At 56.6% G+C, this 113,496-nt stretch carries 114 protein-coding genes, 1 tRNA gene and 2 pseudogenes (2 of these 117 cut by a window edge); 68 read left to right on the top strand and 49 right to left on the bottom strand.

All coding sequences use genetic code 11. From position 1 onward, the window contains the following. On the top strand, positions 1-449 hold the 3' end of the coding sequence (locus VO84_RS03675) for a sensor histidine kinase (protein WP_058185912.1). Its footprint begins 1,036 nt before the window's first position; 449 of the gene's 1,485 nt are visible here — the last part of the coding sequence; its start codon lies off the left edge, out of view; its stop codon occupies positions 447-449. 245 nt (positions 450-694) lie between these two features. Continuing rightward, positions 695-970, top strand: coding sequence for a hypothetical protein (locus VO84_RS03670; protein ID WP_058185911.1), 276 nt, complete (start codon positions 695-697; stop codon positions 968-970). 144 nt (positions 971-1,114) lie between these two features. Here the strand turns inward: VO84_RS03670 and VO84_RS03665 are convergent, their stop codons facing one another. Together VO84_RS03665 and VO84_RS03660 are read right to left on the bottom strand one after the other, a co-directional pair. Then, positions 1,115-1,447: a c-type cytochrome gene (locus VO84_RS03665; RefSeq protein ID WP_058185910.1), complete on the bottom strand. Its 333-nt coding sequence runs from the start codon at positions 1,445-1,447 to the stop codon at positions 1,115-1,117. Between the two features lie 20 nt (positions 1,448-1,467). After that, positions 1,468-1,737, bottom strand: a complete 270-nt coding sequence (locus tag VO84_RS03660) for a c-type cytochrome (RefSeq protein ID WP_157439704.1) — start codon at positions 1,735-1,737, stop codon at positions 1,468-1,470. A gap of 174 nt (positions 1,738-1,911) precedes the next feature. Between VO84_RS03660 and VO84_RS03655 the strand changes: the two genes are divergently transcribed. Further along, positions 1,912-2,904, top strand: coding sequence for a PGN_0703 family putative restriction endonuclease (locus VO84_RS03655; protein WP_058185908.1), 993 nt, complete (start codon positions 1,912-1,914; stop codon positions 2,902-2,904). Positions 2,905-2,906: 2 nt separating this feature from the next. On the opposite strand, the gene VO84_RS03650 is transcribed toward VO84_RS03655, so the two are convergent. Further along, positions 2,907-5,249 carry a multiheme c-type cytochrome gene (locus VO84_RS03650; protein WP_231737763.1) on the bottom strand — a complete coding sequence of 781 codons (2,343 nt, stop codon included), beginning with the start codon at positions 5,247-5,249 and terminating at the stop codon, positions 2,907-2,909. 530 nt (positions 5,250-5,779) lie between these two features. Between VO84_RS03650 and VO84_RS03645 the strand changes: the two genes are divergently transcribed. From VO84_RS03645 to VO84_RS03590, 12 genes are read left to right on the top strand one after another with little or no spacing between them, the layout of a single operon-like run. Then, the gene (locus VO84_RS03645) at positions 5,780-6,160 is read left to right on the top strand and encodes an NADH-quinone oxidoreductase subunit A (protein WP_231737762.1); all 381 of its coding nucleotides are present in this window, start codon (positions 5,780-5,782) and stop codon (positions 6,158-6,160) included. Then, positions 6,151-6,765 (top strand): NADH-quinone oxidoreductase subunit B, encoded by a 615-nt coding sequence (locus tag VO84_RS03640; RefSeq protein ID WP_058185906.1) that lies wholly within the window; start codon positions 6,151-6,153, stop codon positions 6,763-6,765. The genes VO84_RS03645 and VO84_RS03640 overlap by 10 nt, the downstream gene beginning before the upstream one ends. Then, complete coding sequence (locus VO84_RS03635) at positions 6,765-7,433, top strand: NADH-quinone oxidoreductase subunit C (protein WP_058185905.1); 669 nt, start codon at positions 6,765-6,767, stop codon at positions 7,431-7,433. Before VO84_RS03640 ends, VO84_RS03635 begins: the two co-directional genes overlap by 1 nt. Then, a complete protein-coding gene (locus VO84_RS03630) occupies positions 7,430-8,587 on the top strand; it encodes an NADH-quinone oxidoreductase subunit D (protein ID WP_082661667.1) in 1,158 nt (385 codons plus the stop codon). The genes VO84_RS03635 and VO84_RS03630 overlap by 4 nt, the downstream gene beginning before the upstream one ends. 9 nt (positions 8,588-8,596) lie before the next feature. Next, positions 8,597-9,214, top strand: a complete 618-nt coding sequence (locus tag VO84_RS03625) for a 4Fe-4S dicluster domain-containing protein (RefSeq protein ID WP_058185904.1) — start codon at positions 8,597-8,599, stop codon at positions 9,212-9,214. Next, positions 9,211-10,386, top strand: a complete 1,176-nt coding sequence (nuoH, locus tag VO84_RS03620; RefSeq protein ID WP_197413877.1) for an NADH-quinone oxidoreductase subunit NuoH — start codon at positions 9,211-9,213, stop codon at positions 10,384-10,386. Before VO84_RS03625 ends, nuoH begins: the two co-directional genes overlap by 4 nt. 21 nt (positions 10,387-10,407) lie before the next feature. Further along, entirely contained in the window at positions 10,408-10,905 is a 498-nt protein-coding gene (locus VO84_RS03615; RefSeq protein WP_058185903.1) for an NADH-quinone oxidoreductase subunit J family protein, read from the top strand. Continuing rightward, on the top strand, positions 10,902-11,213 hold the full coding sequence (gene nuoK, locus VO84_RS03610; RefSeq protein ID WP_058185902.1) for an NADH-quinone oxidoreductase subunit NuoK: 312 nt from the start codon (positions 10,902-10,904) through the stop codon (positions 11,211-11,213). The genes VO84_RS03615 and nuoK overlap by 4 nt, the downstream gene beginning before the upstream one ends. 4 nt (positions 11,214-11,217) lie before the next feature. Continuing rightward, positions 11,218-13,293: an NADH-quinone oxidoreductase subunit L gene (gene nuoL / locus VO84_RS03605; protein WP_231737761.1), complete on the top strand. Its 2,076-nt coding sequence runs from the start codon at positions 11,218-11,220 to the stop codon at positions 13,291-13,293. Next, on the top strand, positions 13,290-14,822 hold the full coding sequence (locus tag VO84_RS03600) for a complex I subunit 4 family protein (protein ID WP_058185901.1): 1,533 nt from the start codon (positions 13,290-13,292) through the stop codon (positions 14,820-14,822). The genes nuoL and VO84_RS03600 overlap by 4 nt, the downstream gene beginning before the upstream one ends. A gap of 6 nt (positions 14,823-14,828) precedes the next feature. Next, complete coding sequence (locus VO84_RS03595; RefSeq protein WP_058185900.1) at positions 14,829-16,325, top strand: complex I subunit 4 family protein; 1,497 nt, start codon at positions 14,829-14,831, stop codon at positions 16,323-16,325. After that, positions 16,322-17,863, top strand: a complete 1,542-nt coding sequence (locus VO84_RS03590) for an NADH-quinone oxidoreductase subunit N (RefSeq protein ID WP_058185899.1) — start codon at positions 16,322-16,324, stop codon at positions 17,861-17,863. Before VO84_RS03595 ends, VO84_RS03590 begins: the two co-directional genes overlap by 4 nt. Positions 17,864-17,923: 60 nt before the next feature. On the opposite strand, the gene VO84_RS03585 is transcribed toward VO84_RS03590, so the two are convergent. From VO84_RS03585 to VO84_RS03550, 7 genes are all read right to left on the bottom strand, one after another. After that, the gene (locus tag VO84_RS03585; protein ID WP_231737760.1) at positions 17,924-19,414 is read right to left on the bottom strand and encodes an outer membrane beta-barrel protein; all 1,491 of its coding nucleotides are present in this window, start codon (positions 19,412-19,414) and stop codon (positions 17,924-17,926) included. Between the two features lie 793 nt (positions 19,415-20,207). Then, positions 20,208-20,957 (bottom strand): succinate dehydrogenase iron-sulfur subunit, encoded by a 750-nt coding sequence (gene sdhB / locus VO84_RS03575; RefSeq protein ID WP_058185897.1) that lies wholly within the window; start codon positions 20,955-20,957, stop codon positions 20,208-20,210. A gap of 213 nt (positions 20,958-21,170) precedes the next feature. Beyond that, positions 21,171-22,949: a succinate dehydrogenase flavoprotein subunit gene (gene sdhA / locus VO84_RS03570; RefSeq protein WP_058185896.1), complete on the bottom strand. Its 1,779-nt coding sequence runs from the start codon at positions 22,947-22,949 to the stop codon at positions 21,171-21,173. Positions 22,950-23,002: 53 nt separating this feature from the next. Continuing rightward, complete coding sequence (locus VO84_RS03565) at positions 23,003-23,497, bottom strand: carboxymuconolactone decarboxylase family protein (protein ID WP_058185895.1); 495 nt, start codon at positions 23,495-23,497, stop codon at positions 23,003-23,005. A gap of 11 nt (positions 23,498-23,508) precedes the next feature. Continuing rightward, positions 23,509-24,258 (bottom strand): succinate dehydrogenase, encoded by a 750-nt coding sequence (locus tag VO84_RS03560; RefSeq protein ID WP_058185894.1) that lies wholly within the window; start codon positions 24,256-24,258, stop codon positions 23,509-23,511. Positions 24,259-24,484: 226 nt separating this feature from the next. Beyond that, entirely contained in the window at positions 24,485-25,114 is a 630-nt protein-coding gene (rdgB, locus tag VO84_RS03555) for an RdgB/HAM1 family non-canonical purine NTP pyrophosphatase (RefSeq protein WP_058185893.1), read from the bottom strand. A gap of 76 nt (positions 25,115-25,190) precedes the next feature. After that, positions 25,191-27,857, bottom strand: a complete 2,667-nt coding sequence (locus VO84_RS03550) for a beta-glucosidase (protein WP_231737759.1) — start codon at positions 27,855-27,857, stop codon at positions 25,191-25,193. 201 nt (positions 27,858-28,058) lie between these two features. Here VO84_RS03550 and VO84_RS03545 point away from each other — a divergent pair, with 201 nt between their 5' ends. The 3 genes from VO84_RS03545 to VO84_RS03535 all read left to right on the top strand — a co-directional run bounded on the left by VO84_RS03545 (position 28,059) and on the right by VO84_RS03535 (position 30,653). Continuing rightward, positions 28,059-29,090, top strand: coding sequence for an alpha/beta fold hydrolase (locus tag VO84_RS03545; protein WP_082661665.1), 1,032 nt, complete (start codon positions 28,059-28,061; stop codon positions 29,088-29,090). Between the two features lie 68 nt (positions 29,091-29,158). Continuing rightward, the gene (locus VO84_RS03540; RefSeq protein ID WP_058185890.1) at positions 29,159-29,638 is read left to right on the top strand and encodes a YybH family protein; all 480 of its coding nucleotides are present in this window, start codon (positions 29,159-29,161) and stop codon (positions 29,636-29,638) included. A 277-nt stretch (positions 29,639-29,915) separates the two neighbouring features. After that, the gene (locus tag VO84_RS03535; protein ID WP_197413876.1) at positions 29,916-30,653 is read left to right on the top strand and encodes an acyloxyacyl hydrolase; all 738 of its coding nucleotides are present in this window, start codon (positions 29,916-29,918) and stop codon (positions 30,651-30,653) included. Here the strand turns inward: VO84_RS03535 and VO84_RS03530 are convergent. Further along, complete coding sequence (locus tag VO84_RS03530; RefSeq protein ID WP_058185888.1) at positions 30,650-31,279, bottom strand: HAD family hydrolase; 630 nt, start codon at positions 31,277-31,279, stop codon at positions 30,650-30,652. The genes VO84_RS03535 and VO84_RS03530 overlap by 4 nt on opposite strands. 40 nt (positions 31,280-31,319) lie before the next feature. Between VO84_RS03530 and VO84_RS03525 the strand changes: the two genes are divergently transcribed. Together VO84_RS03525 and VO84_RS03520 are read left to right on the top strand one after the other, a co-directional pair. Then, positions 31,320-32,573 (top strand): pyridoxal phosphate-dependent aminotransferase, encoded by a 1,254-nt coding sequence (locus tag VO84_RS03525; RefSeq protein ID WP_231737758.1) that lies wholly within the window; start codon positions 31,320-31,322, stop codon positions 32,571-32,573. 201 nt (positions 32,574-32,774) lie between these two features. Next, entirely contained in the window at positions 32,775-33,323 is a 549-nt protein-coding gene (locus tag VO84_RS03520; RefSeq protein ID WP_058185887.1) for a hypothetical protein, read from the top strand. An 84-nt stretch (positions 33,324-33,407) separates the two neighbouring features. Here the strand turns inward: VO84_RS03520 and VO84_RS03515 are convergent, their stop codons facing one another. The 4 genes from VO84_RS03515 to VO84_RS03500 all read right to left on the bottom strand — a co-directional run bounded on the left by VO84_RS03515 (position 33,408) and on the right by VO84_RS03500 (position 36,068). Beyond that, the gene (locus VO84_RS03515; protein WP_058185886.1) at positions 33,408-34,046 is read right to left on the bottom strand and encodes an MBL fold metallo-hydrolase; all 639 of its coding nucleotides are present in this window, start codon (positions 34,044-34,046) and stop codon (positions 33,408-33,410) included. Between the two features lie 142 nt (positions 34,047-34,188). Beyond that, positions 34,189-34,485, bottom strand: a complete 297-nt coding sequence (secG, locus tag VO84_RS03510) for a preprotein translocase subunit SecG (protein WP_058185885.1) — start codon at positions 34,483-34,485, stop codon at positions 34,189-34,191. A 212-nt stretch (positions 34,486-34,697) separates the two neighbouring features. After that, entirely contained in the window at positions 34,698-35,750 is a 1,053-nt protein-coding gene (locus VO84_RS03505; protein ID WP_058185884.1) for a tyrosine-type recombinase/integrase, read from the bottom strand. A gap of 36 nt (positions 35,751-35,786) precedes the next feature. Continuing rightward, complete coding sequence (locus VO84_RS03500; RefSeq protein WP_058185883.1) at positions 35,787-36,068, bottom strand: helix-turn-helix domain-containing protein; 282 nt, start codon at positions 36,066-36,068, stop codon at positions 35,787-35,789. A 315-nt stretch (positions 36,069-36,383) separates the two neighbouring features. Here VO84_RS03500 and VO84_RS03495 point away from each other — a divergent pair, with 315 nt between their 5' ends. The 23 genes and pseudogenes from VO84_RS03495 to VO84_RS03385 all read left to right on the top strand — a co-directional run bounded on the left by VO84_RS03495 (position 36,384) and on the right by VO84_RS03385 (position 58,301). Further along, complete coding sequence (locus tag VO84_RS03495) at positions 36,384-37,355, top strand: LysR family transcriptional regulator (protein WP_058185882.1); 972 nt, start codon at positions 36,384-36,386, stop codon at positions 37,353-37,355. Between the two features lie 135 nt (positions 37,356-37,490). Next, positions 37,491-37,814, top strand: coding sequence for a TrbC/VirB2 family protein (locus VO84_RS03490; RefSeq protein WP_058185881.1), 324 nt, complete (start codon positions 37,491-37,493; stop codon positions 37,812-37,814). 69 nt (positions 37,815-37,883) lie between these two features. Then, a complete protein-coding gene (locus VO84_RS03485; protein WP_058185880.1) occupies positions 37,884-38,180 on the top strand; it encodes a VirB3 family type IV secretion system protein in 297 nt (98 codons plus the stop codon). Next, positions 38,180-40,642 carry a VirB4 family type IV secretion system protein gene (locus tag VO84_RS03480; protein ID WP_058185879.1) on the top strand — a complete coding sequence of 821 codons (2,463 nt, stop codon included), beginning with the start codon at positions 38,180-38,182 and terminating at the stop codon, positions 40,640-40,642. The genes VO84_RS03485 and VO84_RS03480 overlap by 1 nt, the downstream gene beginning before the upstream one ends. A 9-nt stretch (positions 40,643-40,651) precedes the next feature. Next, complete coding sequence (locus tag VO84_RS03475; protein WP_058185878.1) at positions 40,652-41,416, top strand: TrbG/VirB9 family P-type conjugative transfer protein; 765 nt, start codon at positions 40,652-40,654, stop codon at positions 41,414-41,416. A gap of 4 nt (positions 41,417-41,420) precedes the next feature. After that, a complete protein-coding gene (locus VO84_RS03470) occupies positions 41,421-42,761 on the top strand; it encodes a TrbI/VirB10 family protein (protein ID WP_058185877.1) in 1,341 nt (446 codons plus the stop codon). Between the two features lie 9 nt (positions 42,762-42,770). Next, entirely contained in the window at positions 42,771-43,091 is a 321-nt protein-coding gene (locus tag VO84_RS03465) for a hypothetical protein (RefSeq protein WP_058185876.1), read from the top strand. Between the two features lie 76 nt (positions 43,092-43,167). Continuing rightward, complete coding sequence (locus tag VO84_RS03460) at positions 43,168-43,974, top strand: hypothetical protein (protein WP_157439703.1); 807 nt, start codon at positions 43,168-43,170, stop codon at positions 43,972-43,974. A 31-nt stretch (positions 43,975-44,005) separates the two neighbouring features. After that, on the top strand, positions 44,006-44,866 hold the full coding sequence (locus VO84_RS03455; RefSeq protein WP_058185874.1) for a type IV secretion system protein: 861 nt from the start codon (positions 44,006-44,008) through the stop codon (positions 44,864-44,866). A gap of 13 nt (positions 44,867-44,879) precedes the next feature. Beyond that, positions 44,880-45,563, top strand: a complete 684-nt coding sequence (locus VO84_RS03450; RefSeq protein ID WP_058185873.1) for a VirB8/TrbF family protein — start codon at positions 44,880-44,882, stop codon at positions 45,561-45,563. Between the two features lie 8 nt (positions 45,564-45,571). Next, on the top strand, positions 45,572-46,603 hold the full coding sequence (locus VO84_RS03445; RefSeq protein ID WP_058185872.1) for a CpaF family protein: 1,032 nt from the start codon (positions 45,572-45,574) through the stop codon (positions 46,601-46,603). Beyond that, positions 46,590-46,913, top strand: a complete 324-nt coding sequence (locus VO84_RS03440) for a hypothetical protein (RefSeq protein WP_058185871.1) — start codon at positions 46,590-46,592, stop codon at positions 46,911-46,913. The genes VO84_RS03445 and VO84_RS03440 overlap by 14 nt, the downstream gene beginning before the upstream one ends. Before the next feature lie 207 nt (positions 46,914-47,120). Next, the gene (locus VO84_RS03435) at positions 47,121-47,498 is read left to right on the top strand and encodes a ribbon-helix-helix domain-containing protein (RefSeq protein WP_058185870.1); all 378 of its coding nucleotides are present in this window, start codon (positions 47,121-47,123) and stop codon (positions 47,496-47,498) included. Continuing rightward, positions 47,498-49,567 (top strand): type IV secretion system DNA-binding domain-containing protein, encoded by a 2,070-nt coding sequence (locus tag VO84_RS03430; protein WP_082661662.1) that lies wholly within the window; start codon positions 47,498-47,500, stop codon positions 49,565-49,567. The genes VO84_RS03435 and VO84_RS03430 overlap by 1 nt, the downstream gene beginning before the upstream one ends. A 6-nt stretch (positions 49,568-49,573) precedes the next feature. Further along, positions 49,574-50,519 (top strand): annotated as a pseudogene (gene mobF / locus VO84_RS03425) (MobF family relaxase); the annotation flags it as partial. Positions 50,520-50,918: 399 nt separating this feature from the next. Beyond that, the gene (locus VO84_RS03420) at positions 50,919-51,605 is read left to right on the top strand and encodes a type 1 glutamine amidotransferase domain-containing protein (protein WP_058185869.1); all 687 of its coding nucleotides are present in this window, start codon (positions 50,919-50,921) and stop codon (positions 51,603-51,605) included. Between the two features lie 66 nt (positions 51,606-51,671). Continuing rightward, positions 51,672-52,394 carry an SDR family NAD(P)-dependent oxidoreductase gene (locus tag VO84_RS03415; RefSeq protein ID WP_058185868.1) on the top strand — a complete coding sequence of 241 codons (723 nt, stop codon included), beginning with the start codon at positions 51,672-51,674 and terminating at the stop codon, positions 52,392-52,394. An 11-nt stretch (positions 52,395-52,405) separates the two neighbouring features. Next, positions 52,406-52,885 carry a RidA family protein gene (locus tag VO84_RS03410; protein ID WP_231737757.1) on the top strand — a complete coding sequence of 160 codons (480 nt, stop codon included), beginning with the start codon at positions 52,406-52,408 and terminating at the stop codon, positions 52,883-52,885. After that, positions 52,882-53,403, top strand: a complete 522-nt coding sequence (locus tag VO84_RS03405) for a cytochrome P460 family protein (protein ID WP_058185866.1) — start codon at positions 52,882-52,884, stop codon at positions 53,401-53,403. The genes VO84_RS03410 and VO84_RS03405 overlap by 4 nt, the downstream gene beginning before the upstream one ends. Positions 53,404-53,475: 72 nt before the next feature. Further along, positions 53,476-54,510 carry an alcohol dehydrogenase gene (locus VO84_RS03400; RefSeq protein ID WP_058185865.1) on the top strand — a complete coding sequence of 345 codons (1,035 nt, stop codon included), beginning with the start codon at positions 53,476-53,478 and terminating at the stop codon, positions 54,508-54,510. Between the two features lie 159 nt (positions 54,511-54,669). Continuing rightward, entirely contained in the window at positions 54,670-55,533 is an 864-nt protein-coding gene (locus VO84_RS03395) for an alpha/beta fold hydrolase (RefSeq protein ID WP_058185864.1), read from the top strand. Between the two features lie 68 nt (positions 55,534-55,601). Continuing rightward, on the top strand, positions 55,602-57,068 hold the full coding sequence (locus VO84_RS03390) for an MmgE/PrpD family protein (protein ID WP_082661660.1): 1,467 nt from the start codon (positions 55,602-55,604) through the stop codon (positions 57,066-57,068). A gap of 117 nt (positions 57,069-57,185) precedes the next feature. Continuing rightward, positions 57,186-58,301, top strand: a complete 1,116-nt coding sequence (locus tag VO84_RS03385; RefSeq protein WP_058185863.1) for an NAD(P)H-dependent flavin oxidoreductase — start codon at positions 57,186-57,188, stop codon at positions 58,299-58,301. 112 nt (positions 58,302-58,413) lie between these two features. Here VO84_RS03385 and VO84_RS22990 read toward each other — a convergent pair whose 3' ends face one another. After that, on the bottom strand, positions 58,414-58,596 hold the full coding sequence (locus tag VO84_RS22990; RefSeq protein ID WP_231737769.1) for a hypothetical protein: 183 nt from the start codon (positions 58,594-58,596) through the stop codon (positions 58,414-58,416). Here VO84_RS22990 and VO84_RS03380 point away from each other — a divergent pair. The 6 genes from VO84_RS03380 (at position 58,519) to VO84_RS03355 (ending at position 64,105) form a co-directional block, all read left to right on the top strand. Continuing rightward, a complete protein-coding gene (locus tag VO84_RS03380; RefSeq protein WP_231737767.1) occupies positions 58,519-59,067 on the top strand; it encodes an RNA polymerase sigma factor in 549 nt (182 codons plus the stop codon). The two genes, VO84_RS22990 and VO84_RS03380, sit on opposite strands and share 78 nt — an antisense overlap. Before the next feature lie 245 nt (positions 59,068-59,312). After that, positions 59,313-60,431, top strand: a complete 1,119-nt coding sequence (locus tag VO84_RS03375) for a carbohydrate porin (protein ID WP_231737756.1) — start codon at positions 59,313-59,315, stop codon at positions 60,429-60,431. A gap of 37 nt (positions 60,432-60,468) precedes the next feature. Continuing rightward, a complete protein-coding gene (locus tag VO84_RS03370) occupies positions 60,469-61,779 on the top strand; it encodes a sugar MFS transporter (protein WP_082661658.1) in 1,311 nt (436 codons plus the stop codon). A gap of 433 nt (positions 61,780-62,212) precedes the next feature. Then, the gene (locus tag VO84_RS03365) at positions 62,213-62,521 is read left to right on the top strand and encodes a single stranded DNA-binding domain-containing protein (protein ID WP_058185861.1); all 309 of its coding nucleotides are present in this window, start codon (positions 62,213-62,215) and stop codon (positions 62,519-62,521) included. Positions 62,522-62,600: 79 nt separating this feature from the next. After that, positions 62,601-63,188 (top strand): type IV toxin-antitoxin system AbiEi family antitoxin domain-containing protein, encoded by a 588-nt coding sequence (locus tag VO84_RS03360; protein WP_058185940.1) that lies wholly within the window; start codon positions 62,601-62,603, stop codon positions 63,186-63,188. Then, a complete protein-coding gene (locus VO84_RS03355) occupies positions 63,185-64,105 on the top strand; it encodes a nucleotidyl transferase AbiEii/AbiGii toxin family protein (RefSeq protein WP_058185860.1) in 921 nt (306 codons plus the stop codon). Before VO84_RS03360 ends, VO84_RS03355 begins: the two co-directional genes overlap by 4 nt. A gap of 65 nt (positions 64,106-64,170) precedes the next feature. Here the strand turns inward: VO84_RS03355 and VO84_RS03350 are convergent, their stop codons facing one another. The 4 genes from VO84_RS03350 to VO84_RS03335 all read right to left on the bottom strand — a co-directional run bounded on the left by VO84_RS03350 (position 64,171) and on the right by VO84_RS03335 (position 68,015). Next, a complete protein-coding gene (locus tag VO84_RS03350) occupies positions 64,171-64,692 on the bottom strand; it encodes a cytochrome P460 family protein (RefSeq protein WP_058185859.1) in 522 nt (173 codons plus the stop codon). A 175-nt stretch (positions 64,693-64,867) separates the two neighbouring features. Further along, entirely contained in the window at positions 64,868-65,551 is a 684-nt protein-coding gene (locus VO84_RS03345; protein WP_058185858.1) for a VOC family protein, read from the bottom strand. A 328-nt stretch (positions 65,552-65,879) separates the two neighbouring features. After that, complete coding sequence (locus tag VO84_RS03340; protein ID WP_058185857.1) at positions 65,880-66,914, bottom strand: D-cysteine desulfhydrase family protein; 1,035 nt, start codon at positions 66,912-66,914, stop codon at positions 65,880-65,882. Between the two features lie 60 nt (positions 66,915-66,974). Continuing rightward, complete coding sequence (locus tag VO84_RS03335) at positions 66,975-68,015, bottom strand: redoxin domain-containing protein (protein WP_197413875.1); 1,041 nt, start codon at positions 68,013-68,015, stop codon at positions 66,975-66,977. Between the two features lie 333 nt (positions 68,016-68,348). Here VO84_RS03335 and VO84_RS03330 point away from each other — a divergent pair, with 333 nt between their 5' ends. The 3 genes from VO84_RS03330 to VO84_RS03320 are packed head-to-tail and all read left to right on the top strand — an operon-like array spanning position 68,349 to position 72,455. Beyond that, positions 68,349-71,378, top strand: coding sequence for a GAF domain-containing sensor histidine kinase (locus VO84_RS03330; RefSeq protein ID WP_082661656.1), 3,030 nt, complete (start codon positions 68,349-68,351; stop codon positions 71,376-71,378). After that, a complete protein-coding gene (locus VO84_RS03325) occupies positions 71,378-71,749 on the top strand; it encodes a response regulator (protein WP_058185854.1) in 372 nt (123 codons plus the stop codon). Before VO84_RS03330 ends, VO84_RS03325 begins: the two co-directional genes overlap by 1 nt. Positions 71,750-71,780: 31 nt before the next feature. Beyond that, positions 71,781-72,455 (top strand): response regulator transcription factor, encoded by a 675-nt coding sequence (locus VO84_RS03320; RefSeq protein WP_331458385.1) that lies wholly within the window; start codon positions 71,781-71,783, stop codon positions 72,453-72,455. Positions 72,456-72,640: 185 nt separating this feature from the next. Here VO84_RS03320 and VO84_RS03315 read toward each other — a convergent pair whose 3' ends face one another. The 3 genes from VO84_RS03315 to VO84_RS03305 form a co-directional block, all read right to left on the bottom strand. Then, on the bottom strand, positions 72,641-73,288 hold the full coding sequence (locus VO84_RS03315) for a response regulator (RefSeq protein ID WP_058185852.1): 648 nt from the start codon (positions 73,286-73,288) through the stop codon (positions 72,641-72,643). A gap of 8 nt (positions 73,289-73,296) precedes the next feature. Continuing rightward, entirely contained in the window at positions 73,297-74,154 is an 858-nt protein-coding gene (locus tag VO84_RS03310) for an SDR family NAD(P)-dependent oxidoreductase (RefSeq protein WP_058185851.1), read from the bottom strand. Positions 74,155-74,241: 87 nt separating this feature from the next. Beyond that, positions 74,242-75,576, bottom strand: coding sequence for an alpha/beta fold hydrolase (locus VO84_RS03305; RefSeq protein ID WP_058185850.1), 1,335 nt, complete (start codon positions 75,574-75,576; stop codon positions 74,242-74,244). Positions 75,577-76,384: 808 nt separating this feature from the next. On the opposite strand from VO84_RS03305, the gene VO84_RS03300 reads away from it, so the two are divergent. The 4 genes and pseudogenes from VO84_RS03300 (at position 76,385) to VO84_RS03290 (ending at position 79,814) form a co-directional block, all read left to right on the top strand. Further along, complete coding sequence (locus tag VO84_RS03300) at positions 76,385-77,680, top strand: epoxide hydrolase family protein (RefSeq protein WP_082661655.1); 1,296 nt, start codon at positions 76,385-76,387, stop codon at positions 77,678-77,680. 5 nt (positions 77,681-77,685) lie between these two features. After that, positions 77,686-77,811, top strand: a pseudogene (locus VO84_RS23260) (hypothetical protein); the annotation flags it as partial. A gap of 84 nt (positions 77,812-77,895) precedes the next feature. Beyond that, positions 77,896-78,153: a hypothetical protein gene (locus tag VO84_RS22985; RefSeq protein ID WP_231737755.1), complete on the top strand. Its 258-nt coding sequence runs from the start codon at positions 77,896-77,898 to the stop codon at positions 78,151-78,153. Positions 78,154-79,004: 851 nt separating this feature from the next. Further along, on the top strand, positions 79,005-79,814 hold the full coding sequence (locus tag VO84_RS03290; protein WP_058185848.1) for a cupin-like domain-containing protein: 810 nt from the start codon (positions 79,005-79,007) through the stop codon (positions 79,812-79,814). A 131-nt stretch (positions 79,815-79,945) separates the two neighbouring features. On the opposite strand, the gene VO84_RS03285 is transcribed toward VO84_RS03290, so the two are convergent. Both VO84_RS03285 and VO84_RS03280 read right to left on the bottom strand, forming a co-directional pair. Continuing rightward, positions 79,946-80,368 carry a hypothetical protein gene (locus VO84_RS03285; protein WP_058185847.1) on the bottom strand — a complete coding sequence of 141 codons (423 nt, stop codon included), beginning with the start codon at positions 80,366-80,368 and terminating at the stop codon, positions 79,946-79,948. Positions 80,369-80,372: 4 nt separating this feature from the next. Beyond that, positions 80,373-81,176, bottom strand: coding sequence for an SDR family oxidoreductase (locus VO84_RS03280; protein ID WP_231737754.1), 804 nt, complete (start codon positions 81,174-81,176; stop codon positions 80,373-80,375). Between the two features lie 78 nt (positions 81,177-81,254). Between VO84_RS03280 and VO84_RS03275 the strand changes: the two genes are divergently transcribed. Next, positions 81,255-81,887: a TetR/AcrR family transcriptional regulator gene (locus tag VO84_RS03275; RefSeq protein WP_058185846.1), complete on the top strand. Its 633-nt coding sequence runs from the start codon at positions 81,255-81,257 to the stop codon at positions 81,885-81,887. Between the two features lie 64 nt (positions 81,888-81,951). Here the strand turns inward: VO84_RS03275 and VO84_RS03270 are convergent, their stop codons facing one another. From VO84_RS03270 to VO84_RS03255, 4 genes are all read right to left on the bottom strand, one after another. Next, positions 81,952-83,184: an MFS transporter gene (locus tag VO84_RS03270; protein ID WP_058185845.1), complete on the bottom strand. Its 1,233-nt coding sequence runs from the start codon at positions 83,182-83,184 to the stop codon at positions 81,952-81,954. Positions 83,185-83,195: 11 nt separating this feature from the next. Next, positions 83,196-83,981, bottom strand: coding sequence for a hypothetical protein (locus VO84_RS03265; RefSeq protein WP_157439701.1), 786 nt, complete (start codon positions 83,979-83,981; stop codon positions 83,196-83,198). Between the two features lie 32 nt (positions 83,982-84,013). Next, a complete protein-coding gene (locus tag VO84_RS03260) occupies positions 84,014-85,201 on the bottom strand; it encodes a hypothetical protein (protein ID WP_058185843.1) in 1,188 nt (395 codons plus the stop codon). A gap of 118 nt (positions 85,202-85,319) precedes the next feature. Continuing rightward, a complete protein-coding gene (locus VO84_RS03255) occupies positions 85,320-85,985 on the bottom strand; it encodes a peroxiredoxin-like family protein (protein ID WP_058185842.1) in 666 nt (221 codons plus the stop codon). Positions 85,986-86,102: 117 nt separating this feature from the next. Here VO84_RS03255 and VO84_RS03250 point away from each other — a divergent pair, with 117 nt between their 5' ends. After that, positions 86,103-86,690, top strand: a complete 588-nt coding sequence (locus tag VO84_RS03250) for a TetR/AcrR family transcriptional regulator (RefSeq protein ID WP_058185841.1) — start codon at positions 86,103-86,105, stop codon at positions 86,688-86,690. 125 nt (positions 86,691-86,815) lie between these two features. On the opposite strand, the gene VO84_RS03245 is transcribed toward VO84_RS03250, so the two are convergent. The 9 genes from VO84_RS03245 to VO84_RS03205 all read right to left on the bottom strand — a co-directional run bounded on the left by VO84_RS03245 (position 86,816) and on the right by VO84_RS03205 (position 92,692). Then, positions 86,816-87,229, bottom strand: coding sequence for a hypothetical protein (locus VO84_RS03245; RefSeq protein WP_058185840.1), 414 nt, complete (start codon positions 87,227-87,229; stop codon positions 86,816-86,818). 190 nt (positions 87,230-87,419) lie between these two features. Further along, positions 87,420-87,504 (bottom strand) — tRNA-Leu (locus tag VO84_RS03240). A gap of 71 nt (positions 87,505-87,575) precedes the next feature. Next, positions 87,576-88,004, bottom strand: coding sequence for a hypothetical protein (locus tag VO84_RS03235; protein WP_058185839.1), 429 nt, complete (start codon positions 88,002-88,004; stop codon positions 87,576-87,578). A gap of 38 nt (positions 88,005-88,042) precedes the next feature. Further along, a complete protein-coding gene (locus tag VO84_RS03230) occupies positions 88,043-89,719 on the bottom strand; it encodes an alpha-isopropylmalate synthase regulatory domain-containing protein (protein WP_058185838.1) in 1,677 nt (558 codons plus the stop codon). Then, positions 89,716-90,354 (bottom strand): FMN-binding negative transcriptional regulator, encoded by a 639-nt coding sequence (locus tag VO84_RS03225; RefSeq protein WP_058185837.1) that lies wholly within the window; start codon positions 90,352-90,354, stop codon positions 89,716-89,718. The genes VO84_RS03230 and VO84_RS03225 overlap by 4 nt, the downstream gene beginning before the upstream one ends. Positions 90,355-90,944: 590 nt before the next feature. Further along, positions 90,945-91,235, bottom strand: a complete 291-nt coding sequence (locus VO84_RS03220) for a BrnA antitoxin family protein (RefSeq protein WP_157439700.1) — start codon at positions 91,233-91,235, stop codon at positions 90,945-90,947. Then, the gene (locus VO84_RS03215) at positions 91,216-91,533 is read right to left on the bottom strand and encodes a BrnT family toxin (RefSeq protein ID WP_058185835.1); all 318 of its coding nucleotides are present in this window, start codon (positions 91,531-91,533) and stop codon (positions 91,216-91,218) included. Before VO84_RS03215 ends, VO84_RS03220 begins: the two co-directional genes overlap by 20 nt. Positions 91,534-91,629: 96 nt before the next feature. Next, entirely contained in the window at positions 91,630-91,935 is a 306-nt protein-coding gene (locus VO84_RS03210) for a hypothetical protein (RefSeq protein ID WP_197413873.1), read from the bottom strand. A gap of 52 nt (positions 91,936-91,987) precedes the next feature. After that, the gene (locus VO84_RS03205; RefSeq protein WP_058185833.1) at positions 91,988-92,692 is read right to left on the bottom strand and encodes an HAD family hydrolase; all 705 of its coding nucleotides are present in this window, start codon (positions 92,690-92,692) and stop codon (positions 91,988-91,990) included. A 385-nt stretch (positions 92,693-93,077) separates the two neighbouring features. On the opposite strand from VO84_RS03205, the gene VO84_RS03200 reads away from it, so the two are divergent. Next, positions 93,078-93,815: a hypothetical protein gene (locus tag VO84_RS03200; RefSeq protein WP_058185832.1), complete on the top strand. Its 738-nt coding sequence runs from the start codon at positions 93,078-93,080 to the stop codon at positions 93,813-93,815. Between the two features lie 58 nt (positions 93,816-93,873). Here the strand turns inward: VO84_RS03200 and VO84_RS03195 are convergent, their stop codons facing one another. Both VO84_RS03195 and VO84_RS03190 read right to left on the bottom strand, forming a co-directional pair. Then, entirely contained in the window at positions 93,874-94,281 is a 408-nt protein-coding gene (locus VO84_RS03195) for a DUF3224 domain-containing protein (protein ID WP_058185831.1), read from the bottom strand. Between the two features lie 134 nt (positions 94,282-94,415). Next, a complete protein-coding gene (locus tag VO84_RS03190; protein ID WP_058185830.1) occupies positions 94,416-97,025 on the bottom strand; it encodes a M1 family metallopeptidase in 2,610 nt (869 codons plus the stop codon). 206 nt (positions 97,026-97,231) lie between these two features. Between VO84_RS03190 and VO84_RS03185 the strand changes: the two genes are divergently transcribed. Next, a complete protein-coding gene (locus VO84_RS03185; protein ID WP_197413872.1) occupies positions 97,232-97,660 on the top strand; it encodes a hypothetical protein in 429 nt (142 codons plus the stop codon). Here VO84_RS03185 and lspA read toward each other — a convergent pair. Both lspA and ileS read right to left on the bottom strand, forming a co-directional pair. Next, complete coding sequence (gene lspA / locus VO84_RS03180) at positions 97,648-98,160, bottom strand: signal peptidase II (protein WP_058185828.1); 513 nt, start codon at positions 98,158-98,160, stop codon at positions 97,648-97,650. The genes VO84_RS03185 and lspA overlap by 13 nt on opposite strands. 132 nt (positions 98,161-98,292) lie before the next feature. Next, on the bottom strand, positions 98,293-101,307 hold the full coding sequence (ileS, locus tag VO84_RS03175) for an isoleucine--tRNA ligase (RefSeq protein WP_058185827.1): 3,015 nt from the start codon (positions 101,305-101,307) through the stop codon (positions 98,293-98,295). Between the two features lie 114 nt (positions 101,308-101,421). Here ileS and VO84_RS03170 point away from each other — a divergent pair, with 114 nt between their 5' ends. Further along, positions 101,422-102,678, top strand: coding sequence for an energy transducer TonB (locus VO84_RS03170; RefSeq protein ID WP_231737753.1), 1,257 nt, complete (start codon positions 101,422-101,424; stop codon positions 102,676-102,678). 63 nt (positions 102,679-102,741) lie between these two features. On the opposite strand, the gene VO84_RS03165 is transcribed toward VO84_RS03170, so the two are convergent. The 7 genes from VO84_RS03165 to pdxS all read right to left on the bottom strand — a co-directional run bounded on the left by VO84_RS03165 (position 102,742) and on the right by pdxS (position 107,576). Further along, positions 102,742-103,341, bottom strand: coding sequence for a TetR/AcrR family transcriptional regulator (locus VO84_RS03165; protein WP_058185825.1), 600 nt, complete (start codon positions 103,339-103,341; stop codon positions 102,742-102,744). Positions 103,342-103,355: 14 nt separating this feature from the next. Continuing rightward, the gene (locus VO84_RS03160; RefSeq protein ID WP_082661653.1) at positions 103,356-104,105 is read right to left on the bottom strand and encodes an ABC transporter permease; all 750 of its coding nucleotides are present in this window, start codon (positions 104,103-104,105) and stop codon (positions 103,356-103,358) included. Then, positions 104,105-104,899: an ABC transporter ATP-binding protein gene (locus tag VO84_RS03155; RefSeq protein ID WP_058185823.1), complete on the bottom strand. Its 795-nt coding sequence runs from the start codon at positions 104,897-104,899 to the stop codon at positions 104,105-104,107. Before VO84_RS03155 ends, VO84_RS03160 begins: the two co-directional genes overlap by 1 nt. A 243-nt stretch (positions 104,900-105,142) precedes the next feature. Beyond that, complete coding sequence (gene pdxT / locus VO84_RS03150) at positions 105,143-105,736, bottom strand: pyridoxal 5'-phosphate synthase glutaminase subunit PdxT (RefSeq protein WP_058185822.1); 594 nt, start codon at positions 105,734-105,736, stop codon at positions 105,143-105,145. 9 nt (positions 105,737-105,745) lie between these two features. Further along, positions 105,746-106,156, bottom strand: a complete 411-nt coding sequence (locus VO84_RS03145; protein ID WP_058185821.1) for a type II toxin-antitoxin system VapC family toxin — start codon at positions 106,154-106,156, stop codon at positions 105,746-105,748. A 3-nt stretch (positions 106,157-106,159) separates the two neighbouring features. Then, a complete protein-coding gene (locus VO84_RS03140) occupies positions 106,160-106,447 on the bottom strand; it encodes a type II toxin-antitoxin system prevent-host-death family antitoxin (protein WP_058185820.1) in 288 nt (95 codons plus the stop codon). Between the two features lie 175 nt (positions 106,448-106,622). Continuing rightward, entirely contained in the window at positions 106,623-107,576 is a 954-nt protein-coding gene (gene pdxS, locus VO84_RS03135) for a pyridoxal 5'-phosphate synthase lyase subunit PdxS (RefSeq protein ID WP_058185819.1), read from the bottom strand. A 173-nt stretch (positions 107,577-107,749) separates the two neighbouring features. On the opposite strand from pdxS, the gene VO84_RS03130 reads away from it, so the two are divergent. From VO84_RS03130 to VO84_RS03100, 7 genes are all read left to right on the top strand, one after another. Next, a complete protein-coding gene (locus tag VO84_RS03130; RefSeq protein WP_197413871.1) occupies positions 107,750-108,235 on the top strand; it encodes a FliM/FliN family flagellar motor C-terminal domain-containing protein in 486 nt (161 codons plus the stop codon). A 95-nt stretch (positions 108,236-108,330) separates the two neighbouring features. Then, positions 108,331-108,666, top strand: coding sequence for a flagellar biosynthetic protein FliO (locus VO84_RS03125; RefSeq protein WP_058185817.1), 336 nt, complete (start codon positions 108,331-108,333; stop codon positions 108,664-108,666). Further along, positions 108,660-109,415 carry a flagellar type III secretion system pore protein FliP gene (gene fliP / locus VO84_RS03120; protein ID WP_082661651.1) on the top strand — a complete coding sequence of 252 codons (756 nt, stop codon included), beginning with the start codon at positions 108,660-108,662 and terminating at the stop codon, positions 109,413-109,415. The genes VO84_RS03125 and fliP overlap by 7 nt, the downstream gene beginning before the upstream one ends. 54 nt (positions 109,416-109,469) lie before the next feature. Further along, the gene (locus tag VO84_RS03115) at positions 109,470-109,739 is read left to right on the top strand and encodes a flagellar biosynthetic protein FliQ (protein WP_058185816.1); all 270 of its coding nucleotides are present in this window, start codon (positions 109,470-109,472) and stop codon (positions 109,737-109,739) included. 30 nt (positions 109,740-109,769) lie between these two features. Then, positions 109,770-110,537, top strand: a complete 768-nt coding sequence (locus VO84_RS03110) for a flagellar biosynthetic protein FliR (RefSeq protein WP_231737752.1) — start codon at positions 109,770-109,772, stop codon at positions 110,535-110,537. 3 nt (positions 110,538-110,540) lie between these two features. Beyond that, positions 110,541-111,716, top strand: coding sequence for an EscU/YscU/HrcU family type III secretion system export apparatus switch protein (locus VO84_RS03105; protein WP_058185814.1), 1,176 nt, complete (start codon positions 110,541-110,543; stop codon positions 111,714-111,716). Further along, on the top strand, positions 111,713-113,496 hold the 5' portion of the coding sequence (locus VO84_RS03100; RefSeq protein WP_231737751.1) for a flagellar biosynthesis protein FlhA. It continues 349 nt past the right edge of the window; 1,784 of the gene's 2,133 nt are visible here — the first part of the coding sequence; its start codon is at positions 111,713-111,715; its stop codon lies beyond the right edge, outside the window. The genes VO84_RS03105 and VO84_RS03100 overlap by 4 nt, the downstream gene beginning before the upstream one ends.

Below are 113,496 nucleotides of genomic sequence, written 5' to 3'. Positions count from 1 at the left end.
AAGCTGCTGCTGATCTGGCCAGCGTTGCCCAGGAACGCAACATCAACATCAGTTTCCGTGACGAAAAAGAAGTCGTTGCGGTCATCGGCGCAGAGCCGCTCCGATTGCTCGCGACCAATCGGCTGCACAATGCCATCCAGCACAGCCCCGGCGGTGCTGAAGTCGTCATTTCTGTCACGCAAAGCAATCAAATGGCTGTCTTTCAAATAGAAGATCACGGCGAAGGCATTGCTCCGGAAGATCTGCCGCATGTTTTTAATCGCTTTTATCGGAGCGACTCTTCACGTAGCCGAAAGACAGGCGGCACGGGCCTCGGCCTCGCAATCGCAAAAGCCATCGTAGAGCAGTACCACGGAACGATTGCACTTGGAAGCCAACTTGGTCAGGGAACAACTGCTATCGTAGCCCTGCCAATATTTGAGCAACCCACCGGGAGCTGGGGATCCTAGATTTTTGCCCCGTAATGCTATTGAGACGTTCGTTTCTGGTCGCCTGTGGAAATCTTGTCAAGCCCTTCCACAAAAAATATCTTGTAAACCCTTTGCCATCAGCACAAAATTCTTCGCGGAGTTTGCGTAGAATTATCAGCCTTTATGCCACACTAGAAATAAGCGGAAATAACAAAGGCCCGAATCCCACCGGATTCGGGCCTTTGCTTTTCTGATCTCTGAACTCTGAAAAAGGAGCTTCAACCGTGCGAAACCTCACAGTTCGTGTTCCCGATGACGTCTACAAAGCCGCTCGCGTCTATGCGGATCGATACCACACCTCTATCTCCTCTGTCGTGGCCGATTTTCTATTCACCCTCCGCCACTTGGCCGCCTCCGAAGACCTGATGCGCCCCGGCGCAGCCATCGACTTTCACCGCGAACTCCTGCAAGTCAACAAGGTAGGCCGCGCCAACCTCGAACCCCTCAACGACAAGGAATTTATTGGCATCGCCCGGCACATTCTCAGCACAAGGAGCTAGGCTGTGCAGTTGCACAGTCTCGGAATGAAGATTGCATAAAGATTTCTATAAGGAGTGTGCAAATGGCCGCAACCCAAACAAACAAAGCATCTTCAGAATTGAGTCCGCACAGGATAACTCACGCCATTGTCCGAATTCGAACAGCTACTGCTGCGGCGCAGGACGGCTGTCAGCTCGCAGATAAGCAATCAGCTGTTGAATCTGGTCACTCGAAAGCGAATCACGAAAAGCCGGCATCTTGCTTCCAGCACCGTTGACAATCCGGTTGGTGATCTTTTCGTCAGTCCAATGCTTCTTATTGCGGATTTCAACCAGGGCAGGCCCCTTCTTTGTACCTTCGAGATTGGCTCCATGACATTTGGCGCAGTTGTCATGAAAAAGAACAGAGCCTGGCGTAGCTTGATCCGGCTGAGGAGCCTGGGCCGAGCCGACAACGGCAAGAGCGAACAGAACGGCAGGAAGAATCTGGTATCTCACGAAGCTATTCTCACACGTCCTTATTGCTGCGGCGCAGCCGGCGGAGGCGGTACCGGGCGGTTTTTGGAGCGGAGGAAGGCAATCAGCTGTTGTATCTCCTCATCCGAAAGTGACTCGCGGAAGGGAGGCATTTTGGTACCACCATCGAGAATCTGATTGCTAATCTTCTCGTTGGTCATGGCCTTCTGCTTGCGAATCTCTGCAAGCGCCGGCGCCTTCTTGGTACCTTCAAGGCTCGCGCCATGGCAGAATCCGCAACCTTTATCGCGGTAAAGAACGGCTCCAGCCATTTCAGCCGATTTTGTGTCAGAGCCATAGACCAGAGTTGTTGAACCAAGTACTAAAAGACTAATGAATGCAAAGGAAATTTTGTGGAATCTCACGGCAGTATTTTCGCACAGCAGGGCGGATTAGCCCTCCATCAGATGGGGGATAATGCTGGTTGATTTCAGGCGAGGTGTGAATTGAACTCCGGCTTCTATGCAGGCCTGCTTAGGCAGGAGATTGCGGAGCGCAACAGGCACTACGCAGCGGGCCGTTGCCACGTGGAAAGCGTGGGCGGCGAGTCCGTGGTCGTGTATACACCGCAGATGCATCCGGATGGGCGCGTGACGCACGGCAATTTCTTCCATGTGGCGTACGAAGCAATTACCGCGAGGCCTGATTGGGCGAAGCGATTGAACAAAGTCCATACGGGCGGTCGCGGTTTGCCAAAGCTGCTGGACGAGCCGGGGCGCAAGTGGAAGGAACTCGACTCGTGCATGAGCTCAGATGCGCTGCTGATGAATGTGTTCTGTATGCCTGAAGTGATGGAGCGAGCTGAAGTTACGAAAATGCTTGGCATTGATACAAAGGAGCCTCCGATTTTTGGTTGGAAGGCGCGCGTGCCATTGAAGAATGGCCTGATGGATCGCACAGAGGTAGACATGCGATGGGGCAGCCTTTTAGTGGAAGCAAAGCTCACGGAAGGGGATTTTCAGGTGCGCGCCGCGCCAATTGTAGAGGCATACATAGATTTTGAAACCGTCTTTGACCGTGAGCTGCTGCCGCGTGTGGAAATACGAGAAAGTAGGCGCAGAGCAGCTACTGAGATGCCGGAGGACTTTACCCAGGAGTGGGAGCCTGAGACTGAGGATAGCGAGATCGCGCGGGAATATCAGGCAGAGATTGCAGGGCGGGCATGGCGGGCCGCGCCGGCTCAGGCAGGTTACGCGGGATATCAGTTGATTCGCAATGTGCTGGCGGCGCATGCGACTGGATGCAGCTTCTGCGTGATTCATGATGAGCGGAGGCCGGATCTGCGCGAGGCGTGGTTCGAGATACTAACAGCGGTGAGGAACGCAGAGATGAGGACGCGGCTGAAAGTGCTGACCTGGCAGGAACTGGCCGCAGTATTGCCGGACGATCTTCAGGAGTTTCTTAAAGTGAAATATGGAATTGTCGCGACAGGACGCTGAAGTCAGCGTCCTGCACCAGGAATATAGGTGTACTCAATCTTCGCAGGCTTCTTGATCGGGTCGCCGGTGAGATCGTGCGTATGCCATACAACGCTTTCTGCAGCGACCTCAGGGTGCTTGCTGAGGAACTGCAGCGCGTAGGCAGAGGCTGTAGGATCGTCCTTCTGGTCGGCGAACTTAGCTGACTCGATAGCGGCATGTTCTTTATCGCCGAGGCGGCGATAAAGAATGGCGAGCTGGTAATGAGCGGCGAGATCATCGGGGTCAACGGCCTGAAGACGCTCATAGGTTTCGCGTGACTTCACATAATCATGCTGCTGGTAGTAGCTGAAGCCGAGTTCCCGGAGAGCGTCGCGAGCGCGAGGATACTTGACCAGGACAGCTTCAAGATCGACGATGGCATCGTTGATCTGGCCAGCATTCCGCTCGACGAGGGCGCGATAGTAGAGAGCTCGGGGATCGCCGGGGAGAAGCGTAAGCGCCTTGGCAAGATTGCCCTTGGCATCGTTGTAGCGTTCCCATGAGATCTGCACGAGGCCCATGTTAGTGAAAGCGTCAGCATAATCCGGCCGCAGAGTAGCTACGCGTTCAAAGGCGTGAACCGAAGCAGCGTATTGCTGGGCATCGAGAAGCGTGATGCCGTAGTTGTTCCAGCGCATCCACTCGGGGTTTTCACCCTGTATGGGTTTCGATGGCTCGTTGTCGCCGACGGTGAGCGTGCGGGTTTGCGAGGCCATTTCAATGATGGGTTGCGAATAATGCTGCTGGCCCATGGCGTAATCGATGTAGTGCTGGTTGAAGCGGCGGTACTTGACAGTAGCGGTGATTGTGAACTGGCCGGTAATGTCCTTGGGCAGGCGGAAGCGGTAACGGACGAGCTGCGAGCGGCCGGACTGGATGGTGTTGTTGTAAGCGAGAACGCGGTTGTGCCAGATCTGGTGGAGGTCGTTGAGCTCGCCTTTAGCGTTAATGAGACGATTGGTGAAGGAGTGGGCGGAAGGATCGAGGTTGCCGTCGGGCTGCAGGAAGCCGCTCTCTGCGATGGTTTTGCCGGAGCCATCCTTGACGACAAAGTTGACCCATGACTCGTAAAAATCGCGCTGCTCAGGAACATGGGAGTGGGCGATGCCTTTGTTCTGGATGACGACGTCGGCGGTAAGAGCTTCACCTGCAGCGATGGCGTAATGGGTGAGGCCCAGCGGAGCGACGAGGACGTTATTCGTGTCGGTTGCAGCGGCGCTTTCTTTTTCGAGCGCGAAGATGTCAACGTTGAAGACACCCTTGCCGTCATAGCTGTTCTTGAGGAAGTCAGCGGTCTTCTGTGCCTGCTCGTCGTACTTGTAGTACTGCGACATGAGCGTGTTGGCGCCGAGCCAGCGATGGGAGGCGAATTTGCCTTCCTTCGCGCCGGGGTCGTCAGAGCCCGCGGGCAATGTTTCGCGATTCATGTGGCAAGTCTGACAGTTGGAGACGGAGTCTTTGCGGTAGAAGGGAAGCGGCGACTGCTTGGTGAAGCTGGCCGCCTGCCATTCGTCGTACAAGGAGATGGCGCGGAGCCATTTATAACTGTCTAGTGTGGCGGGGATGGCGGCCTTGTGGCAGGCAGCGCAGAATTCGGTGGTTTTATAGAGCGGCTTCATGACCGCCTTGGAGTGACGGTCGAGGTGGGCGAGGATCTCAGCGTCGGTAACGGAGCGGGTGATGGGCGCGCCGTTTTCGTCGACCATGACAGCGGGAATACCCATAACGTAGCTGCCGGTTCCCGTGGCATCCGTTGACTGAATGGAGTGGCAGGTGGAGCAGGTAACGCCTTCGTCTTCAAAAGGACGCTTCTTAGGCATTCCCTGCGTGAGGTCGCCGGAGAGCAGAGCAACGGGATTGTGGCAGCCTTCGCAGTGGCGGGAGTACTGCACGCCTCTTTCGTCGATGAGCATGTTGACGCTCTTCAAATACCAGGGAGCGCGGAAGCTGTTGGCGTGAACCGACTGGCGCCACTGATGGAAGGCCTCTTTGTGGCAGTGGCCGCAGTATTCGGCAGTGTAGAACGCTTTGGGGCTGAGGAATTGACCGTTCACGCTCGTCGCGTTCGATGGTAGGAACGGAGACTCCTTGCCGAAGGCGTAGTTATAGCGGGCGGCGACGGAGTTGTGGAAAGACGTTGTGGGCCCGGTGACCTTGATGGCGGCGGTGTAGGCTGCCCCGGCAGTGGCGGGAGTGTCTGAGGATGCATTTGAAGCTGAGGCCGGTTTGGGATCAGTGGCGGCACGGACGACCCATGTTGCAGTAGGACAAGCGGCAACAATCAATGAAGCCAGCAACATAAGGCGCAATGTAGTTTTAGACATTGTGCGACGATCTCCCCGAAAACTTGCGTACCGGCGGAGCGGATGACAGAGCATTGTCCACTGGAACTGGATGAAACCGTAACAGAGTGCACACGTGTAGTGTCCTCCATCCAAAGGTGGAGGGGTGAAGGCCATGACGGGTTAGTTTGATGAGCGGCGGATGACGAGCGCGGGCGTGAGAGGAGGCTCAAGCGCGCCAATCAGGATGCACTATACGACGGGCTTGGTCGCGAGGGTCAGCGCCGCGCACTCCAGTGGAAAGGTGTAGCTGAATAGCACGGAGAGGCGGACTGCAGCGGTACGAGAGGACCGGGCGCATAAACAGATTCCCTCTGCATGTTTGGACGAGGCTTTACTGCGACAGTTGACAGACTCTCAAAAGCGAAGGCTTGCTTGTGTGGCAGGCAAACAGTAAACGGTTCACAGAGTGGGATGAACGGGCGAAAAATCAGCCTGAATGGTGTGATTCACGGCACATCTGCTTAGCCAAAGAAGGGGCCAAACTGGTAGCTTGATACAGAAGGATTCACATGCCTCCGATGACCTCAAGTCCTTATTTTTCTCTGGCGATTTTGTTTTTTGGTGCACTCGGATTTGGGCTCGCACCCCTGGGATTGGCATGGCTGTGGGCGCATACCTTCGCTCCGCCCAAGCCGAATGCGATCAAGAACGCGATTTATGAGTGCGGGCTCGAGTCAAAAGGTGATGCATGGGTGCAGTTCCGCTCAGGTTACTACCTTTACGCAATCATCTTTCTCATCTTTGACGTGGAAACGGTCTTTTTGCTGCCTTTTGCAGTAGCGTTTACGGGGCTGACAGCGGGAGCGTGCCTGGCAATGCTGGTCTTTGTGCTGTTGCTGGTAGAAGGACTGGCGTGGGCCTGGGCGAAAGGAGTTTTGACGTGGCAGTAGATCCGGAACTCAAAATCGAGCTGGGCAAGCAGGGCATCTTCGTTACAACCATTCAGGAGTTGTACAACTGGGGCCGCAAGAGTTCGGTATGGCCCATGCAGTTCGGGCTGGCGTGCTGTGCAATCGAGATGATTGCCACGACAATGGCGCGCTATGACCTGGCACGGTTTGGAGCGGAAGTGTTTCGACCGTCGCCGCGTCAGGCCGACCTGATGATTGTCTCCGGTACTGTAACAAAGAAGATGGCTCCGCAGGTGGTGAGGCTTTATAACCAGATGGCCGAGCCGAGGTATGTGATCGCGATGGGGGCGTGTGCGATCTCCGGCGGACCGTTCAAACAGGGATACAACGTGCTCAAGGGGATTGATCGTTATATTCCCGTGGATGTGCATATCCCGGGTTGTCCGCCGCGGCCGGAGGCGCTGCTGCAGGCATTTATGACGTTGCAGAAGAAGATTGACGAACAGAGTCTGACGGGCGAGAACAGGCCGCGTTACCTGAATGTCGATGCGCCCGGTGAGTTTCCAGTTCCGGAACAGGGCGAGCATGATCTAGTGCCTGCTTCGAATCCGAATGTATGGACTGTGCCAGTGGTGATTCGCTGATGAAGACGGTTGAGGAGATCAAGACGGCGATTGAGACGGCAGTGTCGGGCGCGCAGCTGGAGATTGTGCCCAATGGTAGCCCCAGTGCGGAACACTCTCTGTTGGTGGATGCTGCACACGCATTTGCTGCGGCGAAGTTTCTGCGGGATGACGCGGAACTCAAGCTGGATTTTCTCTCCAATGTGACTGGTGTGGACTGGCTGGATAAAGAGACCACGGAAAAAGTGAAGGTTACGCGTCCGGTTGAGAAGGAAGTGAACGGCGTGAAGACGATGGTTGATGAGACCGTGGAGGAGACGAAGAAGACGGTTACCCCGGGTTATCTTGAAGCGGTCTATCACTTGTATTCGATGGCGAAGAAACATGGTCCGGTGATTTTGCGAATGCGGACAGGGAACCGGAGCGACAAAGTGGAGCTGCCCTCGCTTACTCCGATCTGGCGTGCGGCGGAGTTTCAGGAGCGCGAAGTATTCGATCTATTCGGAATCATCTTTACCGGGCATCCGGACCTGCGGCGGATTCTGATGTGGGATGGATTCAAGGATTATCCGATGCGCCGCGATTACGTGGATCCGGACGACTACGAGTACGAGCCCACGGCGCATGATGATGTGCTCAAGCGCGCGCAAGCGCATCTGGCAGCAACGACGACGGAGGCGGCACAGTGAGCGAGAGCTTATTGGAAGCGTGGAATCGGCCTCCAACGATTGAGGTTGACGGTGAAGGCGAGTTGCTGGAAGTTGCAATGGGGCCGCACCATCCTTCGACGCACGGTGTTTTCCGCATGGATGTAGTGCTGGATGGCGAGCGTGTGATCAAGCTGAAGCCTGTCTTTGGCTATCTACACCGCAATCATGAGCAGATCGGGCAGACAGTCGGCTATCTGCAGATGATGCCGTATACAGATCGGCTGGACTATTTCTGCTCGCTGACAAATAACTGGGCGTACGCGCTGGCGGTAGAGAAGCTGGTGGGGCAGGCGGTGCCGGAGCGTGCGGAGTACATTCGCGTGATTCTGGCGGAGCTGACGCGCATTCAGAATCATGCTTCAACGATTGGTTTTTTGACGCAGGAGATGGGTGCGAGCGGCACGCCGTTGATGTATGCCTTCCGTGAGCGTGAGAAGATTCTGGATTTGTTTGAGAGCCTGACCGGATCGCGCATGATGTGCAACTACATGCGTTTTGGCGGTTGCCGCGTGGACATGACAGAAGCACATCTGAATGCAGCGCGGAAAATTGTGACCGGGCTGCCGCGGTTTATTGATGAGTTTGAGAACCTGCTTACGTCGAACGAGATTTTGATGGCGCGTTCCCAGGGCATGGGCGTGCTTAAGCCGGACCTGGCGGTGAATGCAGGAATCACGGGGCCGATGCTGCGTGCCTCTGGCGTGAACTACGATATCCGCAAAGTAGACCACTATGGCATTTACGATCGGTTCAGTTTTCGCGTGCCGCTGGGTGAGCATGGAGACATCTACGACCGGTACATGGTGCGCGTGTTGGAGATGCGCGAGTCGCTGAAGATTCTGGAGCAGGCGCTCAAAGATATTCCTGCGGGGCCATTTATAGATCCCAAGGCGAAGATTCGCGGCTTTAAACCGAAGCCTGGTGAGGCTTATGGACGGATTGAGGCGCCTAAGGGAGAGCTTGGCTTCTATCTGATCAGCGATGGTGGTACATCTCCCTACCGCTTCCGGATCAGGCCGCCGAGCTTCATTAATCTGACGGTTCTGGAAGACATGTGCATCGGGCAGAATGTGGCTGATGTAGTCGTAGTTTTTGGCAGTGTCGACATCGTATTGGGCGAGGTCGATCGATGAGAGGCAATCATGCTGGGTGAAGGCTTACTGAAGGGGCTTGGAGAGACGGCGAGAAATTTTGCCGGCAGCTTTGTCTCGAAAGAACGGCTGACTACGGTTCAGTATCCGGAAGAGCGGGAGCCGCTGCCGGAAGCCTCGCGCGCGTTTCCGTTTTTGGTCTATGACGGCGCGGACTGGGAGGCCGGCTTGCGTTGCGTGGCCTGCCAGATATGCGAGAAGGAATGTCCTCCGAAGTGTATTTACATTGAAAAAAGCAAGGACAAAAAGCCGGATTATGTGGGCAAGCCGCAGATTTATCCGGCGAAATTCGACATCGATATTTCTGTTTGCATGAGCTGCCAGATCTGCGTAGAGGTGTGTCCGTTTGAGGCGATCAAGATGGACAACCAATTTGAACTGGCAACGGATGACCGCTTCGGCGGTCTGCTCTATGACCGTAAGGAGCTTGCACGATCGAACGAGTATTACCACAAGATTCATCCCACCGAGGCTGCCGAGGTAGACGCGCGACTGGCGGAGGAGAAGGCCAAGGCGGAAGAGAAAGCCAAGGCTGTGGCAGCAGCTGCTGCTGCCAAGGCTGCCCCTGCGATGGCGGCCAAGCCGGCTGAGGGAGCTCAGCCGCAATGACGAATATGCTCGATCAGGTATTTGTTCTGCTGAAGCATAGGATTGTTGGCCTGGTGCCGATGCCGGTGCAGCCCATATTGGGTGCGGTTTTAAGTGTTGTTGCGATTCTGGCAGTCTTTCCGGGACTGTTTGCGATCTCCGTGCTGCTGGAGCGCAAGGGACTGGGCCGCATGCAGAACCGTATCGGGCCAAATCGCGTGGGACCGCTTGGTGTGCTGCAGCCGGTTGCGGATGGCATCAAGGCGCTGATAAAGGAAGACCTGGTTCCATACAGCGCGGACCATGTTGTTCATTTTCTCGCACCAGTTGTGCTGGTGGTTGTGGTCTTTATGGGCTATGCGGTGCTGCCCATGGGACGCAATATGACCTTTGTCCCGATGGATGCGGGACTTCTGTTTTATTTTGCTATGGGCGCATCTGCGGAGCTGTCGATTTTCATGGCTGGGTGGTCGAGCCGCAACAAGTATTCGCTGCTGGGAGCCATGCGTGCAGTAGCGCAGATGATCAGCTATGAGGTCCCGCTGCTGCTGTCGAGCGTGGTGATCGTGATGATGACCGGGTCACTCTCACTGGACAAGATTGTGGAAGTGCAAAACCAGTACACGTGGGGATTGCCGCACTGGTTTGTGTTTACGCCGATGGGCTTTGCTGCGTTTGTGATGTTTGCCATTGCGGCAACCGCGGAGACGAACCGCTCGCCATTCGATCTTCCTGAAGGCGAGTCCGAGCTTGTAGCTGGATACTTCACGGAATACTCGGGGTTCAAGTTTGCAGAGTTCTTCCTAGGCGAGTATGTGGCGATGCTTTCGATCTCCGGGCTGGGTGCGACGCTGTTTCTGGGTGGATGGAGCGCGCCGTTGGAAATTCTGAATGTGGTTCCGTCATGGTTCTGGTTCTTTGCCAAGATCATGGTGTGGATCTGCTTCTATATCTGGATGCGTGGAACGTTTCCGCGCCTGCGGCAAGACCAGTTGATGAACTTTGCGTGGAAGTTTGTGCTGCCGATGACACTGCTGAACCTGCTTGTTGCAGGGCTGTGGCGATTTATGGGCGAAGGCTGGCTGCGCTGGGTTGTGTGCTCGGCGATTCTGCTGGCCGCGTACGTCCTTGGAGGCCGCATCGGGATGCGAAGCAAGAAATTCGGCCCACGGAGTTATCGCTATGCCGAGTAGAGCCGAAAGGATGGACCGCAGATGGTGATCTTTGCGATTCTGGCCCCGCTCACGGTTGCCGGAGGATTGGCAGCGGTAATGTTGCGCAATACCGTACACTGCGCGCTCGCGGTTGCGGTAGCCTTTGCGGGTCTGGCGCTGCTGTTTCTGCAGTTGAACGCGCAGTTCGCGGGCTTTGCGCAGATTCTTGTTTACGTTGGTGCGGTGGCAATTCTGGTGGTGTTTGCAATTCTGCTGACGCGCAGCTCGGAGACGCCTGCGACCGGGGTTTTTAGCAAGACATGGCTGACAGGGCTGGTGATTGCCGCGGCGGTTTTTGCTGTGCTGGCGTGGGCAGTTCTTGGAAGCCGCACTGCATTGCCGCATGAACAGATTGAGCCACAGATTGCTGTCGCGCAAATTGGCTATGCGCTGATGGGCCGCTATGTGTTGCCGCTTGAGATTGTGGCTGTGCTGCTGACCGCTTCGATGATCGGCGCGGTGATTGTGGCGATGTATGAGAAAGGCGGCGCGAAATGAGCCCACTTTCTTGTTATTTATTGGTTGCTGCATTGCTGTTTGCAGTTGGGCTTGCAGGCGCGCTTACACGCCGCAACGCGATTCTCGTGCTGATTGGCATTGAGCTGATGCTGAATGCGGCGAACCTGAATCTGATTGCATTCTGGAGATATGGACCGCATCCGGAGGCGCTGACCGGTCTGATGTTTGCAGTGTTTTCCATCGCTGTTGCAGCCGCGGAGGCTGCTGTAGGACTGGGACTTGTGATCTCCATTTACAGGCATTTGCGTACAGTCGATCTCGATGAGATCAGCCGGATGAAAGGGTGAGCCGATGATGCAAGGGACGAACGGCTTTGCTTTTCAGACGGCTGCATCTGGAATTACTCAGATCTTGTGGCTGATTCCAGCTATACCCATGGTTGCAGCGGGCGTGATTGCTCTACTGAAACAGCCCAGGCGGAAACTTGCTGCAACGCTGGCCATTGGCTCGCTTGCGTTTTCGTTGCTTATTGCGCTTGCTGCATTTGGCCATGTGCTTTCGGGTTGGACGAGTGGTCACGCAGTTCGCGAGACGGCGAACTTTACATGGTTGCAATTCGGCACATCGACGGTTGATCTTGGTTGGGTCCTCGATCCGCTCTCCGCCTTGATGTTGGTGATGGTGACCTTCGTCGGCCTGCTCATCTTTATCTATTCGACCGGCTACATGGCACATGATGAGAATTTCACGCGCTTCTTCTGCTTTCTCTCGCTGTTTGCAGGTGCGATGCTAGGGGTGGTCATCGCGAACAGCCTGTTGCTCTTGTTCATGTGCTGGGAACTGGTCGGCCTCACTTCGTACCTGCTGATCGGGTTCTGGTATCAGAGACCCTCCGCCGCTGCGGCTGCCAAGAAGGCGTTTCTGACAACGCGTGTGGGAGACATTTTCTTTCTGCTAGGCATTGTGTGGCTTTTTGCGCAGACGGGGACCTTGCTTTTCTACAACGGCGGAGCAGGAGGCATAGAACAAACGGCACTGAACGGCTTGCTGGCAGCACCAGCTGCGCTGGGACTCAGTGCGGCTACAGTGATTGGGCTGCTGATCTTTGCTGGCGCAGCAGGCAAGAGCGGCCAGCTACCGCTCCATGTGTGGCTTCCGGATGCGATGGAAGGTCCGACGCCGGTTTCCGCTCTGATTCATGCGGCCACTATGGTAGCGGCAGGCGTGTACCTGGTTGCGCGCGTGTATCCGTTGATGCAGGCTGGAATGCCGGCCGGTGGAACAACAACAGCGCTGACTGTCGTGACATGGGTGGGAGCGGCTACCGCTGTCTTTGCCGCTCTTATCGCCGTGGCGCAGAACGACATCAAACGCATTCTCGCTTACTCGACGGTCTCGCAGCTTGGATACATGATGGCCGGGCTTGGATTGGGCGGCGTGGCAGTGGGTATGTTCCATCTGATTACGCATGCGTTCTTCAAGGCGCTCTTGTTTATGGGCGCGGGATCGGTGATCCATGGCGTGCATGAGGAGCAGGATGTGCGCAAGATGGGCGGACTGCGGAAGGCGATGCCGCTCACGTTTGCGACATACGCGATCGGTATGCTCGCGCTGAGCGGATTCCCAATTATCTTCTCTGGTTTTTGGAGCAAGGATGGAATTCTGGAAGCCGCCAAGGATGCGCACTTCAGCAAAGGTCCATTCTGGCTGCTTGTCTTTGGCGCGGTGCTGACTGCGCTCTACATGACGCGCCAGGTTAGCTATGTCTTCTTCGGCAAGTGGCGCGGACATGGCCACGCGCATGAAAGCCCGAAGGTGATGACAACACCGCTCGCGATCCTGGCTTTCTTTGCAATTGCGCTGGGTGTGATTGGAACGCCGGCGTGGCCGTGGTTTCGGAGTTTTCTGGAAGGGCATGCAGCTGCAGTTGAGTTTGGGAAGTTTGGCGAATCGGAATTCCTGGTTTTGCTGCTGACTTCAACGGTGATTGTGCTTTTCGGGATTGGGTTCGGCTGGCTGCTGTATGGCTCAAAGTCGCCTGTGCCGGAAGAGCGCGATGTGTTGGAGAAGGCTGCGCCACCGGTTTGGGCAGCGCTGCGGGACCGCTTGTACGTGGATGAATTTTATGGGGTAACGTTCATCGCCTTCTACAAGTGGTGGGCGAAGGTTGCAGATTGGCTCGACCGGCGTGTGTGGGGTGGGATTGTTGTGCTGGTGATATGGGCATTTAGCCGACTGGCCCACTTCGATCGCTTTTTTGACAACGAATGGGTGAATGGTGGCTTTGACAAGGGCTGCGAGGAGCTTTCCTCCGGCGGTGGTCTGCTGGCGCGCGTACAGTCCGGGCGCACTCAAACTTATCTGCGGCTGCTTGCTGTTGCCGTTGTCGTGCTGGCAGTCATTCTGATCTGGAGCAGTCGCCCATGATCGGAACACAGACGAACGGGATTCCCATGTTGACCTTGTTGGCTGCGCTGCCGATTGTGGGAGCCGTGATTGCGCTCTTTGCAGGAAAGTCCGCGCGACTGATTGCGATGTTGGCTGCGGTAGCGAGCCTGGCGGTTGCGCTGGTCGTATGGGCGCATCTGCCATCCGATGGAAGCATGGGCTTTGTGGAACGCGTTGCATGGGCACCATCACTTGGAGTTGAGTACCACCTCGGTGCGGACGGACTGAGCGCGCTGATGCTGGTGCTCTCCGCAATAGTTGCGCTCATGTCGATTGATGCGGCGCATCGTGTGCATCGGCAGCCGAATTTATATTTCGCGCTGGTGCTGCTGCTTGAGGCAGGACTCTTTGGCGCGTTCACCGCGCAGAACTTTTTTCATTGGTTTCTCTTCTGGGAACTGAGCCTGATTCCCGCTTTTTTCCTGATCAAGCTGTGGGGTGGCTCGAAGCGTGGTCCGGCTGCTACGCAGTTCTTTGTGTATACGATGGCCGGCTCGGTGGCCTTGTTGCTGGCATTTCTCGGCGTGTTTCTGGCTACAGGCAGCATGGACTTTGAGCATCTAACGCTGCTGGCTTCTACCGGCGAGCTGGAACAGATTGTCACCGCACATCTGGGGCCTGTGATGCCGTGGTTGGCTGTAGGGGTGCTGGCAGGATTTGCGGTAAAGGTACCGCTGATGCCGTTTCACACCTGGCTGCCTGCGGCGTACAGTGAGGCGCCTTCGCCCGTAACGATGCTGCTGACGGGCACGATGTCGAAGATGGGCGTTTATGGCATGCTGCGAATTGCGCTGCCTCTTTTTGGAGTGCAGATTACCGCGATGCGAACGCCGTTGCTGGTGCTTGCGGTGGCGACAGTGGTGATGGGCGCGTGGGCTGCGGCAGCGCAGAAGGATCTAAAACGCGTCTTTGCGTATTCGTCTGTGAATCATCTGGGTTATTGCATGCTGGGCATCTTTGCGCTTGCGGTTCCAGCGACGAGCGCGGCAATGCAGGCGAGTCAGGCGGCGGCGCTGAATGGCGTGATTCTGCAGATGTTTAATCACGGCATTACGGCGGCGCTGCTGTTTTGGTTTATTGCGCTTCTGCAGGAGCGAAGCGGAGGAATTCGAGGGATCGACGACTTTGGTGGACTGCGAAAGCCGGCTCCGGTTTTTGCTGGATTGATGGGGATTGCACTGTTCTCTTCGCTGGGGTTACCGGGACTGAATGGATTTGTGGGTGAGTTTCTCATTTTCCGTGGAGTGTTTCCGCTGGCGTGGGTAGCGGCGACGGTAAGTGTGCTGGGATTGCTGGTGACAGCTGCGGTGATTCTCACGGTGATTCAGAAAGTTTTTACTGGCCCTGTGCCTGAGCGTTGGGCTGAGTTCCCCGATCTGCACACCGGAGAACGGCTGGCGCTGGCTCCGGTGATTGCGCTGATGCTGCTAATTGGCCTGTTGCCGCAGTTGATTGTGGATGGCATCAATCCCACGGTGGTGAACCTGCTGGCGCACTGGAGATTTTAAGAACCGATGCTTGCCTGGACTATTTATCTCTCATTTGCCGGCGCGTTAGTTGAGGCATTGCTGCCTAAGGGTAAGTCTGCGCTTGCGCGAGCTGTGGCTCTCATGGTGGCGCTGACTGGCCTTGTGATTGCGGTTACTGGATTTGCTGGTGGTGCGGCGCAGGGGCGCGTGGTGCTGGTGGACGCGCCGTGGGTTCCTGCAATGGGAATTCATTACACGCTCGCGGCAGATGGAATCAGCCGCGTGCTGGTGTTGCTGACAGGACTGGCTGCTGTGGCTGGGGTGCTTTTCAGTTGGAATATCGAACTGAGGACGAATGAGTTTTTTGCGTTTTTCCTGGCACTCATTGGGGGCGTGTATGGCGTCTTTCTGAGCTTCGATCTGTTCCTGTTGTTTGTGTTCTACGAGATCGCAATTGTGCCGAAGTACTTCCTGATTGCAATCTGGGGTTCGACGCGGCGGGAGTATGCCGCGATGAAACTGGCGCTCTATTCATTTGCCGGCTCTGCGATGGTGTTGGTGGGACTGCTGGCCGCGTATGCCACGGCGGGGAGCCATTCGATGGGGCTGGTGGAGCTCGGCCACGCAGCGTTGCCGGTGAGCTTTCAGATGTGGGCGTTCCCGCTGGTGTTTGTAGGCTTTGCGATTTTGGCTGGCATGTGGCCGTTCCACACCTGGGCACCGACCGGCCATGTGGCTGCGCCGACAGCTGCCTCCATGCTGCTGGCCGGCGTGGTGATGAAGCTGGGCGCATATGGGTGTCTGCGTGTGGCGATGGGGTTGTTTCCGCATGGGATGGACCCGTGGGGTTTCGGCTTTCTGGGCATTGGATCGTGGCGAGATGTTTTTGCGGTGCTGGCGGTGATTGGGATCATCTACGGCGCGCTGGTGGCGCTGGTGCAGACGGATTTCAAGTTTGTCATTGGCTACTCGAGCGTGAGCCACATGGGGTTTGTGCTGCTGGGGCTTATGACGCTGAATCAGATTGGCGTTTCCGGCGCGGTATTGCAGATGTTTTCGCATGGTGTGCTGGCGGGGTTGCTGTTCGGCATTGTGGGGCGGATTGTGTATGACCGAACACATACGCGGCAACTCGCGGAACTGGAGACTATGCACCTGTCAAAGCGGCTGCCGTTTGCGGCGTGGGGATTCGCGGTTGCGGGCATAGCCTCCATGGGGCTGCCGGGGTTCTCAGGGTTTGTGGCGGAGCTGCAGGTGTTGGTTGGGTCATGGAAAGCGTCTCCCTGGTGGACGGCGGCGGCTGGTGTGGGCATTGTGATTGGTGTGGCGTATACGTGGCGGGCGCTGCAGAAGGCGTTCTTTAGTGACACGCCTGCAGTGGCGCATGAGCATGGGCACGAGCTGGCTGCGATTACGTGGCCCGAGGTAACTGGGTTTGGACTTCTTTTCGGTGCGAGCTTGCTGGTGGGCTTGTGGCCGCGGGTGCTGCTGGATTCGATTGAGCCGGCGGTGAAGGCGTTGCTTGCGGGAGGTGCGCAGTGAATTACGGCGAACTCTTCCGCGTCACACTGCCAGAGACGGCTCTGGATCTTGCTGCACTACTTGTACTGCTGGTGGATCTGGCGTTTCTACGCAAAGCTGCATTACAAGTGCGTGTGGCTATGGCAGCGGTGCTCGGAGTGGTCGGATGCCTGGCCGCGATGTGGGCCGTTGGCATGCAGACGAGTGCTGGATTCAGTGTTGATGGCTTGCTTGTGCTGGCCAATGGTGGCGTCTCCGCAGTGGCTCAGATGGGTGTACTGATTCTGACTGCGGTGACGCTACTGCTGCTGATCGATTCAAGTTTTACGAAGCATCCGGGTGAGTTTGTTGCGGTAACACTAATGGCGGCGTCTGGCGGGCTGGTAATTTCCGCCGCACGGGATCTGCTTGTTATCTTCATTGGGCTGGAGCTGCTGAGCATTGGACTGTACATTTTGACGGCCTTTGGCAAGACTTCTGCAAAGAGCGCGGAGGCGGCGCTGAAGTACTATCTGTTTGGCGGAATGTCGGCGGCGTTTTTGTTGTTCGGGTTTAGTTATCTGTATGGGCTTTCGGGGTCGACCAATTTAAGCCGCGTTGTATTGGGCACATATATGGCGTCTGCGCATGGCGCGACTCCGCTACTGATGCTGGCGCTTGTGCTGGTTGTCGCGGGGCTCGGCTTCAAAGTGGCGGCGGCGCCATTCCATCTCTGGGCGCCGGATACTTATGAAGGCGCACCTGCTCCGGCGGCGGCGTTTATTGCTTCAGTCTCCAAGGTTGCCAGCTTCGCGCTGCTTATCACTATCAGCCACACGGCTCTGCACTTCATGGAAAGCTTCCACTTCAAGGGTGGTTATGTAACGGTCAGGGTGCTTTCTGCAGGGGATCCGGAGTTGCACATGACTCCAGGATTTATCACTGCATGGCCGCTTATTTTGATCTTGATTTCCGTGGCGTCGATGATTGTGGGTAACCTAGCGGCGCTGGCCCAGACGAGCGTTCGGCGTTTACTTGCCTACTCGGCGATTGCACATGCAGGCTACATACTACTTGGGCTGGCATTCTTTTCATGGGAGCCGCGCAGTGCGCAGGCCATTCTTTACTACATTCTGACTTATGGGCTTACAACGATCGGCGCATTTGGCGTGATCGGCGTTGTCGAGCGCGCCACTGGAAGCGATAAACTGGATGCGTTTCTCGGGCTGCATAAACGGAGTCCACTGCTGGCTGCGGTGTTGCTGATTCTGTTCCTTTCTTTGGCGGGGATTCCGCCGTTGGTTGGGTTCTGGGCCAAGTTCAATTTGTTTGCTGCGGTACTGAGCGTTGGCGGTGGTTTCTGGCCGTTTGCGCTGGTGGCGCTGGCGGTGGCGATGAGTGCGGTTTCGCTCTACTACTATCTGCAGGTGCTGAAGCGCGCTTATGTGATGCCGGCGGTGGATGAGACGCCGATTCGGGTGCATCCGGTGACAATGCTGGTGCTGGTGGCGATTGCTGCTGCGGTGGTGCTGGCGGGCTGCTTCCCGGCGGTTCTGCAGAACTGGATTGCGAGCTTTTAAAGCCTCCAAAACAAAGTCCCCGATCCGCATGCGGACCGGGGACTTTGTTTTTTGTGGATTTTAGAACTTCACGAGAATCGCGCCCGTGATGCGGTTTTCCGTCTTGCGCAGATCAGGCGTCCATCCGGGAACAATAGAGCCAGGCGCGCCCTGGTTTCCGCCCGGCGGGGTAATGCCTCCAGGGCCGGTGAAGTAGGGCACATCGGCGGCACGGTGGTTGTATTCCATCCTCCACGTGATGTATTGGCTCGGCATGTAGTCCACAGTGGCCGACGTATCCCAGGCCTTGTACTTGTCGCCCGGATTCTCTGTGAAGTATGGCGTGCCGGAGGTTGCTGTGGCTCCATTGATGGGCGGCAGCAGTACGAGGTAGCGCCCTGGGTTGTTAATGCCTCCCCCTCCGATCGTAAGCGCGAACAGGTCGCGGTCAAACCAGAGACGGTTATAGGCCATGTAGCCGAGGAAGCTCTGCTTCGGACCTTTGGCGGAGTTGCCGGCGCAGCTTACGCTGGTTCCTGCCTGCACGTTGCCACCGTGCTCGCAGCCTAAGTCAAAGGTGAGCGAGAAGGCTCCTTTATCGAGGCTGCGCGACTTGGTATCGAAGTACTTGTACTCGACGCTGTCGTCGGTGTGGTAACGGACACGTCCGGGAACGCCGAGCACATCCTCGCCGAGCGCATATTGATTGCCGAGGATAGAAAGCTTTCCGTTGGGGCGCCAGAGTATCTGGCCGCCTACGCCGGGACGGTTATTATAGCGGCCATACGACTGCCAGCCGTTGACGAACCACGGCTCGATCTTCAGCTTGTCCGTGAGAAAAATCTGAGTACGCACGCCCGTAAAGAACCATGGCGTGTTGGACGAGACATACGAGGGCTGATAGGCCCAGTTGTCAAAGTTGTAGTAACTGAAGAGGCCAACGTAGGACATGAAGATGCCTGCATCGACATTGATGCCATGCAGCGCGTTCCAGTGGTAACCGCCGTAAGCTTCCGAGAGATAACGGTAAGCGTCAGCTAAATCCCATTGGCCGCGGGAGTAGCTGGCATCATTGCGCGGAGTGGTGGTGGAGTACATGCCGAACTGCGTCATGAAACGTGCGCGGACGTTGTCATAGTGGAAGTCGCCGCCTACGCCGAGCTGCGTGAGCTGGATTTCATTGGCGCGAAAAATTTCGCTGGAGCCACCGATGGTGTCGTCCTGAGGATGGCGGAAGTCGTATGTGTAGTTGACGTCGGCGCGGACTTCCGGCGTGAAGAACTTGGAGTCGAAGGCCGCATCCTTGGTGCGTGGATTGCCGTTGAGCCATGTGAAATCGGCGAAGGCAAATGGAGCGCTCTTCTCCGCATGTGCTGGATGTGCAGGCTCCGTGGAAGCTGCGACAGTGGTTAATGATGCAGGCGCTGCCGCAGAAACTGGAACCGCAACAGAATCGTGTGCGGCCGCGGCGAGTCGCTCGGCGGGTTGCGGAGTTGTCTGTGGCGCAGGTGCGGCACTGCCTGCACGCTGCGCTTTCAGCTGCGTTTCGAGCTCTTCAATGCGCTTCTTCATGGCTTCGAGCTCGTGGAGAAGCGCCGCGTTAGTGTCAGAATTGCTGTTTGCGGATGCTTGGGAGGACTCTGACGATCCGTTCTGAGAATCGGATGCAGCTTGTGAATTTCCTGGCTGGATTTGGGAAATGAAGATAAAACTAAGAAGCGAGAGAGGTAAAAGCTGCTTATGCAGCCTGGCAAAACGGCAGAACATTGGAATTCCTTTCAGCTGCCAGCAACGGGCAGGGCGGCCGCGGCACTGTGCCGAAAAACCTCCGGGCCGCAAGTGATGCTATGCCTAAGATCACAAGACTGCTGAAAAAGACTCGTGAGGAATTCGTAAACGTAAAAGGAGGACAGAAAGCGATGAACATGATTCGTTCTTTTTTAAGGTTCAGGCGTCTTTCAGACTTACAGATTTACAGAATCTGTGGCCAACAATGGCAGCCCAAGGCTCTATCCGGTTCTTTTTCAAAGGCTTAACCTTTGTGATGCTTACAGATTTACAGAATTACAGATTCTGTACGGGACGAAAATCATGCATTCTCAGTTTGTCATTTTAAATAAGTTGTTTATATTCATATATTTAAAACCTTATTTTCGCTTGAAGAAGTGTGCGAAAATGAGGCCAAAATGCGGTGAAAACCGTAATTTTCGAACTCCAAACTTATGCTGAAATATCTCGAAGAAGATATTTGCGGCAGAAAATATGAAGGCCCGGTCGCTGAGGACCGGGCCTTATTTTGACTTCAGAATAAGTGTGGCACAGATGGGCGTAATTTTGTGCAAACTATCTGAAAGATTTTTTCAGGTCAGGAGCGGAAGAGATCCTTTGCTTTCTGGAGGAGGACGTCGCGGCTGACATCGGAGATGGCGTCGGTGAGCGGGATGCCCTTAGGGCAGACTTCGACACAGTTCTGGGCGAAGCCGCACTCCTGAACGCCGCCGTCTCCGGCGAGAGCGCGGAGGCGATCTTCCGCGAGGACCTTGCCGGTAGGGTGGCTGTTGAAGAGTTTGACCTGCGCAATGGTGGCTGCGCCGACGAAGCCGGTTTCGTCATTGAACTGTGGGCAGACTTCCATGCAGCAGGCGCAGGAGATGCAGTTGGAGAGCGGGTAGCGGACTTCCTGTTCCTGCGGGAACATACGCGGGCCTGCGCCTAGATCGTAGGTGCCGTCAATGGGAACCCAGGCTTTGACGGCCTTTAGGTTTTCAAAAAGAACCGAACGATCGACCTGCAGGTCGCGGACGAGGGGGAACTTGGAAAGCGGCTCGACCTTGATGGGCTGCTCGAAGTTATCGACGAGAGCGGAGCAGGCCATGCGGGCTTTGCCATTAATGCGCATGGCGCATGAGCCGCAGATCTCTTCGAGGCAGTTCGAGTCGTAAGCGATGGGCGTGGTCTCGCGGCCGTCCGTGGTGAAGGGATTGGCGGCGATCTCCATCATGGCGGAGATGACGTTCATGCCGGGACGCCATTCGAGTTCGAATTTTTCCCAGACAGCGGGCGAATCGGGGCTGGCCTGACGCTTGATTTCGAGTGTTACGGTTTTGGTTGCCATGTTCCCTCGGGGGCTAAAGCCCCAAAAACAATTTCTCGATCTGATGTACAGGCTGAAGCCCGTACCCTTCAAAAAACAAAACCCCGGGGCTAAAGCCCCGATTCTTAATGTCCGGTATTTCCGGGGCCTGAAGGCCCCGGCTCCCTCCGGGCTTAAAACAACCGCAGATCCTTCGACTTCGCTCAGGATGACAGCGGCAAAAAGACGCCGCTGTCACTTCGCTGCGTCGTAGCGGCGCGGGCGTGGGGTGATGAACTGTGTGTCCACGTCTTCGAACTCGAATTTTGGGCCTTCTACTGTGCCGGTGTAGCTGGCCTTGGTGGTTTTCAAGAATTTTTCGTCGTTGCGGTCGGGGAAGTCAGGCTTGTAGTGTGCGCCGCGGGATTCATCGCGCAGGAGGGCTCCCTGAACGATGACGCGGCCAAGCTCCAGCATGTTGCCGAGTTGTCGCGTGAAGGCGAAGCTGGTGTTGGCCCACTGGCTCTTGTCGCTGAGGTTCACCTTGGTAAAGCGATCCATGAGCTCGACGATCTTTTCGTCGGCCTGCTGAAGTCCCTTGTTGTAACGGATAACTGTTGCGTGCTCCGTCATGGTGCTGCCGAGCTCACGCCACAGCTTGAAGGGATTTTCATTGCCCTGATTGGTGATGAGGGCCTTGTTGATTTCGGTCTGACGCTGGACTTCGGCTGCTGCGCCTCCGTCACCTTCGATGGCGGGAAGACTCTTTGCGTATTTGAGCGCGATGGGGCCGGTGATGAAGCCGCCATGGATGCAGCTCATGAGCGAATTGGCTCCGAGGCGGTTGGCTCCGTGGTACTGGTATTCGCATTCGCCGACGGCAAAGAGGCCGGGGATGTTGGTCATCTGGTTGAAGTCGACCCAGAGGCCACCCATGGTGTAGTGCATGCCGGGGAAGATCTTCATGGGGACTTCACGCGGATCATCACCGACGAACTTCTCGTAGATTTCGAGGATGCCTTCGAGCTTGCGATTGAGGGTCTCGCGATCAATGTGAGTGAGGTCGAGATAGACCATGGGCTGGCCGTCGATGCCGAGACCGAATTCATAAACCGCCCTGAAGATGGCGCGGGTGGCTACGTCGCGTGGGACGAGATTGCCGTACTTGGGATACCACTCTTCGAGAAAGTACCAGCGATCAGATTCGGGAATCTGCTTGAAGGGGCGAGGGTCGCCGGATTTGCGCGGGACCCAGACGCGGCCGCCTTCGCCGCGGGCTGACTCGGACATGAGGCGGAGTTTGTCGTCTCCGGGGATGGCGGTGGGATGGACCTGGATAAATTCGCCGTTGGCGTAGTACGCGCCCTGCTGGAAGACTGCGGATTGTGCGGAGCCGGTGCAGACGACGGAGTTGGTGGATTTGCCGAAGATGGCTCCGTTGCCGCCGGTGGCGAGAATGACTGCCTCGGCGGGGAAGGCGCGGACTTCCATGGAGCGGAGGTCCATGGCGGTGATGCCGCGAATTACGCCCTGGCCGTCGAGAACGGCGGAGAGGAACTCCCAGCCCTCGTACTTTTTGACTTTGCCTTCGGACTCGAAGCGGCGGACCTGCTCGTCGAGCGCGTAGAGGAGCTGCTGGCCGGTGGTGGCTCCGGCGAAAGCGGTGCGGTGATAGAGCGTGCCGCCGAAGCGACGGAAGTCGAGGAGACCTTCCGGAGTGCGGTTGAAGGGCACGCCCATGCGGTCGAGGAGGTCAATGATGCCGGGCGCGGCCTCACACATAGCTTTGACGGGCGTCTGGTTGGCGAGGAAGTCGCCGCCGTAGATGGTGTCGTCAAAATGCGCCGCGGTGGTGTCGCCTTCGCCCTTGAGGTTCTTTGCGGCGTTGATGCCGCCCTGAGCGCAGACGGAGTGAGAGCGCTTGACGGGCACGATGGAGAAGAGATCGACGCTGCCGCCGGCTTCGGCAATTTTGATGACGGCGGAGAGTCCCGCGAGTCCTCCGCCGACGACGATGATTCTGGGTGATGCCATCTTGTTCTTGAATCCTTTCCCATGTGCCGGAGCCAGGCGCCGGCAAGCCTGATTCAGGGTTGCGCGACGGTCTGTGCGGGTTGAATGGGGTGACGCGGAATGGGAGGCGCGTATTGAAAAGGTGCGGCGATCCTGTTCCAGGTATTGATGAGCGCGATGGCGGTGGAGAGCCAGGCCAGTTCTGCAGGAGCAAATTGGGCAGAGACGGCGGCGTAATCCGCGTCCGTGATGTGATTCTCAGAGAGGCGCGTCAGCAACTCGGTCCATGCGAGTGCGGCCTTTTCGCGCTCCGAGAAGATGCCTGCTTCCCGCCAGGCTACGAGAAGATCCAGCTTGGGGGATGAGACGCCAAGATGACGCGCTTCATTGAGATGAAGCTGCGTGCAGAAGGCACAGCCATTGATCTGCGAGGCGCGTATCTTGACGAGCTGCTGGAGTTCGGGATCGAGCCCGGAGGCGGCGACAGCCTGCGCCGCCGCTGTAAATGCGGCGTTGGCTGCTGCGGCGTGGTGTTGGAATTCCTGGCTGGTGATGCGCGATTCAGACATTGGAATGCCTCTTAGCTGAGTGTCGACGAAGCCGGCACCGTGGTGAACGTGGCTGCGGGAACGTTGTCAGGAGCTGGTGGTGCGGTGACGAAGGCTGCGATGCTCCAGAGGCCCATGACAGCGAGGATGACGCCGAGGGCTGCGCAGACATAACCGAAGCGCTGGCGTGACTTGACGCCGGGGGTGATGCCCCACTTGGCGGCGAAGAGCCAGATGCCATAGGAGAAGTGCCAGCAGATGGCGATCATGGCGACAATGTAGAAGGCGAGGATGAGCGGGTTGGCGAGCTCATGCTGGACTTTTGCGAATGACGCGCCTGGATTTTCCGGGAGGCTGGTGCCCATGAAGCGCTGCGTGGCCACGTGGTAGCCGATGTAAACGAAGGCGATGAGACCGGTCCAGCGCTGGGAGACGTACATCCAGTTGCCGGCCCAGGGGTAGTAGACGACGTTGGACTTGCCGCGGAGCCAGATGAAGATGCCGTAGATAGCGTGGTAAGCGATAGGCAGGAAAATGAACGTCCACTCGAGGACGCGGACGAGCGGCAGCCCGTTGAGGAATTTGACCTGTGCTGCGTAGGCTGCGGGGCCTTTGAGGGCTTCGAAGTTGGAGAGAATGTGTTCCACGAGGAAGGCGCCGATGGGAATTACGCCGAGGAGGGAGTGCAGCTTGCGCCAGAGGAAGGAGTTTCCCTGAGCGGCGCGGAGTGGCTGAACGCCTTGGGTCAGTTTGGGCGCGGCGGGATGATTGGTGGTCGCCATTGAGATACGGCTCCTGAACTTGAACTACCTGGGGCTCGAACTTCGACTTGAACTTCCCGGAATTGCTGAAGGCAGGACGCGGATGAGACTCGTGTGCTGCGTACCGGATTGAAAGACAGGATTGCGCCTGAGAGTACCGTAAAGATTATTGGAAACGCGACTTATGATCGTCAAGCGCTACAGGTGACGCGGATCACGGCGCGTATCAGCTTGTGAATTAGTGGGGTTACGGATCGGATGAGAGCAGTTCGAGAAGAGCCTGAAGGGCGCGTCCGCGATGGCTCAGGGAAAGCTTGGTTTCGAGGTCGATTTCGGCCATGGTGCGGTCGAGTTGGGGTAAGTAGAAGAGCGGATCGTAGCCGAAGCCGCCGGTTCCGCGCGGGGCTTCGAGGATGACGCCTTCAACTGAGCCTTCGGCTGTGTGGAGAATCTGGCCGTTGCGAGCGGCTGCGAGTACGCAGTGGTAGCGTGCGGTGCGCTGTGGCGCGGGAATTGCGGCCAGGCGCTGGAGGAGCAGCATGTTGTTCCAGACGTCGGTGTTGTCGAGGGGTGCGTCGGGTGAGTCGGCGAGGCCCGAGTCTGAAGCGAAGCGGGCGGAACGGACGCCGGGAGCACCGTTCAGGGCTTCCACTTCGAGGCCGGAGTCGTCGGCGATGACGATTTCTGATGGGGCAAAGCGGGAGTAGTAGATGGCTTTGAGGATGGCGTTATCGACAAAGGTGGCGCCGGTTTCCTCGGGAGCGGGGATGGTGGCCAGGATGGTGAGGGGTTCGATTTCTACGCCGAATTCTTGTGCGGCGGTGGAGAAGTCGCGGAGTTTGCCCTGATTGGTGGTGGCTGCGTAGAGAACGGGCATGAAGAGATTTTAGCGGAGATGAAGCCTGCAGTATCCCAGGTCTCAAAATCGAGACCTGGGATACTGCAGCTTTTGATTAGTTGATGGTGGTGTGGAGGCGGAGATCGCGGGACGATGCGCCGATGCTGAGTTCGCGTGCGCCTGCGGGCTTTTTCCAGGCTGTGTCTGCGGTGGACCAGTATTGGAGCTGGCGCTCTGCGACGTTAAGGGTGATGGTTTTGGATTCGCCTGCCGCCAGGTGGATACGATCGAATGCAACCAGAGAGCGGACAGGGAACTGCGCGCCGCTGGGAGCTTTAGCGGGTGCGCCTAGATAGATCTGCGGGACTTCATCGGAGGCGACGGAACCGGTGTTTTTGATGGTGACTGCTACATCAAGGCCATCCGAGGATTTCGATACTTTCAGGCCGGAGTAGGCGAAGGTGGTGTAGCTGAGTCCGTGGCCGAAGGCGAAGAGCGGGTCGATCTTTTCTTTATCGAACCAGCGATAGCCGATGTTCACGCCTTCCGAGTAAGTGGTTTTGCCGTCGATGCCTTTCTTTGAGCGCTCGGGATAGCGAGGATCGGTGGCGGGATAGTCCGTAAGCTGCTTGCCCCAGGTAACGGGAAGGCGACCTGCGGGTGAGACCTTGCCGAGTAGAAGATTGGCGGTAGACCAGCCGCCTTCATCGCCGGGCCACCACATTTCGAGAACGGCTTTGGCTTTGTCGATCCAGGGAAGAGCGACGGGTTGGCTGGTGTTGAGCACGACGATGGTATTGGGATTGACGGCTGCGATTTCCTCAACGAGCTTGTTCTGATCGCCGGGCAGGCCGAAGACAGGCTGGAGGCGTGTCCAGAGAAAGACGACCGCGGTCTTGGCGTGTTTTGCTGCTTCAATGGCGGCTTCGTGGTCGGCCTTGCGTTGCTCCGGGGTGTACCAGTTGAGCCGAAGCTGCACGGGTGCGTGCGAGGTGTCGGGGGAGGTTTTGATTTCGATGGCGTGCGGGCCGGCGGTGAGGTGAACGGCCCGGCGCACGTTGTCGAGGCCATCGGGGGTGGGAACCACGTTGTCCTGATTGGCCTGGAGGATGTCGCCATGGACGGTGCCCTGGATGACGCCGGTGGCGGCTACCTTTTTGCCATCGATGGAAAGCACGGCGTTGGTGCCGAGGGCCTGGAGATAGATCCAGTACTCACCTTCATGAGACGGAGTGAGTGTGCCTTTCCAGCTGAGCGTACCGTCGGGTGGAAGGGGATTGCCGTTCTTCTTTGTGAAGTCGATCTGCGTGTCGGTGCGGAGGTTGCGTGTGGTGGCTGGTCCACCGTTCACGTAGGTGGTGCGGGCGAGGCCGGGCTGGCCATCGTGGGTGAGCAGGGCTGCTGGGATGGTTGAGCCGGTGAAGTCGTCGTTGACGGCAAATTGAATGTTGCTGTTGCCGGAGATTTTCTTCATCGCGGCGAGTGGGCCGATTTGGCGTTCCGGCAGACCGACAGAGCGCTCGCCGTTAATGCCGATGGAGTCGACCTGAGCGGCGGTGGGGCCGATGAGAACTACCGAATCCAGGTCGGCAGCTTTGAGTGGAAGGGCATGGTTGTCATTCTTGAGAAGGACGGCTGCTTCTTCGCCGGTTTTCTCGATGATTTTGGCGTTCTCTTCAATAGCTTGTGTAGTGAAGTCGTGCTTCTGCATGCCATCGAGATAACCGAACTTTGCAATCTGCAGCAGGACGCGGCCTGCGGTGCGCGTGATGGTGGCTTCATCGACTGTGCCGTCCTTGAGGGCTTCGGCCATCTTCTTCGGGCTTTCCTTAAAGCCGAAGTCGCCGATGTTCATACCGCCGGGGTCCGGCTCCTCGGGAATATGACCGCCGAACATATCAGCAATCATGTCCTGCACGCTGTTTGCCGGCGGCTGCGGCGGGACGGGCTTGAAGTCAAAGAAAGATGGGATAGAGAAGGCTGCTCCAGCGCCGTCGGCGGGTTCGCCGGGCATTTCCATATCAAGGCCGGCAGTGATGAAGCCGACGGCATGGACTGCGCCCCAGTCTGAGGTGACGAAGCCCTTGAAGCCGATCTGGTCGCGAAGAATCGTTGTGAGAGTGTTCTTGTTACCGCATGCAAAGGTGCCGTTGACACGGTTGTAAGAGCACATGATGGATGAGACGCCAATCTTAGAAGCTGCGTCGAAAGGTGCGACGTAAATCTCATGGAGAGCCTGGTCATCCACGAAGATGTTGCCAGAGTCGGAGTCATAAGCAACGTAATGCTTGATCTGCGCCATGACGTGCTGGGATTGAATACCCTTCACTTCCGCTACGCCCATGATGGAGGTAAGAAACGGATCTTCGCCGAAGGTGTTATAGCCGCGGCCAAACTCCAGATCGCGGTCGATGTTGACGAAGGGCTGAAGAGCAACGTCGATGCCGAGAGCGCGGGCTTCACGACCGATAACGAGGCCGTTATCTTCGGCGGTCTTTGCGCTGAAGGTTGCGGCAACGCCCATGGTCGCGGTTTCAGCCTGCGAGGGATGGCGCGTGAGCACGCCGGGAGGGCCGTCTGCAAAACGCAGGCCGGGAATGCCGAGGCGCGGAACGCCGGCGAGATAACCTGCCTGGCCCTGATAGGCCTTTGGGTCTTCCTGCGTGCCGTGAATCAAGGTCAGCTTCTCCTTGAGGGTCATCTGCGAGAGAAGCTTGTCTACCTTGGGGTCTCCGGTGACAGTGGGAACCGATTGGCTGGAGGCGAGAGCGGAGCTGAGCAACAGCGTGCAGATTGCAAAGAGAGATCGAGAGCAAGAGACGATTTGGATGGTCCTGTGAGCAGAGTCCATTGTTTCTCCAAGAATGATGCGATGGCGATTGAAAGCGACGGGATGGAGTGTATCACTCGCTATGCGAAGCTGGCGTAGTGGGAGGCTGGCTGGGCATGCGATGGCGGGATCATTCTGTACGATGACATCTGAATGGGACCCTACAAGCTTTTAATCCGAGTCTGTATAGCCATTGTTCTTCTTTGTCTGCTGGCGGGCAGTGGTGGAGCTGCGTATAACGCGCTGAGTATTCGCCACTATCGTCAGATCGCCGGAGTTCCCGGCAAGCTTTACCGCATAGACGGCTACTCGATGCACCTGTACTGCACTGGACAAGCTACGCCAACGATTGTGCTGAGCTCCGGCCTGGGCGACGACTTTACAGGCTGGGCGAAGGTGCAGCCTGTGCTCTCGCAGCAGACGCGAGTTTGCTCGTACGATCGTGCTGGATTCGGCTGGAGCGAATCGCGGCCTGATGTTCAGGATGCCAATGCGGTCTCCTCGCAACTGCACCAGCTGATGGAGGCTGCTGCTGTTCAGCGGCCTTTTGTGCTTGTGGGACACTCCCTCTCAGGAATCTATCTACGATCTTACATCGCGCATTATCCTGGCGACGTAGCCGGGCTTGTCTTAGTTGATGGCTCCACTCCGCTTCAGGATGATCGCATTCCGAAGGAGCTGGTGAAGATTCAGGAAGACCAGCGCCGCCAGATGCCGTGGCAGAAGCTGCTCATGACGTTCGGGTGGTATCGGTTGCAAGGAATCTGTACGTCTGTCCCTCCGGGCTTTGAAGCCTATAGCGCATGGATCAAAGCCGATTCGTGCATTCCGTCACAGATGGACGCGGTGGAGAACGAGCTGGATGCGGTGCGGGCCTCAGGAGAAGAAACGATCCACGCTGGGCCTTTTGGCACCCTTCCGGTCCTGATCCTTTCACACGATCCGAACGTTCTGCCACCTAACTGGCCGGCAGCCATTTCAAAGGCCAATTCCATCGTGTGGAGTCAGATGCAGGAAGAGGCTAAGAGCCTGTCTGGCCAGAGCAAACGCATTATTGCCAAAGGTAGCGATCATTACATTCAGAACGACAGAGCAGATCTGGTGAATCGAGAGATTGCCTCGTTCGTAGTGATGATACGAAGTCATCAATCCTTCCCGGACAATGGATCCACGACGGAGGAGTAACCGCTGGGATATTGGAGTGAATGCATTTCGAGACGCATAACGAGAGCGTGGAATAGACTGGGAGCGTTATGTTCAGCCGTGTTTTGCTCGCCGCTACTCTCTGCATTGTGCCTGTGTGTGCCGCCCAGACCGATACCGGCCCTGGGGATGATGTTGCGGCATTGCATCATCTCATTGAGCAGTATGCCAAAGCCGTGGATACTGTCGACCTCAACCAGATGTCGCAAATATGGTCTCACTCGCCGGAGGTGTCATTCATCTATCCGCTGGGCGAGGAGCAAGGCCTGGATGCAATTGAGCAGAACGTTTTTCAGAAGGTCATGGGCGGCATGTTTTCAGCGCGTGAGCTTGCGATACACGATGCGATGATCCACGTGAACGGGGATGCGGCGTGGTCGGAGTTTCGCTGGACTTTTCATGCGACGATGCGTAAGGACGGATCGGCCGTGACGACGCATGGCGTTGAAACCCAGGTGTACCGCAAGGAATCCGGGAAGTGGCGGTTGATTCACGTCCACTACTCCGAAGACCACCAGGCCGCCCCCTAGCACTTGCCTGTGAGAGAGATCAGCACTGCATTCAATGGGAGAACTGTGCCCGGATCATAGCCCAGCGGGTTCCAGATATAATTAGCTGTCATTTTGAAATAGACCGATACCGGTAAAAGTTAGTCATTCTTTATATCCAGCTCTCTCAATGACGGAAATTTCATTCCATTCATTGCAGAACGATTTTTCTGGACTGGTTTTAGATACCACATACCCGTTACAGTGCAATCGGCCACAGCAGGAGGGCGTAATGTCTGGCTTCGCATATAGTATTTTTTTGCCTGCAAAAAGGCACCTGGGCCTGCTTGCATTTGTGGCGCTCGCGCTGTGCTGCCGAATCTCATTCGGTCAGAATAATGCTGCGAAGATGGGAACCCTGTCGGCCGTCGCTGCGGACGACAATTCTGGTACGGATCATACGGGCATAATGGACAGCCAGCCTGCTCCCGTGCAAAACGAGCGACCTGAGAGCGAACTGGCCTTTATGGGGCAGGGATCCTTTGGCCACTTTCATATTTTTGCGAACTCATGGTGGAGCAATCTTCATTTTGCCAGCGTGGAGTATGAGCGGCACTCGTGGGGACGGGCATTGGGAGCGCGATTGGATTATGCGGCCGAGGTGCAGCCGGTGATGCTGCTGAACCAATTGAAACACACAACTGTGTATGGTAATTCGGCAGGGACGGGTCGAGAGACACTCTATGGAGTCGGTATCATGCCGATTGGCACGAGGCTGCTGTGGCGTGATGGCAAGAGCTTCAAGCCGTATTTTGTGGCGAAGGGCGGGGTGCTCGCATTTGATAAAAAAGCGCTGTCACAATACTCGTCTTACATGGAGTGGAGCCTGCAGATTGGCGTGGGAACACAGTTCCGGCTGACTCCGCGGTGGGATGCGCGCGTGGGCTTTTCGTATTTTCATTTTTCAAACGGCTTTATCGTGCCGAGCAATCCGGGCCTGGACTCCGCGATGTACAGTGGCGGTCTGGTCTATCACCTGGGACACGGTTCTCACTAGGGCAACGGCAGTTCGTCATCAAGGCCTGCGGCGATGAGTTCCTGGCGGAGCGTGTCTGCGTTCGAGAATTGAATTGCCTGTATGCCAAGATCGCGTGCGGCGATGATGTTTTCCAGCCTGTCGTCGAGGAAGAGGGTTTCTTCCGGCTGCGTTCCGAGTTTGGCGAGAATGTGATGATAGATGGCCGGGTCAGGCTTGGCGATGAGCAGCTGATAGCTCCAGACCTGGACATCGAAGTTGGCAATCCAGGAGTGGGTGGCCAACAAGACTTCGAGCACGGAGTCACCCATGTTGGAGAGGATGCCGGTGAGCAGGCCGTGTTTCTTGAGCTGCGCTTGCCAGGCAACCATGCGCTCGTTCACCGTGGACCACATTTGCCCGTCCAGGAAGCTGAGGCGCTGAATCTCGGCCTCGGAGCGGATGAGTCCGCCATCGAGGATAAGCTTCTGCCAGAACTGCATGCCGGTGAGCTTGCCTTCATCGTAGGCATGGCGGTCGGCCCAGTAGAGCTCCTCAAAGCGATTGAGAGGAAGCCCGGTAAGGCGAACCAGTTCGGCGTGAGCCGCTGGGTCTTGTGGACTTGTGAGAACCATTCCATAGTCAAAGACAACCGCGCGCAGAGCCAATCGAGTCTCCTGTATCGGCACCCGTGTATGGTGAAAAAGGATGCCTGTTCTTATTGTGCCTGATGGGCGTGAGCAGGACGTTACTGGACGGCTGATGCGGTTTTCAAAGAGAACAGAGTGGAACACGGAGGAGAGCGCGCTGGCGCGGGCGCATCGCGAACGTGTGGGCGCCGGGCTGCCTGTGGCGGATCTGACGGCTTCGAATCCGACGCGGTGCGGGTTTGATTACGGCGCAAAGCTGCTGGAGTCGCTTAAGGATGACCGGGCGCTGGATTATGATCCGCAGCCGCTGGGACTGAAATCGGCGCGTGAAGCAGTGTGCAAGTACTATCTGGGTCACGATGTGCACGTGGGGCCGGAGCAGGTGGTGCTTACGACGAGCACCAGTGAGGCTTACAGCTATCTTTTCCGGCTGCTGTGCGATCCCGGGGCGGAGATTCTTGTGCCGCAGCCTGGGTATCCATTGTTTGATTTTCTGGCGGTGCTGGATGACGTGCGGCTGAAGAATGTTCCGCTGGTGTATGACCATGGATGGCAGATTGATCCGGAGGGATTTCGCAGAGCGATTACGGCTGAGACGCGGGCGATTATGCTGGTGCATCCGAATAATCCGACCGGGCACTTTACGAAGCCCTGGGAGGCTGAGGTTCTGGCGGGGCTGTGCCGGGAGCTCGGATTGAGCCTGATTGTGGATGAGGTGTTTCTGGATTATCCGATGCAGGGTGGATTGGAATTGAAAGCTGCCAGCTTTACGGCTGGTTTAGAAGGCGTGCCGGTTTATGTGGTGAGCGGGTTGAGCAAAATTGCGGGGCTTCCGCAGATGAAGGCGGCATGGGTTGTTGCGACGGGGCCGCAGCGCGCGGCGGCAATGGAACGGCTGGAGGTGATTGCCGATACCTTTCTCTCCATGAATGCGCCGGTGCAGTGGGCCATGGGACGGTGGCTGGAAGAGCGACAGGGAATTCAGGAGCAGATTCGGAAAAGGGTACAGGCGAATCTGGCGGAGCTGGACCGGCAGCTTGCAACTGAGCCGGTGGTACGGCGGCTGGGAGTGGAAGGCGGCTGGTATGCCATTCTGCGAATTGCGGCGCTCAAGCCCGATGAGCAGACGGTGCGTGAGCTGTTGGATGAGGGAGTTTGGGTGCATCCTGGGTATTTCTTTGGAATGCCGGAAGCCGGATGGCTGGTGGTGAGCCTGCTTGGTCCAGAGGCTGAATTTAGTAATGGGGTAACCAGGTTACTTAACTATTTAGGAACGAATCAGATCGGATATAAAAGTGGAGATCTGGTTTAAGTGTTAGATGAAGTTATCAGAGTAAGTTGTTGATTTAGATAGAGCGGTAATGTCAATCCAATTGCTTCACTCCAAATCAAAATTTCAAAAGTGAATTACAGCTGCAACGAAGACTGTGTGACCGGCACATAGTGTATGACATGACCAGAGCTCGTTGCGTTGCTGGGTTGTGGACACAACCTCGCCACAAGGAGAATCGTTATGGGCACATGGTCAGTTGGAGGGAATGCTTTAGGGAATGCTTCCCAGGGAAATCTTGGAACCACGGATAGCAACGCACTTGTCCTTGAAACCGCGGGCCTGGAACGGGCGCGCATAGACCCCTCTGGGAACGTTTATATCGGGATCGCGAACCCTGCAGCGGAGATTGCAATGTTGGCTCAGACAACCTTCCGGGTCGACTCTCCTGAGATATATCTGAGCCTGACGCCAAATGGCGGCGGACAGATTCGTATCGCCAACAATCAGAACGACAATAAGATTTACATCGAAGGCATGAGCTCCGATGGGAGCACGAGCGCAGCGGAGATGCTGCTGACCGGGGCTTTGGGCAGCACTCTTCCGCAGCTCTCGCTGATGGCGAATGCCACTGTCCTTAGTGGTAACTTGTACGTCTCGGGTAAGATTTACACCGCGGGCGGAGTTAGTTACGAGGAGCAGTTCAAAGCGTCTGAGAAGCGGTTACAGTCGCTGGAGGACGAATTGGCATTGATGCAGGCAGCGTTGGCTGAGGCACGGGCACATTCGTAGGCGTTGCGGCGCATTGATGTTCAAAAGGATGGGAGATTTGCGGCCTTGCTGCGGATCTCCCGTTTTTGTGGGTGTTTTGGCGGTTCAGCGGCTGCGGAATTGCAAAAATGGATTCATTTCGCGCTCTTCACCGATGGTGGTGTTGAGGCCGTGACCGGGGATGACGAGGGTATCTTCCGGCAGGACGAGCAGATGGGTGCGGATGGAATCGAGAAGCTGACGTCCGTTGCCTCCGGGCAGGTCTGTTCGCCCGATGGATCTGGCAAAGAGCGTATCCCCGGCAAAGAGCATCTTGAGTGGAGCGAAGTGAAGGCAGACTGAGCCTTGGGTGTGGCCCGGAGTATAGATAACCTGAGCGGGATAGCGGTCGAGGCCGACATTGAGGCCGTTTTTGAGGCTCTCATCGGGCGCGGCGACTTCCGGAGTTTCCAAGCCGAACATGCCGGCCTGCTGATCCATGATCTGGAGCAAAGGCAGGTCGTTTTCATTCATCAGGATGGGTGCGCCGGTGAGGCGCTTGAGCTTGAGCGCGCCGCCGACATGGTCAATGTGCGCGTGCGTGACGAGGATCTGCTTGAGCTTGAGACCGAGCTCGGTGAGGCGGTTGTGGATGCGGGAGATTTCTTCGCCAGGATCAATGACGATGGCTTCGTGAGTTTCCTCGTCGCCAAGGATGGTGCAGTTGCATTGGAAAGGGCCGACCGGGAAGGTTTCTAAAATCACTTTGTGATTTTAGAGGGAATAGAGAATAGGGACAACCCACCCCTGCGTGCAAAGATCGCACGCAAGGGACCCCGGTAGGGAATAGGAGAACGAGAAATGGCAGGCCGATGGGCCTGCCATTTGTTTATGTGAAGCTTTGTACCTACTTCTTGACCGGAGCGGACTGCGTTGTGCCGTCGAGGACGGAGCGCGAGTGCGTGGAGCGTACATAGAGCACGGTCAGGCTCAGCGATGTGAGCATGAAGATGACGGCTGCCCAGGCGGTGAGGCGCGTAAAGATGTTTGCGGCGGCACGGGGTCCAAAGGCTGTCTGCGAGCCCTGACCGCCAAATGCGCCGGCGAGATCAGCGGAGCGGCCCTGCTGGAGCAGCACGACGCCGATCAAAAAGAGACAGGCAACCACATGGATTGCGATGACGAAGTAAAGAAGAATCTGCATGGAAGGGTGCTTTCTCTGAAAAAACTACGCCGGATGGGCGCCTAAATTCTTGGTGCGGAGGAGGGGACTTGAACCCCTATGGAGTTACCCGCTAGCACCTCAAGCTAAGAATGAGTGTATCACGGTCTATCGCGTGGTGTTATGTTGTTGATTCTATTAGATACACTGTATCGCTCAGTATCGTGGTGTTTCGTACAACCACTACAAAACCACTACACTTTGCGGAGCTTCATACCGCGCTCCATAAACTCCTTCGCGACAGCCAAATCATCGCCATCTACGATATTGTACCGGCGCTCCATTGAGTCTGTCTTGTGGCCACTGATCTTCATCCGTATCACTTGTGGTACGCCATCACGCCGCATATTACGAACGGCGGTTCTACGAAGATCGTGGAAGTTTAGATCAGGAACTCCAGCCCCCTTACAGGCGTTCACCCAACCACCCCGGAAGTCCTTAATTTGCTGTCCCCCACGGTTGAATACCCAGGGCGAATCGGGCCATGATTCGTCGCGTTCCTTCTTTGAGGCAAGAAGTAAATCCCGCATGTCACCATCAAGGATCGGAACCGATCGGCCTTCCCGGCCCTTCGTCTCGTCAGGTTCAAGTCCAATCTCACTATTCTCGAAGTTGAGCTGTGGCCACTGAATCGCTAGGAGCTCTCCCTTTCGGATACCCGTTACATAGCCGCTGACAAACAGAGGCTTGAGTTCATGTTCTAGGGCATCACGGAGCTTGGCGTAAATCTCGTCTGACAGGAAGCCCTTTCGGACGGTCGTTTCCTTCACCATTGGAAAGTAGGGAACCGTATGCACCTTCGGAGGAGTTCTTTTCCGCGCGTTATGAAATGCAGTTCGCAGGATAGATAGCTCACGGTTTACGGTAGCGTTTGTGACCCCTTCGCCCGTCCGCTTCTCACGATAGCTCTCCAGCAGATCGGTAGAAAGCCTTGTCCCTCGCGTTCGCCCGAAGAACGGTCTTAGGCTCTTCTCGACAACCAGCTTCCAGATGTACCGCGTAGATTCTTCGATGTCGCTCTTGAGAACGTCATCCAGCAGTTCAGCGATGAGAACACTCTCTGCGGGACCGCCCGTGATCTCCCTGCGATGTTTCTTGCCCAGGAGCTTGTCGCGGAGCTTGATTGCTTCCGACTTCTTTGTTGATCTGCTCGATTGCGAGAGCTGCTTGTTATCGACCCAGACCTGAACCCACCAGATTGTTCCACGTAAGAAGATCGAGCCGCTGCCATACGCATTCTTGCCCATTACCTATTGTAGTTAGAAAAGCTAGTGCGTGCCGCGTCAGTAGGTATTCTTCTCAATCCATGCGTCCAGGTCACGGCGATGGAGATGAACCCTGCGTCCCATCCTCACCACCGGAATGTCACGCTGAAAGATGAGGTGTTGAACGGCTTGCTCTGTGCGCCCAAGATACACGGCAGCCTGTTTGACGTCCAGCAAGACGGGCTGAACGCCAGAAGGCGCGACGCGGGCAAACTCCAGCCGGAGCAATGATGCCACTTCGCCGGCTACTGCTCTCACGAGCACAGACATTGCCGGGCTCTTCATGTCTTCCGTCGCCATTCTCTCTGCTGAAGTCATTTGAGTGGGCCTCGCCTTCAAGGTTTCGCTTGCCGGAGTTGCGTGGTGTTTCCCCGCATACTCATACCCTCGAACCTGCGGGACATCCTGTCCAATACTTCGTACCTATGGCAAAACCTGACTTGGCATAGGTTTTGCGTATGCCGAAACTGTTAGACAAGCGAGAAGTCAGCGCCCAGGGCCGTTGACTTGTTGGATACCCGCGCCCATACTTCAGGGGAACGGGTCTTGACCTTTCACTCGTGTTGAATTACTTGCTGAGCTTCATCAACCAGTCCAGAGAGCGGGCCCCTATTAGTGTCAGACCTGGTCGAGTTTCGTAATCTCAAATATCTTATCGCCGTCGCCGAAGAAGGAAATATCACTCGCGCAGCGAAACGCCTCTACTTGGCGCAACCTTCCCTCAGCACGCAGATGAGAGGTTTGGAAGAAGCGTTGCAGGTTCCGCTCTTCATACGGGATCGCAATGGCGTTCATGCGACACCAGCCGCAGAGATATTAATCACTGGAGGACGTGAGCTTCTAAAGCTACGTGACGGCCTCATTGCGACCGCCCGCGCCTTGCATCGTGTAACGTTCACCCCGATGCGCCTGGGCTTCTCTTCATTCGTAGACCATGCTCTCTATGAAATGGTTTGCTCAGTGCATACATCGCTTTTCCCAGAGTGCGAAATCGCTTCGAGAAGTGGTGACAATGTTGAACTCCTCCTGCTCCTCCAAAAGGGGGAAATTGATGCTGCTTTGCTAGCACTTCCGATTAGCGGATCGGGATTCAAGACGTATCCCTTCACCAAGAGTCGCCTTGTCGTGTGCATGAAGTCGGACGACCCACTGGCGCGCTTGAAAGAGATTGCCCCTGCGGAACTTCAAGCAAAGTTGACGATCTTTCAGGAGCCAAAACAACATCCTGAAGCGCATCTCCGGCTCATGGAGATGCTTGATGAGGTAGGGATACGGGGTGATGTGGCGAGCAAGACAACGACTCCTCACAACATTCAATGGATGGTGGAATCGGGTCAGGGATATGCGCTGGTCCGCGAGGGGTCGGAGATGCACGTTGGTCTCGTCACTCGGCCTGTTACCGGCGTCACATGGACTGTGGATAGTGCGTTGATCCTGGGGAAGTCCACTTCACAGAAGACCGTTCCGGGGCTGATAAGAGAGTTGCGTAAGAGACTGCGGTTGCAAGTGTCTCCGTCGTCTGTGTCGAAGCCGCCGCGCTCTGTGCGCCCCGATATTGAAGACGAGAATCTTCGCCTCTTCGCATAGCGGTTCAGCCATAGGTAACCGCTATAAAATTCGACATTCCGCTTCAAATCGGCATAGGAGATAAGTATTGGACGTGCGCGGAAGCGCCGCCTAGTGTCATGGCTATCACGACCATCCCGGTCGTTGGAGGTGCCAATGACACGTATCCGAATCATCATTCCAGCAGCAACGATTGAGCGGACAAAGCTCTATCTGATACGCGGAGCAGCCCTGCTCCTATGCGTATTAATCTTCCCTCTCGCAGCTCATGCCTCGCCGTTCGATTCGGGTATCAGCTCCATCCAAACACTATTCACCGGGACCGTCGCCAAGGCTGCCAGTCTGATCGCAATTGTGATCGGCGGCTACACGTTCGCGCATGGGGAACCCGGTGCGAAGAAAACGCTTGCAGGTGTCGCCGCCGGAACCGGTATAGCGATCATGGCGACGAACATCCTCACATGGCTTTGGGGCTCTTAGCTCTGCCGCCGTCATCGTCCAGCGATCTAACTCACTTCACCTCCAACGACGTTCCACAGCGAGGGGTTTATGCCGGAAATAACTCAGAAGCGTCGCAACCGAGTCTTCAAGAGTCTGCATAAACCCCTCACCTATATGGGCATCGAACGCACACTTTTCTTCATGATTGCGGTATCAGCAGTGGGGATGTTCAACCTCTTCAGTTCGATCATCGGGGCCGTCCTAGTATTCATCGGCGGTTCCATCTTCGGACATTGGGTGACGAACTCCGATCCGGCTTTCCTCAAGATTCTCGGGCGCTCCGAGAAGTTCAAGCTGCGCTATGACGCGGCCAAGCAGACAGTCCCAAACGTAGAGGTGCGCTAATGCTCAATCTCTCTCGCGTCATCAAGCCGTGGAAGGAAGCGGACGCTCTCAGCGCCCACATCAACCTCTACGGTTTCTGGACAGAGACGGCTTTCCTCACCAAGAGCGGCGATCTTGGCATGGTTCTGAGCGTCACCGGCGTTGACTATGAAAGCCTTGACAACGATGAACAGCAGTATGCGGTGAAGCGGCTCGAATCCGCACTCAAATCGTTCGGCGAAGGCTTCCACGTCTACCAATATCTCTTCAAGACAAACCGGCCCGAGATTCCGTTTGCCGCTTACGATGACGAGCTGATCGACGCAGCCATTGACCAGCGGCGGCAATACTTCGAGTCCAAGCGCGACCGCCTCTATGAGGTGGAACTCTTCTACGTGATCGTGCTGGAGGGTGCGCGGTCGAAGACCGGCATCCTCTCCGCTCTCGCACGGATGCCGCGCGATCCCCAGGGCGGTATCCGTGAACTCAAAGCGCAGTTCACCAACGACAACATGAAGGTCTTGCTTCGCAAGCAGATCGACGCCGACATGGTGCGGCTTGAGCAGTGCGTCCAGAACTTTACTCGGCATCTCGCCGACCTTATGCCTATCGAGGTACAGGGGCAACAGGCGCAGTTCAGCTTCTTTCGTCGGCTCCTCAACTTCGATGACTGGCGGATCAAAGGCAAACCGCAATCGACCCAGTATCTCGACTTCCAGGTGGTGAACTCCAACATCGAAGCGGAGCGTGACCACCTCCGAGTAGGTGACCATTTCGTCCGCGTCCTGACAATGAAAGAGGCCATTGCGGAGACGCGGCCCTTGGTCCTTGACCGTCTTTTCAAGATTGAAGGCAACTTCTACGTGGTCACGGAGTGGACGCCGCTTTCGATGGCGAAGGCCCGCAAGGAAGTGGATAAGCGCCGCCGTCACTTCAACATGAGCAAATCTGGTTTCGTGTCGCAGATCGGCAGCGACCCGGCGAAGACGAACCAGCGTGACGTACTCATTGATGAGTCGAAGCAGGCGGACATCGAGAATCTTGGCGAGTGCCTGCGAGCGCTCGGCGACGGCCAGACGTTAGGCGATTTTTCGCTTACGGTCGTGCTGTACAGCACGGACCTCCAGACGATCAACCGGGAGATGGGCGAGTTTACTGGGGTGTTCACGAACGCCGATGGTGCGCTCTTCACCGAGACCTACAACCAGCTCAATGCCTTGTTTGCCACCGTTCCGGGCAACTACGCCCAGAACCTTCGCAAGATGTACCTGCTCAATTCCAACTACGCTGACCTCTCGTTTCTTTTCACCATTCACCCCGGCGAGAAAACGAACCCCCACCTTCGTTCGGAGTATCTGGCGGTCTTGGAGACGGACAACGCCACGCCCTACTACCTCAACCTCCATAACGGCGAGGTGGCGCACACGCTCATCCTCGGCATGACAGGTTCAGGCAAAAGTTTTCTATGTAATTTCTTGCTCACGAATGCCCAGAAATATCGGCCGCAGACGTACATCTTCGACATCGGCGGCTCATTCCAGTCGCTTACGGAGATCTTCGGCGGGACGTATTTGAACGTCGGCCAGGAGAACCGGGACTTCACCATCAACCCGTTCAGCCTCCCGGAGACAAAGGAGAACATGCAGTTTCTCTTCTCCTTCTTTCGTGTGCTCATCGAGGGTAACGACAAGCGTTACCGGCTCGATTTCAAGGAAGAGCGCAAGCTGTGGGAAGCGATAGAGCGGATGTACGTCGTTTCCCCGGAGCAGCGGACACTCTCCACCTTCAGCCAGATCATCGGGGAGCTGAAGGAACGTCTCCACCGTTGGACCAAGGAGGGGCAGTACGGCTTTCTCTTCGACAACGTGGAAGACACGCTTAGCTTCGCCAGCTTCCAGACGTTCAATTTCGCCGGCTGGGGTGATGCGCCCGAGGTATTGGAGCCGTTGCTCTTCTACGTCCTTCACCGGGCCAGCAACGAGATTGCAAACCCCGCGAAGCTGGCGACCTTCAAGACGTTCCTGCTTGATGAGGCTTGGCTATTCATCAAGAACGAAACCATCCGCACCTATATTGTGGCCGCACAGAAGACCTGGCGGAAGCATAACGCGGCGATGATTCTGGCCACGCAGTCCATCAAGGAGCTTGAGGAATCGGGGATGCTGGCTGTCGTGGCCGAGAGCTGCCCGACCAAGATCTTCCTCGCAAACCCCGAGATGAATCGCCAGGTCTACCGCGAGGCGTTCCACCTCAATGACACCGAAATCGATATCATCGCCGATCTCATTCCACCCGGCGAGATGCTGATTCGCAAGGCGCAGTCCAGCAAGAAGGTTCGGCTCAATGTCGATTCCGTCTCGTACTGGATTGCGACCAACAACGCCCGCGACAACCTGCTCAAGCGGGAGGCTTTCGCGCAATACGGAATCGCAGAGGGCGTTCGCCAACTCGCTTCCACTCACCCATTTCAACCGCGCCACTAAGGAGTTCCCATGAAGAGCCTGAAGACAACAACCATCGCACTTGTGTTCGCCATCGTGGGAAGCGTGGCAGTCTGCGCCCAGACTGCCTCCCGCAATGTTTCTTACCACTCGCAGGACATCGTGCCGATCAGGGCGAAGGTGAAGTACACGACGCTCATTGTTGTCCCGGCGACCGAGAAGATCATGGAGGCTGCGACCGGAGATAAGGACTTCTGGATTGTGGATGTGGTTGGCAACTTCTGCTTCGTTCATCCAGCCAAGGCGGGCATCAGCTCGAACCTCAACCTGATTACGGACAAGGGCAATATCTACAGCTTCACTTTGACCGACATCACCGCGTCGGGCGGCGACCCCGATCTCAAGGTCATCATCCAGCCAGCGGATGCTTCCAATATCGTTGCGGCGAATGGACCAGCCCAATATGTTCCAGCCGCCCAGCTTGAACAGGCCCATCAACAGATATCGACGCTTCAGTCTCACGTAGGAGCAACCGTCGATGAGTACAAGAGTGCCTACCCGCTTGCGTTGAAGTTTGACTACACGTTCAAGTTGAACGAAGCTCCCTTCGATATCCAGTCGATCTACCACGACGACAAGTTCACCTACATCAAGACCAATGCACCGGAGAAATTTAGCGTGTACGAGATGCGGGACGGCAAGCCAAACCTCATCAACTACGACCTCCGCGACGGGACGTACATCATCCCGAAGGTCATGGACAACGGGTACGTCGAACTCGGCAAGAAAAAGATGGACTTCACGAGGAAGGGGTAACGTCATGGCCGATACCGTCACCACAGCAGCAGACGCGAAGCTCACCGACCACACGACCCAGCCCAAAGGCGTTCTCCAAAAGAACCTCAAGATGTTTCTCTATCTAGGAGCGGTCGTGCTCCTCATCCTGGCTACCGTCATCAGTTCCCGGAAGAAGGCTCCGACCGATGCTGAGAAGGCCAAGGCCAACGGGCCGCAGCCCTATGTTCAGGACAACACGGCGACCAATGTAGACGCTCTGCAGCGTCAGCTTGGAGCTGACAAGCTGAAAGCACAGCAGGACGCGCAATTGGCAGCCTCAACCAGCAACCCAGCGGCGGGAGGCACAGGAGCGCAGCAGGCGGCAGCGTCGGGTTTCGGCCCCGACGGGCGTCCACTCGCCCAGTCAGGAACCTATCTCGCCAATGGGCAGCAGAATGGCACACAGGCCAACGGCCAGCCCCAGCTCACGCCCTCCCAGCAAGCCGGACAGCAGCTTGCGGCGACCGAAAAGGAACGGGCAGACACAGCACGATTCTCGTCCAACATCGCCTATGCGCGGCCAGCGGAGCAGGCCACGCCCCAGCAGCAGAATGTATCCCAGCCCTCCGGTGCGCCCCAGAACCCCTTTGCTGCCGCCGTGCAGGCAGGTCAGCCAACCGCATTGACCACGGCTAGAGCAGCAGGAGAACAAAGGACTTCCGGCGATCAGATACCCGCGACAGAGTACAAACGCCCGTCCGAGGTCAATATCGACAATGCCGTGGGCCAGCCTTATGTCATCTACGAAGGATTGACGCTGGATACCGTGTTGATGAACCGCTTGGATGGTGACGCGGTGGGACCGGTGAAGGTTCTTGTGTCGAATCCCGTGTATTCCCATGACCATCAGCACATACTCATACCAGAAGGAACGATCGTGCTGGGCGAAGCCCGCAAGATCGGTAGTGCCGGGTTCGGACAACAGCGCCGGATTTCCGTTGCCTTTCATCGTCTGCTCATGCCGGACGGATACAGCGTGGACTTAGACCAATTCCACGGCCTCGACCAGATCGGAGAGGAGGGACTAAAAGACCAGGTCAACAATCACTATCTCCAGATCTTCGGAACGTCGATTGCACTCGGCGTCATCTCCGGTGCCTCTCAAATCAGCCAGGGCGGATCAAACCTAAACAGCTCAGGCTCGCAGTCCTTTACCAACGGTGCAGCTTCGAGCGTGTCGCAATCAGCTACGACGATTCTCGACAAGTTCATCCAGATTCCACCCACAATCACAATCCGAGAAGGGCACCGCGTGAAGGTCTACTTTACGCAAGATATGCTCTTGCCGGCTTATGAGAATCACCGCATCGCGCAGTCATTCTAAGGAGCTTCCATGCGTCAAGCCCTCGTCATCGCCTTTGCATTCGCCGCCCTCTTATTGTCGGGCTGCAAAAGTAAGGAACAGAAAAGCCAAGATCTCACGGCTGCATATCAGGCCGCGAATGCCGCATATCAAAAAGACTGCTCTGCATCGACCTCGGATCAAGACGGAAAGGCGATTGTTGGCTCAGCATTCGGGAATAAGCCTTCGCCGCAACAGCAGGCCGTGATTGACCAACATCAGCGCGATGCGGAAGCCCGAAAGAGCAGCCCGCATTGCAAGGAGTTAGAGGCTCAGCGCGACGACATAACGAAGAAGATGCTCGTTCAGTAATGCGCCTAGCCAAGAGTTTCCATAGTCGTCCCCTAACGCAATCTAACCTCCACCGACCCCTACAAGGAGAACCACCATGAAGGGATTAATCCTAACCGTCCTATTGGCCGTCACCACTTCAGCCAATCCAGCGCACGCACAGTTTGGCGTGGGCGTAGTGTTAGACCCCACCCAATCCGCCCATGCCGTGCAACAACTCGTACAAGCCAGCCAGCTCTACACAACGACGATCAAGACAACCCAGAACGTCATGCAAGCGTACAACCTTGCCCAGCGGATGGCGACAGCGCCATCCAGCTACTACACGGCGTACACCAACATGGCGCAGCAAACTTGGGCACCGGTTGCTCACCCTGCCAATACCTACGGCAATTCGCTTCCGTGGACCACTTCGGCGACGAACGGCAGCGGAGCGGCGGCAGCTAACCAAGGAGCAAGTATCCAGCGAACAGGTCAAATATCTGGCTATGGCTCGCTGAGCGCGCAAGGCCAACAGGCTATTGCCGCGCAGGGTGCAACCGCTGATTTGGGAGATGCAGTAAATACAACCAGCTTACAAACGATTGGCACGGTGCGGGCAAACGCTCCGCAACGCGAGGCCGACATCAAAACGCTGGAAACCGCCAGTCACTCCACAGATCCCACCCAACAGACAGACCTTGCGACATTGCAGCGCATCAACCAGGCGATGCTCTTGCAGCTCCGTACACAGCAGGAAGCAAGCCAGATGACGCAGGCTCAGAGCTTGCAACAGATGGTGCAACAGAAACAGCAGCAGGACGGATTGAAGATGTCCATGCAGGCTGCTGATGGCTACGAAAGCAATTATGCGACTCATACCAGCACAGACAAAAGTGGAGTGAGCAAGGCATTCAGCTACTAGACGTTCGGCTACAAGCCATGGGGGGGCGATTATGGGATTCCAATTACTCAACTTCATCGCGCAGCAATGCCAGTCATTGACCGCAAGTACGGCACCGACCATCGACGCGATTGGACTCCGCATCGTTCTCTCACTCGCGACCATCATGCTCGTTTGGTACGGCATTCAGGAAGCGCTTGCATCCGCCCAAGGTGGGCAGGGATTCAACATGGCCCGCTTCCTCAACTTCTTTATGCTCATCAGCTTCGCATATATGTTCGTGCTCTATTACGACAGCACTATTCCAGGCATCGGCTATTCGCTCAAGAGTTTCATCAGCGATGGAACGACCGATCTTGCTAACACCATCGGATACGATGCGACCAATTCGATGCTGCAATCCATCGACACAAGTTTGCAGAAGTCTGGGCCTGGCATTGCGATGTTCACCGCGCCGTACATGATAGTCGCCTACATCATGAATCAGCTTTCACTTGCAATCCTCGCGGCGCTTGTCTCGGTCATCATCGCCTATGGTGAGATAGCCGCAGCAATCATCGGTCTTCTCGGTCCTATTTTCATTCCCTTTCTCATCATCGAGAAGCTGGAGTTTCTCTTCTGGGGTTGGCTCAGGGCGTTCCTCAGTTTCTCCTTTTACAAGGTGGTCGCAGCCGCAACGATGAGCATCCTCGGACATCTCTATATGTCCTCCGCGACGAACCTTATGGACTTCACCAATCCGATCAAGATGTTGCAAAACTTTCCCTTCATCATCCTGCTCACGGTCGTCAATATCTTCATCCTCATCAAGATTCCGGCAATCACCGCCTCCATCTTTTCCGGTAGCAGCAGCGGTCACGACGCAGGCATGGGTGCCATCACCGGTGCCATCACCGCAGGAATCATGAAGTAAACGGAGATCCCACATGCCAGCTCAAGAGACGAAATCACCCGAGATTACACGCGCAGCGGAACGCTATCTGGAGCAGTATGGCGACCCGCTCGTGATGAACACCTATCTGAAGATCACGATCCTTGTCCTGGGCGTCGTCTGCCTGATGCTAGGCGCACTCACCTTCAAGAGCCAAAAGGCTCTCGCTGGGATGAAACCGCTTGTCATCCGCATCAACGATGTGGGACACGCGGACGCAATCGACTATCGGAATTATGACTACAAACCGCAGGAGGCAGAGAACAAGTATTACCTCTCGCGGTGGGCCACGCTCTACTTCCAGCGCAATCGCTATACCATCGAGCGCGACCAAACCCAGGCGCTTTACTTCCTTAATTCGGATGTGCAGCAGGCAGTCATTCGGCAGGAGCAGTTGAGCAAGACGATTACCACTTTCCAGCAGGACAGCACGCTCCCTTATGTCGATATCAATATCAAGAGCGTCGTCCTCGACGACCTCCGGCAGTCGCCCTATTCGGCGCGGATTGAGTTTGAGAAGGTCTACACCAACGCCAACGACCATTCGGAGATCAAGACGGAGCGTTGGACCGCCAGTGTGACCTATGTCTTCGCCGATCACGTCGAGAACAACGCGCTCGCCTTCAATCCGCTTGGACTCACTATCGTTCGTTACCGCGCAGACCAGGCATTCAACTAGGAGTTGATATGAACCACGATCTTGACCTCCTCATATCGTTTCTCCAGCCCATCAAAGAGCTACTGCTTGACGACACGGTGAGCGAGATTATGGGCAATCCCAACGGTCAGTGGTGGTTTGAGCGCGGGGGCAAGTTGGAGCACGCGGAGATCGTCTTCGATGCGAAAGCACTCCGTACCGGCCTTGAGGTGATTGCAAACAAGCTGAGCCGCAAGCTGGACGAGGCGCACCCGCTATTGAATGCCCAACTGCCGGACGGTAGCCGCCTCGCGGCGGTTCTCCCGCCCGTTGTGCGGCCCAACCCCGCAGTCACGATTCGCAAGTTTTCCAAGACCCGGTTCAGCATCGCCGACCTCATTCAAACTGGCGCGATGACGCCGGAGATAGGTGCGACACTGAGCGGCTATATCGAGGCCGGGAAGACGATGCTGATTAGCGGCGGAACTGGCGCGGGCAAGACCAGCTTGCTGAACGCACTCGCTGATTACATCCCCGAGGAAGAGCGCATTGTGGTGATCGAAGACACGTCCGAGCTGCGTATTGGCAAGCCAAATCTATTGGCGTCGGAGTGCCAGACAGAATCACACACCGGCACGGTGAGCTTCAATGACCTGTTGAAGGCCGCGCTGCGGTGGAGGCCCGACCGCATCATCCTCGGCGAGGTGCGTGGCGAGGAAGCCCGCACACTGCTCGATTCGTTCAATACCGGGCACGCGGGTTCGATGGCGACGATTCATGCCAGTTCTGCGGTGAAGGCCCTCCGCAGATTCGGTGAATTGGCAATGCGTTCGCACCAGCAATCGAATCGGGACGACATCTCGGCGGAGATCGCCGAGACGGTTCAGATCGTCGCCCAAGTTGGCAGGTTCGCCGATGGTCGCAAAGTGAGCGAGATTATCGCTGTGCGTGGATATGACCGCACGACCAAACAATTCATGTACGACACCATCTTTGATCTCGCAGGTGAGCGCGATGTCCCAGCAATCCACCCAATCATTTCAACCAGCAACAAGAGGGAGAACGTCCATGCCATTGCTTGAGATCACAACCAGCCGTAAAGTCACTGCCACCGTCTCGCTTGAAGAGCCCACTGCAAACCTCGTCAATCAATATGCCGCATTTACCCGAGTAGCCGCTGACGATGTGGTGAATAAAGCACTCGAATACGTCTTCACCAAAGACAAGGACTTCCAGAAATATATCGGGGCACCGAACGATTCAAAGCCGATCCATCCATTGCGTATCAAGCGTAATGGCGAGGATAGGCCAAAGGGAACGCCGGGGCGTAAGCCGGCAACATCAGTGCCAGCTCAGACAGCGATTCCCACGGCTCATGCAGCGGTGAAGTAATGAGTATTGCCCCCTCAATGATTTGTGCCGGGATGGAAGCGGTGCTACGCACCGGATGAATTATGACACTCCACCCCTCCGAGGGTCGTGCTGGGAATCCTGACGGATTCTTGAAGGCGACAGAATATCCTCAACAACTTACGGAGCATAGGGATTCTTGAGAATACCCGAGTATTCCCAAGAATCCCTGACGGATCGAAGGTACATATGTCCCTCTTCAACGATGATGCGATGGTCGAAAAGGCACAGCAGCGGGCATCATTTCGTCTCACGAATGTCTCATCGAAGCTGAGCCGAAGCGAAGCAGAAAGACTCGATTTGCTCGCCAAAAAGCGCGGCCAGCAACGTGGAGAGTTCATCCGCCGGCTCATCCTTGACGAACTGATACGAGATAGCGGAGCCCCCACCGCCAGCCCTGAGTTGAGCGAGATCGTGGGGATTCGGCTCATGCTTACCAACCTCCTGAAGCCGCTCACAACCGGCCTCAAAATTACGCCCGAGGTGTTCGACGGAATCATGGTCGAGGTCAAGAAGCGGAAGACTGCGCTTGCAGTCGAGACGAAGCAAGACCTGGAGCGTGCATAATGGCAGGTCAACAGTGGGGTCGCAAAGAAACTGTCATTTTCCCGCCGCATTCCGCCATCTACACCTATGGCGCGGTATTCCTTGCCTTCGTGATGACCGGGTGCTTTCTGTATGTTCGTTTTGCCTACGGCCAGACACCCTTACAGCAGTTCTACACGCCGATGTACGCACGATCGGCGGCGGGCGCGGCACTCAATAAGAAGGATAAATATCAACTGCTCTACATCGGTGACGGCACCAAGATGGGACAACTCGCCGTCGAAGCCGACGTACAACAAGGCACCACTTCGGCCCCCGGAGGCAAGCATATCCCGCTTGCGCTTTCGAGCGCTGCGGAAGCGCGTGGGCTCCGAGCACTCTATCGCGGGCCGCAGCAGCCATACCTCGACAAGTCCATGCACGAGTACCTCAAGACCAGCGTCTTCCAGGGCGACCAGCTCAGGGACATCTACAAACTTCCGATCCTGTTTGGCTTCCTCTCACTGCTCGCCCAGCTCCCACTTTCTATACGCAAGGACATAAAGCGCAGGAAGCAAATAAAGTATGGGCGGCTCTTGAAAGGGCCAGTGCTTCTGACCCCAAAAGAGTTCAACGAGACGGTGCAGGGTGACGGGATTGGCTTCAAAACTACCGAAGCCAAAGAGATGATGAGGATACCGCTGAGGGCCGAGGCGCAGCACATTGAACTCATGGGCGACACCGGGGCGGGGAAGACCAGCCTCATCATGCAGATCCTCCGGCAAATTCAGGACAGACAGGAGATGGCTATCGTCTACGACCCGGCTTGCGAGTTCATTCAAAGGTTCTACGATGCCGATCGTGGAGACATTGTGCTCAACCCTTTAGATGCCCGCTGCCCCTACTGGGGGCCGTCTGAGGAGCTTCGCCGGAAGGCGGAAGCCAAGGCGATTGCAGCCTCGCTCTACCAGCCGACCAGCGACAAGAAGGGTGAGTTTTTCACCGAGACGCCACAGAAAATCTTTGCCCATCTCCTCACCTTCGGGCCGACCCCGACGCAGTTGGTCGCTTGGCTCTCCAACCCGGGTGAGATCGACAAACGTGTGCTCGGAACAGAGATGCAGGCCATGATTGCTAAAGGCGCACAGCAGCAGCGCAACGGCGTCCTGGCTTCGCTCGGACTGGTAGCGGACAGCCTACGGATGCTGCCCACCAAGGAGCAGTCGAAGACGACGTGGAGTGCCACGGAATGGTCCGAGACGCGTAAAGGTTGGATCTTCATCACCTCTAGCGCGACTGAGCGCGAAGCCCTCCGTCCCCTTCACAGTCTTTGGATAGACCTCTTGGTTCTTAGGCTGCTAACCGCCCCGCAAGGTGCTCAGAAGCCTGTGTGGTTTGTATTGGACGAGCTGGCGAGTTTACAGCGTCTCCCTCAGCTCCATACGGCCATCACCGAGAATCGGAAGAGCCAGAACCCGCTGGTTCTCGGCTTCCAAGGAAAGGCCCAGCTTGAAGTGATCTACGGCCACCTGGCCGAGGTGATGCTCTCCCAGCCGGCGACCAAAATCTTCCTCAAGACCACTGAGCCGAAAGCAGCGGAATGGGTGTCGAAAGCCATCGGCAAGATCGAGATTGAGCGGATGAAGGAGACGCATTTCGACGGTACCCGTTCCGGCAAGAACTTCACCTTGGACCGTCAGGTAGAGCCGTTGGTCATGGACTCTGAAATCTCCGGACTGGAGAATCGGCACGCCTTTCTCAAGCTGGGAAACAACGTCGCCCGCTTCCATTTCGACTACATGGAGGTGCCCCAGAGGACTCGCGGCTTCATCGCCCGCGACATGGAAGACGATGCTCTGGGCTTCGATCCGATCACCCTTATACCGAAGACTCAACCGGCGCGGCAGCCGACGATTGACCTGGAAGCCGAGGTGCCGAAGGTGAAGGCGGGTGACTCTACAAAGGTGGAGGATGCCGTCGTGCCGGTGGCTGATGAACCAACCGAAGAAGAGCTTGCGGTGACTCGAACTGACCCTGATTCTCCCGTGGACTCTGGCGAAGTTCAGGACGAAGTAGGGGTCCAGTCAACGCTCGACTTTGTGGGACGGTAGGGCCGTATGCTCACTATTTCCAAACCAATCAGCTCCGGCCAGGCACAGACGTACCACGCCAAGGAGTTCACGTCTGCCGAGCAGAACTATTGGAAGCAGGGCGACACGATTCTTGGAGAATGGCAGGGTCAGTTGGCCGAGAAGTACGGCCTAGCCGGAGCCATCGACGCGCGACACTTCGCTCGCCTTAGCGAAGGCCAGAACCCCCATACCGCCGAGCAGTTGGTCAAGCATCGGAAGGGCCAGGAGTACACGACCGCAGACGGAACGACCGTAAAACCAGTGGAGCATCGTGCGGGGTGGGACGCGACGTTCTCGGCTCCAAAGTCCGTCTCGCTGACTGCTTTGGTAGGCGGAGATGATCGTGTTCGCGAGGCTCACCGGCAGGCCGTAACCATCGCCCTCACGGAGTTGGAGCGGTACACTCAGGCGCGCATCGGCGGCAACAATCCCGCCGAGACCACCGGCAAGTTCATCGTTGCCAAGTTCGAGCATGACACCGCCCGCCCGGTCGACGGCTACGCCGCACCCCAGCTCCATACCCACGCCGTCATCCTCAATATGACCGAGCGGTCCGATGGCTCGACACGCGCACTTCAACCCCAGGGTTACTTCGATAGCCAGCAGTTTGCTACCGCCGTTTATCAATCCGAACTAACATACCGTCTCCGCAATCTCGGCTACGAGATTGAGGCTGGCAAGAGCGGGGCTCCCGACGTAAAGGGCTACACCCCCGAGTACCTTGAAGCGTCCAGCCCACGTCGCCAGCAGATCGAGGAAGCTATTGCGCGGAGCGGCTTCAGCGGGCCGGAGGCAGCGGAGATTGCGGCGCACAACACCCGCGACCGGAAGGAAATTCATACTCCGTCCGAGGTGATCGCCGCTCATAAGCAGATTGCGGCCGAGTTCGGCAACCAGGCAGATCATGTGGTTGCAGCGGCCAGAGAACGGGCGGAGGGGCTTGCACCGAATCGAGTCCCGGATGCGCAGAGCAAGAGCGGGTTGTCGTCGACCACTACGATGTCGTTCATACGATTCATAATCGGTGTCCTCTTTGGGTTCTTGCATTGCTTGAAACCTAGAGAGATCAAAACAGGTGAAGTCCAGCATCACCATCAGACGATGGTGTTGATCGAGACCTTTGTCGCGGTCTTTCTTTTACCGGTTGCGGCGCTAACAATGGGTGAAAGATCGTCACGAGCCATTGGCTTCCAGAGAACCTAAGAAGCTCACTCGACACGAAGGTATTGCGCAATACCTTCGTCCAATTGTTCCGGCTCCATCCTTCTGGTCATATCGGGTCATGCCAATCGACACACTCGGCTGGCAAGAGATTTCTCGGAGACAGAAGATGAAAATTCTGATGGTAATCACATCCCACGATCAACTCGGCGATACCGGTCGCAAAACTGGATTCTGGCTTGAAGAGTTTGCAGCTCCTTACTTCGTCTTCAGAGACGCCGGAGTCGAACTCACTCTCGCGTCACCGAGAGGCGGTCAGCCGCCTATCGATCCAAAGAGCGATTTGCCTGAAAATCAGACGGATTCAATGTCGCGCTTCAAAGAAGACAAGAGCGCACAGAAAGCACTTTCACAGACGGTTCTCCTCGCGAGCGTGAAATTCGAAGAATTTGACACCGTGTTTTACGTTGGTGGGCATGGACCAATGTGGGATCTTGTTGACAATCCCGTTTCGATCGCCTTGATTGAGTCTTTCTATAACTCCGGAAAGCCGGTTGCCGCCGTGTGTCACTCGCCCGCGGTGTTTCATCGGGTAACGATCGATGGCGAGTTGCTGATCAAAGGTAAACGCGTTACCGGCTTCACCAATGGTGAAGAAGAAGCCGTCCAACTCACCCACGTTGTTCCGTTCCTGGTCGAAGACGAGTTGAAGCGGATAGGTGGGCTCTACGAAAAAGCCCCGGACTGGCAGAGCTTTGCCATCGTGGATGGCCGTTTGGTAACAGGCCAAAATCCAGCTTCCTCGACCGCTGCCGCAAAGGCGCTTCTCAGCCTGTTTCCCAACCAGAGCGCCTAAGCGTTCTCCACGCAAGTGCCTTGAAGTGAATTCATCAGCACGCACCGGAAGAAAGAGGGACTTGAAATGGCAGACAAAAAGACAGTTATCGTTACAGGAGCCTCGCAAGGTATAGGAGCCGCGATCGTATATGCGTTCCTGGAGCGCGGCTACCAAGTAGTCGGAACCTCACGGCAAATTAGCAGTGCGGGATTCGCAGCCTCACCGCACCTCGCGCTCGTGGACGGCGACATCGGGGAGCTGGCCACTGCAGAAAAGATCACGCAGATCGCTTTGGCCAAGTTCGGTTCAATTGATCACGTGGTCAATAATGCAGGCATCTTCTCGACCAAACCCTTCACCGACTACACGGTTGAGGACTTCCGAAAGTTGATCTCTACGAACCTGGAAGGCTTCATCTTCACCACACAGTTAGCAGTCAAGCAGATGTTGGCGCAAGGTGTCGGCGGGAGCGTGACAACTATCACGGCGGCACTTGCTGACAATCCGATTGCAGGCGTCACAGCTTCAATACCGATGATCACCAAGGGCGGCCTAAACGCCATTACTCTTAGCCTTGCGAGCGAGTACGCCAAGGACAACATCCGTTTCAATGCGGTGGCCCCAGGCGTTGTCGACACTCCTCTTCATACGAAGACGCCGAGGGACTTCATGAAGTCCCTCTCGCCGATGGGCACCATTACGGACGGAAAAGATGTTGCCGACGCTGTCATTTATCTGACGGAAGCTCGGCACGTCACTGGGGAGGTGCTGCACGTGGACGGCGGTGCACACTCAGGAAAATGGTAGGGGGCCCGGGTTTGCTGCAGAGCGGCGCGGACCAGCGGCTGAAGGATCTTGGAATTGAACTTCCGGGCGCACCGACTCCATTTGGTACGTACGTTGAGGTGTTACAGACCGGCAACCTATTGTTTCTGAGTGGAATGCTTCCAGTCGTCGATCACAAGCCCAAGTATCTTGGCCGGCTTGGAAAGGAACTCGACGTTGAAGCGGGGAGGGATGCCGCCTACATTGCGGCGTTGGGCGCACTTGCGGCAACGAAACAACACCTTGGTTCTCTTGATCGAATTGCTCGTGTCGTGCGACTGGGAGTATTTATTGCAACTTCTGGGAACTCTGTTGACCAGCCGAGGATCGCGGATGCGGTGTCCGATCTCTTTCGCGACGTCTTCGGTGTCGCGAGGACTCCAGTGCGGATGGTGATAGGAGTTGCCAGCCTCCCGTTGGGCATGCCGATTGAACTCGAAGTAATCTTCGAAGTCTTAGAGGAGTCGGTATGAAGCATCTACTTGCGGTCTCATCGCTCACGATCGCCGCTGGGATAGCCTCCGCCACGCTTGTCGGCGCACAGCGTTCCGAAGTCGAGCGTTCTCCAATATACGGGGTCACCGTTCCAGTCGGCTACAGGAACTGGGAGTTTGTTGCCCCATCCCACGAGGCAGGCACTCTTGTTGAGCTGCGATTGATCGTCGGAAACAAAGGAGCAATGAAAGCTTATCGAGCGAATGCGCTCCCATTCCCAAACGGCACGGTCCTCGTGAAACTCGCTTGGAAACACGTGCCGCTCACGATGCCGTCCGATCTCTCCGCCCCGCCGCAGGCCTATGTTCCCGGGGATGCTACGACGGTGCAAGTGATGGTCAAGGATGCAAAGAGATATGCCTCGACCGGCGGCTGGGGATTTGGCCGGTTCACCAATGGCAAGGCAGCCGATGTTGCACAACACAATACATGCTTTGCTTGTCACGAAGCCAACGCTAAAGATCATGACTACGTATTCACGCGATACGCACCATAGGTGCCGAACTCGTAAGCATCGTCGACTAGGAGAAGTAGCAACTTCAACATTCACCGAAGTTTAGGAGACATTATGACATCCACAGCAATTGCAGTAGCGACAATGAAGGTTGCCCAAATCGGTAAGCCAGGCAAGGGTTTTGAAATTGTCGAGCGTGAACTTCCCGAGCCCAGCGCGGGCCAAGTACGAATCAAAGTGCAGGCATGCGGTGTTTGCCATAGCGATGTCCTCACCGTCGAAGGACAGTGGCCTGGAATTCAGTATCCGCGAGTCCCGGGACATGAAGTGGCCGGCATCATCGACGAAGTTGGAACCGGCGTTTCCGCATGGACGAAAGGACAGCGTGTGGGTGTTGGTTGGCATGGCGGCCACGACAACACTTGCCAGGAATGCAGGCGTGGAGACTTCCGCAATTGCAAGAATCAGCAGATCACAGGTATCAGCTACGACGGCGGGTACCAGCAGTACATGGTGGCGCCGATCGAGGCACTTGTATCGATCCCCGATGATCTCAACGACACCGACGCCGCACCGTTGCTTTGCGCCGGTCTAACGACCTACAACGCTCTCCGGCATAGTGGCGCGCTGCCCGGCGACCTTGTCGCTGTTCAGGGGATTGGAGGCCTAGGCCATCTCGGTATTCAATTCGCTCACAAGTTCGGTTTCAAAGTCGTAGCAATCGGACGCGGCGCTGAAGATGAGACCTTGGCGAAAAAGCTTGGTGCCACCGTCTACATCGATTCGAAGGTAGCGGATCCAGCCGAGGTGCTCCAGACGTTGGGTGGCGCTAAAGCGATTCTCGCCACGGCACCCGACTCAAAGGCAATGTCGAAGTTGGTTAGCGGGCTCGGTCCGAACGGGAAGCTAGTCGTTATCGGAGTCTCCTTCGATCCCATAGAAATAGCGCCCGTCCAGTTGATTGGCGGCAGTAAATCCGTTGAGGGTTGGGCTGCGGGTACTCCAGCGGATTCTGACGACACGCTCCGGTTCGCTGAACTCAGCGGCGTTCGACCAATGATCGAAACCTACCCGCTCGAACAGGTCGCGCAAGCCTATGAGCGCATGCTCAGCGGCAAAGCCCAATTCCGAGTTGTCCTCACAATGTGACGTGAAGGACAACAGAGCGGGAGCAGCACAGCAGCACGAATCGAGTAGGAGGACGCGATGCGCATTCTTAGATGGTCCTGGTTGTCGTGGTTTCTTCTGGTGTGCTGCTTGGTATCGGTTACATCTGTTTCGGCACAGTTGCAAGGAAAGGAACTTCCCATGAAGTACCCAATCGCCTACCGAACGATAGAGGTCGATGGCCTTTCCATCGCGTACCGAGAGGCGGGGCCAAAAAATGCCCCGACCCTACTCCTATTGCATGGACTTCCTTCGTCATCACGAATGTTCCAGCCCTTGCTGACGAGACTGGCAGACAATTACCACCTCGTCGCACCTGACTACCCCGGTTTTGGCCACAGCGATTGGCCCGACCCCAGGCAATTTGCCTATACCTTTGACCATCTCGCGAGCGTGATGAACGACTTCACGCAAGCATTGAAATTGTCGCACTACACACTCTATATGCAGGATTACGGGGGACCGGTAGGATTCCGCATGGCACTTGAGCACCCGGAAAGAGTGGATGCCCTTGTGGTTCAGGACGCAGTAGCGCACAACGAAGGCCTTGGAGAAAGCTGGGCAACACGTAGGGCATTCTGGGCAGATCGGCCAGCTTATGAAGAAGTGTTGCGCACGAATCTGTTGTCACTTGCAACCACGAAGACCCGCCATATCGGAGACGATCCGAACCCTGCGCTTTATGATCCCGATCTTTGGACCGACGAGTATGCGTTCCTTAATGCTCCCGGGCAGGCGCAGATTCAGAGCGACCTTTTCTACGACTACCGCACCAACGTTCAGGCATACCCGAAGTGGCAAGCGTGGATGCGCGAGACCAAACCTAGGCTTCTTGTCTTCTGGGGCAAACACGATCTGTCGTTCGATCCAGGCGAACCCGAACGCTATCGAACCGACGTTCCCCAAGCAGAGATCCACATACTTGACGCCGGCCATTTTGCGCTAGATACAAAGGCAGATGAGATTGCTGTACTGCTTCGCAGATTCTTGGAAGGTCAGAACTAGGGCCTAGGTTGTTGCATGTTTCTCAAACACACCGATGCGGATAGCGTCGGCCTTAAAGGGAGAAGACTATGAGTGTCATCGTCGAAGAAAAAGTTACAGTCGCTGCGAGTTCGAACACGGCCCAAACCGCCTCGCTTTCTGCAGTCCAGCGCATTGGAGCTTTCACACTTGCAGCGAAAGCGGAACAGCTGAAGCCAGATATTCGGACGCTCTACAAGCGTAATATTTTGGATAGCCTAGGGTGCGCAATCGCAGCTCAGCCCGGACCGCCCTTCATAGCGTTGCGCGAACAGTTCGAAGAATTCAGAGCTCCCGGTCTGTGCACCCTCATCGGTGGGGGCAAGACATCCATCGATCAGGCGGCTTTGTATAACTCTGGGCTTGTACGCTATGTCGATCTTCTCGATAGCTACATGTCACCAGGTGGCCTCTGTCATCCGAGCGATAGCTTCGGGGCCGTCCTGGCGGCGGCCGAACTGGCAGACGCGACGGGTGAGGAATTCATGCTTGCGCTGGCGGTGGCGTATGAGGTCATTTGCAGGTTCACTGCGGCCGTCCCGGTCATGGCCAAGGGCTTTAACCATGCCATACAGCTGGCCATGTCTGTGGCCGCCGCAACCGGCAAACTGCTCGGGCTGTCCGACGAGCAGATCGCGAATGCAGTTTCGATTGCTACGGTCGACAATATCTCGCTCGCCTGTGTGCATGTTGAACCCGTATCCCAGTGGAAGGGATTTTCACCGGGAATGACGGGGATGCGCGCAGTGTATGCCGTCTCAATGGCCAAGCATGGGTTCACAGGTCCAAGTGGCTTGTTTGAAGGCCCAAAGGGGCTTGAACAAATGTTCGGTCAGCCGATCGTCGTGGATTGGGAAAACCCTTCGCTTGGATTCATCACGCAGACCGTCTTGAAGAAATATTCATCCCTAATACACGGCCAGCCGGTGTGCGAAGCGACGTTGGATCTCAGGCGAACCTATGGCTTAACCGGAGCTGAAGTTGATCATGTGCGTTGCGACATCTTCGAGGCGGGCTTCGATTTTGCGGGTGGAGGAAGCTACGGACCAAAAGATCATGTTTGGGTCAAGGAGCAGGGCGACTATAACCTCAAATACCTCATCTCCGCCGCGTTGCTCGATGGCCAGGTAGGACCGGCGCAACTCAACCCCGCGCGAATTCAATCGCCAGATGCACAGGCGTTGGTAGCCAGGGTACAAGTCTGTCCAGACGCAGAACTTACGGCGCGGTTCCCCAAGGAACTCGCCGCTCGCGTCACAGTCTTCACGAAGGACGGGCGCACTCTAGTCAAAGAGCATCTTGGTTATGAAGGCGGCTTGGACAACCCTATGTCCTGGGATCGGACCGTTGCGAAGTTCCATTGGCTAAGCGAATCCTTTGCAGATGAAGCGTTGCGAGGGAAGATCATAGAAGCCGTTCAACAGCTTGACTCGAACCCAATTTCGCATTTGATTGGACTTCTTGCCCAGGTTCGGCGCACTGCGGTCTTCCCAAAGACTCACCCCGGAATCCAGTAGGTCCACTGCGACTTGCAGTCGCCGCGATTGAACCCAAACAGCGAGGCTGCGTCTTTCGCCAACCCCCGCAAGACGCAGCCTTGAATCGCATGGCCGAAACAACAAGGTAGCCAAGCTATGGACGACAGAAGCATAACCTCGTGGAAACGAACCAGAGTCACTTCTGCTCTGGGCATTGAATACCCAATCATTCAAGGACCGCTCGGCGGCCTCTCATCCCAGCGACTCACAGCCGCGGTTTCAAACTACGGTGGACTCGGGTCGCTTGGAGCACATAGCCTCGAACCGCGCATCATTCAGGAGCGAATCGACGAAATTCGTTCTCTTACCAACAAGCCATTCGCTATAAACCTCTGGATATCTATGGAGGACGCCGCCGCCGTGTCCTCGGGGGCAGGAGCCTTCCAGAAGGCGCTCTCCCACATATCTCATCACCTGGATCGCGTGGGTGCAACTGCACCTTCCTACGCTGCATATGAGCCACTTCGCTTTGAGGACCAGGTGCGTGTCCTGATAGACGCCAAAGTTCCGGCTTTCAGCTTCATTTACGGTTTGCCGCCGAAAGAAGTTCTTGATGAATGCAGACGGCTTGGCATCATCATGATGGGGACCGCCACCACCGTGGACGAAGCCAAGGTATTGGCTGATGCAGGAGTCGACGTTGTTGTCGCGTCTGGCTTCGAGGCGGGCGGACATCGCGGATCGTTCATACGGAAAGCAGAAGATTCGCTGATGGGCACCATGTCTCTGGTCCCGCAGGTTGTGGACGCTGTGAATATTCCGGTAATCGCGGCTGGCGGAATAGCGGATGCCAGGGGCGTCATCGCGGCGTTTGCTCTTGGGGCCGAAGCAGTGCAAGTCGGAACCGTGTTCCTGGCCTGTGAGGCTTCCGGGGCGAGTGACCTTCACCGGAAGACACTCCTGAGCGGTAAGGCAGCGGTCACTGGCCTCACTCGGGGATTTACCGGTCGGCTCGCCCGCGCGATCAAAAATGAGTTAATGGACGAGCTTAATGCAGATCACGCGGAAATCCTGCCATATCCACTGCAGCGCCATCTGATTCGCAATCTGTCGATCGCCGCCGACAGAGCTCGGGATGAATCTTTGCTGCCCATGTGGTCGGGGCAAAGCGCTGCCCTTATCAGATCAACCGAGGTTGATGCAGTGATGGACTCGATGCTTAGGGATATTGCAGGCCCCTTGGATGAATTGCTTCGATGGAAACATCATTGAAGGCGATTGCGGTGGATGCCCAGGCGTTCCTAACGTGCTAGATGAACCGATCGTATTGAAAAAGGAGACATTTATGCGAAGTGCATTCATTTGCGTAGCTGACCAGCAAGACTCACTCAGCTTGCTCCGGGACGAAAAGCTGGTCATTCGGGCGAAGATCGGTGACGGATCTGCATACGGAGAACTTTGCCGTCGCCACTCCGGTATGGCGACACGGATCATTCACCGAATCGTTAGAAACCACGAAGACACTGAGGACATTCTTCAGGAAGCGATGCTCAAAGGGTATCGCCATTTAGAGGGCTTCGATGGTCGTGCCAAGTTTTCGACTTGGTTCACACGGATCTCTGTGAATTGTGCGCTCATGCTTCTTCGGAAGAGGAAGTCTTGCCACGCCCAGTCGCTTCAAGAATTCACGCGAGGTGAGAGCGGAGAATGCTTTCAATTTTCAGACGGTTCGCCGAGTCCTGAGAGCATCGTGGCGAAAGCTCAACTCTCACTGCGACTAAAGCGAGCCATTCGAGGGCTCCCGCCCGTCTTGCGTGGTGTGACAGAGATTCGTCAGTCAGGGGATTTTTCGGTAAGCGAAATTGCAGGCATAGCTGGCTTGAGTGTCGCCGCTACGAAGTCTCGCCTACTTCGTGCAAGGAAGGAACTCACCGTCAGAATGGTGCCGCTGGCTCAACGTCCAAGCGCTTTTAGCGGCGCGCGGGAACTTCCGGCCAAATTGATTGGCACCAAGGCACCGATTCTCGCGTTCGTGTAACTGGCAGTCGCTCGGAAGGAACGTAGGACATGAATGCCACGATAATCCGAGTTCTTAACATGATCAGCAGTCTGCGCATGGCATTTCTCGTGCTCGCTGGGGTCTTAGTAGTTCCGCATGGAGAAGCGCAAGTGGGTTCAGGCGCTCCACAGGCTTCAGCGCATGTACAGGTCCAGTCAAAGGCCGATGACCCGACCGAGGCTCCAAGTGCCTTTCCGGGCCAAGCACTCGATCAGGATGTGGCTGTGCTATCGAAAGTGCCTGCAGATCCGCTGTTCCACTCTGATCCGTTTCATGTGGTTCTCAAGCCCACCGATAGCGCAATGAACGATCTGCGCAAGGCAAAGGGCCTCAGTTTCGCGGCAACATACACTGTTCTGAATCAGTACGCCACCGTGACGCCAGAGGGTGTTCGACATAATTGGGCTACCGGGCGCTTCGATTTAGCGGGAGGCTGGAAGGCTTACGATCACGGTGGGAATGCCGGCTCGTTCAGTCTGCTTGTTCGATCAGGAACGAATATGGGTGTAAGCGAGCAGTTCAATCTCAGCGATGCACTCGGGTCCGGCTTGACCCTGAACTGCCTGCCCGGAGGCGGTCCTCAAGAACCTATCACTCTAAACGTTCTGTACTACCGTCAAGACTTTTTCCGAAAGAAGTTCGCTTTCTATATCGGCAAGATTCATCCAAACGAGTTCATCAGCCTGAGTCTCTATAACAACGATGAGCGCACCCAGTTCCTGAATGCGGAGAATGACGGCAACTTGACGGTGCCTTCCGATGGGACATACGCGGGAGGCTCCGCACTCGAATATCAAGCAACTGAGCATGTCTACATCCATGCCGTAACCGTCGATACGGAGGGCGCACAGCAAACGAACCTGAAGACACTTGCCGACAAGAAATACATGAACGCAGTTGAGTTCGGTTGGAAGAGCGGCTCTCCAACGAAACAAGAGCACCTTTACCGCGTTCTCGTGTGGAGGCAAGATACAGCTCACATGGGTAGCGGCGCCGGGGTGGGCTTCGGTACAGACTATGAGCTAAAGAGTGGCTGGGTGCCGTTCGGACGTGTCGGTGTCGCGACTGATAAAGGTTCGAATATCAAGCGCGTAGTTGATGTAGGAATCGTGAATATTCGACCCTTCGGTCGTCGCGGCGACATGTTCGGTGCCTCCTTCACGCTTACAGACCCCAGCCATGCAGCTCTGCATCACGAAAGCCTCTTTGAGTCCTTCTACCGGGTGAGGATGACTCAAAGTCTCGAACTTGGCCCTGATCTTGAGGTGTCGATCCATCCTGAAAACAGTGCAAAGAAGTACAGTACAGCGCTTCTCGGTGTCAGGATGCGAATCATTTTCTAAATGGATTGGGGCCCTCGCGGGCGGATCAGGATGGAACATGTCACAGCTAGTTGAGCAACGTAATGCGGGCTTGAGCTCAATCGCTCCCGGAACTGATGGTACGAACGTTCGAGCGATGAGTGTGGCGACATCCCTCTTCTTTATGTGGGGATTTCTGACATCACTGAACGATACGCTTATTCCGCACCTCAAATCAGTCTTCGATCTGGATTACACGCAAGCGATGTTGGTTCAGTTCGCGTTCTTCTCTTCTTATTTCGTCTTCGCTTTTCCGGCAGGGAAGGTGATCGAGTGGCTCGGCTACAAGCGGACGATGGTAGTTGGTCTCGTCATCATGACGGCTGGCGCGTTCCTCTTTATCCCTGCCTCCCGGGTTCCGTCGTTTGATCTCTTTTTGGCGGCTTTGATCGTCCTAGCGGCCGGCATCACCGTTCTTCAGGTTGCCGCAAACCCCTATGTTGCAAACCTCGGTCCTCAGGGCACTGCGTCAAGCCGCCTCAATCTGGCGCAGGCTTTCAACTCTTTCGGAACCTTCCTTGCCCCAATATTTGGTGGATATCTCATTCTGTCCAAATTGCAGATGTTGCCTACCTCGACTGAAGTGACCGGCACCGCGCTGCAAGCGCAACGCTTACAACAGGCATCTAGAGTCGATGGTCCATATCTGGGGATTGCAATCACCCTAGCCGTCCTCGCAACGGCGCTGGCCCTGATTAACCTACCAAAGTTGACGTTTACGCAGGACCTTAGGCCGGGGGAGGCGGACCCGTCCACCTCAGACAGACTTCGGAATCACTCACAACTTTTTCTCGGGGCCCTGGGAATCCTCCTCTACGTGGGAGCGGAGGTTGCGATCGGAAGTTTTCTGATCAGCTACCTTCAGCTTCCAGATATTGGCAATCTTAATGCTCGTACCGCCAGCTTATATGTCTCGCTGTATTGGGGCGGAGCGATGGTCGGACGCTTCATCGGTTCCGCAATCCTACGAAGATTCTCTACGGGACGAGTGCTTGCTCTCGCGGCCTCCATCGCTGGCATTCTCGTAGTCACTTCGATGGTCGGCTTTGGACATGTCGCGGTGATCTCGATGGTCGCGGTCGGCATGTTCAACTCGATCATGTTTCCAAGCATCTTCGCTCTTGGCATCGCCGACCTCGGGCCGCTCACTGGAAGGGGCTCGAGCATCATGGTCGCCGCCATCGTTGGCGGGGCGTTGATTCCACTGCTCCAGGGACGCATTGCGGACAGTTCGATCGGATTGCATCACGCATTCTTCCTGCCATTCATCTGCTACGTCTATATAGCGGCATTCGGGCTTACGCGGAGACGCGCGACTACTATTGCTTAGTTTTTGTGCATACCTATTTGTCCCGGCTGATTCTTTTCGGAGGCAGATGGAGTTTTGGGAACTGTGCTTCGATTGCCCGGGGCCGAGGGAACGATGTGGCTTGAACTTCCCATGAACGCGTTCATTGTGACTTCGCGTCCGTGAGAGGTCTAGTGTGGGTAACACCCGAGATTGATGTTAAACAGTCTGCACGATCTCCTGTTTGCGCGTTCACTCGGCCACCGCTACGGTGCAGGAGCTGCGCCCTTCGGCTCTTCGTTCAGAACTCGCGTACCGCGCCCTTCGGGTGTTGGACTCCTCCCCCCTCGCAGGCTCCGGGTCCCTTTCCAAAAACTTCTTCTCTTGGCAACGCGGCTACTCCGCGACTTGGGAGCAGCGCACCTTCGCGCCCTTTGGGATGTGTCCCGATTGACCGGGCAAAAGGAGAAACACCATGCAGACCCAACAGACCATCACCTTCTTCGGCACTGTCAGCAACTCAGCCACCAGCCGCACTTCGAAGACCGGACGCAAGTACACCGCCTTCGGAGTTTCCATCATCTGCGACCGCAACCTCCAGGCCTTTCACTACAACGTCGTTGCCTTCGGCAGACAGGGCCACTTCGCCAAGCAGCTCCATACGGGAACCCGCATCAAGCTAGTGGTACAGGCACAATCCCAGCCAGACAACATTGCAACTCTCCCGCTCCTCACCGCAACGTTCGTGCGACCGGTTCATCCGGTCGCACCGGTAATTTCATAGCCTGAGCAGCTTGTACCAAAACCAATATAGAAGAGGAAAACTATATTGACTTTGGTACACTACCAAAGTGAAGGCGCACATGGAGAAGCTTCGAAGACTTGCCGACGAGCAGCCCGTAATACGGTCTGCCGATCTGGAGCGCCTGGCTGTCCCACGCAATTATCTCGGTCGTCTGGTTCGGGAAGGGAAGCTTGAAAGGGTCGGGCGCGGACTTTATTCGTCTGCCGACCATCCGCCCTCGGAGAACCGAACTCTGGTCGAGGTGTGCCGTAAGGTGCCTCAAGCTGTGGTGTGTCTCTCGTCCGCTCTGCGCTTTCATGAACTCACCACTGAAAATCCGTTCGAGGTCTGGATTGCGCTCAAGCAGGGAGCATGGTCGCCTCGCATGGAGTATCCGCCGGTGCATGTCGTCCGCTTTTCAGGTGCGGCTCTGACCTTCGGCGTGGTGGGACATCCGGTAGAGGGGACTGAGGTGAAGGTTTACACTCCTGCGAAGACTGTTGCGGATTGTTTCAAGTTTCGATCAACGATCGGAACGGAGCTGGCACTCCAGGCTCTTCGCGAATGCTTCCGAGGGAAGAAAGCTACGATGGACGAACTCTGGGAGGCGGCGAAAGTTTGCCGCGTTGCGAACGTGATGCGTCCGTATATGGAATCGCTGGCATGAGTAAATCTGTCAACAACGTCGCAGCTTCCGTCCGGCAGCGTCTCCTTAACCTCGCGAGAGAACGCAACGAAGACTTTGGCGTGCTGCTGACGAAATACGCCTTGGAGCGTCTGCTGTTCCGAGTTAGCCAGTCGGAGCACAAAATGACCTTCATTCTGAAGGGAGCCCTGCTCTTTGAGCTTTGGACGGATGAGACCCATCGACCAACTAGGGATGCGGATTTTCTCTCAATCGGGAGCAGCGATCCTCGCCGCTTTGCAGACATCTTCAAAGAGATTTGTGGTCTACCTGTCATTGACGACGGCCTGATTTTCGACTCGTCAAGCATCACCGCTCGGCAGATCAAGGAGGGGGCGGATTACGAGGGAGTGCGGGTGAGTTTCCTGGGCTACTTGGAGAAAGCCAGAATCCCCATGCAGCTCGACATCGGATTTGGGGACGCGGTGACACCTCCCGCAGTAGAGACAGCGTTCCCGACGATTTTGGACGGGCCGGCAGCCGTTCTTCTCACCTATCCTAGGGAGACCGTCGTGGCGGAGAAGTTCGAGGCGATGGTGAAGCTCGGTATCGCGAACACCCGGATGAAAGACTTTCACGACCTGTACACCTTGGCCCGTCTCTTCTCATTCGAAGTACAAATCCTCTCTGACGCGATCGTGCGGACATTTGAGCGGCGCAAAACGCCGTTACCATCCGGAACGCCAACAGCGTTCACGGCTGAGTTCTTTGAAGACGAATCGAAGCAGCGACAGTGGACCGCCTTCAACAAGAAGAACAGTCTTTACATCGAGGCCATCCCACTCATGACTGCTGTGACAGTCATCGAGCAGTTCATCATGCCCATGGTTAGGGGTGTGGCCGAGGGAGGGCACTGGAACCGTTCTTGGCAAGCTGGCGGCCCCTGGGTTGACCGGTAAATGACGACAAGCCGACTTCTCGTTACCTGTGGAGCGGCCAAAGATAATAGTGCCAGATTCGTTTTTCAAGGTGCGTAATGAGTGAAGATAAAGTCCCGAGCTTTCGCAGGCTTATGGCAAGAAAAACAGGTCTTGGGTTCCGCTTCGTTTAGAGGTTTACCGTTTGTGAATTGAGCAAATCCCCAGCCTCCTGTTGCGGGATACCTTTTGGAATCCTTGACCATGAACTGAACATTTGTGGGAGACCCGGCAACGAAGGACTGTTCCCGACCAAAGACTTTGTTGTTTTCCTCGGATGGGACGTATTTCCAGGCCAGCCGGGCAATAATTGTGCCATCCGGAAATGGTAGCTTTTCTTCCCGATAAGCCTTGATCGCCACATCGTTGCCCAAGATGGAACGAATATCGTTGAGATCGCCCGCCTCGTGGGCTACGGAGATCAATTTCCAGTCCCGGTACCCGTCCGGGATTGTGATTCCGACGATCGGAGCGATCTTTTCGTCGGTGTGTCCAGATGCGCGAGGCGTTGAGGCAGCGACACCGGCTACGATCGCCGCTGCAACCAGTGAGAGAGCGATTCGTTTCATAGAATTACCTCCTTAAAATGCTCAGCGCCATGCTTAGAGTTCTGCATCCGGCGTCGGCATAGGCGGTGAGATGTTCTAAATCCGAATGTTATGAACGCGCTCAATGCTTGAGATAACACCAGAAGCACTGTCGTAATTTCGTGAACCGGAGGTATCGATCAATACCCCCGATTTCTCATTGGGGCAGCTCGCCTCCAGCCTGCTCTCGCACCATATACTCGGCGTACCAAGCCGGCCAGTCCGTATCCGCATGTTTAATACGCTCCTCGTGTTGGCCATGAGCGGCCGCCGCACGGCGAAGTGCCGTCGCAAGATCGTTCACTGAGGCGAACGACGTTTTAGCCAGATCAATGCGACCGGGCAATCGGGCGGTGACCTCTTGCAATAGCCACGCGTTACCATCCGGATCACTAAACGTGACAAATGAGCTATAGCTGGCGTGATCGGATGCAGGCCCGTCAAGGCGCCCACTCGCGCCAATAGGCTCAAACTGAGCGCCGGGTGTTCCCGCATGGAAGACGTCGCTGACCTTGGCACTCTGAACAACGAGTTGGTCACGCGCGGCTTCGATGTTGGAGACGATCAGGTAGAGGCCTTGGGCTGAACCAGGCGTGGCCGATGTTATCCTCGTGCCAAATTGCACCGAGCATCCTGAACCGGGCGGCGTGAATTGGACCACCCGAAATCCGTTCTCGAATGGGAAGTCTGCGTCGAGCCTCCACCCAAGCCGCCCGTAGAATTCCTTTGCCCGGTCGACGTCCGAGACTGGAATCACGATCGCCTCTAGTTTCAGATCGATTCTTGCTAATCTCTCGTCGCTGGTCGCATTATTGCTACGAACTTCATACTTACTTTCCATGTTATTTCTCCTCTAGGTTTGAATAGGTTCACAATCAGATTTGATAAATGCGAGCAATACCAAGTCGTGTCTATCTAAGATGAAACGGCGTCCAGCGCGTGCATTCGCTAGATTTTTAGTAATGACCATCGCTCACACTTGCTTTACTCGAATCGGATAATTCCATTCGCAGTTGTTGGTTCCTAGAGAGCAAATGGCAAACCAGTTGTTGCATACTCCTCAATCTGGCTCGCGACTCTTCTGGCGAATCGATCGACGAGTCGGAGGTAGGTTGCTCTTGTGATCGTTTTTTCATACCGACTTCTCCTTCAACTACAAATTCACAGATTTATTTATAAGAAGCCTCTTCAAAGGCCGGTTGATATGCAAAGAGACCCGGGAGGCCGCCAGTCATCAGAAATAGAACAGCATCATTTGGTTTGTAGGCTCTGCTGCGAACGGCTGCTAGAACGCCCGCGAACGCTTTACCCGTATAGACCGGATCTAGCAGCAGCCCTTGTGTTCGAGCCATTATTCGAACAGCATCCAACATTGCCGAAGTCGGAATGCCATAACCGCCACCGAGTTGATCATCACTCACGTGAATTGCATCTGAGTAGACCGATTTCGTTGAGTCAAGGAAAGCTAGCGTCGCTCTGGCAAGCTCGTAGGTACTCAATTGTGTTTCCTTAGCCTGATGAAGAACGGCATACGAACTAATCCTCGCAGGATCCATCCCAACCGAAACAAATCCGGCCGCAAGACCGGCGTGTGTTCCAGAGCTCCCGTTGGGAACGATGATTTGGGTAAAGCCGCCTTCAATTTCTTGCTCCTGCTCCATAATTTCCACTGCACAATTGGCATAGCCAAGACATCCGACCGGAGAACTACCGCCAGACCCAACCAAATACGGTCGTCGGCCTTCACTCTTCAAAACTTTGGCCCGATCCGTCGCAAAATCCAGGGCGTTCTCCGTGCCAGAAAGCAGGTGAATTTTCGCTCCAAAGATTTCGTCAAGGAGTATATTGCCGTTGCGCCGATAGGCTTCATCACTCCGCGGTACAACCTCGGTCAGAACGAGTTCGCATGTCATCCCAATGTGCGCTGCGGCCGCCGCACTGAGGCGTGCGTGATTTGACTGCAAGCCGCCGACCGTGATGAAAGTGTCAGAGCCTTGCGAAATCGCATCACCCAACAGGAATTCGAGCTTCCGCAGCTTATTGCCACCTCCACCGAGACCCATGAGATCATCTCGCTTTACATAGAGCCGTACATTGGTTTCCAACTCGCGCTCAAGGCGGTTCAATCGTTGAATCGGCGTGGGGCTATCGAAAAGCTTTGTATGGGAGAAGCGCTTAGAAAAAGGTGAGTTTTGAGAGGTCATGCTTCACGCCTTCTTTATTTATGAGATCAATAGGCACCGATGTCGATGGCAGTCTCTGGATTAGCCGAAAGTGAACACAAAAGCTTCAGCTCCGGGATCGAGAAATTCGATGTCGAACTGTCGGTCAACAATTGGCTCTGTTTGTCGAATGAGTTGATAGAGCCGCTGCTCGACGATCGTGCCGTTGCCCTGAGGATCAACATCGCCTCCGTGAGCAGCGACCGGAGGCTGTTGATCGATGAGCACACGGAATCGCACAGATGCTCCTCGGCTCGCCGGTCCCATGACCAGGTGAAGATCACGAGCATGAAACCGATATGAGATGCCACCATTCATCTTGTTGAGGACACCACCCTGTTTGTGTATTGTCCAATCACCAGAGAGGGCCCATTGATTGAGTTTCAAGTGCGCCGGGGCAGCATAGTTGTGACTCTTATTTGTCGCCACCCCGCCGGGTGATGCGAAGTTCTCTGCTCGCTCGTAGCCAACATAGGTTTCCGGAGATCGCAGGCTGTTCCAATCGGCAGGAGCTTCCGGACCACGCGCATCGACCGAAGTAAAGCCGCTAGCGACGCTCGAATTCCCGATTTCAGCGAGCAATTGTTGAATGATCAGTTCGGCTCGATCATAGTTGCCTTCACCGAGTTGATGATGGCGAATGCGTCCGGTTGCATCGACGAAGTAAAGCGCCGGCCACGCGTTGTTGTTGAAGGCGCGCCATATCGCATGATCGTTATCGATCGCGATCGGATAGTCGAGCTTCATGGTCTTCCTGGCCCAGCGAACGTCATCGAGGCTCCTTTCGAATTCGAACTCCGGCGCCTGTACACCAACGACTACCAATCCCTGATCCTTATACTTTGCCGTCCATGCCCTGAGATAAGGAAGTTGACGAAGTGAGTTGATGCACGAGAAGGTCCAGAAGTTAATAAGAACGATCTTCCCGCGCAGGCTTGCTGGAGTCAACGGAGGCGAATTTAGCCACTCGGTCGCGCCGGCAAGAGACGGCATCGAACCTTCAGAAGCTAGTCGAACTGCCCCCTTGTTTGATTGGGCATTTGCGCAACCGATTAAGCCAAATTGGGCCGCGACAATCGCCATGGTCGAAGTTCCTAGAAAGCGACGACGGTTATGATCGATGTCCGCCGGAATTTGCTGCTGCGTCGGTAGCGGCTTAGATCTCATTGTTCAGAACCTCTTTATTGCTCTTCCTGGCAGGTGATGCACGACGACCACCATACCTTTGTCATGGCAGGTTAACTCAGTAGAATCCGGTCATTCGGACACTTGCGATCACACCATAAACATTGGCGAGAATCTATGGGACAAAGGTATCGGCCTCATGGTTTTACCCTGAGGCGGATACGACTCCGGGTAAAAACCGAGACCAAAGGATGATGGACGCGCACCCCAAAAGAGGCGCATCCTTATCGGATGGGGTACGAGCCGCGGAATACCGGAAAACCAGGCGATCCAGGATGTGCCACTGGACTTCACACCTCGTCTGTCGGCGCGGCTCGATTTTGCGACATTTTAGATGGAATCCCAGGGCTGGTGATTACAGCCGCCGCTACAGGTGAGCTTGAGCTCTTTAGCCTTCCGGTTTTGGAATTTTTCGGCAAGACGCCCGATGAGCTAAGAAACTGGACGGCAGGCGGCATCGTTTATCCTGATGACCTTCCCCGTCTGGTCGAAGCCTTCAAGCTTTCGATGACCACTGGCTGCCCCTACGATCTCGAGTACCGTCTGCGGCGTTTCGACGGCGTCTACCGGTGGTTTCATGGTCGCGCGCTCCCAGTCCGAGACTCGGCGGGCCACATTCTCAACTGGTACTTCCTACTTAACGACGTTGAAGATCGCCGACGAGCGGAAACTCTGTTGGCAAGCGAAAACCGATTACTCGAAATGGTTGCGGGCGGCAACTCGATATCGGAGATACTCGGTGAGCTTTGCCGTCTTGTCGAAGCCACGGCTACCGCTTCGTACTGCAGTGTTGTACTGGTGGACAGTTCCGGGACTCATCTTGAGCACGGGGCTGCGCCGAGCCTTCCCTATACCTTCACCGCCGCCATTGAAGGGCGCCCCGTAAACACTGACTCTGGCCCGTGTGCGATGGCCGCTTACCTCAACGAACAAGTTATCTCCGTCGATCTCGCCTTGGAAACGCGCTGGGAGGAATATCAGTGGTGTCCGATGGCCTTGGCGCACGGACTGCGATCATGCTGGTCGACCCCCATTTCTTCCACGATCGGAAAGGTTCTCGGCGCCTTCGCGATCTATTACAAGGAACCGAGAACACCCACCACCGAAGACCAAGTGTTAATCGCCCAGTTCAATCACATCGCGAGTATCGCCATCGAACGCCAACAGTCACAGATGTCACTATCAAAGGCACTCGATGAACTTAAGGCATCGGAAGGCCGACTCCGCACAACGATCGACGCAATTCCCGGGCTCGTTTGGAGCGCCGGTCCTGACGGAAACGTGGACTTTTTGAATCAAGCATGGTGCGACTATACGGGCGTCGGACTTGAGGACGCAGGCGGGTCCGGCTGGGCAAAGACTCTTCACCCGGAGGATGCGGAACGATTGACAGGCTCTTGGGCATCTCTGCTGGCGTCTGGAGAGCCTGGCGAGTTTGAAGCGAGATTTCGCCGTTTCGATGGCAGCTGCCGCTGGTTCTTGATTCGAGCCGTTCCGTTGCGAGATGAGACTGGTCGAATCATCAGATGGTACGGCTTGAACACGGATATTGAAGATCGCAAGCAAGCCGATTCTCTGCTTGCGGGCGAGAAGCGTTTGTTAGAAAGGGTTGCCAGCGGTACCCCGTTGAGATCGATTCTCGAAGACCTTTGTCATTTTGTTGAAGCCACTGTCACCAGCAGTTATTGCAGCGTTCTATTGGTCGACCCAACGCGCACTCACCTTCAGCACGCGGCCGGGCCGAGTCTCCCGGTCAGTTTCAATGCGTCCGTTGATGGGCTTCCGCTAGTCATCAGTTCGGGACCCTGCGCCACGGCGGTGTGCCTGAATGAACAGGTGATCGCCGCCGACATTACACTTGATGGACGGTGGGCGGAATACGCATGGTGCCCTATGGCTTTGGCAAACGGACTGAAGGCCTGTTGGTCGACTCCCATATCGTCCACCAATGGAACCGTAATCGGGATCTTCGCCATCTACTACAAAGACCCTCGAACACCCACGCTTCGGGACCAGGCACTAATCGGCCAATTCACCCATATTGCAAGCATCGCAATCGAGCGCGCGCAAGGTGAGGCGGCGTTGACGCGCAGCGAAGCATTCCTTGCGAAAGCTCAGCAGCTTAGCTTGACAGGAAGTTTTTCATGGCGAGTGGCAACCGGTGAAATAACTTGGTCGGAGCAGGCCTATCGCATCTTCGAGTTTGATCCGGCGTTGACAGTGACGCTCGAACTCATCGGCTCACGCGTGCACCCAGACGACTTCCCATTAATGCACGACATGGTAGCCCGCGCGCAAGCCGGCCAAGACTTCGAGTACGAGCATCGGCTCCAGATGCAAGATGGCTCAACTAAGTACCTCCATATGATCGCTCATGGAATTGTGGACGAAGCGGGCCAAATGGAGCACATCGGTGCCGTCCAAGACGTAACAGAACGCCGGCTTTCAGACCAGGCGCTGAGTAAAGTGCGTTCGGAGCTCGCTCATGTAGCCCGGGTCACAAGCCTAGGAGCCATGACGGCATCCATCGCCCACGAAGTGAACCAGCCGTTGTTCGGCATCGTGAACAATGCGAGCACTTGTCTGCGCATGTTGGCGGCCGATCCTCCCAATATCGAAGGAGCACTCGAGACAGCGCGACGTACGCTCCGCGACGGAAATCGTGCCTCTGACGTTATTAAGCGCTTGCGCGCGCTCTTCAGAAAGGCCGAAGCCGTTACCGAATCTGTAGACCTAAACGAAGCTGCGCGCGAGGTAGTGGCCTTGTCCCTGAGTGACCTGCAACGAAATCGCGTCATCTTGCGGTCAGAACTCGCCAGCGACCTCCCGCTCGTTATAGGCGATCGTGTCCAACTTCAGCAGGTAATTCTCAACCTTCTGCGAAACGCGTCCGACGCAATGAGTTCCGTCACGGATCGGCCTAGACAGCTGGTGATTAAGACCGAGGGAGACGAAGGAGATCGTGTGCGTTTGACCGTACAAGATACGGGGGTAGGACTAGATTCTGAGGCTGTCGACAAGCTTTTTCAAGCTTTCTACACAACAAAGACCAGCGGTATGGGAATCGGGCTTTCAATAAGCCGCTCCATAATCGAAAAACATCGCGGACGTCTATGGGCAGCGCCGAATAGTGGTCCCGGAGCTACATTTTCCTTTTCAATTCCTCGAGGACCCGGGGCTGTAACCGGTGTCGACAGTATCGACACCATTCAGACGCCCGTCGCTGCAACAAAAGCGGCCCGCGTCATGGGGAACCCGTAATGGCTATTTCTTCACTCGTATCACTTGTAGATGATGACGAGTCCGTACTTGAGTCACTTCCTGACTTGCTGAAGGAATTCGGCTTTGCGGTCAAAGCATTCTCATCTGCTGAAGAGTTCCTCGCGTCCGATAGCATCAGCGCAACTAAATGCCTTATTCTCGATATCGCCTTGCCCGGCATGACCGGTCCCGACCTCCAACGAGAGTTGATCCTCCGGCGGCAAGAGATTCCGATAGTTTTTATTACCGCAGATGAAGATGAGACCATCCGACCGCGCATGCTCGAACAGGGCGCGGTAGACTGCCTTTTCAAGCCCGTCAGTGAAGCCACTCTTCTCAAGGCGCTTGATAGGGCCCTCTGTGTGAACTGAGTAAAAAGTCGAATTTGCTTGACGAGGACTTATGAACCTAGCAACAGTAATTCAACATGCTTCGAGACCCTTACTTATGCCCCAAGCGACAGCTACAGTGTTTGTTGTAGACGATGACATCTCGGTACGCGAGTCGTTGGAATCCTTGATTCGTTGCGCTGGCTGGCGGCCCGAGGTGTTCGCGTCCGCTGAGGAGTTTCTTTCCTATCCCCGGACCCCAACTCCAAGTTGTCTAGTACTAGACGTCGGTCTTCCTGATCTCAACGGACTCGACTTGCAGAAGCGTATTGCCTTGGACCGCATCGACATACCCATTATCTTCATCACTGGGGCAGGCGATATCCCAATGTCTGTTCAAGCCATGAAAGCGGGTGCCGTCGAGTTTCTGGAAAAGCCAGTGAGCGAAGATGTTCTGTTAGGCGTTATCGGGAATGCTATCGAACGAAGCCAAGTTACTCTCGGCCACCAGGAGAAAGTACGAGCGATCCGCGATAGTTATGCCTCGCTCACGCGCCGGGAACGGGAGGTTATGGCGCTCGTCGTGACGGGTCGCTTGAACAAACAGATCGGCGGAGAACTCGGTATCAGCGTGATCACCGTGAAAACTCATCGAGGCAATGTTATGCGAAAGATGAACGCCGCTTCTCTTGCGGACTTAGTCAAAATGGCTGTGCGGCTTCGCCTTACGGTTGCTCCGAAGACCTAAAGCTTAAACGCAATGAATTCGTTGGGGCTAGAATTCTTCTCGATTTGCCCGTTCTTTGATTCCCGTGTTTTACTGCCAGGGTCTTCTCCAGACACGAACAGTTTTAGGAAGGTTCCTTTTAGTACGGCGATTACGAGGACGCTGCAAAATGTGCTGATCATTGGCCGACGAGGTCCGACATGCACTCAGTCCCCATAGATTGCGACTCCAGGCTGGCTAGCACTTCTGTGCAACCCGAGAGAAGTTGTATCCATCTCGCCGGGTTGCGTGGCGATTGCCAGTTGCACCGGATAGAAGCAGTGTGGGCAAGATGTCAGGTAAGTTGAGCCCTTCCCCCGGCTAACTGGATTGAAAAAAGCCCGCAGACATTCTGGGCAAGATACTGCTACGGCTGACCCGCCACATTCATGAGCCGACAGGTTCGGTATCCAAATCGGTACCGAAGCTCGCAACGATTCACGTGAGTCTCTATCCTCGATCGACCATAAGATCTCAAATAATCGAGCTGCGCCATTTGAACCTTTAGCATAAAACGCATCTGCCGCAACCCCCGAAGGAACGAACATGCCTGAGTGCGCTCCACTCATGGCGATGACTGCGATTACTGGGAATCGACGTCGCACGACCGACAGGAGCTCGTACCCCGACATGCCTGGCATATTGAGATCAGACAGGAGAATGCCCGGAATTCGATCTCTTAACAGCGCCAGGGTCGAGAATCCATCTGAGGCTGTACGAACGGTGTAGCCCCGTCTTTTGAATATCTCTGAAAGCCCATAGAGGATTGCCGGATTGTCGTCTACAAGGACAATATCGTTCATCTCTTTCCGCATCGTTTCTCCTAGCTTTGATGGGCCGACACGTATCGCCCGGCAGGAGAACTCAGGGATAACTTCGGTATCAGATTTTGTCGCGCTGCCTCGTAGGTCTCCCAATCAGCGACGTCGGGCAGTGAGGGGATGGTGATTATCTCGCCCAATTCGAAGCCGGCAATGGCGGCTTCGACCATATCGTCGGCATTCATCACAACTTCTGCTGGGAGTCCATTGAGTGGAGTCGCGGAGAGTTCCCAGAAGTCGGTCGCGGTCGCACCTGGCACGACTGTCTGAATGCGGATTCCGCGCCCGCTGAACTCCTTGTGGAGTGAAAGGCCAAAGGCCAGAACGAAAGCCTTGGTGCCCCCATAGACGCCGTTAAGTAATTCAGGAGCAATACCCAGTGCCGAAGAGATATTGATAACCGCTCCGTTGGCCCTCTCCACAAATGCTGGCATGACGGCATAGGTTAGCCTCACAAGAGCGGTAACATTGAGTTCGATCATTTGAGCAATCTTTTCGATACCTGCGGCTAGGAACGGTGTCGGCACACCTACGCCCGCATTGTTAACCAGCAGAGTGATTTTCGCGTCCTTCCGTAAGACCTGCTCAACCTGAGCGAGATCCGCTCGGTCGCCCAGGTCCGCGACAATGATCTCAACGGGGCGGCCGGTATCTTCGCTGACACGCTTTGCTACCGCGCTAAGGCGCTCTCGATTGCGAGCGACGAGGATCAGATCGTATCCCCGACTCGCTAACTGATCGGCGTAGATGGCACCTATGCCGGAAGAAGCTCCCGTAATCACGGCCGTGCCCTTTGAACTTGAATTGCTGAGGGCGTTACTCAAGAAGCGACTGCGCTCCTTATTGACTATTGAGGACATCGTCTTTTCTCCTATGTGGTTCGATCGATTTCATCGTGATGACGTGGGAGTGCCTGCGCACACGCGACATGCACTCCCGCCGTAGGCTTAACCGCGTAGTGAACGGAACGCTGCTCGCATTTCTTGGGAAAAGAACTCTGGCTGCTCCCATGCCGCGAAATGCCCACCCTTCGCGGGTCGGTTGTAATAGATCAGTTTGGAATACGCTTTCTCCGTCCAAGTCTTCGGGGCCTGATAAATCTCGTCCGGGAAGGCGCTTACGGCAACCGGGATGGAGACGCCCCTCGGATCGAAGAAGCCGCCTTTATATTCCCAATAAAGACGAGCCGACGAGACCGCTGTCTTGGTCAACCAGTACAGCGTGATATTTTCGAGAACGTCATCTCGTGTCAGACCCTCCGTCTGTCCGTCGAAAACACGCGCGATGAGTGCCTGGCTACTGGCGTCGTGATCGAGTATCCAGGCGGCCAGTCCGATAGGTGAATCCTCAAGGGCGTAGAGCGTTTGCGGACGACCGGACATCTCTTGCGCATATCCAAGACCGTGCTTATAAAAAAAGTCGAGCTGCTCCCAAGCGCGATCCTCGTCGGCTGAAAGTGCGTATGGCGGCGGTTGCCTTAACTGGAGTGCCTGTTCAATATCTGCAGGAACCGTACCCGGCATATTGGTGTGAATTCCAATCAACTCCGGAGGCAATTGTAGAGCCATCAGCTCTGTAACAGAATTCCCCCAGTCGCCTCCTTGCGCTACAAATCGCGTGTACCCGAGGCGTTTCATCAGCACAGTCCAGGCGCTAGCAATGCGCTTCGGATCCCAGCCAGTTGTAGTCGGTTTTGCCGAAAACCCATAACCCGGCAGTGAAGGAATGACTACGTCAAAAGCGTCTTCTGCAGTGCCACCAAATGCCGTGGGATCGGTAAGTGGGCCGATAATCTTTAGCTGCTCAATGATCGATCCGGGCCAACCATGGGTGATGATGATCGGCAATGCGTTCGCATGCTTCGACCGGACATGAATGAAATGGATATCGAGCCCGTCGATGGTCGTCACGAATTGCGGAAGGGCGTTCAGCCTCACTTCAACTTTCCGCCAGTCATAATCCTTTTCCCAATATTTCGCGAGTTTCCGCATCGTCGCGAGTTGAACGCCTTGCGTTACATCGCTTACTGTCTCCTTCTCCGGCCACCGCGTCGCAGCGATGCGCCTGCGCAAATCTGCTAGGTCTGCTTGCGGAACGTTGATACGGTAGGGGCGGATGGATGAGTCTCCATTCGCGCTACTCGATCCCTTGTTCTCCGGTTGGCTGCTTGCAGCGCGAGCGTCGGTCGGTTCGGCAAGTCCGAGAAGACCCATTGCACCTGCGGCTGCTGAAGTGGCGAGAAAACTTCGCCGAGTCGATACGATTGTTTGGAATTCTGTCATGATCTTTTCTCCTTGAGAAACTGCCGTTACACGCATCCGCTAAATCGGATCCGTTACACAGCTGTGATCAAAACAGAACGGTTGGGGCGGATCTATGAGCCAAAGGTATTGATTGATACCTTGGCATGAGTTCCTGCGAGAGACTCAGCGAGCAACTACGCCAGATGACACTGAACGCGCTTCCTTGTCTGAAAGCCGAAACTCTATTTCGCTTTTCTGACATCGATTCATCTGCATAAAGAACTTGGATTCATATCGCTTCGTGACATGGACTTATGTGAAGACGACGAGTTTCCGCTAAACAATCCCGCTCAGGACCGGCCTATGCTCGTCGGCCGCGCGGCAGAAAGACATTCACACCTTCCTCCATCATTCTGCCGTGCTGCGTCAGGAATGCGTCTCCTTACAACGGCAACATCTTAGACTCGGCAGTTCGCTTCGCCTGTCGCAACAATTCAAGGCCTTTACGTTGACTGATCCGAAGGTATTGATCAATACCCTTGTCTAGTAGATTCACCGTCAAGGTTCTGGTGTGATCGCAACTGTGCAAAGAGCTTCAAACGAAGGGACGCGTGAAACTACAGAAAGACAAGTGCGCGCGCACATTCCATGCACGTGTGATGTGGAACCCCGTCATGAATACTGCGGGATGTCTGCCGAAGTACGGGGGCTGCGAAGTCGAGATCGCATGCCAGTGTTGTCACAACAAATGCCCCTAACAGCTTGGAAAAAGAGTGTTCCTGCGGAGCTATCCAAGGCAGGAACGTTGATACACGATTCACTATCTGAACGGCATAAGGAGAAGAACATGAACACACTGCGAAGGATGACCTTTCTCATCGGAATCGCATTTCTGGTTGCGATGACTTCACTCGCACAGCAGCAAAAACGCCCTCCCATGAGCGGGCCCGAAGCGGCTGATGACATCGCAATCCGTCCGTTTCATATCAACATTCCGGAGGAGCAAATCGTTGATCTCCGCCAACGCTTGGCGGCGACGCGCTGGCCTGACAAAGAGACGGTCAATGACGAATCCCAGGGTATTCGGTTGGCAGAGATGCAGGCGCTGGTGCGCTACTGGGGCGACGGCTACAATCTGCGCAGCGTTGAGACGAAGTTGAACATACTGCCGGAGTTCATCACTACAATCGATGGCGTGGATATTCAGTTCATTCATGTACGTTCGCATGAACCGAATGCGCTTCCTCTTATCCTTACCCACGGCTGGCCCGGCTCACCCCTGGAATTTCTGAAGGTGATAGGCCCGCTTACCGATCCCGTTGCCTACGGAGGGCGCGCGGAAGACGCCTTCGATGTCGTGATCCCCGCTATTCCAGGCTATGGTTTCTCAGGCAGGCCGACGGATCTCGGCTGGAATCCCGACCGCGTTGCGCGGGCATGGGACGTGCTCATGAAACGTTTGGGATATACCCGTTACGTGTCGGAGGGTGGCGATCACGGCTCGGTCATTTCTGACGCGCTGGCGCGCCAAGCCCCCGCCGGATTGCTGGGCATTCATCTCACCATGCCGGCCACGATTCCCCCGAATCTTGTGAAAGGTATCAACGCCGGCGACCCGGCACCCCCTGAACTGTCCACCCCGGAACTGAGGGCGTACAACGCCCTCAGCACCTTCTTCGGAAGAAATGCGGCGTACGGCGGGATGATGGTAACGCGTCCACAGACCATCGGCTACTCGCTCGCCGATTCCCCTAGCGGTTTGGCGGCTTGGACGTACGAGAAGATCGCCGAGTGGTCCGGAAGCGATGGCCACCCGGAAAGCGTGATCGGTCGCGACGAAATACTCGACGACATCACTCTGTACTGGGTCACCAATACCGGCGCCTCTTCCTCTCGATTTTACTGGGAAAATAACAACAACAATTTCAGCGCCGCCGCACAGAAGACGAATGAGATCAAAGTGCCGGTGGCCATCACCGTGTTTCCGCACGAGATTTATCGAGCTCCGGAAAGCTGGTCGCGGCAAGCCTATCCGTCCTTGTACTACTTCCATGAAGTCGCCAAGGGCGGCCATTTCGCCGCTTGGGAGCAGCCGGAACTCTTCAGTGCAGAGATCAGAGCAGCATTCAAATCACTGCGTTAGTTCAAATGGCTCGTCGCCGATCTAGCCCAGCGCGGGGAGCAGCGCCAGCAGGCTCTGCTCCCCGCTGCTGCCGCAGTTTCGGCCGTCTGGGATGCCATCAAACCACCACAAACGCCATCGTCACGGAAGCGGGAGTATCTCCGTTTACCCCTTACCAGTTCTTCTCCAATAAAGATCCTATCGCGACTGCACTCGCCTCGATGTACGCGCGTGAAATGGCTGAGACAGAACGCGCAATCGATTCCGAAGGCCCTTTGAGTTTCACAGAAGCTGTCGGCGAACTGATCGATGTGTGCACGAATTTCAACCGGAAGCGTCCCGAGTTTCACACCCTCGTGGTCTACGCACCGCTCTCATCTTCCGCGTGCGAAGATAAGCAGGTTCTTGGACAGGTTTTCGTCGACTTCATCGAGGTACGGCTCCGACGTGCGCTACCTACTCTCTCGCCGAACCGGCCCACCATGGACAGGTAGCCCATATGATCTTTCGCGGAATTCTTGACGAACTGACCGTCGCTTCGCCTCGCCTCACGCCCGTCCGCGCCTGGAGCAGACGATGTGCAATGCCGTACTCCGCTACCTCCGCAGGCCAGTATCTAGTTCTTTCGGAGGTTTGCCGGAGACTCCAGTAGCCACGCGGTAGCTTGAGCGCTCGGATTGATACATGATGAAATCAACCGGGAGGCCAGCCTCCTCTGCTACATGGACTGCTTTCGGCTGCTCATGTGGATCTCCTGGTGCTCTCGCCAGTGGCGTTCTTGTTTGTCGTTGGAGAGTCGTCCACGCCACATAAGAGAATAGGTAACGGTAAACGCGCTTGTCGTCAGCTGTGATCTAGATGAGTGCATAATCGCCAATGCACTCATCGAGCCGCTCGAGTTCTGGACGAGTGAGTTGGCCTGTCTTCACCAATTCAGAACGGGTGCGCGGATCGGTGGCGATAAGCCGATTTATCGGTACCGATTCGCCGCGTGCAGGAAGGATCCGGCGGAAGTCATAGTGCGGCGGCTGTCATGCCATGCTGCACCGTCGGACGCCGCCGTATTCTATAAGGAACTTCGGGTGACGCTAGCTACGGCCCGCACGCTCCGTCCCTCGCAGAAAACAGTTAAGCGTCTCTTTGAACCTCAGCATGGAGGGCGGCAGCGCGTGAAGATTTTCGAAGACGGGCGACGCGATATTCGAGCCCGTCCCGTGAACCGGTCGAGACTGCATAACTGCATAGAAGACGCCTAAGCCACCGGTATTCTCGTACGGACTGTTTTACAGTAGACCGGGCTGGAGTCGTCCAGGATCTGTTCTCAAAATGTGTAAGGAGTCGATAGATGGACAGTCCTGTTGTTTGGTTTCCTCAGATATGTGAGGCTACCCGTAACATACCTCGCCTCGTCGCCCTGGACGTTCTTGATTCTCTGAGTGATAAGGCGTTTTCGAAGGAGTATGCAGCGCGCTCCAAGCCTTTTCTGTTGCGGTTGGGTCCGTTAAAGTTCTCTGAAGCAGAGATCTTAGGTCTGCTGCAAGGGGCTTACGGCGATCAGACCGTGAACGTCCGTTTCGGCAATATGGCAGATCCGGGTAGCTACCTGAATCGCCGCGAAGAAGAGATGCCCTTAGGAAGTTTCATTGGGGAACACTTCATGCAGGTAAACGATGCCGGGACAGCCTACGCCGCCGGCACCGTGATACCCGTCAAGATGACGCGCGATCTCGGGGTCCCTTTTCCGATGTTTTACCCTGAGTATTTTTTCAATGAGCCACGGATGTGGATAGGCAAGAAGGGAACGGTGACTGCCCTGCACAAGGACCTTCCGGACAACTTCTCGTTCGCATCCTTCGGCGCCAAAGAATGGCTCCTCTATCCGCCAGCCGATTTTCCTTATCTATACATGATTCATCCGAGACCGAATGCACTTCCAGACTTCGGGGTTAGCATGGTTAACGCGAAGTCTCCGGATGCGACGCGCTTCCCGGAGTTCTCGAAGGCTACACCGATCTCCATCATGCAGCGTGCGGGCGATCTGCTCTATGTGCCTGCGGGGTGGAGTCATTTCGTGGAGAACCACGAAGACTCTCTGATGATCAATTTCTGGCTGAAACGCGGAAGATCCCCCGCAGTGTTAGGCAGGGACCGATGACAGGGGTTCACTCCAGTATCCTGTCCCTGTTTCTGCGCAAGTGCCAGGGTTAAATCGTATTCCTCGAGAAATCCACTTTCTTCATTTGGCGGTCCCTGGCGATAAGCCGACATATCGGTACTAACCGACGCTCAATGCATTTCGACATAAGCGGCACTCGATACCGCTGAGATCACGGAAAGGCATACCGCAACCAACTCCTCACCGGTTACATAGGGGTAAGCGCATCCATCTTCAGGATGGATGCGAGTTCTTCTTCTGCTCCAAAGGCGGTAATGCGCCGCTGTCGCCAGAGGATAGAACGCAATCAACATGTACCCGCTCGTCAGAATCATGCGCGAAAGCCAGAAATAGGTTTCTGTTACGACGGGGAGCACAATCAGGCAAATCACCGAAGCGAACAAGCTCATGACGTTGAGAACGTCTGGGACGAGTAAAAATATCGCCCGCTCAGCGTAGCCGAGACTCATCTCTCGATTGATTCTCCATCCCAGTGCGGCAATCTGCAGGGCAATCAACGGTGGGCCGAATTTGTAAAGGGTATCTGGAGTCATAGCGCTAGCTCACCATGACTTTCACCAACAGTCGGCGCCAAATCGCATCCGGCAGAATGCGATTCAACCAAAAGAATGGGCCAGGTTTGGCGAGGTACCGTAGTCGATTGCTGGAATCGTTCGCGGCACGGTAGATGACTTTCGCAACCTCCTCTGGCTTGGCTCCTGCAGAGTTACTCTTCGTGAATACACTCAGAAACTTATTCATGCTTGCTCGATAGGGGTCACGTACCGCCATCTGCATGCTGCCCTTACCGAACTCGGTAGCGATGCTGCCGGGTTCGACTATCTTGACGCGAATATGGAATGGCTCCAACTCATAGCGCATCGATTCGCTCAAACCTTCCACTGCGAACTTTGTCGCGATGTATGACGAGGCATAAGGAAGCGCCATACGGCCGATGATCGAAGAGATGTTGAGTATCAGACCCTCGCCTGCGGCTCGCATGATAGGAAGCACCTGTTGCGTGACGCCTATCAGGCCGAAGAGATTCGTCGCAAATTGCTGCTGAATCTGCCGATCATCAAGGGCCTCAATCGGGCCGAACAAACCGTAGCCTGCGTTGTTCAGGAGCACATCTATCGTTTGATAGCGAGCCAACGCATCGACGACAGCCTGCGCGATAGAGTCCGCTTTCGTCACGTCCAGAGCGAAGAGGCTGATATTTGGGTGCCGTAGCGCGGAGTCAGCCCTAAGCGGGTCGCGCAAGGTAGCGGCGACATTCCAACCCTTGTCTGCAAAAAGAAGTGCGGTAGCTCGTCCGATACCGCTGGAAGCGCCTGTGATCAAAATTGTTTTAGCCATCATGGTTACGCATCCTCATCAGTATAGATATACCACTTGGTATTTGAGTTGCAAATAGTTTTTGTGCGCTATGCTTAAAGCGTGGCTAAAGCGCTCAGGCAGAGATTGACCCGGCAGGAAAGCCGGCTTGAAACCAGGACGAGGCTTCTGGAGTCGGCAGCGCAGTTGTTTGCGCGTGGCGGATATGAGGGAGCGTCGGTCGATTTGATCGCCGAGAGCGCGGGCTACTCGAAGGGGGCGTTCTACTCGAATTTTGAGAACAAGGAAGCGATATTTCTGGAGCTTCTCGACATTCATAAACGGCAGGAAATCGATGCCCTGGCTCAGCTTCTGGCACAGGACATACCCGCGTCGGAACTATTGTCGCTAATCCGCAACTCTGAAAGCGTTCGCGGTTCTGATTTCGATTTCGGTCTGCTTTCGGCAGAGTTTCAACTGCAGGCCTGCCGCGATAAGACCTTCGCGAAGACCTATGCCAGGTTGCATCGCACTCACCGGGACACAATGGCCGGACTGGTTACGAGGCTTTTTGCCAAGCTGGGCCAACAGCCAAGATCTGCGCCGAAAGATCTCGCGGATATCATCATGGCGTTGACCACGGGGCTTTCCCTCCAGGGAACGAGCGTTCAGGAACCGCCGCGTAAGGGCCGCGTCACAGGGGCAATTTTGCTCGTACTTGGTCTTGACCACTTCGAGTCGGATCAGTCCCGATAAACGCGCTTCTCGTCAGTCTCAGATAGCTGGAGATAAACCGGCTTTCCGTTACCTAACCTTCCTCCTAACTCAAATCTGGTTCATCTCTCATTGACGAAATACGAGACACGCCAAAAGCTCCTGCAGCGGCGATTACTGACATCCAGAGAGCCCAGCCAACGTATAAGCCATGATTGATCAAAATGCCTACCACCAGAGGTGCGAGAACAGAGGCAATCGACATTACAGATTGATTGACTCCCATCACCAGACCCTGACGCTGTGGTGAAACACGTTTAGAGAGCCGCGCCGTGATCGTCGGCCTGAGCACCGCCGCACCACTATGGCTCAGGGTAAGGAATACCAGCGTTACGAGAACTGTATGGCTCAGCGAAAGCAGACCAAATCCGATGGCCATCAGCAGGAAGCCTGCCAAGACCAAGGTGCGTTCCCGGAACCACCGTAAGAGGTGTCCCAGAGCTATCGCCTGGAAGAAGAAATTCAGGAGACCGGCGTAAGCGAACATAAACCCGGCGGTCTGCGGTCCGATCGCCTCTCCGCCCCAGGTGACGCGCCCGGCCAAAAACAAAGCGAAGCCGGATATGAATGTGTTGAAGACAAAGTAGAAGAGAGACAAGAGAAAAAAGATTCCGCTCGTTGCTGGATCGCGAAAGCAATCCAGGATCGGTTTGACGGGCAGCAAAGTCTCGGACGGCCTTTTGTGCTCAGCCTTTATTCCCTTCGGCAATAGCACGGCCGTCGCCACGATGCTGAGGGCTGAGAGAATGCAAGCTCCCCAAATCGGCGTCGTCAGACTGTGCCTGGCCAGGAGCCCGCCGAGGCTTGGCCCAACAAGCATGCCTAGACCGAAAGCAGCTCCGACGATACCGAATGCCCTTGTTCTCTGTTGGGGTGCCGTATTGTCCGAGACGTATGCGTGCGCGACCGAAATGTTCCCCGCAGTCAAGCCGTCGATGATCCTCGCCGCAAAGACGAGCCATAGGGTATTCGATACGGCGAGCAGTAGGTATCCCGCAAGTGTGCCGATCTGGCTAATCACCAACACAGGTTTTCTGCCAATTCGATCCGAGAGCTGACCGAGCGGAGGTCCAGCGAGCAACTGACAGAGAGCGAAAACCGAGAGGAGCATACCGACTGTGAAGGCGGAAGCTCCAAAATGCTCTGCGTAAAAAGGCAACAAAGGAATCATTAAGCCAAAACCCATGATGTCTGTGAAGACGATGAGAAAAATCGGGAAAAGAACTTTTCCGATGGGAGGAGCTGACGGGGTAATTGGAATCTGCATCGCGCTTGTCATAGTTTTCCGTCCTAACCGGGTGTTTCGTCCGGGCGTACCGGGGTTGTAGAACTGTTCCGCAACGTATCTCTGCCTTGTGCGTCATGGCATGTGAATCTGATTTTCCCAGCGCGCGGTCGTCCGCCCGTGCTCAGGTCGTGATCCAGAGCCTCACCCAACCTGTTGCCGCAAACGTCTTCGAGTCGTTCAGAGGCAACGAGGTGGTACTCCCCGCCGTGCCAAGGATGGCTGGGGATAATCTGCGCTGTGGTTCCGTCCGGTGCGACTGACACACTAATGCGAACGATCTCCCCAGAACCGGCCATAACCCCGATCTCGTCCTCGCAAAGCTCAGCATCCATAACCCTGTCGAAATGCGCGACGGCGGGATCGAGGCTCCCCACCGTCGGAGAAATGAGACGCCACTGGGCCTCGTTGATCGCTTGCAGGACTGGATCGCTTACGCGGAAGGTGTGGCGCGCCGTCTGCCCGAGCGCCGTAATGACTAGGCTGTACGTCCGCCCGACAATAAGCGCAGGGTCGTGAGCCACGCCCGCACCGAGACCACGCTTGATTCGTCCCGGCTCCATCAACACCGTCAGGCGGCGGCCATCAGGTGACCATAATTCCTGCGATAGGACGAGGAAAGGGTCACGCACCACCTGGTCTTCGTCGTCCAGCAAGCTGAGCTGGTCACGATCGAAGTGCGCTTCTGCCGGCCTTGGAAAATACAAGTAGAAACGAAGAGTGTTGGCGGGGAGCACTTTGGTTTCAGGAGAGATGCGGATCGGTGTCTCAGGGACTGTTTGAATCCGCATCTCTGGCGCCCTCAAGGGGTCAAGCCCGCTGCTCATGCTGCGTGCTTTCGCGGGAACTCGACGCCTGGGAAATCGAACTCCACCCAGATCTTGTCTAGCCGTGCAGGAAGCGGGCTGACCATCAAAGTCTCAAGCGTCAGATCGCCGGTATCTGCGTAGCGAGTCAGAGAGACAAAGAACTTCTCGCTGAACAGGTCCGCCCGCAACGACGACCCCACGAACAGCACCTGCTTCCCGACTGGCCCTGCGGGCATGAAGGGTGACTGGTCCAGCATCGGGCCCTGGGCCGGTCTGTTCTCGGGCGTAAAACCTACGGCGGAGCGAACACCAGAGAGCGGAACGATCATAGGACCGCGACCCAGATTTGTGACGAGCAGCTTGTCCTCGTCTCCGTCACGGAAGACGACCATACTGATGGGCTGACCGTTGCCCATGTCGCCAATCGTCTTGCCCCTCACCTTCGCGCCGTGCTGCAGCTCTGAAACCGGAATGGTGACGAGTGGGCTGCAGGCGTACGCGGCGATAAGTGTGTCTACACCATCGAGTGTGGCGAACTGCATGGCTCGGATCGGCGCGCGCGTTTCGTAGCGGCCATGAGCGACGTGGTAAATCTCCAGCTGGGTTTCGCTGGCTGCGCCGGTGAACGGATAGGCGATTCGTCGCAGCGTGGAGGAGAACTCCTGGTTCGAGACGCCGGCGACGAACACCTCGCCGTCATGAAACTTCAGATCGACGATCGTCATGGAACGGATCGGCGTACGTGCCTTCTCGTCGAAGTACGACGCTGGTGGATATGGGAAAGTACCAGCCCGCGACTTGAAGGTCGCGTCCTCGTCGGGAACGTCGGAGAGTTGGTGCACCGTCACCTTTGACGATGAGAGGTCAAATGGGTGGATCTCGCCGGTAAGCGAGACGCGCACAATCGCGGGCCTCAGGCGGTCGCCATCGCGCACGCCAACTGACAAGTAGGGCTCGCGCGTCACCGGATGAACGGCCATGCCGTTCATCACGAGGCTTTTCGCCGTTACTCCCAGCGCCGCTGCGATCTTTTCGTCGATCGACTCGAAGAGGAAGGGGTCTAGCGAGGCTGGCACCTGGCCGCGTTCCGTCTCGAATGCAAAAACAGCCCCGAGCTTGCTGTCGCCTACAAAGAGAACCCCATCCGGGTTGAAGGTAAGAGCCCCCGCCGATTCTGGGATGACTTGATTGCTAGTGTTCATGATGGTCTCCATAGATCGTCCGCTCATGGCGGAGGTCAGGTTGAGTAAGAAGAGATGACGGGGATCATTGCCGCGAAAAACGGTGCCTTGTTAAAAGGGCAGCGTCGAGATCCTGGGGCTACTGCACGACGGGACGAGCGATTGCCTCCAGTGCCGCCACCACTGTCTCCGCCTCCACACGTCCGGTCATGTAATCCGCATCGACGTGGGAAAACCGAATGATCCCCGAGGCGTCGATCACATACGTCGCGGGCACAGGGAGTTGGTAGGACCCTTCTCCATTGCGGAGTTCTAGATCGTTGTTGAAGCGAGTTTTGCCGAGTTCCTTCACACCATCTCCCACCTGGAAGACGATGCCGAACTGCCGCGCTAGCTTATTGTCGAAATCGCTGAGGATTGGGAAGGTCAGTTGGTTCTTTTCGGTCGCGATGATTCCGCCGTCCGGTTTCTCAGGCGAGATCGCGACCAGTTTTGCGCCCAGTGCCTGGATCTTTGGCAGAGCCGCCTGTAGTTCACGCAGTTCGAGATTGCAGTACGGGCACCATTCGCCTCGGTAGAAACTGATGACGAGTGGCCCTTCAGCCAGCAGCCCCTTGAGTGAAATCTCATGGCCGAATGCATCCGGCAGGGCGAATTCAGGCGCGGGATCGCCGACTTTCAAAGCGTTGTCGAGCACGTCGGACGAGCGGACGCGCTCCATGTCACCGGAAATAATGCTGAATTTTTCTCCGAGTGTAGCCTTGACTTTTGCCTGTAATGCCTCTGCCGCCTGTTTGTAAGCCATATGTTCTCCTAGGTGCCATGCGTTGACGATCTGTAGCACTCGATACATAATGGGAGAGTGGCTCGCCGGAGTCAAGCATTATTTTGTGGCACTCACTACAGAACGGGAAAGGGCATCATGGCGCGAACTTTAGAGTTCGATTACGACACCACGCTGGAGCGGGCAACGCGCCTCTTTTGGAAGAGCGGCTATGCCGGCACTTCGCTGCGCGATCTGCTCAAGGAAATGGGTATTGGGGAAAGTTCTTTCTACAACACCATGAAAAGCAAGAAGCGAGCGTACCTGGAGTGCCTGAAGCATTACAACGAGACCGTCGCTCGAAAGCGCGCCAAGGTATTTCTTGAGGCACCCACGGCTGCACTGGGCGTACGTGCGCTGTTCAACAACATGCTGGAATCTCTCGATAATCCCGATACACCTGCGGTCATCTGCATGATGGCCGGAAGCCTGACGCACGAAGTACTTGATGAGGCTGAACTGCGAGAGTACATCGAAGGGCGGATGACCACGCTTCGGGACACGATGATCGCTCGGATGAACGCCGACAAGCGAGATGGACTTCTCACGGCGGGTTTCGAGCCTCAGTTTGTGGTGCCCATCGTCAGTACCTATATGCAGGGGCTCTGGCGGATGGCCCTGGTGTCTTACGAGAGGTCTAGCTTCGAGCGGCAGATCGATGTCTTTCTCACCGGACTTGGGCTCTGAAGCATCTTTGAACGGAGCTGACAATTGGTGAGCAGTGGCATATTGAAGCGAACTCACCAATGGGTTTGTTGAGCGGTACCGACAAACGCCGTTTTCGGAAGTGATATTGTCCGATAGCTGTGCGGTCATCCGTTGTCGGATTGCTTGAGACACCTTATGGCCCCCAACATGACTTGCTCCGCGGCTTCTTGACCGAGGAGTGCCTTTGCAAACAAGGAGAACTGCATTGCCCGGATTGCGAGAGGCTCTGAAACCAACTTGAGATCGTCTTCGGAAAGGGTTTCGAGATCGGCGAGTACGTTTTCGGTTTCGAGATCGCAGAACGCCCACTTCAAGGCGGAGATGACCCGCCAAACGTATCTTTCTTCGAGCGGCAGTTCGGCTAATCCGGCCAGGTAAGGCGCTGTGTCCTGCCCTCCAATATGGGCCTTGAGCAGTTCCAGATACGGCCTCATCTTTTCCGAACGGACGAGATCTTGGGCGCCGGTTTCTTGGTGCAACGCGCTGATTGGAATGCTCTGCGGGGTGGGGCGCATCATTGTGTCTCCCTGTGTATCCGAGTCCTAGCCTACATCGTCCATTTGTACGGGAGGCAAACGGCGAAGGCGCTTGGTTGGCCCCTGCAAAAAACGAAAGCTGGTTACAACCACTACAAAAACCACTACAGTGGCGAAAAAGAAGGCCAGCCGTTTCGGGCTGGCCTTCTCGTATCTCATTGATTCTAAGGATTGGTGCGGAGGAGGGGACTTGAACCCCTATGCCTTGCGGCGCTAGCACCTCAAGCTAGTGCGTCTGCCAATTTCGCCACCTCCGCAGGTGACTTCATGAGTATACCAGCCCTGCAAGGATGACGGAAGGCGTCTTCGGCGGTGCTGCGCGCACGGACTACATCACAAAGAAGAAGCGAATGAGAGCCACTCCCAGGGCAAAAGTGAAGCCATACCAAAAGCTTTCAATTTGAACCGTATTTGCACCCTTGCGGCGACGCGCCAAGCCAATCTGCCTCATGATTGAGCCTGTGATGAACGGGCTCACTATAAGGCTGATTCCATGAATTCTGGATGGTTGGACCATATGATGCGGGAAAATGTGCACACTTATGGCTCCGAACCCAACGCCGAGCAAAAGGTATCCTGCAGCGGCGAAAACTGGGCTGATAGTTATTGATTCTCTGTCAACATTTCGAACATCTCCGGCAAGATTTTGAACAGATCGAATAATGAGCGCGGTTAACGCTTCTCCGATCACCTGCAAAACCGCCTCCAGAAGTATTTCGCCAACTCCGGAAAGCAGCGCAAGGATCAATTCGTCCATGCCCTTATTTTAGTCCGCTGGTGATATATCAATTCTCCTCAAATAGCGGTAGAAACAGGTTGCTTCTCAATGGCATGGACGGTTGTTTGCAGCAGCCAATAGTGGAAGCCGTCGAGGATGGCGTTGAGGGCGGCCTGGTTCATGTCGGAGGAGACGCCGGCAGTGGTCCATGATTCGGTTGTGTGGGTGTCGTGTCCGTCGGCGGTGAAGCTGACGGTTACGCGGACGCGGGCGGCGGAGTCGAGAGCGGAGACGTCGATGGCGGTGACGGAGAAACGGCCGAGGCGCATCCGCTGCAGGTCTGGGTACCACTTGTCGAGCTCCCGGCGCATGGCGCGGGTGAGGGCATCGACGGGGCCTTCGCCTTCTGAGCGTGAAGTAAGGATGACGCCGTTGATGGCGAGGGAGATGGAGGCCTGTACGTAGCGCTTGCCGGATTCATCCGACTCGTCAAAGACGCGCCAGGTGCGGACAGCGAAAAGATCGGGGAGTGTTCCGAGAATCTTCATGCAGGCGAGGCGGAATGAGACTTCACTAGCTGTGAAGCCGCCGCCGTCAATCATGGCGGTGTTTGCCTCGATGAACTCCTGCGCCTGAATGTTATTGAGCTGGACTCCCAACTGCTCTGAGAGGAGAAGGACGTTGGCCTTGCCGGAGTGGGCGTTGACGCCAATGGCGGGAGTTGCGCCGACGCGCGCCGGGTCGCACCAGAGGTAGGCTCCGGGGTGCTTGCGCTCAGAGCTGCCGTGCATGCCGGCCCAGGTGCTGAATGCGCCGGGACCGACGATCGGCGCGCCGTGGGGGACTTCGAGTGCGAAGGCGTCAAAGGCGGAGTGCGCAAGGCTGGTTAGGCTGGTAAGGGATGCGGTGGGAACGAATTCGGCTTCGCCGCGGAGCTGCATGCTGCCGATGACGGTGGTGAGGTTGACGTTGCCGCAGCGCTCGCCGGTGCCGAGGAGAGTGCCTTGCACCTGCACGGCTCCGGCAAGAATGGCGGCGCGGGTGTTGGCTACGCCGAGGCCGCGATCGGTGTGGCCGTGGAAGCCGAATTTTGCGTTGGTGTGGCGGGTGGTGAGGTCGGTAAAGATTGCGGAGACTTCTTCCGGGCTGGCTCCGCCGTTGGTGTCACAGATGACGATGCGGGAGACGGATTGCGATACGCACTGATCGACGAGGGCGTGGAAGTGTGAGAGGGTTTGGGCGGCGAAATCGGGTGTGGAGGGTTGGCCGAATTCCTGACGGCTGCAGAAGGCGTCCATGGCGTGTTCGAGATCGACGATCACTTCGAGGCCGTGGTCCTGAAGATATGCGATGGTTTCGCGGACCATGAGAAGGTTTTCCTCGGGGGTGGTTTCGAGAGAGCGCTGAACGTCGAGGAGGCGCGATTTTGCGACGATGACTGCGGTGGAGATGCGATCTTTGTGGGCGAGCATGAGCTGCAGGTCGGGCCAGTCGGCGACTTGAATATTGCGGCCGCGAGTGCGGCCGAAGAGTGCTAGCTTCATGGCGCCGGTGTTGGCGTTTTTGAGTGCGCTGGCTAGCTGGGTTACGAAGTGATTTGCGCCGGCGAAGCCGATTTCCGCGTAGTGGATGCCGAAGGCTCCCATGCGCTCCAGGAGATGGACGGCGGCGGGGACGGAGATCTCGAGATTCGGCTGTTGAAGGCCGTCGCGGAGGCTGGTGTCGAAGATTTCTACTTGTCGTGGTGCGGTCATGCTTTTCCTTCTTGTGATTCGAGTGCGGGGATTAGGCGAGTCATCCAGCGGGCGAGTTCGCGCTCGTCGTCTGATCCAGCGGCGTGTGCGGTCTGGATATTGTGGCGCTCTTCGGCGTTGCGATTCTGGCTGATTTTGAATTTGCCTTCAATGCGTGCGATGGGGATGCAGAAGCCTGTGATTCCGGCGAGCATGGTGCGGCGATAGCCGTCGGGTTCGGCGTGCCAGTGGTTGAGAAATTGTGGATCGTGTTTGGTGATTAGCTCTTCTACGAGACGGTTTTTGGTGTCCTGGTCTTCGATAAGTTCGAGCGTTCCGTAGGCGTGGATAGCGATGTAGTTCCAGGTAGGGACGGAGAGGTCTTCTGTGTAGAGCGCCGGGGTGACGTAGGTGTGCGGGCCGGGGAAGATGACGAGTGTTTCGTGGCCGGCGAGGCTGGCCCAGTGCTTGTTGGCGCGGGCGAAGTGGCCCTCGATGAGGCCGTGTTCGCCTTCATCTTTGACTACGAGAGGCAGGTGCGTTGCTGTCATCGGGTCAATCCCGTTGGGGCCGACGAGGATGGCGAAGGAGTAGGTCTGCATTGCTTCGAGGAGTGTAGCGCGGTCGTCGATGTGGTTGAATTTTGGAGTGTACATGGCGCTCCGATTAGATGATTACGCTGAAATTGAAAAGGCCACCGGCGGCTGGTGCGCGCTGGTGGCCTTTGAATTCTGCTTTTGAATCTTAAACCCGGCCTCAGATTTCCATGCGCGCGATGGGTCCGCTAATTCGAATGGCGGGAATGAGGCGCGCGATGGAGATGAGCTGCATAAGTTGGATTTGAGTATAGCAAAAAGTTTTGAATGCGTGAGTTATCCTGTGCTGCACAGTTTCCGAAGTGATGTTCTTTGTTTGGGTTGTGGGAGGTTCCACACTTCTTATAGAAATCTTTATGCAATCTTTATTTCGAGACTGTGCGATGCCAGATTTACGGGATTTCGCAGTGCCAGTGAAAAGGGGTGGGGCAGGGGTCCCCCCTCCCCTCCCATAAACAAGACGGCCCGAATCCAGTGTGGATTCGGGCCGTCTTTCATCTCTGCTAATTATGAGTAAAGCACAAATGGGGCTAATTGCATGCAAATTATCTGGAGCGGAGGGACGGTACGAAAGGGAGTTGGACTTTGGTAATGAGGGACGAAAAAGCAAATGCAGGTTCTTCGACGCACTCCCCTGAGCTGAAGCCCGATCAGCTGGCTCGGCGCTGAGCGCGTTCTGCTTCCAGGCGCTCCGCAAGAAATACCTTCAGCAACGACTGGTAGGGAACGTCCCGCTGATTGGCCAGGATTTTTAGGTCTTCGATCATGGCCACAGGAAGGCGGACTGAGATGGTTCTGAGGGACGGCTTGAGGTTGGGCAATCTAGCGCGTTTCGCCTTCTGCCAATCCAGATACCTGGTTGAATCCGCGCCGGGACCGGACGAGGACCAGAACTCGAACTCTTCGTCTTTGCTTTTGAAGTCAGGAATCGTTTTTTTCATGCCTGTCATATTCCTCGATTTCTCTGTGGCTCATGTCGCGGGCCGAAATGATTCGAATGAGCTTTCTGCGGACGGTGAAGGCTACGAACAGCTTTCGTCCGTGACCTGTCTGGCCAAGAGCCCAATATCTTTTCTCGCTCCGCGAGTGTGCCGAGTCTGATCGCAGCACGAATGGATCGTGGAAGAAGACATCTTCGGACTCTTCAGGCGTGACTTTGTGCTTCTCCCAATTCTTGATGGCATTGGAGTCGTCCCAATCGAAGCCGACACATTGAGCAAGCGGATCGTTCACGCTCATGGAATGTATATATCAGATATATACATAATCGTAAAGAGGAGAGGTGTGTCGATAGGCAGAAAGCAGGTCATTGTTCCGCTTGCAGGATGACTGCGCTCAGGATGGAATGCTTTGTTGAGGGAAGCTCTCTTTTTTCGGTGCTCTTGAAAAGAGCTTTTTGCCGGCAAAAGCAAGTCCCTCATACAGGGCAGCCCACACGAGCATGGCGAAAATGCTGAAAACTACGAGAGCGATGACACTTTGCGGATGAGCCATATATTTGTCGAAGCGATTTTGTTGGTTAGCGAGGAAAGCTTCACGTCCTAGGTGGTTCCATTTGATGAGATCTAGGTGGGTGCGATAACCGACAAGCAGGCCGGAAGTGATCAGGAACAAAAATTTGATGATTAGGGACGGTTTCACTCCCAAAGAATACATTCACGTGAGAACTGTCACGCAGATTTTCCTGCAAGAGCTAGAAGATTTCTCTGAGTTTGGTGAAGGCGTCCAGTTCGATGAGTTGCTGGCCCGGGGGTGGGGTGGAGAGTGCGGCGTGTTCGAGGGTCCAGGTGCTGCTGTGGAAGAGGAAGACGGCGTGGAGGCCGGCGGCGAGAGCGGGGTTGATGTCAGACTTGGGGCTGTTGCCGATCATCCAGCTTGTGGCCGGGGTTAGATTGTGGCGCGCGATGATGGCGCGGTAGGTGGCGGGGTCTTTTTCGGCAACAACTTCCACGGCGGAGAAGTGCGGGGCGAGGCCGGAGCGCTGGAGCTTGCCGGTTTGTTCGGCGAGGTCGCCTTTTGTCATCAGGATGAGGCGGTGGCGCGTGGAGAGTGAGACAAGGGTTTCGGCCACTCCGGGGAGGAGTTCAATGGGGTGCTCGTTGATGATGCCGGCGAAGCCATGGATGCAGGAGACGTGCTCGTCTGTGATGGGGTGAGTGGTGAGACGGCAGTAGCAGTTGACGAGAGACTGGCGGAAGCTGGACAGGCCGTAGCCATGGGCGGCGATGGTCTGGTGCTCGCAGGCGTTGAGGACGGCGCGGACTTCGGCGGGGGTGTGGGTCTGGTGATCGAGGTAGCTGATGAAGGCGGCGATGGCGCGCTCGAAGTAGATGTTGTTTTCCCAGAGGGTGTCATCGGCGTCGATGAGGAGGGTTTGGTTGGGAGGGAACTGGGGCATGGGATTTATCGTAAAGCAGGCTACAGGTTGCAGGTTACAGGTGACAGAAAGTGGGTTGGCTTTTGTGCTATCCCAGGTCTCAAAATCGAGACCTGGGGCACCCGAATGTTGTGGAAGAACGAACGAAAAGCAACGGCAAGGACAACCGCAGATCCTTCCCACCCCATCGCGCAAAGATCGCGCTCTGGGGACCCCGGCTTCGACTCGTTTCACGCGGAACGCGTGAAACTTCGCTCAGGATGACATCTCTATTGATTGGGAGGTAAGCGGCTGAGTTCAGGGTGATAGTGGTTTGTGGTTGCAGATAAAGTTTTGTGAATGGCGGTAGACTTGGTGGAATACGGAAACCTTTGGCGGTAGACTTGGCTGTAATGAGAGGCGGTTTATGAAAGTTGTGTTGCGTTTGTTGATGGTTGCGGCTCTGATATGTGTGACGCCGGCTGTTTGGGCGGCGGACCTGACCGGAGTGTGGAAGGGAACGTTCAACTTTAACGATGCGGATGTTCCGACGACGCTGAACCTGAAGGTGAGCGGGGCGGATGTGACGGGGACGATTGTGGGACTGCCGACTTCTCCGGAAGATATTCACGACGGGAAAGTGGCTGGCGATCTGGTCAGCTTCTGGGTGAGTACGGATTACCAGGGTGAGACGTACAAGCTGGTCTTCAAGGGCCAGATCAAGGGCGAGCAGATTGATTTTACCTTTGGCACGGAGGATGGAAGCTGGGGGACTTCGCTGAGCGTAAAGCGCGGCGATGGGGCTGCTCCCGCTCCCGCAACGCCGGCGACTCCTGCTGCAACTGCAACGACGACTGCGCTGGATGTGACGGGAGCCTATAAAGGCGACTGGGACATGATGGGCAGCCAGGTGACTTCAACGATTACGTTGAAGAGCGCAGGTGCTGTGGTGACGGGTACGGTGCAGAATGGCAACGCGACCCCGATTGAGATTCACGATGGCAAGATTGATGGCGATACGGTGACGTTCTGGATCAACACCGAGTACCAGGGACAGCAGTATGTGCTGCAGTACAAGGGAAAGATTACGGCGGGGCAGATCAGCTTTGAGTTTGGGCTGGCGGATGGAAGCTGGGGCTCGGCGCTGACGGGGAAGAAAAGCTAAATAGAGATCAGAGATCAGTCGTCAGAGATCAGAAAATGGCCGCATGTTGCGGCCATTTTTATTTCGCTGCGGGGAGAGAGTATTCGAGGACGTAAGAGTGTTTGCCGCCAGTGGCCATGGCGATGGTGAGAGTGCCGGAGATGCCGGCCAGGTCGCCGAGGCCCGAGCCGGGGACAACTTCGACGCGAAGCTCGAATTTGCCGGCCTGCATAGTTCCCCAGTGCTGGAGGGCGAAGGAGCCTTTCCGTCCATCGAGGGAACCGGAGACCTCTTCAATGGCGACGTAGCCGGCAGCGCCGGATTCGGGTGAGCCGGAGGTCAGCATTTCGCCTTTGGCGGCGGCGTCAAGGGCACCGTGATACTGCTTGATGAGCGAGAAGCGGCTGAGGCTGGTTCCGTTGGTGAAATCGTCAGGGGACAGGGGCGTGGTGGTGACGTCGAATGGACCTTCTGCGCGATGGGGCATGGGGGACTCCTAACAGCAGTTGGTTGTTAATGGTTCGTTGTTCGTGACCGTGCGGCGATGAAAAGTTGTCAGGCTCCCTGCGATGCAAGGAGCCTGATTTTTTCAGGCACTCAACACTAAACACTAACCGCGAATCACTGTCCACTGCTTTGCGTGGCTAGCCACTTTTTGAGATTGTCTTCCTGCAGGGAGCGGAGCTCGATGCAGCCGTTGATGCGCTCGATGACATGCTTGGCGGTCTGATCTGCGGAGGCGACTTTGTGCGAGGTGAACCACTGCTGAACGTCGTCGCGATCAGCGGCGGAGCAGAAGTTGGCCGTGGAGCCGACGAGGATGCCGCCGAGCTCAGGGGTGAGCAGGGAGTGGATATTGTCCCAGTGATCCTTGATGTATTGCCAGGCCATGGGGCGATCCTTTTCTGTCTGCATGACGATGGCGAACTGGATGGCGGCGTCCTGGCTGCGTACCTTGGGGGTGAGTGCGTAGTCGAGGGCGCGGCGTGCGAGAGTGGGGTCCTCGAAGACGGCCATGAGCTGAAGCGCGGTGCTCTTCATGTCTGGGTTGGTGGTGGTCTCGTAGGTCTGTTGGAGCTTCTCGTAGAGAGCGGCGTCGCCGTTGGTGGCTGCGATGGCGAGAGCGGTTTGGCCGAGGGTGGGATCGACGGAGGCGGGGTTTGAGAGAAACTGCGCTGCGATCTCACGGGATTTGGCGAGGATGGCGGGGTCTTTCGCTGCGCCGAGAGTGCCGAAGAGCGTGGAGCGCAGCTCGATGGTGGCAGGTGTGTCGCTGGGCGCGGGCGCGGGAAGCTTGGCGTAGATGGGACCGAAGGTGGCGCGGACCCAGGCTTCGAGAGCGTCACGCTCGGACTGGTTGGAGGCTACGCGAGTGTGGATGGTGCTTACGGGTCCGAGCGCGGCGCCGATGACGGTGGCGTTCTCGTCGGATTTTACGGCTGTGACGAGGTTGAGGTAATCGCCGACGATGGCTTTGTTGGCGCGGACCTGGGCCCATTCATCGCCGATGAGGTTGATGCGTTCGGTGGGCTTGAGGGCGGTTTCAACGTTGGCGACGATGGCCGAATATTGCGTGGGCGTGTATGTGCTGCGGTAATAGCCAGTGCCATTAGCGTTGGCGAAGAGGAAGGGACTCTTGGGGAGGGCGAGGCTGGTGTCTTCCGGCGTGAGGATGGGGCAGGAAGAGCTTTCCGCGGATTTGAAGCAGACGGGGATGGTCCACTTTTGCGCGGGATCGGGTGTGCTGCTGGGGCTCAGGAAGAAGCGCTGCTGCGTGACGGGAATCTTGCCGCTGGCCGCATTGCTGAAGGTGAGGATTGGCACGCCGGGCTGAGCGATGAAGCTCTCCATGATTTTGTCGATGGGCTTGCCGCTGGTGGTGGTTTGCGCGCCCCAGAAGTCTTCCGCGGTGGCGTTGGAGTATTCATGCGCGGCGAGGTAATTGTGAACACCTTTGCGGAAGGTTTCTTCGCCGAGGTAGTTCTCGACCATGTGAAGGACTGCGCCGCCCTTCTGGTAGCTGATGCCGTCGAACATCTGCTCGATTTCTTCGCGGGTGTCGGCCTTGGCGCGGATGGGACGCGTGGTGGGCTGGGCATCGAGGTTGAGGACGCCGTCAAGCTGCGCGGCTTCTTCCTGATCGATGTGCCATTCGGGATGCATGGCTTTGACGGGCTTGGTCTCCATCCAGGTGGCGAAGCCTTCGTTGAGCCAGATGTTGTCCCACCACTGCATGGTGACGAGATCGCCGAACCACTGGTGGGCCATTTCATGCGCGATGACTTCTGCGACGTTCTTCTTTGCGCCGATGGTGGCGGATTTTTCGTCGATGAGGAGATCGGTTTCGCGGTAGGTGATGGCGCCGAAGTTCTCCATGGCTCCGGCTTCGAAGTCGGGGATGCCGATGAGGTCGAGCTTCTTGAGAGGGAAGTGGATGCCGAAGTAGGCGTCGTAGTAGTGGAGGACGTACTTGGCTACGTCGAGGCCGTAGCGGGTGTATTCGACTTTGCCGGGCGTGGCGCAGACGCGGATGGCTACGCCGTCTGACTCACCGGAGGAGCACTCGAAGTCGCCGACGAGGAAGGCGACGAGGTAGGTGGACATTTTGACGGTGGGCTCGAATTTGATGGTGTGCTTGTCAGCCGCGGGGCCGGGTGTGTCAGAGGCGATGCCGGAGTTTGAGATGACGGTGTCGCCTTTATCGACGACGAGCGTGATGGTGAAGCTGGCCTTGAAGGCGGGCTCATCGAAGCTGGGGAAGGCGCGGCGCGCGTCGGTGGATTCGAACTGGGTGACGGCGTAGTTGCGCTTTTCGGTTTTGGAGAGATAGAAGCCGCGGAGCTTGTCGTTGAGGATGCCGGTGTAGTGGACGGTGAGGACTGCTGGGCCGGCGGGGAGGGTGTCAGGGAAGGTGAAGGTGGTTTGTTCTTTGTCGTTGTCGGTGGAGACGGTGGCTGTTAGCTCTTTACCGGCGGCTTTGACGGTGACGGACTGGAATTCGATCTCGGCGGAGTTGAGAACGATGGTTTTGGAGGCTTCCTTGAGATCAAGGTCGATGGTTTCCAGGCCGGTGAAGGTGGCGGTCTTGAGGTCCGGCGTGAAGGTGAGCGAGTAGTGCGAGGGGATGACGGTCTTGGGGAGGCGCTCGGCGCGGGCGGCGGGGGCGATGGCTAGTGCGAGTGCGGCGACGGCACAGAAGATGGGGAGGGAATGGGCGAAACGGAAATTCATGCGGACCTCAAAGGGGTGTGATCAAGTCTGAATTGAATAAAAGGGCAAGTTCAGACCCAACATTTAATTTTATGCGAGCCATGCGGCTGGTGTTGATACGCTGACATGAACCTTGCGGTTCCACGGTGAATTGTTCCGGGTAAGATTGGCATAAAGGACGACTTATGGTGCCATGGTGGAAGAGGTTGATCTACTCTGCAGGCAGCTTGTTGCTGGCTGACATTCTGGTATGTGTAGGTTTGTGGGTTGGACAACACATCCTGAATGCGCAAGGATCTCAACCGGTTAATCTGCCGGAGGTCTTGGTGGGCTGGCTTTTTGTGTTCGCACTATTTAGTGCTGTCGGATGGCCGATCGCTCTTCCGTTTGTATTGCTTGTAAAGAACATTACAGGCTGGAGGTTCTGGCTGTGGTTGCTAGTAGGAGCGTGCCTTGGTCCTGCTTCGATGTTTCTATTTGGATTTGGCTCATTTCTTCTTAATGATCGAGCAGCGGGTTTTGAATTGCCAGTTCCACTTATCCTGCTCTCAACTCCTGTGGCAATCCTGACAACGTGGTTTTATCTCCTGCTTCTTAAAGGGCCAATGGGCAGAGGGAAATTGGCTCACGCCGAGATGACTGATCAACCTTCTTGAGTTTTCTTATGTGGCAGGAGGGAGTCGAGGAGCAGGAGGCATGCGCCGATGACTACGGCGGAGTCAGCTATGTTGAAGTCGGGCCAGTGGTAGCTGAAGATGTGGACTTCTAGGAAGTCGACGACGGAGCCGGTGAGGATACGGTCGTGGAGGTTGCCGAGTGCGCCGCCGAGGATGAGGGCGAGGGCGATGGTGGCGGCGGAGATGCGATGGCCCATCCAGATGAGCGCGGTGAGGACGGCTAGCGATGCGAAGACCGTGAAGGCGACGAGGCCCCAGCGGACGGCGTTGGGTGATGCGGAGTCGGCGAAGAGCGAGAAGGCTGCGCCTTCGTTGGTCCAGTGGGTGATGCGGAAGATGCCGTCGAGGACGGGGATGGCTCCGCCGAGGCGGACGTGCTTTGTGACCAGTAGCTTGGTGTACTGGTCAGCGGCGTAGATGAATGCGGAGATGAGGAGCAGCCAGGGGAGACGGCGCGGGGTTTGTATTTTTAACGGCATCTGGATTCGCGGGACTTGACTCGAAAGCTGGGACTCGAAAGACTGGGTCTTTCTTGTTTTCGGCGGTGAAGGTGCATGGCTGGAGCCATGCACCGATATCGGACGATTGTTGAGTGGGGCGATTAGAGGAGCTTAAACAGCAGCTCCTTCTGGTTGTGGTGGTGCGACGTTCATCAGGCCGAGGTGGTATTGGCAGCGGTCGCAGACGTCGGCCCAGATGCCGTAGTTGGATGTGTCGTGCGTGAAGCGCCAGCAGCGGTTGCATTTGATACCTGTTGCTGCAAATGCAACTGCTCTTGGCTTGTCATCAGGTGAGCCATCTTCGTTAACGCCTCTAGCGGCGCGAATCTGTACCGCAGAAACTTTGATATCCAACTCTGAAACATTAAAGAACTCAGCAAGTGATTCTCTCGGAAATGAGTTAAGAAATGCCGTGTCAGCCTCAGATGCACGAATATCGACTCGCGCACCGAGCCCCTTTCCAATCTCTCCTTGCTGCCGAGCAACCTCAAGGGCACTAAATACTTCTTCTCGAATCGCAAATAGGCGCTTCCATTCGCCCAAGATTACATCGGGATTTTCGGAGAAGACTTCTTCTGGTTTTGGGAAGAGGGCTAGATGGACGCTGGCTTCGCGGCCTTCGACTGGCGGTAGATATTCCCAGACTTCGTCGGCGGTGAAGCTGAGGATGGGTGCGACCAGGCGGACTAATGCTTCGGCGATCTTCCAGAGGACGGTTTGCGCGGAGAGGCGCTCTTTGCTGGTGGGCGCGAAGGTGTACATGCGGTCTTTGAGCACGTCGAGATAGAACGAGCTGAGATCGACGATGGCGAATTCGTTGACTGCGTGGTAGATGCGGTGGAACTCGAAGTCCGCGTACCAGCCGAGGATTTTTTCGGTGAGGTCGCGGGTGCGGGCGAGCATGTAGCGGTCGAGCGGTAAGAGCTCGGCTTCGGGGACGGCGTCTGTTGCGGGCGTGAAGCCGGCGAGGTTGCCGAGTAAAAACCGAAACGTGTTGCGCAGCTTGCGGTAGATATCGGCGCAGCGGGCCATGAGGTTTTCGCTGGCGGCCATGTCTTCGCGGAAGTCGATGCTGGCGACCCAGAGGCGGACGATTTCGCCGCCCATGCGGTTGGCGATGTCGACGGGATCGACGCCGTTGCCGAGGGACTTGGACATGGCGCGGCCTTGCTCGTCGAGGGTCCAGCCGGCGGTGGCGACGTGGGAGTATGGTGCGCGGCCTCGGAGGGCTACTGATGTGAGAAGCGACGAGTGGAACCAGCCGCGATGCTGGTCGCCACCTTCTAGATACAACACCTTAACGGAATCGTTCTTCTCGAATTGAGCGTAAGCAGCCTTCAGATCCGGGTCGGACTCGGAGACTGCCAGCCAGCTTGTGCCGGAGTCGAACCAGACGTCGAGGATGTCGGTTTCTTTGCGGAACGTTGTGTTGCCGCATTGGGCGCATTTTGCGCCTGTAGGCGTGAGAGCTTCGACGCTGGTGGTGTGCCAGGCTTCTGCGCCTTCGTTTTCAAAGAGCGTGACGATCTTTTTGTTGAGGGCGGCGTCGATGAGCGGCTTCTGGCAGCTTGTACACATGAGGACCGCGATGGGCACACCCCAGATGCGCTGGCGGCTGATGCACCAGTCGGGGCGCGTGGCGATCATGTTGGTGATGCGCTCTTTGCCCCAGGAGGGGTCCCATTTGACCTTGTCGATTTCTTCGATGGAGAGCTGACGGAATGTTGTGTCGGTACCGGCTTTATCCGAACTCCTGGGGCGCTTCATCGGGGTTTCGAGCGAGATGAACCACTGCTCTGTGGCGCGGAAGATGACGGGGTTGTGGCAGCGCCAGCAGTGCGGGTAACTGTGCTGGAGATTGGCCTGGGCCATGAGTGCGCCGCGCTCTTTTAAGAGCTCGATGATGATGGGGTTGGCAGCGAAGACTTTCTTACCGTCGTAGGGTGGTGGCGCATCGCCGGACCAGTCGGTGGCGTGGATGCGGCCTACATCGTCCACGTTGCAGGTTAGGTCGAGGCCGTAGCGCTGGCCGGTGTAGAAGTCGTCCGCGCCGTGCGAGGGGGCGGTGTGGACTGCGCCGGTGCCGGCGTCGGCGGTGACGTAGGTGGCGAGGACGCCGAGGATAGAGCGGTTGAGGAACGGGTGCTGATAGGTGGTGCGGTCGAGGGCGCGGCCTTTGAAGCGGGCTAGTTCCTTGGTCTCGCCCAGATTGCAGGCGGCGATGACTTGAGGCGCGAGTTCCGCGGCTACTACGTAGACCGGTGAGTTGGCGGTTGTGGTATCCCCGGTCCCCAAATGCGAGGGACCGGGGGCACCCGGGGTCTGTGAGGATTCGAGAGCTACGTATTCGAAGTCGGGGTGGAAGGCTACGGCTAACGATGCCGGAAGGGTCCACGGGGTGGTGGTCCAGATGATGGTGTAGACTTCGCGGCCTTTGAGGGACTCATCCAGAGCTGCGGCGTCTGAGGTTAGCTTGTAGCGGACGTAGACTGACGGGCTGGTGTGCTGCTCGTATTCGATTTCGGCGTCGGCGAGGGCGGTGCGGTCGTGGATGCACCAGTAGACGGGCTTGAGGCCGCGGTAGACGAAGTCCTGCTCGAGGAAGCCGTAGAGGGCTTCGAGGGTCTTGGCTTCGTACTGGCGGGACATGGTTTTGTAGGAGTTATCCCAGCGGCCGAAGATGCCGATGCGCTCGAACTGCGAGGTCTGGAGATCAACGTACTTCTGCGCGTAGGCGCGGCAGGCTTCGAGCACTGCCGGGACGGGCATTTCGAGCTTTTTGCGGCCAAGCTGCTCATCTACTTTGATTTCGATGGGGAGGCCGTGGCAGTCGAAGCCGGGGATGTAGGGCGAATCGAAGCCGGCCATGGTTTTCGATTTGACGACGAAATCCTTGAGGCCCTTGTTGAGGGCGTGGCCGAGATGGATGGGGCCGTTGGCGTAGGGAGGGCCGTCGTGGAGGATGTAGGCAGGGCGACCGGCGCCGGCTTTGCGGAGCTCGTTCCAGAGGCGCATTTCAGCCCATTTTTTGAGGCGAAGCGGTTCATTCTGGGGGAGATTTGCCTTCATGGGGAAGGCCGTCTGCGGCAACTGAAGGGTCGCCTTGAGTTCAGGCGCTGAGGCCATGATTTTTCCGGGTCCGTTTCTACGGGGATTGTGCAAACTTGTACATCTTTCAGTGTAACTGGAGTGAGTGAAGAATTTTGAGTAACAAGGCGCGCGATGTCTCGTCTATTGTGTATGGAAGATCGCGCGACGACGGAAATGGAGCGGGTAAGTGAGCCTGCGGATGGGGATCTCTTGCCGGGTAAGGGACTCCCCCTGAGGCATCAGGGGATGCACCTGGTCAGGGGAGAGACAGAGCCGGGCGGTCTCGCGCATAATGATGAGATGGAGAGGGACGGCGGCGCGATGCGTGCGCAGGTCTTCTCTGAAAAGCAAGGGTCAGAGCAACAAAGGGGTACCAGATCCATCGCTCTTGATGGCAGTGAATTTATGACTGAAACAGCCACCCAAAACCCGACTTCCGAAACCGAAACAAATCCCCACGAGCTGGATTCTTTTCTGGGCAAGGCCTTTGAAGAGAAGCCGATCTGGACCGATCTGTACGAGAACATTCGGGATGTGTTCTTCCCGAAGAAGCTGCCGCCGCTGGAGCTGACCTCGAAGCCGATTCCGGTGGCAGACCCGTTGGCTGTGAAGACGAATCCCTGGTCATTTGGATCGGCGACTGCGATTCAGGTTGCGGTGCTGGGATTGCTGATCTGGATCAGCCTGAAAGCGGTGGTGCCGAAGATTATGGCGCCGCAGGTGAGTTCAACTCCGGTGGACATCAGCGATTTCAAGATCAATATGCCGAAGAAGCCTCAGCAGGCGGGCGGCGGTGGTGGCGGCGGTTCGCATGATGTGGTGGACCCGATCAAGGGTAAGCTGCCGAAGATCAAGGATCAGCCGATTGCGCCTCCTATGGTGCCGGTGGTGGAGAAGCCGAAGCTGGCAGAAGAATCGGCGATTGCGGTGCAAAAGGACATCAAGCTGCCGGATAACCCGAATATGGTCAATATCGGGGTAAAGAACTCGTCGAATGTGACGCTGGCGTCAAACGGACAGGGCAGCGGCGCGGGTATGGGGACGGGCTCGGGCGGCGGTTTGGGTTCTGGCAGCGGCAATGGTTATGGGCCGGGCTCAGGCGGCAACTACGGCGGCGGAGTGGAACATATTGGCGGCGGAGTGAAGGCTCCAACTGCGATTTATACGATCGATCCTGAGTTCAGCGAAGAGGCTCGGCGGGCGAAGTACCAGGGCGAGGTAATGCTGCAGATTATTGTGGACGCCCAGGGAAATGTGCAGAGTCCGCGCGTGGTGAGGCCGCTGGGTATGGGGCTGGATGAAAAGGCCCTTGAAGCGGTGATGAAGTATAAGTTCAAGCCGGGAACGAAGGAAGGCAAGCCGGTGGCCGTGTATATGACGATTGCGATTAACTTCAGGCTGTATTGAGGCAGAGATCAGGGATCAGGGGTCAGAGATCAGAAAAGGCCGGGGAAGAATCCCCGGCCTTTGTTATTTGGTGGAGCTGACGGCGAAGGCTTTGCAGAAGGTTTCGGCGACGCGGGCGGCGATGCTGGTGCGGGAGCGTGAATACCTCTGGAAGATGTGCTGGTAGAGCATGGGGCCGAGAAGGATGGCCATGGAGGAATCGATATCGAGGCTGGCCGCAAGCTGGCCGCGGCGCTGGGCTCGGCGCAGGATGCGCTTGATGCATTGGCGACCGGGTTCCATGACGCGGTCACGCCAGGCCTCGCCAAATTCGTGGTGCGTGGCGGAGTAAGCAATGAATGAGGGCAGGACGCGCTTGCGGGCTTCTTCAAATTTTCGTGGCGGGCGGCGGCTGAGGACGATTGTCAGATCGCGTTCGAGGGAGCCGGAGTCGGGGTCGTCTTTTTGCGGATCGGTTTCCGGATTGAGGCCGTGGACCCAGAGCATGACTTCGAGGAGCAGGGCTTCTTTGTCGGACCAGTGATTGTAGATGGTGGCTTTGCTGACCTTGGAGGCTTGAGCGATGGAGTCCATGCTTGTAGCCTCGATGCCGCGTTCGCCGAAGAGGGCAAGCGCGGCGTGGAGGACTTTTTCGTGGGCTTCGGGGCTGCGTGGGCGGGCCATGTGTTTGCTCGGCGCTAGATTTCGATTTTGGAAAAGCGCCAGGCACCGAAGAGGATGAAGGCGAATCCGAAGGCGGCGAGGACGATGAGATCAACGACGGGGTTGAAGGCGGCGTTGGGCGCGCCGAGGACGTTGCGCATGCCGTCGACGCCGTAGGAGAGCGGATCGAGCCTGGTGATGAAGCTCAGGACGACTCCCTGGTTGGTGAGCGGGAAGATGGCTCCCGAGAGGAAGTAGATGGGCATGACGAGGAAGTTCATGATGAGCTGGAAGCCCTGCATGTCCTGAAGGCCGGAGCCAATGGCGGTGCCGAGTGCGGCGAAGCAGACCGCGATGAGCACCATGAAGCCGATGGCTGCGGGGATGGCCAGCCAGTTCTGCGGGCGGAAGCCGAAGAGGACTGAGAGGATCATGACGATGAGGCCCTGAATGACGGCTACTGTGGCTCCGCCGAGGGTGCGGCCGATCATGATTTGAAGGCGTGAGACGGGAGCGACGAGAGTTTCCTTGAGGAAGCCGAACTGGCGATCCCAGAGCAGGCCTAGGCCGGAAAAGATGGAAGAGAAGAGCACCATCATTCCGATGACCCCGGGCGAGATGAACTGGAAGTAGTTGCCCATGCCGGCCTTTTGGAAGACGTGGCCGAAGCCGGAGCCGAGCACGAGCAGATACAGCAGCGGCTGGCCGAGCGAGACGATCATCTGCGCGCGGGAACGCGTGTAACGGCGCAGCTCGCGCCACCAGAGGATGTAAATGGCGGACATCAACGGCCTCCTTTTTGCCACATCTTTGCGAACTGGCGAAGCTGGTCGGTGGAGCTGGCGGATTCGTCGCGGATGTTGTCGCCGGTGAGCTTGAGGAACGCGTCTTCAAGCGTTTCGGTTCCGGTGGAATCCTTGATTTCGCGCGGGGTGCCCTGCGCGACAAGCTTGCCGTGGTCAATGACTCCTATGCGATGTGCGACGCGGTCGGCTTCATCCATGTAATGCGTGGTGAGGAAGACGGTGACCTTCTCGGTTTCATTGACTCGCTTGACGTGCGACCAGAGCTGGTTGCGGCTTTGCGGATCGAGGCCGAGGGTTGGCTCGTCGAGGAAGAGAATGCGGGGAGTATGAAGAAACCCGCGGGCGATTTCAAGACGGCGCTTCATGCCGCCTGAGAACTTCTTGGCCTGCTCGTCTTTGCGCTCCCATAGCTCAAAGAGCTTGAGCAGTTCTTCACTGCGCTGGCGGCGAATTTTGCTGGGGACGTGATAGAGAACGCCGTGCAGCTCCATGTTTTCCCATGCCGTGAGTTCGCCGTCGAGGCTGGGGTCTTGAAAGACGATGCCGAAGCGCTGGCGCACCTGATTGTGGTGTGTCTTCGGGTTGAGGCCATCGAGGGAGATGCTGCCGCTGGTGGGCTGGAGCAGCGTGGTGAGCATTTTGATGGTGGTGGTTTTTCCGGCTCCGTTGGGACCGAGGAAGGCGAAGATCTCGCCCTCTGCGACCTCGAAAGAAACATCGTTCACAGCGGTGAAGGAGCCGAAGGTCTTGACGAGATTCTGGACACGGATCACGCAGACGACCTCCTGGGAATGAAATCAATACTGAACTAAACCGTTCAGTATTGTCAAGGCATTGCATGCAGCCACTGCGGCCTGATGGCCGCCACGCAGCTTTTGTGGTGCTCCCGTTGGTCGCGGGGAAGGTGGGCGGTGAGGATGGGAAAGCGTTCCTCAGGGGCTAAAGCCCGGAGATATTTCGCGCTGATATATGGCACGGCAGAAGCCGTGCCCTTTCAAAGCATTCGACAATCGGGCTTATCGAATACTGCCGGCAGCAACAACGGTGTCGATGAAGAACTGATGGACGCGGCGGTCGGCGGAGAGCTCGGGATGGAAGGTGGCGGCGAGGATGCGGCCCTGACGAACGAAGACGGGGAAGCCGTCGCGACGGGCGAGGACTTCGACTGCGGGACCGGCTTCAACGATGCGCGGGGCGCGGATGAAGACCATTTCGAGTGGCTCGGGGCCTAGCTCCGTTGGGACGGTGAGGATAGAGGAGTCGATCTGACGTCCGTAGGCGTTGCGCTCTACGACGGCATCGAGAAGGCCGAGGCTGATCTGCGCGGGGTGACGGACTTCGCGGGCGAGGAGGATGGCTCCGGCGCAGGTGCCAAAGACAGGCTTTTCAGAAGCGAATTGCTTGAGGGCGTCGAGGAAGTTGCCGCGCTCCAGGAACTTGAGCATGGTGGTAGATTCGCCGCCGGGGAGGATGAGGGCGTCGACGTGGACGAGCTCTTCAGGCTTGCGGATTTCGATGGCTTCCGCGCCGGATTCGGTGAGGGCCAGGGCATGGGCGGAGAAGTCTCCCTGAATGGCGAGGACGCCGATTTTTTTCTTTGTCGTGGCCAAGAGAATCCCTTATTTGAAATGGAATGGGTTGAGAACCTCGAAGTCGAAGCTCTTGAAATCCTTTGTATTGCGAGTAACGACGATGAGGTTGTGGATGCGGGCTGCGGCTGCGATCATCGCATCTTCGAAGAGACTACGATTGCGTCTGTTGACGAGCCGGGCCCATTCACGGGCGGTAGCAGCATCTAATTCGACGACTTGCCACATGCGGACAATTCTGTCGATCCATAGATCGATTTCCGCTGCTTTTGCATCGTCTTGTTTGCGCGTGATTTCCGCACCAGCCTGCAACTCCCCCAAGACGATGGCGGGAATGCCGATATCGTCCGGAGAAATCGACTTAAGCCAGGCGATTACCGCGCCATGGGGGCGTATTTTTCGCAGTTCCGAGACAACATTGGAGTCGAGGAGAAATCGCACGTATCAGTCTTCAAATTTGAAAGGTGGACGCCGTCTGTGTTTTCCCCGAGGCGGGATATAGATGTCGTGCGGACCATTGGGATCAAGCAGCACGTCTACCAAATTCTCTGCTGGGGGATCGCTAGGTAATCTCCATTTGCTCTTATTGGCTTTAATAACTTTCCAGTCGTTGATGGAGATGAGCACAGTAGCTTCAGTGCCGTCTTTGGTGACGACTTGGGGGCCATCTTTGAGCGTAGTTTCGACCACGTCGATCAAACTGCTGGAGATGTCAAAGGCTGTCGTTGACATGAGGCCCTCCCTGCGGGATTCATGACGATTTTACATCAGATGCAAAAACAAAATTGGGGACGCTCGGCGCCCCCAAACTTGATTCAGCTACTAAAACAACGCCGACCAACGGGAGGCCCACAGCGCTATCTATGGCAAGAACGGCGCGAAGCGCAGCTGCCTGGACGGCGAGTCCTCACCAGCCGCGGGTTTGGAGGAGGTCACGCTCTTCGATGGCGGCGGCGGCGAGGCCTTTCATGGTGCCGGTGACCTGCTCGCTGGCCTCGGCGACGATTTTGGGATCTTTGTAGTGCGTGGTGGCGATGACGATGGCCTTGGCGCGGGAGACGGCTTCGGCGCGCTCCTTGGGATCGTTCTCGACATCGAGCGGAGTAGCGCGTTCCTTCATAAAGATGCCTGAGCCGACGAAGACGGCTTCGGCGCCGAGCTGCATCATGAGGGCGGCGTCTGCCGGTGTGGCGATGCCGCCGGCGGAGAAGTTGGGCACGGGAAGCTTGCCGAGCTGCGCAACGATGCGGATGAGCTCGTAGGGCGCCTGATGCTCCTTGGCGGCGTGGTAAAGCTCCTGCTCGCTGAGGACGGTGAGGGCCTTCATTTCTTTCACGATCTGGCGCATGTGCTGGACGGCGTGGACGACGTCGCCGGTGCCGGCTTCGCCCTTGGTGCGGATCATGGCCGCGCCTTCGGCGATGCGGCGGAGGGCTTCCCCAAGATTGCGCGCGCCACAGACGAAGGGAGTCTTGAAGGCGTGCTTGTCGATGTGGTGGGCCTCGTCGGCGGGAGTGAGGACTTCGGACTCATCGATGAAGTCGACGCCGAGCTCCTGCAGGACCTGAGCCTCTGCGAAGTGGCCGATGCGGGCCTTGGCCATGACGGGGATGGAGACCGTGTTGATGATCTCTTTGATGAGCTTGGGGTTCGCCATGCGGGCGACGCCGCCTTCGGCGCGAATCATGGCTGGGACGCGCTCGAGAGCCATGACGGAGGTGGCACCGGCTTCCTCGGCGATGCGTGCCTGTTCGACGTTCATGACGTCCATGATGACGCCGCCTTTGAGCATTTCGGCGAGGCCGATCTTGAGGCGGAGGCTGGTGGATGTAAGAGCTTTATTTCCGTTCTGTTCTGACATAACTTTGGACCTCTGGGAGATCATTGCGCGGTCATTTATGGGTGAGAATCGGGCAATGAGAATGCACTTATCAGTGTATCAGCGAATGAAGTGGGCGTGGCCCGGCTGCATTTCTTAAGCCTTTCTAATCCTTCTGTCCCTAAATTGGTCACCTTTCTGCACTAAGGCAGGACGTGGCTACACAAATCAATTCGCAAACCAGTTTGAAGGGCGCTGTGCCGAGTGCTTCGCAAAGTTTCGCGGAGGAGATTCGGCCGGCGATGAAGCTTGATGCGGCTGCGCTGAGCGCGGGCGTGAAAGTGGTCATGGGTAAGGATGCCGCCCCCGAAGCCTCTGCCGAAGCTGCCGCGGCGGAAGCGAAGGAAGAGGCAGGCTCGGCGCTGATGGCATCCACCGCAACCCTGGAGGCAGTGGAAGAGACAGGACTGATTGAGCGGCAGAGCGTGGAGGCGCGGCTTCCGGTGCAGCTCGACGTGGGGATTCCGATCCGGAATTTTCGCGTGAAGAATCTGCTGATGCTGGAGCCGGGATCGCTGATTGAGTCCAGCTGGGTGCCGGGCGAAGACGTGCCGGTGGCGAGCGGCGAAATCCAGCTGGCCTGGAGCGAGTTTGAAGTGGTGGATACGCAGCTGGCGGTGCGCCTGACGCGCCTAACCTGATGCAACGGACGTGATGCGGTTGAGTTGAAAGCAATTTCCTGACCCCGTACGACAGACCCTGCCATTCAAGAGCAGGAGAAGAAGCGGAGCAGAGTGTGAACTGGAAGCATGTGAGGAAGGAAGAAAAAACTGAGCCCGGCGGGCTGGCCGTGTGGCTGCTCGAAAAGTGGCGCAGCGCCCGGAACGGCCTGGCACTGCGCGGCCTGGGCAAGCAGGCTCCAAGGCTGGCGCTGGTGGAGCGGATCACGCTGGCTCCGCGGCAAACGCTGGCGCTGGTGGAGGCCGAGGGTCGTCGCTTTCTTGTAGCGAGCTCAGCGGAAGGCGCGCCGGCGTTTTATCCGCTGGAGAGTGGGCGGCTTGAAAGCGGACCCAGAGAGAGCGGACACAGTTTGACGAGAACTCGCGGCGTGAAGGCGAGGGTCTCATGGTAGCGCACCTTGTTCTGAATCATCTGGTCTTGAATCACCTTGTCTTGAATCATCTGGTTCTGAATCTGGCCGCGGGCACAGGGCAGGCCGCGCCGATGATTCCCGATCTGAATCAGAAGCTGCATCCGTCGGATTCCACGCCGTGGACGATTGTCTTTGTTCTGACGCTGATTGCGCTTCTGCCTTCCATTTTGATGGCGATGACGCCGCTGGTGCGGCTGCTGGTGGTCTTTCACTTTTTGCGCCAGGCGCTCGGCACGCAGACGGCTCCCTCGAACCCGACGCTGCTGGGGCTGGGGCTGATGATGACGTGGTTCCTGATGACGCCGGTGCTGATGCAAGTCGATCAGCAGGCTGTCGAGCCTTATCGCAACGGACAGATCACGGGACTTGAGGCCATCGACAAAGGCGCGCAGCCGGTGAAGCACTTCATGTTGAAATACGCGCGCGAGAAGGACCTCACGCTATTTACGGCAGCCGGACAGGTGCCCAGGCCGAATACGGCCGACGATCTGCCGATGCGCGTGGTGGTTCCGGCTTACATTCTTTCGGAGCTGAAGGCAGGCTTCGCGATTGGCGCGGTGCTGTTTCTTCCGTTCCTGCTGATTGACATGGTGACGGCGGCGATTACGACTTCGATTGGCATGTTCCAGCTTCCGCCTGTGGTGGTTTCGACTCCGCTCAAGATTCTGCTCTTCGTGATGGTGGATGGGTGGAATCTGCTGGCTGGATCGCTGCTGAAAAGTTTTTAAAACGTTCTTCCGGTTCTGAGACAGAGATGTTGTTGAGTTTTTAAGGAGAGATAGATGACGCCAGATATGGTTTCTGAACTGATGCGGCACCTGCTGCGTGAGGCGATGATATTGGCCGCTCCGATTCTGCTGGCGACGGCGCTGCTGAGCTTTCTGCTGAGCCTGGTGCAGACGTTAACGAGTCTGCAGGACCAGTCGCTGACCTCGGTGCCGCGGCTGCTTGCGGTGACGACGATTCTGCTGGTGGGCATGCCGTGGTTTGTGGAGCGGATGGTGACGTACACGAAGACGCTGCTGGGAGACTTCCACCGGTTTGTTGGTTGAAGACATAACAGAAAGCTTGAGGAGCTGCATTTGCAGGATTGGGCACATTTTCTGAGCGCGCTGGTGCTGGCGCTGGTACGGGTGAGCGGGATGGTAGCCTTTGCGCCGTTCTTCTCCTCAAGCGCGCTGCCGGCGCGGACGAAGGCGGCATTTGTGCTGGCAGTGAGCTACCTGCTGGCTCCGCTGGTGGCGGCGCTGCCCAACGCAAAGGTGGAGATCAGCTACGAGGGATTGATTGGCGAGGTGGGGGTTGGGATTTTGTATGGGCTGACGCTGGCGCTGTTGAACGAGATGATGCTCTTTGCCGGGCAGATCCTGGGCGCACAGCTGAGCTTCTCGCTGGTGAATCTGCTGGATCCGTCCTCTTCGATCCAGACGCCGCTGCTGGGCGATCTCTTTCAACTGATGGGCACGCTGGTGCTGATTACGGCGGGGCTGGACAGGGTTCTGCTGGCAAGCATGATACGAAGTTTTCACGCGGTTCCGTTGGGGGGATTTGTTCTCTCGCAGGCCGGAGCGCTTGGAGTGGTAAAAGCGGCGAGCGGCGTGTTTCTGGCGGCGGTGGAGCTGTCCGCGCCGGTGATGGCGGCGACGCTGCTGGTGGAGGTGACGGTTGCGCTGCTAGGCAAGATCAGTCCGCAGCTTCCGGTGATGTCGCTGACGGTTCCGATCAAGACGCTGGCGGGTTTTGTGGTGCTGGCAGGTTCGCTGGCGGTGTGGCCGCGGTTTATCGGGGCGCGCTTTGCGGGATTGCTTGACCTGGCGCAGGCGCTGATTGCGAACGGGGGGAAGGGTTAGCCGATGGCCGGAGAGCGCACAGAACAGGCAACACAGCATCGACGGGAGAAGGCGCGGCAGCAGGGCGACATACTGCACAGCCGCGAGCTGACCGGCGCGGCTGCGACGCTGGCCGGGGCGATGATGCTGGGCGCGATGGGAACGCGGTCGATGGAGGTATGGCGCGGGACGTTTGCGGGGTTTCTGTCGCTGGGCGAGACGCGGCACTGGGAGCCGACGGAGATGCTGCCGACGCTGTTTACTTTTCGGAGACTGACGCTGGAGCTGCTTTCGCCGGTGGGGATGCTGATGGTGGCTGTGGCCGCGGCGGCGCTGGCGGTAGCGGTGCTGCAGACGGGGGGAATCCAGGTGCATCCGCAGGCGCTGGCGTTCAAGCCGGAGCGCGTGAACCCGTTGGCGAATGTGAAGAATCTCTTCTCGCTGCGCGCGTTGGCAAGGCTGGGAAAATCGCTGGTTCCGGCTGCGCTGCTGATGGTCTTTGCGGTGCAGCGGATTGCGCATGAGACGCAGATGCCTCCGTTTTCGATGGCGCGGATTGAAGCCGTGGGCGGCGATGTGTATGGGTTGCTGCTGGCCGCGGCGTGGCTGCTCTTTGGCTGGGCGGCGGTGGACTATGCCGTGGAATGGCAGAGCCGCGAGAGCCGGCTGAAGATGTCCAAGCAGGACATGCGCGAAGAGCACAAGGAGACTGAGGGATCGCCGCAGATCAAGAGCAGGATCCGGAGCCTGCAGCGGCAGATGCGGCGCAAGCGTGTGAAGGAAGATGTGGCGCGCGCGGCGGTGGTGATTACGAATCCGACGCACTATGCGGTGGCGCTGGGATTCGACTTCGGCACGATGGAAGCGCCGAAGGTGCTGGCCAAGGGAAGAAATCTACTGGCCGAGGAGATCAAGGCCGAGGCGCGATGGGCGGGGGTTCCGGTGCTTGAGAATCCGCCGCTGGCGCGGAGTCTCTACAAGTCTGTGGAGATTGGGCAATCGATTCCGGTGGATCTCTACCAGGCAGTGGCCTCGATTCTGGCCTGGCTCTACAAGCAGAGGGTGGAGCAGGAGTTGCGAGAGAAGAAGTATCGCGAGGCCCAGGCGAAGGCGGCCAGGGCCACGGCGCAGCAGGCGGCACAGGCTGCGCATTCGTTGAAAAACATGGGGGCGAACCTGCCCGGGAGAGAGATGCGATGAGCACGAGTGCAATGGCGGGGACACAGGCCAAAGGCGCTGGCGTAACGGTGACGAATCCGGCACAGGCGCTGGCCGCATTTCTGGGCCGGTTCAAGGACTATCTGCTGCCGCTGGCGGCCATCAGCGTGATCTTTGTCATGCTGGTGCCGCTGCCGGCGATGGCGCTGGATATGTTGCTGGCGCTTTCGATGGCGGCATCGATGATTGTCTTTCTTTCGGCGGTGCAGATTCGGCGGGCCGTGGAGATGAGCGTCTTTCCGACGCTGCTGCTGCTGCTGACGCTATTCCGGCTGTCGTTGAATATCGCGTCGAGCAGGCGAATTCTGCTGCACGGCTCGGAAGGCACGGCGGCTGCGGGCAACGTGATCGAGGCCTTCGGGCAGTTTGTGGTGGGCGGCAATTATGTGGTGGGCTTTGTGCTGTTTCTCGCGCTGATTGCGATTCAGTTTCTAGTGGTCTCGCATGGTGCGGTAAGAACGGCGGAGGTAACGGCGAGATTTACGCTCGATGCGTTGCCGGGCAAGCAGATGGCGATTGACGCCGACATGAACGCCGGTCTGATTGATGAGGCCGAGGCGCGGCGGAGAAGGCAGGCGATTGCGCGCGAGGCTGAATTCTACGGCGCGATGGATGGCGCGGCGCGATTTAATCAGCGCGATTCGCTGGCCACGATTCTGATTACGGCGATCAATATTATCGCGGGATTGCTGATCGGCACATTGCAGCAGGGTGTGAGTCTGAGCGATGCGGTGAAGACCTACACGATTCTCACGGTGGGCGATGGGCTGGTGACATTGATTCCCTCGCTGCTGGTCTCGGTGGCGGGCGGCATCGTGCTGACGAGGGCGAACTCGGCGGGGATGCTGGGTGGCGAGATTCGCGAACAGCTGTTGGCGCGGCCTGCGACCTTGTACCTGGCCGGGCTGGTGACGGCGGTGCTGTGCCTGATTCCAGGATTGCCGAAGCTGTCCTTTCTGCTGGTTTCGACCGCGCTCTTTGTGGGCGGGCGGATGGTCTCGAAGAAAGCTGCGAAGGCGATTGCACCCGTTGGTGCGCCTTCTGAGACGAAGAAGACTGCGCAGACGGCTGAGATTGCCTCGCTGCTGAAGCTCGAAGAGCTGACGCTCGAGATTGGATTCCAGCTGATTCCTCTGGTGGATGAAAAGCAGGGCGGTCAACTGCTCAATCGCGTGCGCACGTTGAGGCGGCATCTTTCCGCTGAGCTTGGCTTCCTGATTCCGCCGGTGCATATCTCAGACAATTTGCGGCTGAGGCCGAGGGAGTACGTGGTCTCGCTGCGGGGAATGGAGATCGGGCGCTGGCAGACCGAGGGTCCGCAGCTGCTGGCGGTATCGGGCGAATCGAACCGCAGGTCTCTGCCCGGACGCGAGACCCGGGAGCCGGCCTTCGGGGTTTCGGCGATCTGGATCGCGCCGCAGATAGAGGAGCAGGCGATCGCGGCGGGGTACTCGGTGGTGAACGCCGCGACGGTGATGACCACGCACCTGGGGGAGCTGATTCGCGGGCACGCATGGGAGCTGCTGGGAAGAGCGGAGATCAAGCGGTTAACGGATGCGCTGAATGATTCACACCCGCGGCTGATGGAAGAGCTGGTGCCGAAGCTGCTGACGCTCGGCGAGGTGGGCCGGGTGCTGGAGCAGCTGCTGCGCGAGCGGGTTTCAATTCGCGACCTGGGGTCGATTCTCGAAGCATTGATCGAGACGGCTCCGCTGAACAAATCGACCGAGGTGCTGGTGGAAGCGGCACGGCAGAAGATGGG

Source organism: Occallatibacter gabretensis (genome assembly GCF_001449115.1).
In the GTDB taxonomy this organism is placed as follows: domain Bacteria; phylum Acidobacteriota; class Terriglobia; order Terriglobales; family Acidobacteriaceae; genus Telmatobacter; species Telmatobacter gabretensis.
This window is presented reverse-complemented; position numbering and strand designations above follow the sequence as displayed.

What these genes read in the sequence shown, in the direction of transcription:
- VO84_RS03220 (WP_157439700.1), bottom strand. Translation starts at nt 91,235, where the DNA reads ATGAAAAAAACGATTCCTGACTTCAAAAGCAAAGACGAAGAGTTCGAG.
- VO84_RS03565 (WP_058185895.1), bottom strand. Translation starts at nt 23,497, where the DNA reads ATGTCTGAATCGCGCATCACCAGCCAGGAATTCCAACACCACGCCGCA.
- VO84_RS03545 (WP_082661665.1), top strand. Translation starts at nt 28,059, where the DNA reads ATGGGACCCTACAAGCTTTTAATCCGAGTCTGTATAGCCATTGTTCTT.
- fliP (WP_082661651.1), top strand. Translation starts at nt 108,660, where the DNA reads ATGGTAGCGCACCTTGTTCTGAATCATCTGGTCTTGAATCACCTTGTC.
- VO84_RS03310 (WP_058185851.1), bottom strand. Translation starts at nt 74,154, where the DNA reads ATGTCCTCAATAGTCAATAAGGAGCGCAGTCGCTTCTTGAGTAACGCC.
- VO84_RS03315 (WP_058185852.1), bottom strand. Translation starts at nt 73,288, where the DNA reads ATGCGGAAAGAGATGAACGATATTGTCCTTGTAGACGACAATCCGGCA.
- VO84_RS03480 (WP_058185879.1), top strand. Translation starts at nt 38,180, where the DNA reads ATGCTCAATCTCTCTCGCGTCATCAAGCCGTGGAAGGAAGCGGACGCT.
- VO84_RS03650 (WP_231737763.1), bottom strand. Translation starts at nt 5,249, where the DNA reads ATGTCTAAAACTACATTGCGCCTTATGTTGCTGGCTTCATTGATTGTT.
- VO84_RS03395 (WP_058185864.1), top strand. Translation starts at nt 54,670, where the DNA reads ATGAAGTACCCAATCGCCTACCGAACGATAGAGGTCGATGGCCTTTCC.
- sdhB (WP_058185897.1), bottom strand. Translation starts at nt 20,957, where the DNA reads ATGGCAACCAAAACCGTAACACTCGAAATCAAGCGTCAGGCCAGCCCC.
- VO84_RS03200 (WP_058185832.1), top strand. Translation starts at nt 93,078, where the DNA reads ATGAAAGTTGTGTTGCGTTTGTTGATGGTTGCGGCTCTGATATGTGTG.
- sdhA (WP_058185896.1), bottom strand. Translation starts at nt 22,949, where the DNA reads ATGGCATCACCCAGAATCATCGTCGTCGGCGGAGGACTCGCGGGACTC.
- VO84_RS03405 (WP_058185866.1), top strand. Translation starts at nt 52,882, where the DNA reads ATGAAGCATCTACTTGCGGTCTCATCGCTCACGATCGCCGCTGGGATA.
- VO84_RS03140 (WP_058185820.1), bottom strand. Translation starts at nt 106,447, where the DNA reads ATGTCAACGACAGCCTTTGACATCTCCAGCAGTTTGATCGACGTGGTC.
- VO84_RS03255 (WP_058185842.1), bottom strand. Translation starts at nt 85,985, where the DNA reads ATGGCTTACAAACAGGCGGCAGAGGCATTACAGGCAAAAGTCAAGGCT.
- VO84_RS03485 (WP_058185880.1), top strand. Translation starts at nt 37,884, where the DNA reads ATGCCGGAAATAACTCAGAAGCGTCGCAACCGAGTCTTCAAGAGTCTG.
- VO84_RS03225 (WP_058185837.1), bottom strand. Translation starts at nt 90,354, where the DNA reads ATGTACACTCCAAAATTCAACCACATCGACGACCGCGCTACACTCCTC.
- VO84_RS03595 (WP_058185900.1), top strand. Translation starts at nt 14,829, where the DNA reads ATGCTTGCCTGGACTATTTATCTCTCATTTGCCGGCGCGTTAGTTGAG.
- VO84_RS03540 (WP_058185890.1), top strand. Translation starts at nt 29,159, where the DNA reads ATGTTCAGCCGTGTTTTGCTCGCCGCTACTCTCTGCATTGTGCCTGTG.
- VO84_RS03245 (WP_058185840.1), bottom strand. Translation starts at nt 87,229, where the DNA reads ATGATGCGCCCCACCCCGCAGAGCATTCCAATCAGCGCGTTGCACCAA.
- nuoL (WP_231737761.1), top strand. Translation starts at nt 11,218, where the DNA reads ATGATGCAAGGGACGAACGGCTTTGCTTTTCAGACGGCTGCATCTGGA.
- VO84_RS03505 (WP_058185884.1), bottom strand. Translation starts at nt 35,750, where the DNA reads ATGGGCAAGAATGCGTATGGCAGCGGCTCGATCTTCTTACGTGGAACA.
- VO84_RS03370 (WP_082661658.1), top strand. Translation starts at nt 60,469, where the DNA reads ATGTCACAGCTAGTTGAGCAACGTAATGCGGGCTTGAGCTCAATCGCT.
- rdgB (WP_058185893.1), bottom strand. Translation starts at nt 25,114, where the DNA reads ATGCCCGTTCTCTACGCAGCCACCACCAATCAGGGCAAACTCCGCGAC.
- VO84_RS03440 (WP_058185871.1), top strand. Translation starts at nt 46,590, where the DNA reads ATGCCATTGCTTGAGATCACAACCAGCCGTAAAGTCACTGCCACCGTC.
- nuoH (WP_197413877.1), top strand. Translation starts at nt 9,211, where the DNA reads ATGACGAATATGCTCGATCAGGTATTTGTTCTGCTGAAGCATAGGATT.
- VO84_RS03490 (WP_058185881.1), top strand. Translation starts at nt 37,491, where the DNA reads ATGACACGTATCCGAATCATCATTCCAGCAGCAACGATTGAGCGGACA.
- VO84_RS03450 (WP_058185873.1), top strand. Translation starts at nt 44,880, where the DNA reads ATGCCAGCTCAAGAGACGAAATCACCCGAGATTACACGCGCAGCGGAA.
- VO84_RS03475 (WP_058185878.1), top strand. Translation starts at nt 40,652, where the DNA reads ATGAAGAGCCTGAAGACAACAACCATCGCACTTGTGTTCGCCATCGTG.
- VO84_RS03115 (WP_058185816.1), top strand. Translation starts at nt 109,470, where the DNA reads ATGACGCCAGATATGGTTTCTGAACTGATGCGGCACCTGCTGCGTGAG.
- VO84_RS03260 (WP_058185843.1), bottom strand. Translation starts at nt 85,201, where the DNA reads ATGAACACTAGCAATCAAGTCATCCCAGAATCGGCGGGGGCTCTTACC.
- VO84_RS03645 (WP_231737762.1), top strand. Translation starts at nt 5,780, where the DNA reads ATGCCTCCGATGACCTCAAGTCCTTATTTTTCTCTGGCGATTTTGTTT.
- VO84_RS03160 (WP_082661653.1), bottom strand. Translation starts at nt 104,105, where the DNA reads ATGTCCGCCATTTACATCCTCTGGTGGCGCGAGCTGCGCCGTTACACG.
- VO84_RS03345 (WP_058185858.1), bottom strand. Translation starts at nt 65,551, where the DNA reads ATGGAAAGTAAGTATGAAGTTCGTAGCAATAATGCGACCAGCGACGAG.
- VO84_RS03270 (WP_058185845.1), bottom strand. Translation starts at nt 83,184, where the DNA reads ATGACAAGCGCGATGCAGATTCCAATTACCCCGTCAGCTCCTCCCATC.
- VO84_RS03170 (WP_231737753.1), top strand. Translation starts at nt 101,422, where the DNA reads ATGGAAGATCGCGCGACGACGGAAATGGAGCGGGTAAGTGAGCCTGCG.
- VO84_RS03660 (WP_157439704.1), bottom strand. Translation starts at nt 1,737, where the DNA reads ATGGCTGGAGCCGTTCTTTACCGCGATAAAGGTTGCGGATTCTGCCAT.
- VO84_RS03285 (WP_058185847.1), bottom strand. Translation starts at nt 80,368, where the DNA reads ATGACTCCAGATACCCTTTACAAATTCGGCCCACCGTTGATTGCCCTG.
- VO84_RS03415 (WP_058185868.1), top strand. Translation starts at nt 51,672, where the DNA reads ATGGCAGACAAAAAGACAGTTATCGTTACAGGAGCCTCGCAAGGTATA.
- VO84_RS03305 (WP_058185850.1), bottom strand. Translation starts at nt 75,576, where the DNA reads ATGACAGAATTCCAAACAATCGTATCGACTCGGCGAAGTTTTCTCGCC.
- VO84_RS22985 (WP_231737755.1), top strand. Translation starts at nt 77,896, where the DNA reads ATGGCTGAGACAGAACGCGCAATCGATTCCGAAGGCCCTTTGAGTTTC.
- VO84_RS03615 (WP_058185903.1), top strand. Translation starts at nt 10,408, where the DNA reads ATGGTGATCTTTGCGATTCTGGCCCCGCTCACGGTTGCCGGAGGATTG.
- VO84_RS03335 (WP_197413875.1), bottom strand. Translation starts at nt 68,015, where the DNA reads ATGGCGATTGTCGCGGCCCAATTTGGCTTAATCGGTTGCGCAAATGCC.
- VO84_RS03635 (WP_058185905.1), top strand. Translation starts at nt 6,765, where the DNA reads ATGAAGACGGTTGAGGAGATCAAGACGGCGATTGAGACGGCAGTGTCG.
- VO84_RS03445 (WP_058185872.1), top strand. Translation starts at nt 45,572, where the DNA reads ATGAACCACGATCTTGACCTCCTCATATCGTTTCTCCAGCCCATCAAA.
- VO84_RS03465 (WP_058185876.1), top strand. Translation starts at nt 42,771, where the DNA reads ATGCGTCAAGCCCTCGTCATCGCCTTTGCATTCGCCGCCCTCTTATTG.
- VO84_RS22990 (WP_231737769.1), bottom strand. Translation starts at nt 58,596, where the DNA reads ATGGCGATACCCTTTGAGCATCGCTTCCTGAAGAATGTCCTCAGTGTC.
- VO84_RS03625 (WP_058185904.1), top strand. Translation starts at nt 8,597, where the DNA reads ATGCTGGGTGAAGGCTTACTGAAGGGGCTTGGAGAGACGGCGAGAAAT.
- VO84_RS03600 (WP_058185901.1), top strand. Translation starts at nt 13,290, where the DNA reads ATGATCGGAACACAGACGAACGGGATTCCCATGTTGACCTTGTTGGCT.
- VO84_RS03300 (WP_082661655.1), top strand. Translation starts at nt 76,385, where the DNA reads ATGAACACACTGCGAAGGATGACCTTTCTCATCGGAATCGCATTTCTG.
- VO84_RS03430 (WP_082661662.1), top strand. Translation starts at nt 47,498, where the DNA reads ATGGCAGGTCAACAGTGGGGTCGCAAAGAAACTGTCATTTTCCCGCCG.
- VO84_RS03190 (WP_058185830.1), bottom strand. Translation starts at nt 97,025, where the DNA reads ATGAATTTCCGTTTCGCCCATTCCCTCCCCATCTTCTGTGCCGTCGCC.
- VO84_RS03165 (WP_058185825.1), bottom strand. Translation starts at nt 103,341, where the DNA reads ATGGCCCGCCCACGCAGCCCCGAAGCCCACGAAAAAGTCCTCCACGCC.
- VO84_RS03385 (WP_058185863.1), top strand. Translation starts at nt 57,186, where the DNA reads ATGGACGACAGAAGCATAACCTCGTGGAAACGAACCAGAGTCACTTCT.
- VO84_RS03585 (WP_231737760.1), bottom strand. Translation starts at nt 19,414, where the DNA reads ATGAAGAAGCGCATTGAAGAGCTCGAAACGCAGCTGAAAGCGCAGCGT.
- VO84_RS03235 (WP_058185839.1), bottom strand. Translation starts at nt 88,004, where the DNA reads ATGGACGAATTGATCCTTGCGCTGCTTTCCGGAGTTGGCGAAATACTT.
- VO84_RS03250 (WP_058185841.1), top strand. Translation starts at nt 86,103, where the DNA reads ATGGCGCGAACTTTAGAGTTCGATTACGACACCACGCTGGAGCGGGCA.
- VO84_RS03520 (WP_058185887.1), top strand. Translation starts at nt 32,775, where the DNA reads ATGGGCACATGGTCAGTTGGAGGGAATGCTTTAGGGAATGCTTCCCAG.
- VO84_RS03325 (WP_058185854.1), top strand. Translation starts at nt 71,378, where the DNA reads ATGGCTATTTCTTCACTCGTATCACTTGTAGATGATGACGAGTCCGTA.
- VO84_RS03400 (WP_058185865.1), top strand. Translation starts at nt 53,476, where the DNA reads ATGACATCCACAGCAATTGCAGTAGCGACAATGAAGGTTGCCCAAATC.
- VO84_RS03390 (WP_082661660.1), top strand. Translation starts at nt 55,602, where the DNA reads ATGAGTGTCATCGTCGAAGAAAAAGTTACAGTCGCTGCGAGTTCGAAC.
- ileS (WP_058185827.1), bottom strand. Translation starts at nt 101,307, where the DNA reads ATGGCCTCAGCGCCTGAACTCAAGGCGACCCTTCAGTTGCCGCAGACG.
- VO84_RS03290 (WP_058185848.1), top strand. Translation starts at nt 79,005, where the DNA reads ATGGACAGTCCTGTTGTTTGGTTTCCTCAGATATGTGAGGCTACCCGT.
- VO84_RS03455 (WP_058185874.1), top strand. Translation starts at nt 44,006, where the DNA reads ATGGGATTCCAATTACTCAACTTCATCGCGCAGCAATGCCAGTCATTG.
- VO84_RS03365 (WP_058185861.1), top strand. Translation starts at nt 62,213, where the DNA reads ATGCAGACCCAACAGACCATCACCTTCTTCGGCACTGTCAGCAACTCA.
- lspA (WP_058185828.1), bottom strand. Translation starts at nt 98,160, where the DNA reads ATGCCGTTAAAAATACAAACCCCGCGCCGTCTCCCCTGGCTGCTCCTC.
- VO84_RS03420 (WP_058185869.1), top strand. Translation starts at nt 50,919, where the DNA reads ATGAAAATTCTGATGGTAATCACATCCCACGATCAACTCGGCGATACC.
- VO84_RS03500 (WP_058185883.1), bottom strand. Translation starts at nt 36,068, where the DNA reads ATGGCGACGGAAGACATGAAGAGCCCGGCAATGTCTGTGCTCGTGAGA.
- VO84_RS03105 (WP_058185814.1), top strand. Translation starts at nt 110,541, where the DNA reads ATGGCCGGAGAGCGCACAGAACAGGCAACACAGCATCGACGGGAGAAG.
- VO84_RS03560 (WP_058185894.1), bottom strand. Translation starts at nt 24,258, where the DNA reads ATGGCGACCACCAATCATCCCGCCGCGCCCAAACTGACCCAAGGCGTT.
- secG (WP_058185885.1), bottom strand. Translation starts at nt 34,485, where the DNA reads ATGCAGATTCTTCTTTACTTCGTCATCGCAATCCATGTGGTTGCCTGT.
- pdxS (WP_058185819.1), bottom strand. Translation starts at nt 107,576, where the DNA reads ATGTCAGAACAGAACGGAAATAAAGCTCTTACATCCACCAGCCTCCGC.
- VO84_RS03340 (WP_058185857.1), bottom strand. Translation starts at nt 66,914, where the DNA reads ATGACCTCTCAAAACTCACCTTTTTCTAAGCGCTTCTCCCATACAAAG.
- VO84_RS03230 (WP_058185838.1), bottom strand. Translation starts at nt 89,719, where the DNA reads ATGACCGCACCACGACAAGTAGAAATCTTCGACACCAGCCTCCGCGAC.
- VO84_RS03320 (WP_331458385.1), top strand. Translation starts at nt 71,781, where the DNA reads ATGAACCTAGCAACAGTAATTCAACATGCTTCGAGACCCTTACTTATG.
- VO84_RS03205 (WP_058185833.1), bottom strand. Translation starts at nt 92,692, where the DNA reads ATGCCCCAGTTCCCTCCCAACCAAACCCTCCTCATCGACGCCGATGAC.
- VO84_RS03350 (WP_058185859.1), bottom strand. Translation starts at nt 64,692, where the DNA reads ATGAAACGAATCGCTCTCTCACTGGTTGCAGCGGCGATCGTAGCCGGT.
- VO84_RS03460 (WP_157439703.1), top strand. Translation starts at nt 43,168, where the DNA reads ATGAAGGGATTAATCCTAACCGTCCTATTGGCCGTCACCACTTCAGCC.
- VO84_RS03215 (WP_058185835.1), bottom strand. Translation starts at nt 91,533, where the DNA reads ATGAGCGTGAACGATCCGCTTGCTCAATGTGTCGGCTTCGATTGGGAC.
- VO84_RS03360 (WP_058185940.1), top strand. Translation starts at nt 62,601, where the DNA reads ATGGAGAAGCTTCGAAGACTTGCCGACGAGCAGCCCGTAATACGGTCT.
- VO84_RS03195 (WP_058185831.1), bottom strand. Translation starts at nt 94,281, where the DNA reads ATGCCCCATCGCGCAGAAGGTCCATTCGACGTCACCACCACGCCCCTG.
- VO84_RS03470 (WP_058185877.1), top strand. Translation starts at nt 41,421, where the DNA reads ATGGCCGATACCGTCACCACAGCAGCAGACGCGAAGCTCACCGACCAC.
- nuoK (WP_058185902.1), top strand. Translation starts at nt 10,902, where the DNA reads ATGAGCCCACTTTCTTGTTATTTATTGGTTGCTGCATTGCTGTTTGCA.
- VO84_RS03355 (WP_058185860.1), top strand. Translation starts at nt 63,185, where the DNA reads ATGAGTAAATCTGTCAACAACGTCGCAGCTTCCGTCCGGCAGCGTCTC.
- VO84_RS03330 (WP_082661656.1), top strand. Translation starts at nt 68,349, where the DNA reads ATGGGGTACGAGCCGCGGAATACCGGAAAACCAGGCGATCCAGGATGT.
- VO84_RS03525 (WP_231737758.1), top strand. Translation starts at nt 31,320, where the DNA reads ATGCCTGTTCTTATTGTGCCTGATGGGCGTGAGCAGGACGTTACTGGA.
- VO84_RS03435 (WP_058185870.1), top strand. Translation starts at nt 47,121, where the DNA reads ATGTCCCTCTTCAACGATGATGCGATGGTCGAAAAGGCACAGCAGCGG.
- VO84_RS03265 (WP_157439701.1), bottom strand. Translation starts at nt 83,981, where the DNA reads ATGCGGATTCAAACAGTCCCTGAGACACCGATCCGCATCTCTCCTGAA.
- VO84_RS03280 (WP_231737754.1), bottom strand. Translation starts at nt 81,176, where the DNA reads ATGATGGCTAAAACAATTTTGATCACAGGCGCTTCCAGCGGTATCGGA.